Below are 115,343 nucleotides of genomic sequence, written 5' to 3'. Positions count from 1 at the left end.
CAGTCGACGGGTAATCTCGTAGCCATACGTTTCATGACGGCTGATAATCTCCAGCACACAGCCCTCCAGCGAACCTTTCAGCATTTCTGTTAAGTTATCCATCATAGGAGCCTCTTGCCGCGTCCCTCCTTTTAGAAGCTAAGCTATTAAGTAACACTGATTACATGTACATTGTATTACTAAGTAGTGGAGAATGTCAACACTAAATTTATACATCACCAAGTGAATGATGACCTCGATACGATGCTTCTCACCCTATTCGACATCGCCAGTCGTTTTCCTCGGCATCCCTCGCCCCAAAAATGAGAAAAGCCGCCAAGCGATGGCGGCTTTAGCCTTGAAATCTTGATCGTTTGATCATCCGTCCAGCAGACGGCGACCACCTGGTGAACAGCACATGCAGGAGTCCGGCGAGCAGACATGAGCTAAGGCCGGGCATGAGCTTGTCCGGTACGGCATAGAAGTAGATGGCAGCCAGCGCAACTGCGGCGAATGCAGACAGGTTGAACCCATAATAATAACGGTAGATGCCATCCCCCCGCGCCAGCGCATCCACGTCAATCCGCTGCTTGTGCACGAACAGGTAATCGACGACCAGGACCCCGGCCAGCGGGACGGCAAGGCCGCCCAACGCGTGGATATAGACGGCCGCGTGATCGATGATCCCCGGATACAGGCAGATCCCGCTGGATACCAGACCGAAGATCCCCGTCGTCTTCATGCGGTTCATGGCGGGGAAGGCATTGAGCAGCGACATCCCTCCTGTGTAGGCATTGTTCAGATTGATCGCGCACAAGCTGACCAATACGCCGGCCAACATGAGCAACTGAATGACCAAAGATTCATTTAACGCGCTGGCCGCAACGTATGGATTCCATTCGCCTGTTGCGATCGCGCCATAAGCGACCAGACTCGCAGTCACGGCCATGCCGACCGCACTGCCGGTGACCAGACCGAGGAAGGCGTCTCTGCGATGCCGGGCATATCGGCACAGATCGGAAGAGCCGGAGATCGCAGGCACGTACTGGGCGAAGGCCAGCCCGGCGTATAACAAGAAGGTGCCAAGGGAACGATCACCGCCAGCAGCCGCGACGCTGGCCCATTGGAAGGGTGCGGCTTCGGCTGTCAGGAACTCCCAGGCCAGCACAAGCATGACTAGCAGCATCACCGGGAAGATCAAGCGAACCGCGAGCCTCACCGTCTTGTAGCCCGCGATTGCCAGCACCGTCATCACTGCCGCGAACAGAAGCGACAGCCACATGAGATTCACAGCGACCCCAGTAAGACGCTCTAGCATAAAGCGTACGACTACGGCGGCGCCAACCGACTGTACCGAGAACCAATAGACGGCGATCAAAGCCCGCAGCAGAGAACCGAAATAACGGGAACCGTTGATCCCAAGGATCATGCGGGCTGCGAACTGTCCAGGAATCCCGTAATCGACACCGGGAAAGGAAAACAAAGCGACCAGCAGAAAGGCAAGCAGGTTGCCCGCGACCATGCTGCCGACCGCCCACCCAAAAGACAAGCCGCCTTGCAGGACGGCCAATGCCGGAAGCAGGAAGTTGCCGGCATTAAATGAAAACGAAAACTGCAGTAAGAAGTAATCGCGCCAGGTAGACGTGCGTTGCCCGGCGGGGACCGGTTCGAGCCCGATCTTCTCTATAAAGGCCAAATCTTTTCCCTCAATTCGTAGAATTGGCCACCCTCATGTGAGTTGGAAGGAGCCATTATGTCATCTGGCACGCGCAGCTACTTGCTCTTGATCTCATCGACATGGAACATCTGATCGATCCGCGGCTCATAATCCAGGCTGTCGCTCATGCCCATGAAGCTGACGTCCTGATAAAGATAAATATAAGGCATCTCCTCGGCCACGATCTGCTGGATCTCTTTGTACTGCTCGGCACGCGAGTCTGGGTCCATGTTCACGGCAGCTGCGTCCAGCAGTTCGTCAACGCGGGGATTGCTGTAGCCGAATGCTGCAGGCTGGTAGGTTGAATGAAAATGTCCCAGCGCATGGGAAGCATCAAACAACGTATTGTTCCAGCCGGTGAACAGCAGCTCTTTGTTCTCGCCGTTCGTGCGGACACTGACGTAGTTGCTCGCCTCCAGCAGATCAAGGTTCACCTTGATGCCCACCTCCTCCAGCATGCCGGCGATGACCTGAGCGGTGTCGCTGTCAGCGTAGGATCGGCCTTGGGATGAAGTCAGCGTAATCTCCAGATTGTTGTTGTACCCTGCTTCAGCCAACAGCTCTCGCGCCCGCTCGGGGTCATAGCGATACGTATCGTACAAGCTCTCGTCAAATCCGAAGGTGCCGGGTACGGGACGTGTGCGTGTCGGCGTTCCTTCGCCATTGGCGAATATATCGCTCAGCACCTGATTGTCGATGGCATAGTCGATCGCTTGCACCACGCGGGGATCGGACGTCTTGAACTGCTCGTTCTGGTTGACATAGAGCATCCTTACCGTCGTCGTATCCGATTTGATGACCGATGTCCCGTCATTGTTGTTCACCCGGTCCAGATCGGTCGGCGGGATCGAGCTGGCGACGTGTACGCCGCCGGTCATCAGCTCGGCAACACGTGTCGAGGTCTCCATAATCGTCCGGAATACAACCGTGTCCCACTCGGAGACATCGCCTTCGAAGTAGTCGTCGAACTTTTTCATCGTCATCCGGTCGCCCTTCAACCATTCGACAAACTCATAAGGGCCGCTGCCTACGGGGTGCTGCTGGAAAGCGTCCCAGCCGTTCTCTTCGATATAATTCTTAGGGAAGATGCCGGCCGCTTCTCTGGCCAGCCGGTAAGGCAGCGCCGGGTCAGGGCCATCCGTGATGATCTCGAAGTTCAGCGGATCCAGCACGTTTACTTCCAAGATTGACTTGAAATTGGCATGCTGCACCAGTTTATTGTCGTGGGCGACCCGCTCCAGCGAGAATTTCACATCCTCCGCAGTCAGGGGATCGCCATTATGAAACAGGATATTGTCCCGCAGGGTGAAGGACCAGGTTGTGTCATCCAGCGCTTCGTATGACTCTGCCAGATGCGGATGCAGCGTCCCCTCATTGTCCCGCTTCAGCAGATAGCTTTGCAGGTTGACCATGACGCTCTCCGTGGAGATGGCTGTGGTGCCGTGGGTATCCAGTGTGTCGATATCCTGTGAGAGTGCGATAACCAGCGTCCCGCTCCCTGCAGCACCGTTATCGGATGTATTGCCGTTGCCTGTATCTGCCTGTGCCTCGCCAGTTTGTTCTGTACCGCTGGTATTGTCGTTGCTCGCTCCCGAGCATGCCGCCAGCAGCATTAACGCCATCGCGGTCAGGAAGACTGCGGCGATTCGTTGGACCTTCTGTTTTGTCTTTTGCATGTTGCTTCTCCCCCTCCGTTGATCTCGCCTATTTTATCTTGGTCCTTCCATTAATAGGAGCCGACAACCTTCAGATCTTTTTGACGCGGGTAGTGGCAAGCCGCGAGATGACCGCCATAATCACCGGTTTGAAGCGTCGGCGCCTCACTCTTGCACAGGTCAGTCGCATAAGGGCATCGGGTATGGAAGGTACAGCCTGGCGGCGGGTTGACGGGGCTCGGCAGATCGCCCTCGAGGATAAACTGCTGCCGCTCAGACCGCTGTGTGGGATCGGAGATCGGGATCGAGGCGAGCAGCCCTTCGGTGTAGGGATGCATCGCCTGGTGGAACAATTGTTCCTTGGCAGCGATCTCCACGATCTTCCCCAGGTACATCACGGCGATGCGGTCGCTGATATGCTTGACCGCAGGCAGCCCGTGGCCGATGAAGATGTACGTCAGCTTCAGCTCCTTCTGCAGGCTGGAGAGCAGATTGAGGATCTGAGCCTGGATCGAGACATCCAGGGCGGACACCGCCTCGTCGCAGATGATCAGCTTCGGCTTGAGCGCCAGCGCCCGGGCGATGCCGATCCGTTGGCGCTGCCCGCCGCTGAATTCATGCGGATATCGCTTCGCATACGCCGGGCTGAGTCCGACCATATCCATCAGCTCCGCGACTCTCGCGTCGATCTGCGATCCTTCCAGCACGTGATGGGTGAGCAGCGGCTCGGCGATCAAGTCGCGGACCTTCATCCGCGGATTGAGCGAGGCATAGGGATCCTGGAAGATCATCTGGATATCCTTGCGCCGCTCGCGCATCTGGCGGGCGCTCAGCTTCAGCAGATCCTCGCCTTCGAACAGCACTTCGCCTGCAGTGGCCTGCATCAGCCGGAGGATCAGACTGCCGGTCGTCGACTTGCCGCAGCCGGATTCGCCGACGATGCCGAACGTCTCGCCTGTGTATACCTTGAAGCTGATGCCATCGACAGCCTTGAGCCGGGCAGGATTGCGGTTGAACCAACCCTTCCCGACCTCGAAATGCTTGGATAATCCTCTAACCTCCAGCAGCGGCTCTTCTTTTAAACTCCTCATGCAACTCCACCTCTCCTTCCTGATGCAGCCAGCATCGCACTTGAACGCCTGGCCTGAGCATCTTCAATTGGGGTGCTTCTGTCTGGCATATGTCGCGGGCGACCGGGCAGCGGGGATGAAACCGGCAGCCGCTCGGCATGTTGGACAGCACCGGCACGGTGCCGGGTATCGACTCCAGCTTCTTCCTGACCTCCTCGATCTTGGGCGTGCTGTTCATCAGGCCCTTGGTATAAGGATGCTTGGGCGAGCGGTAGATCTCGTACACATCGCCCTCCTCTACTACCTGGCCAGCATACATGACGATGACCCGGTCAGCCATCTCGGCGACGACGCCAAGATCATGGGTGATTAGCATAATCGAGGTGTTCAGGTTATCACGGAGCTCCTTCATGAGCTTCAGGATCTGCGCCTGGATGGTGACGTCGAGCGCGGTCGTCGGCTCGTCAGCGATGAGCAGCTTGGAGCCGCATGAGATAGCGATGGCGATCATCACGCGCTGCCGCATCCCGCCGCTCAGTTCATGCGGATAGGCATGATACACTTGTTCGGGACGCGGGATGCCGACCTGGCGCAGCATCCCGACGCTCTGCTCCTTGACCTCGCGTTTGGACAGACGCTTGTGCCGGGTGAGTACCTCGGAGATCTGCAGCCCGACTGTGAGCAGCGGATTGAGCGAGGTTAGCGGCTCTTGGAAGATCATCGCCATCTCCTTGCCCTGCAGCTTGCGGAGCTGCCGCTTGGACAACTTGGTCAGCTCCTGATCCTCCAGCCAGATTTCGCCCCCGGCGATCTCTCCCGGCGCTTCGATCAGACCCATGATCGAAAACGACGTCACACTTTTGCCGCAGCCGGACTCGCCGACGATGCCGAGGATCTCACCCGCATCGAGCCGGAAGGAGACATCGTCTACCGACCTTACGATGCCATGCTCGGTTCGGAACTGCGTCTGCAGGTGCCGGACCTCCAACACCTTTTGCCGATTGATCAACGCCATCACCCCATATCGTCGATTATTCAGACTGCCCTCAAAATAAAGCCTCAAGGTAACGGATCGTTCTTCCGATCGCTGTTGTTCCCAGATTACTCGATTTTGGACCCTTTTAAGGGGGGAATCCGGGACAGCGTATGCTTCCGAAGTTAGCTTTTCTGCGAAAAGCTTTCAGGCGAACGCTTCGGAGCTTATGCTCCCGAAGTCGCTTTCTTCCAGAAAGCGTTGACCAGAATCGATTCCGCACCTTAGCGGCGCCCCTGGGCCTTCGGGTCGAATACATCGCGCAGCCAATCGCCGAAGAAGAGAATGCCGAGTACCGTTACCGCGATGGCAAGCCCAGGAAAGGTAGCGATCCACCAGGACGTTGCGATATAGTCCCTGCCTTCATTCAACATATAGCCCCATGTGACGATCGGAGGCTGGATCCCGAGTCCGAGGAAGCTGAGCGAGGCCTCCAGCACGATATTGCCGCCGACGCTGAGCGTGGAGACGACGATGCAGGTGGAGATCAGATTCGGGAAGATATGCTTGCGCATGATGGTACGGTCGCGTGTCCCGATCGAACGGGCCGCTCGGATGAACTCCCGCTCCTTCAAGCTCAGCACCTCAGCTCGGATCAGCCGGGTATAGGCAATCCAGCCCGTTATCCCCAGGACGATGATCAGGGTCGGCACGCTGGTGCCGAAGACGCCGACGATGACCAGCATGAACAGGATGTTCGGGATCGCCATGTTGGCATCGACGATGCGCATCACGATGGCATCGAACCACCCGCCGCCATAGTAGCCGCACACCACTCCCAGCGTGATCCCGATCGCCGCCGAGATGATGACAGATGCGCCGCTGACGAGCAGCGTAATCTGAGACCCGTAGATGATACGGCTGAGGATATCCCGTCCCAGATGGTCGGTGCCCAGCAGATGGGCCATGGAGCCGCCGTCTGCCCAGAACGGCGGGACCAGACGATTGCGGGCATTCATCAGCGTGGGATCATAAGGGGCGAGCAGCACGGAGAAGAGCGCTGTAAGTGCGACCAGCACCAGGATGACGAAGCCGAAGGTGCCTGTCTTGCTGCGCAACAGCAGCCGCATCCAGCGGACGAGCGGGTGGATCGTCCGTGCAACCTCATAGCTAACTTCCGGCTTTAGCGTCTCAGTATGCGAATGCACCTCTGACCCCCTCCTCTCCTATTCGTATTTGATCCTTGGGTCGATGAGACGGTAAGCCATATCGGCGATAAAGTTAAGCAGGATAATCGTAAACGCGCTTACGAACACCACCGCTTGAACGACGGCCATATCCCGCAGGCTGATGGCCTTGACGAGCAGCTGGCCCATGCCGGGCCAGGCAAACACGGTCTCCGTGATGATCGCTCCGCTGACGATCACCGAGGCCTGCATGGCCGTTATCGTGATGACCGGAGCCAAGCAATTGCGGAACGCATGCCGATAAGTGATCAGAGACCGCGACATCCCTTTGCTCTTGGCCGTCCGGATGTAGTCCTGTCCCAAGACATCCAGCATGCTGGAGCGGATGAGACGTGTCAGCTCTGCGGCCGTCCCGGTTGCCAGCGTAAAGGCTGGCAGGATCAGGTGCATCACCGTCCCGCTGCCGGACACCGGAAACAGCTGGAAGGTAACGGAGAAGATCAGGATCAGCATGATGGCAAGCCAGAAATTCGGGATCGCTTTGCCGATCACAGAGGCGCCAGAGATCAGCAGGTCCCATGCCGTATTTTGCCGGGTTGCGGATAGGATGCCGAGCGGAATCGCGATGATAATCGCGATCAGCATCGCGACCGATCCGAGCAGCAGCGTGTTAGGCAGCTTCTCCAGGACGATCTGGAGCGCATCCTGCTGGTAAGAGAACGAGGTGCCAAAGTCTCCTTGCAGCAGCCCCTTCATATACAGGCCATACTGGACGAAGAAAGGCTGGTTCAATCCGAGCGACTCGCGCAGCTCCTCGATCTGTTGCGGCGTGGCATTGTCCGAGATCATCAGCGCCACGGGATCGCCAGCGATGAAGATCAGGAAGAAGACAAGAAAAGAGATGATGAACAACACGGGGATGACCTGCAGCACATATTTGAGAAGATAGTTTTTCATTGCGGCGTCCTCCCCTCTCTTAGTCGGCTGCTAAGGTTTGGCTAGGCATTTTTGACGTGCTTGGCCATCGAGGCATACCGGTTCTCCGGACGTCCCAGTCCCAGATGGTCCCGGAGTGTCGTGCCTGTGTACTCTGTGCGGAACAACCCTCTACGCCGCAATTCGGGGAGAATATGTTCGGTAAAGGAAGTCAGATCGGCAGGCAGGTGTGGCGCCAGCAGATTAAAACCGTCGCAACCGCCTTGGGTGAACCATTCTTCCATATGATCCACGATCTGCTGGGGGGTGCCAGCGAACGTGTCATGACCCCGTCCGAAGGCAATCCAATGGGTCAGCTCCCGGATCGTCAGATTTTCGCGCTTGGCCAGATCGACATAGACTTGGAAGCGGCTCTTGCCGCCATTGATTTGCTCTACCGGCGGAAGCTCAGGCAGCGGACCGTCAAGAGGGTAGGTGAACAGATCCAGATTCATGGACTGGGACAATTGATGCAGACCGTACTCGGGAACGAGATATTCATTTAATTCCTGCTGTTTCTCCTTGGCTTCCGACTCCGTCAGACCGATAATCGGTGCAAGCCCTGGCAGAATACATAACTGATCAGGCGTTCTTCCATACTTCAGCAGACGTCCCTTGACGTCGGAGTAGAACTCCTGCGCGTCCTTCAGATTATTCTGAGCCGTATAGATGGCCTCGGCGAAACGTCCGGCGAATTCTCTGCCATCCTTGGATGAACCGGCCTGCACGAGGACAGGGTATCCTTGGGGCGGTCTGGGGATGTCGATCGGACCGCGTACTTTGAAGTGCTTGCCGGAGTAGTTGAGCGGATGAATCTTACTTTCGTCGACGAATCGTCCGCCCGGCCGGTCTGCGATCAGCGCGTCGTCCTCCCAGCAGTCCCATAGTCCCGTAGTCACTTCCAGGAATTCATGGGCCCTCTCATATCGCTGGCTATGTTCAAGATGGACATCCTTGGCAAAGTTGTGAGCTGATTTCTCGTTGCCCGTCGTGACGATATTCCATCCCGCCCGGCCGCGGCTCACATGGTCGAGCGAAGCAAATTGGCGGGCGATGTTGTAAGGTTCGCTGTACGTAGTAGATGCAGTGCCGATGACCCCAATATGTCTGGTAACGGCAGAGATCGAAGCGAGCAAGGTGAAAGGTTCGAAGAAATTATTGAAGGGACCATACTTGATGTTAGAGTTAATCGCCAATCCGTCAGCAATGAAGATGGAATCAAATTTAGCTGCCTCCGCTTGCTGCGAAAGCCGTTGATAGTACCCAATGTCCAGCATGTTCTGCGGATTGGTATTGGGATGCCGCCATGCCGCCTCATGATGTCCAATTCCCTGAATAAACAAGTTCAAGTGCATTTGCCTCGGAGCTTTGCTCATATCTCATTCACCCTTCCTTCATTCATACGATTATACGACCTCCTCATCCGTGAGGAGGAGGTGAGTAAATCTTATCACGGCGTTATATATGGGTCAATATAAATGACACAATTTAATGAAATTGATGATTGAAAACGAAACCATTATTACATATACCTGATTTATTGTGTCATTTATATGTTAGAAAAGTTGGATTTTCGACAGGTTAGACGGCTGCATCGTCTTTCTCCGAAATGCAGACTACTTACACGGACACAAAAGCGCTATTTGGAACAAACATTACCTAGCGCAGACCGAACGGACACACGATCCGTTATGTGCTAGTTTTATGCTCGCTAAGCCATGTTTCCAGACCAATAACGGATCCCCTGTCCGCAAGTCGAGTTGAAAACACGCTCATGATCGAAATAGACGCTTCTGGGTCCGCTCACAGGGCGAGTACCGCTCACAGCCTCTCTTTCTCCAATCCCTTCGACCTGCTTTTCCACAGTTAAGGGTCGTGTATAATTTCCAGGACAATCAAAAAACCGGCCTCCTTTGGCCGGTTTAACGTCTTATCGGTTTCTAACCCATCATTACCTGGCTTTCCTTGTGAGTCGTTTCATCCGCTTGGGGCGACTCCCGAGCAATCTGCTCAGTCACGTCGTCGATCACGACTTGCATATGCAGCTTCATCAGCCGCTCCGCTTCGTCGGCATCGCCTCGCATGATCGCTTCAACGATGCCTCTGTGCTGGTGCGCATACCATGCTCCCCTCTGGCGGGTGATGAGCTCGTGAATTTGTGATTCCAGCCTCCACTGCTCAAAGAACAGGATATCCAATGCGGCGATGAGGAACTTGTTGCCTGAGGCCTTGGCCAGCATGGCATGAAAATCCAGCGCTGCCTTGGAGGGATCCGCTCGCTCAGTCACGCATTGTTCGTGGCACTCCAAATGTTCCTTCAATGTAGCCAACATCTCTTCATCCGCCCGCTCGGCTGCTAATCTTGACGTCTCGCATTCCAGCGCTTTTCTTGCATGCAGCACATCGAGCAGTTCTTGCAAGTTTTCGGGTTGAGCGGCATCGATCAAATTCTTTTGCAGGCGTCCTCGCTGCAGCCTGCTGATCTGCTCTTCAACATAGCTGATCCCTTCCTCGGTGATCACTCTTCCTTGAGCGCCAACCAGTCTCGTATATCCTTTGGCGTCCGTATCTTTCAATATACGGCCGATCGTGGCCGTGCTGACTGCGACGTTTTTGTCGTCCAGTACGACCTTAAGCACCCAGGAGCCCGCAGGCTCAAGATTATCCAATAGATCCTGAAGCAACAAGTATTCAATGAACTCGACGCGTGTTGAAAAGAAACTTTCAATCTCTGAAATGGATGCCTCATCTTCGTTTTTCAAATCCATTTCCCCTCTCTTCTTGCCGTTCAGCATAGATTTTATTATACATCCCCCTTCACTTCAACTTAATTATGTGAAGAAAGAAATAACCACGTTAGGCCAGCCTATTCATCTGATTGGCGAGCCCGCTCTTTCTGGCCTCTTGCAATCTCTGTCTCCAGAGCGTCCAGCTTAGGTTCCCAATACTGACGAAAGCGATCCAGCCAAGCGTTGACCTCTTGTAATGGAAGGGCGTCAACCGAATAAATCCGCCGCGGTCCGTCAATGCGGACATTGGCGAAGCCGCTCTCCCGAAGCACCCGGAGATGCTGGGATACGGCAGCTTGCGTAATTCCAAATTCGCCGCGGATCACGTCGACGACATCGCCGGACCGCTGCTCGCCCTCTGCGAGCAGCTCCAGGATGCGGCGCCGTACCGGATCGCCGAGGACATCAAAGGCGTGCATGGTCACGCCTGAGACTCCTCGCTCAAGTAAAATGCGGTCGTCCGGTTCATGGCAGTGACCGCTGCAGCCTGCGGCGTCCCGGCCGCTATCGCAGCCTGACCCCACAATTCGCTGGCCTGCACCATGAATGACCTTCCTTCCTCAGAGACCATCAAGGCTATTCCGTCTTCTTGATCGAAGCCGGTTATCGTCAAATGAGCATATAAACCCAGCAGGGTCAGATCCCACCCCACTCCGCCGGCACCTGGACCATAGGTTTCCCAATGCTCATCGACAGGGCAGATATGGGACAACGAGAGCCGGGAGCGGTCATGCGCCTCCGAGTCAATCCTGATCTCGATCCAGCTCAATTCACCGCCCAACTCCCATGTTGCGGCAAAATTAGTCGGCGGCACACAATCCGTGATCGTCCCTTCCGCGTTACCTTCGATCTGGTAGCGGCCGCCCAACTTCAGCTCGCCGCTGACCGGTGAGAAGAAACGCGCCAGCCGAACCGGATTCGTCACAGCATCCCAAAGATCGTCGGTGCTGGTCGCGTAAGACCTTTCCAGTGTAATCGTGCGCACGGGTTTGCCCTGTTTGATAAAGGCTTCCGATACGCTCCGCGTAGCTGCTCCAATAATCTCTTCAAAATTAAGATTCGTCGTATTCGATGACATCGTAACCGCTCCAATCATTTAAGTTTTAGTTTATATAAGTTAAAACTAATATAAATGATTGAGAGCGTCAATTCAAGTGCACTTTGTTCAGCCGTCTGGAATATAGCTGTCCCGATCGCTTGAGCTTTCCTGGAGTGCTATAGCACCTCATCAAACTTGCCAAACCATTCATTCCAACCATACTTCGCTCCTTCAAGTCCCTCGGCAGTCGTAAATCCTGTCTGTTCCAGTTGAAGCTTGACCTCTCCTTCTCCTAGTTCCTGTAACGTCCAATTGACCGTCTGCCTCTCATCTCCTGTACCCCAGGAATACGACAAGCGAGTTGGCTCCTCAACGACCAATACCTCCCCATCAACAATCCCATCCCAATACTCATATGGAGTATGACGAAATTGAAAGCGGTGACCGACCATTGGCATAAAATCATTATCCGCAATCCATTTTTCCAGCTTGTTGGCGTCTGTCAAGGCAGCCCACGCTTTTTCGATCGAGGTTTTGTACTGAAAATCCAAAGTTAAGGTTAGACTCATTTGTTCTCCTCCTAAAACTTACGTTTGTTTATAAGCGGTTTTCTGTTTTCTGGTCTAAAATACCATGAGACTATGGTAAGGATGAGCAATAACATCGATTGATATATCTCGCCAAAAGAATCGCCCAGCATAAGATGTGACATCATTGCTCCTGCCATCGTGAAGAATAGACCCGCGTAGCTCCATTCTTTGAGTACCGGGAATCCGGGAACTAAAATGGCTACAATACTCAATAATTTGGATGCGCCCAGTATTACTAGTAGATATGAAGGGTACCCCAAATGAAGCATCATCTCGACCTCTGCATTTAATCCCATCAGCTGCACAATTCCTGCTGACAGTACACCCAGGGCCAGCCAGATGGTAGCGATCCAGTAAATTACTTTATTCCGTTTAATCATATTGCTTCTTATGCCGGGTTTTGCACTAGTTATCGTACTCATGTAAGTCCTCCTTTCTTATGACATCTACTTTCTTCAATCTGAATAAAGGACACCTTTTGGTGTCTCTTATGTATTTTAGGACACCAAAAGGTGTCTTGTCAACGCTTTTTCTAAGGAAATAGCTTGAAGAGCAAAAACGCCGGGTGCGCTGACGTGCAGGCAACCGGCGTTTTGAATCATGTGACAGTGCATTAAGCTAGGTTAGAAATTTCACTATTTTCAGTGGATTAATATGGTCCACCTTCACGCTCGTGGCGTCCTGCTGAATGATATTCGCCTCCGCATCAAGCTCCTTCAAAAAACGGATAAGGTTTGTGATCGTATCCGTGCCATCGCTTGAGTCAGCAGAGAGCTGAAATGTAATGGTTCCAAAGCTGGCTTGGGGCACTTTATATTTCACCATAATGGACCGATCGTTTTCCAGCGTTTCCAGCTTACAAGCAGCATCGATCGTCACATGCATAGATCCAAACGCCCCGTTCGACAGCCTTTTTTGCAATTGTCTCTCTTCCCAAGCCACGATATCCTCCAGCGGCATCACTTCCCGGAACCTGCGCCCCCGCATCTCGTGATGGGCAAGAATCTCTTCACTGAACAAGGCAAACTCACTTTCCTCCGCCTTGAACGGGACCGGCAGCTGCTTTGGAGCGTGCTTTTCCTGATAGCGCAACTGGTGTTCCCTGCCTGCCTCCATCGATTCATAAGCTTCGAACGGCAGGGCAATTACTGCGACATCGCGGTACGGTCCGGTCCGCGAGATCAGTAAGTCCTCGGTTAGTGGATAACCTTTCCTCAGCTTCAGCGCATTTTCTTCCTCCAGCTCGGTCATCGCCCCTGAGAAGGGATGGTAGTTATTGGAGTTATGGCCGCCGCTCGTGCTCAGTCCCATCTTGCCGCGCTCCTCGCCGGCCCGTTCAGCCAACAGTATATTGCCATTCTCGTCGAACGGGACCACGCCCTGATAATTGATCTTGGCACTTAGCATCCGCTGCAGCACTTCCCTGACCGGCAGCTTGATGGTCAAGCGTTGGCCTGATGTGTCGAAGTCCGTGTTTGCAAGACCTAATGTCTTCGACAAAGTAGCAGATACAAGCTCCAGCTTATCCTGTTCTGTTGATGTATCCTTTACGATAATCTGTACATAATCTTCTTCAGTCGTTAGGAGCTCCAGGCTATAGTCCTGGAGCTTATCTTTCCGGTTGAGCACGGTGCTCTCTGTTGCCCCCTTTCCCGTTACGGGATGAAGCTCTCCATGCTGCAAGAAATAGCTCTCGTTCTGGGCTGAAGTGAGCAAGGTTTCCATCTCCTGCCGGAGCATCGCATTCCGAACATCCTTCGCCTGCTGGAAGGCACCGTGTCCTAACGGAGAATCGGGATCATGCTCCTGCCCGTCGAGCTCGACTACAAAGTCCGATAAAGGCTCCAGTTGGTCCATAGGCATGTCCAAGCTGTCTTTTGCCATATAATGCGTGTTGCCCAAAGCTCCGGCCAGAGCGGTAATGGCAGCCGAATGCGTGCCGTCATCGCGTCGGCTGGGGTTCAGCTTCGTCGTGAAACGGAGCTTGTCCTTGGTGAAATCCGTCTTGGTATATTCACTTCTATTTTCAAGAATGAGCTGCTGCAGCATATGGATGTCCGTCACTTCTCTAGGGATGACGGAGATCCCTTTGTGCGGATCGATATGCTCTATGTACATCCGATTCAGCCACTCCACAAGCTCTGCGTGCTGCATCTGTCTAGCCAAATCGAGAGAACTCTTGACAATGAATGGTATTTTTGCCGCCTCCGGATGCTGCTCGAAAAAGAACATTACATCTGTTATTTCTCCCAAAAGGATGCTCTCCCTGAGTTTGCCTAGCTGCATCATGCTGTTCTCCGTCTCTTGATCGGCCTCTCGGGGCTTGCGAATGGAATCCGTATACCGGATATCCAGCGGCATCGAACCTCCTATGGAGGCTTCCATGAAGTAGAACCTTTGAAAAACATCGGCTACGGCTTGTTTGGACTGTAATTCCTGCTCCCTCGGAGCCTCCAGTCCCATCGCATCCTTAAGCGGCTGCAGGATATGCAGCTGTGCCTTTTCCGGCAAGTGATCAAAATGACGCATAATAAAACTGGCAGTTGCCTTCTTGAATGTGGTGCCTACTGCAACCTCATCCGACAGAAGAAAGGTATAATTTCGGGTTTCGCCCTCTTCATCAGAGTAGGTATAATGAATTTTCGAATCAGTTGAATGAACCTTATCCGGCTTGGCGCTTTCAAACTTGATCCTAATATTCATACCATTGCCGAGGTCGATCGTCCGTTCATGCTGTGCTCCCCAGTCCTCTCCCTTCACGACCAGATGGTCCGCATGCAACGGTTCGGATGCGAGGAAATGATCTACATTCATAATAAACTCGGGATTCGTTGTGCTGTCGAGTGATTTCGGCGTGGGGAGCTGGTCCTTGATCGTGCCTGCACTATGATAGGTATAATAATGCGATTGATTCGCCTGATCGGATTCGGTATTAAGCCCTTTGCTTTTGATGCCTTTGACATTCTGCACGCGATCCTGAGATAACAGCGTGCCGTCCTGCAGGATGACGTCGAAGATGGCAGGGTCGCTTAACGCATGCTTCATGTAATAGGGCACCTGCTGTGCCAACTTGAAAAATGCAGCCCGCAGCTGCTGGAGCTCGGTGTTGGGCAATGCTTGGGCTGCACTTGATTCGCCATATTTGGCATTACGATCGGAAGCCTCGACCAGATCAATGCCCACATGCGTACTGACTTTTCGATTTGCATGACGGCCGCCAATGATTTTCTGCAGCGTGGTTATCAGCTTGAGGGCTTGGTCTTGCAGCAGTTCCTCGCGAATCTTTGGCTTGCGATTGAACTTACCGGACTCGGTCTCTTCAAGCTCATACAGATCGGCATCTGTTTCGAACATCGGTATGAGGTCGGCATGTCCTTGCTCCTGCAAAAACTGTTTGAGGCTCATTTCCAGACCTTTGGCTTTGGCATGTTTGTGTATTTGGACATAAGCACGGCCCACAGCCACAATATGATCTTCGGGGACGCGGGACATAAAGTCCCGGAACACGTCTTTATGTTCGCTGAAGCAGCCGAGCATATGTGCCACATTGGACGCGGTTTTCTCTTCGTCTTGCCAGTCCAGACCAGCAATCAGAGGCTTGAGCTCCTCCACGGCCTCCGTATTCCCGTCATTGGCATAATTCCGGATCGACGTGCCTATGGTCAGGGCATTGCCCTTATTGAGCGAAGTGAAGTCGAGTTTATTGATATGGGTTCTGCTCTCGCTCTTCACGGGGTGTTTCAGCAAAGCCTCGATGATGTCGGTATAGCCTTGATCAGCAGCGGCATCCAGTGCGGTCCTCCATTGTTTGCCGGGTTGTTGCGGGACTTGAGACTCTACCGCGTCTTCCTCAACTTCCTGAATCGGAGCTTCTTCAAATGTCTCACTGTCACTCCAATCGTCAATACCATCATTACTCTCGTCGTCACTTTGATCATTGTTCCAGGAGAGGTAGGCAAGATTCGGATTCGCGTTCTGAGATAACAGGTAGAGAACGACGTCCAGATGCCCTTCCAACGCAGCGTTTACAATGGCCGAGCCCGACGACCCATCCTCGCCGGTGACCTCGTCGATGCGGGCGCCATGTTCCACCAGCAGCTTGACGATCTCCAGCTTCCCTTCACTTGCCGCATCCGTCAAAGGGAGCTGTCCCAGGAATCCGGGCTGATGCAAGTCCGCCCCGGCTTCGATCAGTACACGAACAGCCCCGACGTTGCCCGCCGAGATCGCATGCCCAAGCATGGAATTCATTTTGTAGGTCGATTTTACATCCACCCCATTGTCCAATAATAATTTTAATTTTGCATCGTTTTTTGTATCGATAAAATCAAAAGCTAAACTAATCTTTTTTTTGGGTTCAATTTTCACTATAAGACCACGCTCATGAATGCGGTCCAGCAGCAGATTGACTAAATATGCTGACTGATGGACGTATTTGATCGACGCTGTCAGGGTGTGCTCTGGCAGGCTTTCGTAATGGTTGAGGAGATAATCTTCTATTACTTCCGTTCTTCCCTGCTTGACTGCATCGATATACGATAGCATCTGTGTCGCAGCCTCTTCCCCCCGCTTGCCCACAGACTGATTTCCGATAGTGGATTGCAGTTGATCGCTGTCAGTTGCAGGTATACTTTGGTGAGTGGGAAAAGATTCATTTTTTGACGTGTTATTTGGTTTATATCCTGGCAGTTTAGACTCTGGCTTCATATATGTGTTCCCCTATCTGATCAGTTCGATGTGAATGATCGTCATAGTTGCGGAAAGCTTGCCTTGTCATGATTTTACCACGGATTACTAAATTATGTAATATACGCGCCGCTAAACTGCCCATTACCTGCCGGAGCTCCAGTCTACGGCTTGCTGTAACTGTCTCTCCGGTATTCGATTCTTTCCCTTACGGGTGATTTGTTCTATAATGAATTGCAGCGTATGAAGGTCATTGCTTGGACGCAGAGCAAAGATGTACGATATTGTTCATAAAGTTATACCTGCTTTTCTGCGTTGCAAGGGTTAAAATAGGGTTGTACCTCATTTACTTGAAATACAAGCATCGAGGTCACTATATAATGAGAGGAACAAATTCATGCAAGCGCAAAGCACCGTGCCCCAAGAGAGAAAAAATTGGTCGGATATTCTAGCGAAGACGGTTAAAACAGGGATTATCAAATCCAATCTGTTTCCGATGCTCGCCGGGCTGACCCTCGCACTATACACGTACCAATACGGAATTTTGGAAAAGCTGCCGGACATCCTGTTTGCCATCGTCGGTTCGATTCTTGTCATAGGGGCGGCGGGGGCCTTCAATAACCTCTATGACCGCGATATCGATGCCGTGATGGAACGGACGAAAAATCGGCCGACGGTCACGGGGGATATCCAGGCGGGTACCGTCATGTGGCTAGCTGCCCTGATGGCGGTGCTCGGTATCGCTATACTTGCGTTGACGACACCGCTCGCTGCCCTGCTCGGCTTCATCGGATTATTCGCCTATGTGGTGCCTTATACAATGTGGAGCAAACGGAGAACGATCTATAATACGGAGATTGGCAGCATCTCCGGCGCGATGCCGCCGCTCATCGGCTGGGCCAGCATCTATCCGGATGTTACGCATCCAGCGATTCTCGGTTTATTCGTGATCATGATTATTTGGCAGATGCCGCACTTCTATGCGATAGCGATACGCAATCAAGCCCAATACAAGGCGGCTAACGTTCCGATGCTGCCGGTGGTGAAGGGCATCAGACGCACGTATATCCAGACGAACATCTATCTCATCTTGCTGATTGCCACCAGCTTCCTCCTGGGATCGCTCAGCACCGGTCTCATGCTGGTTGCCTTGCTGCTCAGCATCGGCTGGCTCGGCATCAGTATGTATGGCTATCGGAAGATGGACTCCCAGCAATGGGCCAAGCTGCTCTTCCTCTACTCCTTGGTCCACATGACGGTCCTCTATTCCACCGTCATCATCTATTCACTGATGGGGATTATATTCAAGCTATAACCCATACCAGATAAGGACAACCAGCACAACGCCAGGTTGTCCTTATTGCTGCATCCGGAACGGGATTCCTTATAAGATCTCGACATACCCCTCGGTTCCATGCACGCGGATGCGCTGTCCATCCCGGATCAACCGGGTCGCGTGTTCCACGCCAACAACTGCCGGCAAGCCGTATTCGCGTGCGATGACGGCGCCATGGGTCATCAATCCGCCGACTTCCGTTATCAGACCCTTGATGGAGACGAATAAAGGCGTCCAGCCGGGATCCGTAAACGCAGTGACCAGGATATCCCCCTCTTCCAGCTCGGCCTCATCCATGCGCGACAACACACGGGCACGGCCCTCGATCACGCCCGACGATACCGGCAGGCCGGCGAGCGCTCCGGCAGGAAGATCCTCGCGGTTGTACCGGCCAGTGATGATCTCTCCATCCGATGTCATGACACGAGGCGGCGTGAGTTTAATATCATGCATGTAGTCAGCTTTGCGTCTGCGGATGATCTGCAGATCCAGCTTTCGGGTCCGCACAGCCTCGTGGAATTCTTCGAAGGTAAGGTAATAGACATCTTCCTTGACTGTGATGACGCCTGCCTGTACGAGTTGTTCCGCTTCCTCCAGCAGCGCTTGCTTGTAGAGGTAGTAGCGGTTGATCATGCCGTACTTGGGATATTCCCGGTAGCCGCTATACGTGCGGAGGATATCGATTCTGCGCTTGGTTTGATCCGCTTTGTCCTCTCCGTCCGGCAGCCGCTTCAACCGCTGCAGCAGATCTTTTTCTTTTCTCAGCGCTTCCTCGAGGCCGTGCTCGAACTTGCGCACACTGGCGCCCGGCTGGAAGTTCCGGATATGTCCCAGGATCATCGGCACCAGCTGATATGGACTCTCGCTCCATCGGGTAGCGGTCAGGTCGATCTCGCCGGCACACCTCATCCCGTACTTGGCCAGATAGCCTTCGATCACTCCTCTCGCCTCGACTCCTCCCTCCACAGCCAAGAGCGCATCTAGGAATGTGTTATCCTTGGCCCCCTGCAGCCCATTCATCACCTCCGGATAATCGCGCACCTGGTCGGCCACCTCCATCAGCGCCAGACCCATCTCGGACGTAATATTGCCCGGTACCGACTGGGCGAGTGTATCGGCGGCGTTTTTCTCGCCAAGCCATTCATACATCTGATCATTGATCCATGTCGAAGCCTCCATGGCACTCATAATCATCGCCGAGCTCTGCGGATCAAATAACAGCTCTCTCAGGCGTGGAATATCCGCCACGATAAAATCAAACACATCGGCCCCGGATCGTGACTGGATAGCCGCTCGCAGATCCCGGATTGAGGCTTCGCTGCTCCGGATCAGCTCAGCGACCATTGACGGATGAAGCTCTGGAGGCGCAGGCTTGCCATGACCGCTGCTGCCTGCACTCGGAGTGTTGTCTGCTTCGGTCAACATTCGGACAAATCCCTTCCGTTCGGTAATCGTGAGGAGTGCATCTTTGATAAGCGGGTCGGATTTGCCCAAGCCATGGATCAGGAATTGTCGGCCGGCAGGCGTAGCCAGATGAGAGGTAACATCCACAAACAACCTGCCGCCGGCAGTACGCATAGGGGCAGTTGTGGTCATCAGGAAGAAAGACAGACCCAGCGGTTTGAAGGGATCGGTCATCATCTGCTGATGGCCGACCGAGACATAGACGCGGTTATCCTGATCATCGGATTCGGGGATCGGGTACAGGGTAGTGATCGGGCGGCTCTGTACGATATAGAAGCGATCTTCCGCCATACACCATTCGATGTCCTGCGGGAAGCCGAAATGAGCCTCGATCTGTCTCCCGATGTGAGCCAGTCGGAGGATCTGTTGCTCCGTCAGGGCCCGCTCTGTCTGCTCGTCAGGCTCGATGGACCGGGTCTTGGTGCCGCCTTCTTTTCGTCCATACACTGCCAGCTTTTTGGCTGCAATCCGGGTACTGACGATCTCTCCATCACGGACCTGATAGTTATCCGCTGAGACCAGACCGGAGACGAGCGCTTCACCGAGTCCAAAACTGGCATCGATCGTAAGCAGCTTGCGGTTAGAGGTCATCGGATCGGCGGTGAATATGATGCCTGATGCCTGCGGGAAGACCATCTTTTGAACGATGACGGCCAACTGTACCTGGTTGTGGTCGATTCCGTGCTGGATCCGGTAGCTGACTGCACGATCCGTGAACAGCGATGCCCAGCATTTGCTCACATGGTGCAGGATGGCCTCGAGGCCGACGATATTAAGAAAGGTGTCCTGCTGGCCGGCAAAGGAGGCATGCGGCAAATCCTCGGCAGTGGCACTGGAACGGATGGCGTAGGCTTCGTTGGTGCCCAGTCTGGTGAGATAACGTGATACGGCATCCACAACTCCGGTCGGCACAGGTGCCTCTGCAATGACTTGCCGGACCTTGCTGCTGATCTCGGCGATCTGCTCCCGCGCCCCCGCCTGAAGCCCGGCTAGCTGATCAAGCAAGGCATGGTAGCGCCTATTCTGCCCTACTGCTTGTTGAAACCCTGCGGTGGTAACACAGAATCCTTCGGGCACCCGGATCCCTTCCATAGTGGATAGCCTCCCCAGATTCAGCCCTTTTCCGCCAACAAGCACAAGCTCCGCCGAGTCCATCTCCCGCAAATCAAGCACCAATGTACGCATTCCTCATCTCTCCCCATCGAAAAATTAAAACCAGCAGTTGACAATCGATGTACCAACATGCTACAATAATATTATAAGATAGATTATCTTTGCCTAAATTCATATACTCAGACGTAAAATGATTGTATCATTGCGCCTGCACATAAGCAAGCCAAAAAAACCTGGACAAAGGCTCCAGGTTTTTTTTTAGACTCTCATGCCGCTTGCGTGTCGTAATAAGATATTGTGTCTGTGTCGGCATTGCTAGCCTGCGTGAGCACCGCTACCTCGCTTCCAGAGCATGAGCGATCTCTACGTCCATATGGCTCCACGATCACATCCTTGGAATCTATGCAATCAACAGGGATTGACCGAGGGGCCTTTGCCGCTGACCACTCCAGGCGGAGTATCGAAGATATAGGCCGGCGCAGGTGGGAGCTGAGGTTTCGGTGCCAAGGGCTGTGGCGATTCGATGTACTGGAACACACCGCATCCATCCATGCTTGGACCGTGGGCCCACCGTCCGCTCGCACTCTCATTGCCTCTTGAGAAATTGAACAAGACGTGGGATACTTCCCGTTTCTCCCATTCTCTAGGGAAAGTGCTGGGTACGACTACGCCTTCCAGCTCCTCCAACTCTTTGATGGCGGCGATCCACTGATTCTGGTGCATCGTGTCCCGGGCGAGCAGCCAGGAGAGCATATCCTTGACGCCTCTGTCATTGGTCTGCTCATACAACCGGGCAACCTGCAAGCGTCCCTGGGATTCAGCAGCGAGGTTATGCCTAAAGTCAGCAAGCAAGTTTCCGCTGGCGATCGTATATTTAGCGTTCCATGGATATCCTTGGCTGTCCGAAGGCATCGCCCCCAGCCCGGACACGATGGCATGCTGTGGGTTCGAACCGCCGAGGATTGCATTGATCACCGGATCTTTGGCTGCCTTTTCCAGATCGGTGACCGGGGCGCCATCGAGCAGGCGGGCGATCATCGTAGCTAGCATTTCGACATGGGCCAATTCTTCCGTCCCCGTGTCCATCAGAAGGTCCTTGTACTTCCCGTCACCACGCATATTCCACCCCTGAAATAAATACTGCATGGCAACAGTGATCTCACCAAACTGGCCGCCAAGCACTTCCTGCAGCTTGCGGGCATACACCGGATCGGGTCTGTCAGGCTTAGCTTGGTACTGGAGCTCTTTGATATTGAAGAACAATACATCGCTTCCTTTACCTTTTATTTGAATCATTACGTTAGATTATGCATCGTCCCCGGCTTTTGCCCATGAGTTTTATTTAGAATTCCGGATTTTCTTATTGTGTCTGCATCGCACTCTCCTGCTGCGCAGTAGATGCGGTCGTCCCGCCAGTGTCCGGGGAAGGCAGCAGCTCGGAAGCCCACTCCGCCGCTTTCTCTTCGATGCCTTCTCGGAACGCCACAATGAACGAATTGTAGTCGCTCATCAGGTGAATCATGATCGGTTGGCCGATCACGATATCCGTTGCTAGGAGAGGTGCTTTCAGCACCTCCTCCACAAATTCTGCTTTTCCGGTGTCGTCCGCTTGGAAATCGGTATGGAACTGTGGATGAAAATAAGCCAGATGCGCATAAAAATCGCCAAATATTTTACGCAAGGCAGGCTTCTCTTGTACGTAAAGACTCTGTAACATCGTCTTCGGATCCAACACTTCATTGGATAGCTCGGTATGCTTTGCTGCCGCTTTGTCCTTGGTATCAGGGTGATGGCTGACCAATATCTCGAGATAAGGCAGCACAGTATCCCTCAGCCGGTTATGCAATGTCGTTGATTTTCTTCCTTTGGTGTCCAGCGCGAACTTCAGGCTTTCTCCCACGAGGCTTTCTACCGGCCCCGTGGCAAGCTTCGTTTTTTTGAGCTGAGTGTCAGTGGAGGGTTCGCCGTTCAACCGCCGCATAGCCTCCCTGGAAGCCTGTTGAACAAGATCCAGCTGTTCCAGCGTGCAGTCATGAAGCGCTTGCTGTATCGCGGCGGTACTCAATCGGCTGGGCGTAAGAAAGCCGAGAAAGGCAGCTGTAAGATCAACATTCCCGCTTTTGGACGTGCTTGCTGTTGTCATTGGCTTGGCTACTCTCGGACTACTCGCATAATTAGCCAGTTTATGGAGCAGCGGGACATAAAAAATGCCGCTGTCGATATATTTGGTTGCCAGCTGTTTGAGTGCTGCATAATTATATTTGTCTGGCTTCTCCCGCGCTTCCCTGAAAGCAGCATTGGCGCTGGCTTCGCCATGACCGAGCGCAGTGCCAGCCGCTTTGTATGCCGTTGTCGGAAGCAGTTGATTCAACTGCACATAATTCGAAAAGTTGCGGTTTACCGCGTCGATCCAATCCTGGATGCTGTATTGTTGCCCACGGTCATGCTCGATTTGGCTCAGGAGCACATCCGCCGAGCTTTTCAACATCCCCACATCAAGGGCCACCAGGTGGCTTTGGCCAAGCTCGAGACTTTTCTGCTCCAGTCTTGTCAGGTCTGCAAGCTTTGTCAGCACTTCTTCTACGCTGCGATTTTTGAACAATGCCATCAGGCTTTGTCTCTCGAACGTCCATGCCAGCGTGTGCGAGCCCTGAGTCGTATCAAAGCGTGTCTTGGCCCGGATTTTCTCCGGGATCTCAAGCTGCTCGATGGACACTTCCGAGGCTTGAAGAGCCGGAGCGGTGACTGAACCTACAGCTGCCAGGACACCTGTCTTTTTGTCTTTGTTGGCCGCGTCTGCCAAGGTCATCGTCTCCCGACCTTGCTTCAATGATTGTTCAGAAGCCGCTGCTTTTGTAGAAGCGGTGTTCTTCCAGTCTGCGAGCAACTGGGCTACGGTCTTTCCTTTGATCTCATGTCCCAGGAGCGTATCCTCAAAAGTCGGCACAAGCTTAGGGAACTGTCCGCACAACATCGTATACCAAGTGTAGACGGCTTTGGATCGCGTCACGTCATCCAACTGCTTGCCTGTCACATCAATCAATTGCAGCGCCCTGTCCTTCACAGCGGCGTCCGCAATCCCGATGTCAGCCGGCTTCTGCCCCTCGGTCAAGCTTTTGTTGTACGCCTCCAGATCTAGCTGAGAGCGCCCTTCGTCCTTGCCGCCGCTCGCCTTGCCTTGCACGGCAAACGAGCTGTGCTGGTTGGCTTCGACAAACAGCGATACGGCATGCTCGAGATAGTCATTGATCTGATTGACCTGGAGCTCGCCCGAAGCCATCGTATCGACAAGGAAAAGCGCCTTCTTCCGCAGTGGCTCGTTCTTGCCGGTCAGATCCTTGTCCGCCGTCTGGTCATCAAGGATCCAGCCTCTCAATTTGGCCAGCACGTCGGAGAGGGGCCCGCGCAGCTGGCTATTCCAATAACGGTACATAGCCGACCAGGCCACCAGATGATCTCCCTGGTCTTTCTCGCGTGCCGTCAATCTGCGCTCCGGCGAGATCGACACCCCTTTGACCATATACTTGTCAGCCGTCAGCTTCTCCTGATCGCTCCCTGTACGAACGACAGCGCGTGACCAGAAGTAAGGCCCGTCTTTATCGTCCTCATCTGATGTTGTCTCTGCCTCGTTCTGGATCGCCTGGACATCTGTTGCCTCTTGCTCTTGCTCTTCATCCAGGATGAGAGGCAGCGCCTGGAATTCTTCCAGTTTACGCTTCAATTTCCCCTGCTTGCTCGGTTCTTCTTCTATTGCCTCGCCGGTTGCCTTTTTGGGGACTCTCCTGCTTATTGCCTGATTTCCGATGCTGTTTTGCACATTCATCCCCAGGGCCGACCACGGTGTCTGCGGATGCTGCTGCTGCGTCTGATTTGCATCGGGTACGGTAACGTTTTGTTTCACAGGTGGTTCAGTCGGCGATAAGATCTTGTCCAATCCCACGTTACAACGGCCTCCGTTCCAAAATAATCCCATCTCGTACTCGTGTCATAGAAGAGTTGATGATGCTAAAATTCGACAAGCTTCTTGGGTTATCCTGCCACCACCCAAAACTTGTGCCGTTAGATTAACCTGATCCAAATATAACCGGGAGCCAATACAAAAAACACTCCTTTTCGGAGTGTTTTTGCGTTTCGGCAGGGAGCCAGCAGCACCTGCTGCCTAACTGCTGCTTGAGCTGCGGCTCTCGGTAATTTTCCCAAGAAAGTACCCATCCACCTCGGTTAATCTTCCTCTCCAGAGGACCTTTCCTCTGGTTGGCATCCCTTTGTTGTCAGCCAGATAGATCTGGGCATCCTTCAGATGGATGAAGTGCAGCTCATCGTCATCCGACTCCTCAGCCGCTTCTCCGGCCTTCCGCATCTGCTCACCCAGCTTCTGAGATACCTCGTTGCCTTCCTCGAATGACTCCGCCAACGATTCCAAATAGCCTGAAGCCGAAATAGTCGTCCCGGAGATCATCGCGCCTCTCACATTTAACGTAATGTCCAACGAGAAATCATGCTTATTCGTCGCTTTCACAAAAAACTCAAGCGTGCTGTCTTTGGAAGCTGCTGTAGTCAAAGCCATCCCTCCTTTCCTTCCGCCGATTATTTAGACGTATCGTCGTTTCTTGATACCGAGGTTTCCGTTTTTGAGTTTCCCGACGATTTGCTGTTTCTCGATCTTGACGAGGATGATGATGTCCGCCTGCTGCCAGATCCATTCGACTTACTCGTCGTGCGCTTTTGTGCAGGGGATTTCGATCTGCTGCTCGAGCGGCTGGTCGTTTTCTTCTCTTCCTCCTCATCTTCCTCATCTTCCTCATCTTCTTCATCATCGTCATCATCATCGTCTTCTTCTTCTTCTTCCTCGTCGTTTTCTTCCTCCTCATCTACTTCTTCCTCTTCGTCTTCATCCTCCTCGTCATCTTCATCATCATCTTCATCCTCTTTGGATGCCTTGTCCTTCGCAGCTTTCTCGCTATAATCTAGCAGCTTCTGCAGTTGGTCTTCCAGTCGCTGCAGACGATCCTGGATTTCTTCGTTCTCCGATTCGAGCTTTTCATAACGCTCGTCGTCTCCCGAGTCCTGAGAGACCGGCTCTTCTGCTTCTTCGTTTGGTTTCGCTTCTGATTTGTCCTTCTTTTTGGTCAGTTTATCTTTGACTTTTTCTACGATTTTCTGAGATTTTTCGACGCCGGTATCTTTGATGTCCTCCGCCGTTTCTTTGACAGTATTGCCCATATCCTTCGTTTTTTCTTTTAGCACGGCTGAACCGACACCGGCAGCGACCTTCTTGCCGAGCTTGGGCTTCATGATCAGTCCCAGTCCTACGCCAAGCACGCCTCCAGCAATGGAGCGATAGACCGAATTGTCTGCCATTTGCGCGATTTTATTCGTGTTTTTTTCATCTGCCATGTTCGTTTCCTCCTGATTCCGGCTTCTCTTGACCGGCGATTTTTTGTTCCAGCAGCTGCAGCCGTTCATGCAGCCGCTTGTTCTCCTCTTGCAGATCAACTTGTTGAGCTGCCTTTGCATTCAGATAGGGGTCTGACTCCCACCAGTCAAGACCGATTTCTTTGGCCTTGTCTACGGAAGCCACGATCAACCTGATCTTGATCGTCAGCAGCTCGACATCGGCGATGCCGACGGTGATATCGCCAGCGATGACGACCCCCTTGTCCAGTACCTTCTCCAGGACGTCCACCAGCGTGCTTGCATGGTTTGGCATCAGTTGTTGTTCTGCCATATCCTCACTTCTTTCTTGGCAACAAATTGCCCAGAGGGCCAAGATCGATATTCAGATCTTCGTCCTCCAGATGGAAAATCTGCTTCAGCTCGTCCATTTTCAGCTCCAGGTTCATCAGGGCGACACCGAGGTCCTCGATCTGTTGATCGGTCAAGGTCCCGCCCTCGACACGCCGGATCGCATGCCGTTCGACAATCTGTCTGAGCAGCTCAATCACGGTCAACACGAGCTGAGCAAGACCGTGTTCGGCCCGATCAGGGTCCAAATGGATTCTGCCGCTCTTCATCGTGTCCGCTTGCATCGATTAACGCCTCCTTTTGCTGATCGAATTGTTCAGATGTAAGCTCATGCACGGGGTGTGCCGTTGAAGACTGCACCAGGGTTTCGACGGATGCGATCAGCACCCGAAGATCGAGATAGACCAGATCCACACCGGCGATTGAGATGATCAGGTCCCCTTTGATCGCAACGCCTTTGTCGAGGATGACATCCAGGATATCGATCAGCGTGACGTCTTTGTTCGCATCGATCGTCTCCCTTGTATTCATGCGACCGGCTCGCTTTGTTCGCTCAGCGCCACGAAATGATATGCTGGCCACGGACCAGAGGCCTCAATTGTCCATCCTTGATCCTCGTAAGCAGCTTTCTTCGCTTGGATCTCCGAGAGAAAGCGCTCCACCATATTACTTGGCAGCAGATACACGCTATTCCAGCTCATGTTTTCCTGCCGGCCGGTCGCTTCTTTGCTCCAATTTCGTTTTACCGTCTCCGCTTGGGCGTAGCGGCTGAATTGATCATGCAGTTCGGAGCAAGTCTGATTTTTGTATTCTTCCAGCTGACGATCGATCCATTTTTCGATTTTTTTCTTTTCGAAAAACTGCCGCCCTGGCGATAGTCCGCTGATCTCCTGTTGTTTCGCAGCGATCACCGGGTCCTGCAGCTTTACCCTTTCTCTCAGCGCAGCATCGTTGCAAAAGATCTTGACATTCCATTCCTCGCGGTCTCGGAGTTTTGCGAAGAGTGCTGTGATCGGCTCCCTGGCGTTATCCACTTTGTGCTCCAGGCTGGCCTGACTCTTGTGGATCGTGAAGAGCTTCATCGGGATAAGCGTGTATCGGCTGTTAAGCATCAGGAGCGTTTCATGATGATGCATCGCTTTCTCCTGCAGCCAGGCCATGTCATGGTTCATCCGCTCCTGAAGCGCTTCCTCCCCATACTCGGCATCATCGAGCTCGCAGACTACTGCCGTAATCTCGCCAAGCGGCAGCGCATAGGCATGGTTGGCGCCGTCCATCCCCACGAAGGATGGGAGGGCCGTCAGTTCCAGCTCTGGCGACGGGATAAGACCATAGACATAGATGAATGTCGGCATTGCATCATCCTCCCTTCTGATTGGAGATCCGCTGTTCCCATTGCTTCATCTCCAGTTGCTTGGCGATTTCGTAGCGGGTCAGCAGGTCTTCCTCCATCGATTTATAGGCCTCCTCCGAGATCTCTTCCAGTTCATACATCATCTGCAGCTGGATGAGCTTTTGCTGGATATGCGACAGATCATAGAGCTCCTTATGTACCTCTTCCTGTACCTTCTCTCCCACTTTCATCACCATCTGGATCGGTGAGGTAAGAAGCTTGATGATCATCGCTGACCCTCGGCCTGGATCTGAAGATTGATATGGATGAAGTTATACGCCGCCCATGGGCCGGTATATTTAAACTCTACGCGGTCTTTCCACTTATCATTGGCTGCATTGACTTCCCGATCAAAATGCTTCTCCTGATCCCGATCGATCAGAAACGCGGCATTGAGCAGCATCGTCTCGCTTGTCGGCTCATTCGCTTTTGCGGCGGCAGAGATTTTTTTCAACGATTCAAACAACGTGCCTTTCACATCGCTGCGCAGCTCACTCATCAGCTTTTGCGCCATCTCGCCGAGGCGGATCCGGTCATAGTAGGCAGCATCCTTTGATTTGCCATGAACAGCCCTTTTGGCCTTCGCGAACTGTGGTCGTTTGCGGATCTCGTTCTCGAGCCACTCCTTTTTGCCGATTACTTTCAAGCCCAGCTCGATCTTTCCTTTGATCTCCGGGAACAAGACGGCAAATTGCGGATAAAGGCTTTCCAATAGGACGGCCACGTCCTCCTTGCTCTTAAACACATTGCCAAAGCTCATCGGAATGACCGTATCGCTCTGGGTCATCACTTTGGACACGACGGCTTGATGCGCCATCAGATTGTCCTTATTCGGGTGGTAGATTTTCAAGGGGACCTCCGCCACGATTAGGGCGGAATCTTTATAGTGCACCGTCAGCAGCTGACGGCCGGCTCCGGCCAGCTCGGCCTGACCGTATTCCCTTTCCTCCCCTTCCGTTTGAACGGCGCAAAAAACGTAATACCCCATTTCCTCCATCTGCGTTCTCACCTGCTTTTCTTCAATTATTAAGCATAGTCTCTGCCGTGCCCGTCGCCCACTGAGCTGCGGAATCTCCGGCCGACACGGGAGTAAGAGGTGATCTCATACTTTTTATTCATGGACACCTGATATACGCCCAGCATCTCATCCTTGGCATACCGTTTCATGTATTCTTTTTCCTCGATCACCTCGATGGTCAGGTTCCAGCCCTCGTCTTTATTGCCTTCGTCATCTACAGTCCGCTGTTCCACTGAAGTGATCTTGTGAGGCGTAGCGATATGCTCCGCAAAGAATTCATTGGCCGCTTGCATGATCTTCTTGATCTCCATCCTCTGCTCTCACATTCCCTTCATTAGAAAGTAGCTGCCGGAGCTCAGGGAAGAGCTCCGGTAGCCGACACCGTCTAGATACTTAATTGCAGACTTCCGCGGTCACTCGATCGGTCGCCGCGCGGCAGACCCTCTTCCAGTACTTCGTCACGCAACAGTCCTACCGCCTCCGCATAACGAAGCCACGTATCTACACTGGCAATGACAACCCTGGCCTCAATGGTGATCAGTTCGATCCCGACCAGCGAGACTCGGGCAAACACATCAATGACGACCCCCTTATCCAGAATACGGTCGATGACTTCCGCCAAGCTTGAGCTATCCGTACTTTTTTGAATACTCATCTTGCATGCACTCCTTCCAGAGCTCGACTACGAGCCGCGTTTTTTGATGTCGGTATATCCCTTCATGTTGCGGTAGCTTTTCATCTGCTGAAGGCCTTTCATCCGGCTGGCGCTTTTAATCTGGCTGATTCCTTTGATCTGACCTACGCCTTTTAGCCGGGATTCGGAGGAATTAGAGGAGATTTTACGCTGGAACTCTTCCCCCGCCTCCTTGAATTTCTTAAGCTTCTCCCTGACGTCCAGCAGGACGTCCTGCACCTTCTCCTTGGCTTGATCAGCCAAGCTGTGGACCGTGTCGGCATTGTTCTCCTTGACATCCTCCAGCTTGTCCGCAGCATGTTCGGCCTTCTCTTGCACTTTTTCTTGAAATTTGGATTTCAGCTGATCTGTGATCCATTCCTTGGATTTATCCTTGATCTTTTCCTTAGCGGCGCCCGCAGTCTTGTCCACGATCTTGCCGGCAACCTGCTTGACGCCTTCCTTCGCTTTCTCGGCGAGACTGGCCTCATCCTGGCCAGCGTGCGATTCTTTGGAGTCATTCGTTGATGAACTCAACTGCCGGTCCCCCTTTCGAATTGCATTGCTTGCCATTACCACTCGGAAAGTCGAATAAAACGCCTCAATAGTAGGAAGAAACAGGAAGTCCCTGTTCTGACTGCAATAACAGCCAATAAGTAAGAAAATTTTAATAAAACACGATTATCTAAACGCGGATTGGAGCGCAATTATAGTATAGTTTACGAGCTTGACACGCAACCTGCGGGTTGCCTATAATCAAGATATGCAGAGGAATAAAGATGCGATCTTCAAAGCGCTTAGTGATTCTACCCGCCGACTGATCCTGGATGAACTATGCGAGCGCAATGCGCAGACAATGTATGAACTAACGGTTAGGCTGATCTCGAACCATGGTCTGTCCCTTACGCGACAGGCAATCGCTAAGCACCTTGCAGCGTTGGAGGAGGCAGGGCTCGTCACATCAGAGAAGCAGGGCAAGTACAGAGTCGTGATCTTCCACCCCGAGCCGCTCGTAGGGTTACTGGACACATGGACCGATAAACATCATCCCGAGGAGGAAGACAAATGAACATCATTGTGACAAGTCTATTTGTTAAGGATCAGGAAAAGGCACTGCAGTTTTATACGGACACGCTGGGGTTTGTGAAGAAACGAGACGTCCCTATGGGCAAGCACAGATGGATTACAGTTACTTCTCCCGGTGATGAGAATGGTACAGAGCTGGTTTTGGAGCCCAATGAACATCCCGCAGCCAGATCCTATCAGGAAAAAATTGCGTCCGAGGGCATTCCGGCGACTATGTTTGGTGTAACTGATATTCAGATGGAATATAAACGGCTGCTGGGGGAAGGCGTGTCATTCACGATGGAACCGACCAAGATGGGAGACGTTACGATCGCTGTGTTTGACGATACATGCGGCAATCTGATTCAGATGTTACAGCTCTAGACATAACGAAGAAGCCACCTGTTGAGGGTGGCTTTTTATAATGGAGAAGCTGCGAGAATGATCTAGCGTTCGCTGTCCGTATTGACTTGAAAGGTGATGCCGAACCGGTCCGTCACGTCTCCGAAGCCGGGGCTGAACGAGGTTGACTCGAAGGGCATGTTGACTTGTCCGCCCTCCTGCAGCGCCTCGAAGATTTGTCTCGATTGCTCCACGCTGCTCGTGGTGATGCAGATGGTCACCTGTTTGCCCTGAGGGATATTCGAACCGGCCGGAGCGTCGGAGAACATAAGCTCTGAGTTGCCGACACGAAGCAGCGCGTGTGCAACCAGTTCTTTTAGCTCTTCTGTAAAGGTATTGGGCATATCGGGCATTTCACCATAGGTAACGAGGGAAAGGACTTCAGCACCCAAGGCCTGTTCGTAAAAGCGGATCGCTTCCTTTGCGTTTCCCTGCAGGTTGAGATAGGGGGTCAGTTGAATGGTCATGGATGGGATCAGCTCCTTTTTTGTTCATCATAGCAGGTTGGTGCCGACTCGGTTTCTTCTCGATTGCTTTCATGGCAGGGTCCAGAGCCGAACCTGGACTTAGGTCCGGCTCAGCTTCATCCGTCAGATGGATGATACGCTACGCAAGGAAAGGTTACAATGGGAGCTACATTACGAGAAAGCGTGGTTGTGCACATGAGAAAACCGAGCGCCTTACTGGCCTGGAAGATGCTTGTCCTCTCTCTCCCGAAAGGAATCGGGGCATTTATAATTATCGTGGCCGGGCTATCTGTCAGCCTCCCCTTGTCAGTCGTCTTGATCGGTCTGCCGCTGCTAGCCGGAACGTTAGTTCTGAGTCGTAGAATTATGGTCGACGAGGCGAAGTTCGTTGAAGGCTGGCTTCAGGGCAAGGAGTACCCTGCCGCTCCTGCCGAAGAAGGGTCGTCTGGCGGAGCGCAGCAAGGCTGGAAATCCTGGTTTTCTTCGGTTATGAAGGACGGAAGATCATATCGGGCGATCCTCTTTGGGATCCTCCAGCTGCCGGTCGGCATCGCGGCATTCACTTTTGCCATCGTACTGCCGACTACAGCATTTGCGGTGCTGCTCTCGCCGGCCGCTTATGAAGTTGGCATGCGATGGTTTGAGTTTGATCTGTTCGCGCAGTCCTGGGGATTGGACAGGCTGGTCGACTGGGAACTGACGAGCGCCCACCGCTCCTGGATTGCCGGTGGAGTCGGACTGTTGCTTACATTGCTGCAGCCGCTGCTGATGAAAGGGCTTGGCCGCCTATACGCGGCTTGGATCCTGAGCATCTCGGGTCCCGAACCGGAGCGTCAACCTAGCTCGGATGAATCCAACCCGGACAGCGAGTTCCCCTTCAGCATGATGGACAGTGAGTCCAGCCCCTTCCGATCCGAACGAAGCTTTCCGCCTGTCAACTAAATTAGGTCTAACACTGCCGCAAACAGCGGCTTTTTCTATGTTTACAATCCTGAGTACCTGCACATGGCAATATCATGCATTGCGCATCCGATCGTCACAGGTTCACAACATTGTTTTGCTATGCTTTGCCTATCCTAATATATGCGGAGGGTTAAAAACATGGCAACTGCTGCAAAAAACAGGTTGGGTATATCGCCCGGAACAATGATATTATTGGCAATAATCGGTGTGCCGCGGGTAATTGCCCACGATCTGGGATGGGTTGAGCCGGGGAGCTTCGTCAACCTGCTACTCGTCTTCGTCCCGCCGCTGATCTGGATCGTCGTCGTGCTTCGGAGCAGGACGCCCCGCCCCTTCACGGCGCTGCTGACGATTGGCTTGCTGTACGGGGTTATGCTGGGACTCATGCATCAGCTGCTATGGTCGCAAGCGTTTGATACGCCGCCTACGCTCGGAGGCAATTTATCCAACCTCCCTCCTGCGGCTCATGCGGTCATTACAAGAGGCTTCGCATTCCTGAGCAGTTTGTCCACGGGAGCAGTCGTTGGCGCAATAACCGGAATTGCAGGCATAGTGGTCCACAGACTCGTCAAATGACGTGTTTCATTGTAAAAAGGTAGCCATCACAAGAACGGCTACCTTTTGGCACTCATGATCAGTCTTCCAGCTCAATCTGGATACGTGCAAGGACGCCAGCGGGATTATTGCTGCTCCGGTTATCGTTGGACGGGAAGTTGAAAGCAGCGATCACGATATCATTGGTGCCGTTCCGAAGGAAACGTCTAATGTTAATCGTTCTCCCGGGATTAAAGAAGGACGTGTTGTTTTGCGGATTGTCGATCACGACCGAGCGTCCATTGACTTGGCAACGCTAATCGACCGGATGCCATTCGATTTTTTTACTGCTTGTAATGGTTTGACCGTATTTTTCACCTTTCTAATTCCTACTCTTTTGCGTATGTCGTGCTTCCTCCTTGATTTGACGAATCTTTACATTTATATGAATCTATCGATGTAGTGGATATGGACAAAGTGTAGAGTCGAACCACTCATTTTAATCCAACATATAAACGCCAGATCCACCGATTGGCTGGCGTTTGCGGCCGTTGTCATCGGGTGCGGATCGATCTATTGGAGAATGTCGCGACCTGCATTGTCTTTGGTAATAGCAACTATTTGTTATTGCGGGTTTATATTGCGCGACTACGAGCTGGGGATGTTTCTACCCGTTATGGTGATGCTTTACTTCGTTGCCTCTAAAGGAAACCATCGAGTCTGGTCTATGGTGTGCGGTGTAGCCAGCCTAGGCGTTTCGTTGTATTGGCTGTATAGACGCTTGTTGTTTATTGAAGATCCTGGTGTTTCCATGCTCGCCTGGGTAGCGTTTGGCACGGTGTTTGGCGTGTTTTTTATCGTGCCTCTTCTGATTGGCGAGATTGTGAGACTCAGACGGATATCTTCTGCAAATGGGCTTCGAGTCGAGCACTAACGAAAAATGAACAAGCTGCGGTATATTCCCCTATGAACTAAATTTCATTTGATATGGAAATCTTAATAAGGTTTTAGTGAAGGGATTACCACTAGGCAATGATAATTATTAGAGCTCTGTCCCTTGTTCCCGGACACAGTAGACGCTACTCTGCACAATGAACCGCATTTGCAGTAGTTAGCGGACAGACGATGCGCTATTTGCATTGAAGAGATTGAATTGGACCAAGAAACCAGCTATTAACGGATCGTCTGTCCAGTTAGGCCCTTCCGCACGACGGTTTTGTTAATATAGAGCCTGCTGTGTCCGCAAGCGGATCCTGTCACAAAATAAAAACCCACGTGGGACGTGGGTTTAGTAAAAGGTTATGAAGTTTTACACACGATCTTCAGGGCAAAAGCAGCGCAACCCTTGTACTGCTCCGGGATCTGTACCTCCAGCGCTTGCTCGCTGCGGGTCCACTCTACCTGAGCTTTCGAGCCGAGCAGTTCCACAGAATCGACCTGTCCGCTCAACTGCTTCGCACCCGTACCCAGCGTCTGGATCCGCGCCACCCCATCTTCCGGATAACCCAGCACCGTAGCATACAGGATGTTCTCGCCCCGGGTTGTAAATCGCACGTCATCTGAAGTGAACGGCTTGCGCTTTGTATCGTTGAAGGTGCCCGTCACAATCTCGGTCGGCCCTTCCCCATACACCTTCCAAGGCCGCGTGCCATAGATCGCCTCGCCGTTTACAGCCAGCCATTGCCCGATCTCGCGCAGCAGCAGCTGCTCCTCCTCCGGAATCGTGCCATCCGCTTTCGGACCGACGTTCAGCAGCATCACGCCGTTCTTGCTCACGATGTCGACCAGATCGCCGATCAGTGTAGCCGAGGTTTTGTACTTGTGGTCTGCGATATGGCACCAAGCCGTCTCGCCTACAGACGTACAGGTCTGCCAGACGGCTTCGTTGATTGTATCCAGCTGCCCGCGTTCCAGATCGTAGACGGCGGTGCCCTCTTCGAAAGCATCGAACTTGTAGTTGATGACGACATTTTGGTCATTAGCCTGCGCACGGTTGTAGTAATAGGCAGCGAGCTTTTTCAGATATGGCTTGAATACCGGCTGCTCGATCCACCAGTCGAAGTAGAGCACGCTAGGGCCGTAACGGTCGATCAGATCGCAGGTTCGTACGAACCAGTCCTGCAAGAACTCCTCGTTGGGCGGCAGGATGGGCAGCGGCAGCGCTGCATCGCCATGGGTCGGCTGGGCCGGACCGTACAGCTCGGCATACTCGGGATCCTGCACATCAGACGGAATCTGTCGGCCGCCGTTGTAGTACCACCAGTTCTCCGCGCGATGGCTGGATACGCCGAACATCATATAATGACGCCGTACCGCCGTAGCGAGCTCGCCGATCACGTCGCGCTTCGGCCCCATCTTGACGGCGGTCCATTCCGAGAACGGGCTGTCGTACATGGCGAACCCGTCATGATGCTCGGCTACCGGCATGACGAATGCTGCTCCGGCCTGCTTGAACAGCGCTGCCCACTCGTCCGCATCGAACTTCTCCGCCGTGAACTGCGGGATGAAATCCTTGTAGCCGAATTGGTCCACCGGTCCGTAGGTTTTTACGTGATGTTCATGAACCGGTGTGCCCTCGAGATACATGTTGCGCGCATACCATTCCGTGGCATACGCCGGTACCGAATAGACGCCCCAATGAATGAAGATGCCAAACTTGGCGTCTTCGTACCACCGGGGGACGCTGTAGTTGCTCAGAGATGCCCACTCCGGCTCGAATGGCCCTGCCTTGATTTGTTCCTGTATCTTCGTATTCGTGGTCTGCTTCAACGTGTCCTGATGATCCATGGATGCACCTCTATTCGAAAAATGTATACTCCAGCTCTTCCGTCACGGTTTCATGATGGCACGGATGGCCTGCAATCGTTCCGGTTCGATCTCTGTCAGCGGGCTTCCTGCCCGCCGTACCGAGGTGCCGACATGGAGGCGCCTGATCCCGGTCTGCTGCATAAAATCCGCGATGTTGGCGGCAGACAAGCCGCTCCCGGCGAGGATGCCGATCGAGCCGGTCGCCGAGGCGGCGGCATGCAGGCTGCGCAGCCGTGCGGCTCCTTCAGGAGCTGTCGATTGGCCGCCAGAGGTCAGGATATCTGTGATCTGAGGATACTGCATGAGTAAGGACAACGCTTCATGTTGGTCACGCACCTCGTCAAACGCACGGTGAAAGGTCGCCTTCATCCCTTTGGCTGCAGCCAGCAGCTCTTCCAGCCCCTTCAGGTCAATCGTCCGGTCGCTGCGGAGCAGGCCGAGCACGATCTCGCGCCCGCCGACGCTGCGGATCTGCTCAATATCGCTGCGCACGATGCGGATATCGTCGGCGGAGTACATGAATCCCCGGGCATGCGGACGGACCATCACCCGAACAGGAATACGGACCTCCTCCAGCACCGCAGCAACCGTGCCGATCGATGGCGTTAGTCCGCCTTCGGTGAAGGCAGTGATCAGTTCTATGCGGTCGGCTCCATTTCGTTCGGCGATGACGGCATCTTCATATGTTGTGGCTATGACCTCTAACAGCATGGTTACATTTCCCCTTTCAACATCGCCGCTCTGGCAGCGCCAAGCTGCCCGGCCCGATTGCCGAGTCTCGCCGGCTCGATGCGGATCGGCTGGGACGAGATGGCCGCCAGCCGGCGGAGCAGGCTGTCCCACCATAGCGGATGCGATTCGGCTACGCCGCCGCCGATCACGAGCCGCTCCGGATCGAACATCGCCTGGACCGAATGCAGCGCTACGCTCAAATCGCGCAGGAAGCTGCCGACCGCCTGCTTCGCCCGTTCATCGCCGATCCGGTAACTCTCCATCAGCTGCTGTGCATCCCAGCCAGGCTCTATCTCTCGCGCGGCCCGGTCCAGTGCCGTGCCTGAGACGTATTGCTCCAGGCAGCCGCGCTGACCGCAATTGCAGGCCAACCCGTCCGGATACAGGATCGAGTGGCCGAACTCACCGGCGGCCCAGTGATGTCCTGTGATGAGCCGGTCGTTATGGACGATGGCGCCCCCGACTCCGGTACCGAGCGTGATCATCGCATAATGACGGGCACCGCTCGCTCCGCCGAGCCAGCCTTCGCCTATTGCGGCGGCATTGGCATCATTGTGCACGACGACGGGCATCCCGAGCTCGCGCATCAGGTTCGCGCGCAGCGTCCGGCCGCTCCAGCCCGGCAGATTGTCGGTGGCATAGACGACGGTGCCTTCACGCGAGTCGATCCGGCCTGCCGTGCCGACGCCGATGCCTGCCACGGCGGCGCCGGAGGCAAGCAGCTCACGGATCGCCCCGAGGATCGAGTGCTCGATCCCTTCCGCTTGCAGGGCTACCGGTGTCGGCAGCGCACATGTCTCGTGAATCGTGCCTGCTGCGTCGACCAACGCGCCTTTGATGCCTGTCCCGCCTACATCGATTCCGATCCAACGCTCGCTCATGTCTCGGACTGCCGCCCTTCGGCGACCTGCTGCATCGCGGCAACATAACGCGAAGCGATCCACTGCGGTCTCGTTATGGCCGAGCCGACGACGACGAAATCCGCTCCAAGCTGCAGGGCTGTCGCTGCCTGGGCAGGATCGTAGATGCCGCCTTCGGCAACAACCTGCACGTCCAGTTGCTCTGCGAGCCTTCGCACGAGATCGAGATTCGGGAGCACGGTCGCCGCCGTAGCTGCCGTGTACCCGCAAAGGGTAGTGGACACATACTCGGCTCCCCACCCTGCAGCCTGTAGCCCTTCTTCATAGGTCGAGACATCGGCCATGACCGCGATGCCCCGGCGCCCCAGCAGTGCGAGCGTCTCTTCCAGCGTCTTGCCATCAGGGCGCGGCCGGCTCGTCGCATCGATGGCGACGATATCGGCTCCTGCCGCGGCTGCGGCTTCCGCATCCTCTACAGTCGGCGTGATGAATACATCGTACCCTTCCACCTGCCGTTTGAGCAAGCCGATGACCGGCAGTTCTACCGCTGCTTTGATCGCCCGGATGTCTGCCAGGCTGTTGGCCCGGATGCCGACAGCCCCCGCTTGCTTGGCCGCGCGGGCCATAGCGGCCATATGGCTGCTTCCGTGCAGCGGTTCATCCTCCAGCGCCTGGCATGACACCACCAGCCCGCCGGCTGGGATCAGTTGCTTGGACATTGGGCATTCCCCTCTCTTCGTTACCCCTTGACGGCGCCGCCAACGAGTCCTTTGATGATGAATCTTTGCACAAACGTATACAGGATGATAATCGGCAGCGCCACCAGCGATGCGCCGGCGAACATCTGCGGCCAGTTCGTATTGTACTGGCTCTTGAAGGCCATCAGTCCAACTGGCAACGTACGCATGTCCGGCGATGACAGGAACACAAGCGGATTGAAGAAGTCATTCCAGGACGCGATAGCGACGACGATAATACAGGTTGCCGTGATCGGCAGTGTCAGCGGGAATACGATCTTCAGGAAGATACGCCACGGTCCGCATCCGTCCACCCAAGCCGCCTCCTCGATCTCGCTCGGTACGGTCTTCAAGAAGTTGACATACAAAAAGATCGGCAGCGCGAGTCCGGAAGCGATCTGGACTAGCGACAGACCCATGTGTGTGTTAAGCAGCCCCATCTCCCTCATGAGGAGGAAGACCGGGATCGTTCCGGAAAACACAGGCAGGATCAGACCCATCAGGAAGAAGGTAGACACTGCTCCAGACTTGTAGCGTTGACCGTGGTGAAGCCCGTAAGCTGCCAGCACGGCGACGAAGATCGCGACGCTTGTCGTCATGACGAGTACGATCAAGCTGTTGAGGAAGTAAGGCAACAGATTGCCGGTTCTGAACGCTTCGCTATAGTTGGACCACTGCGGGTCCTGCGGCAGTCCAAGCGGATTGACCGTCGACGGCGTCTGCAGCGACACGCTGACCATGACCGCCATCGGCAACAGCACACAGAGTACGGCAACGAACAGTACAACATAGGTTAAACTCTTCTGAGTTGCGGTCATACTCATTGCTGGACCCCCAATCGGCTGAGCAGTCGGATCTGGATGAGCGTTACGACAATGATCAAGACAGACAAGATCATGGCAATGGCGGTGCCGTAGCCCATCTGGGATGTTCTGAACGCGAATTGGTAGATCAGCGTGCCGAACGTCTGCGTGGAGTTCATCGGACCGCCCTGCGTCATGATGAACACATGCTCGAACATCTTCATACAGCCGATCACCGATAATACGGTATTGACGATAATGGATGGGATCAGGAGCGGGATCGTCACGTTCCAGAATTTCTTCCAAGCTCCGGCACCGTCGATGTCGGCAGCCTCATAGATATCGGAAGGCACGGACTGCAGTCCTGCCAGATAGATCATCATCGAGTAGCCAGTATACTGCCACACCATGACGATAGCGATCGCATAGATTGCCAGGCTCGGATCCCCTAGCCAGTCGAGTGCAGCCAGGCTGTGCAGGCCCAGCGCTTCGAACATCTTCGGGAAGAAGCCGACCATAGGCGCATACATGTAGCTCCACACATAGCCGATTACGACCGTGTTCAGGATGACCGGGAAGAAGATGATGGCCCGGATCCAGACGATGCCCTTCAGCTTCTGGTCCAGCAGGACGGCGAGCAGGATGGCGAAGGTATGCTGCAGTACAATGACCACGATCGACAAGATCGCCATATTTCGTAACGCTGTCGTCAGCAGCGGATCGCTAAAGGCATTTTTGAAGTTGTCCAGCCCGACCCAATTGGCATTGAACGAGAAGCCGTTCCAGTCGGTAAAGCCGTAATATAGTCCACTGAAGATCGGGCCTGCAAAAAACACGAGGTAGAGCGCCAGGGCGGGTGCAATAAACAGCAGATAATTTCGGAAGTTCATGATTTTCATGGAAAAACACCGTCCCAATTTCAAAAATGGGTATAAAATAACCCCACAAAGTGGGGAGTTGCTTCGAAGCGTACTCAGGTACTTTGCGGGGGGCCCCGGAAATATATAAGCGATAAGATTAAAAATCCCCGCAAAGTGATGTCTGGACTTCGGAGCGTTAACAGATAACTTTGCGAGGGCCCCGTATACTATGCATTCGATTCAGAACTTACTTAACGTCTCTGTCTTGCGCAGTCTGCATCTGTTCCAGCAGATGGGCTGCATCGACGTTCTCGCCCAGCAGGATCTGCTGGAAGATCGGGAACATGACCGGCTCGATGGCAGGCGTCATGCTCGGGAAGATCTGCGCTTCGCTGGCATCGATCAGCGGCTGGAAAGTCTCCGTCAGCGGACTGTACGTCTCGGAGGTTCCCCCCGTGACGGTAACGGCCTGCTTCGTTTCTTCCGACCAGATCTCAGCAATCTCCGGATCAGCGATGAACTCCATGAACAGCTTGATCTCTTCCTGATGCTTGCTCCAGGATACGCCTACGAGCAGGTTGTCCGAGACAAGGTTGGTGACGAGCGGTTCATCGCCGCGATTCACAGGGATCGGGAACGCGGCCAGCTCGAATGCAGAGAAGCTGTCATCGAAGTTCTCGCTATAGCCCCACTCGCCCATCGGCCACATCGCTGCACGGCCTTCCTTGAACACTTGCGCCACCTGGTCATAGCTAAGACCAACGGAGTTTTCCAGCAGATATCCGTTATCCACCAACTCCATCATGCCGTCAAAATACCCCGCAAATTCCGGATCGGTCCACTTTTTCTCACCGCTCGCCATCTGAGTGAATACGTCCGGATTATCGCTCTGGTACAAGCCGAATTGCGCGGTTGTAATAAACTGCGTTGCCCAACCGTCGCGGCTGCCGATCACCAATGGCGCCACACCGCTTGCTTTGATCGATTCGCTGACTGCCATCAGTTCTTCCCATGACCCGGGAACCTCCAGACCAAGCTCGTCAAAGAGTGTTTTGTTGTAGAACATCAGGATCGGCTGACTGTTGTAAGGTACGCCGTAAGTTTTGCCGTCCACGGTTCCGAGATTGACGGCCGCTTCCAGATAGTTGTCCAGCCAGGGGCTGCCGGAGATGTCCATCAGCATGCCTTCTCTGGAGAATTCCACCACCTGATTGGGGAACAGCCAGGTCATATCCATATCCGCTTTGGATACCATGCGGGTACGTATGATCTCGCGGAACTGATCATACACTTTATCATGCTCGATCGTGATGTGAGGATACTGTTCATGGAATCGGTCCAATACGGTCTCGCTGATCGGGTTCCAAGTCGTCAGCTTCAGCGTGACCGGATTGCTCCCGGCGTTTTCCCCGCCCCCGGCGCTGCTCTCGCCTGTATTGTTGCTGCCGCATCCGGCCACGACGACGGCCAGGATGAGCGATGCAGCCATGGACATCCGCGTTCTTTTCATCTTCATCATGTTAACCTCCCTGACATTATTCTTTGTCTACGTCCTCATGGTACTGTAACTACGTCAGGTTTTCTACGATCAAAACTTGTGATTTTGGATGAGGAATGCGACGATTTTTTAGTGAAAACGGTTTTGATTTTTTCAAACTAGATAAGATTTGATATTTCCTATGATTATTTACTCCGGCCTTATTTGTTGCGGAATTCAAGCGGCGTCATCCCTACCTCATCCTTGAAGAGCTTGCTGAAATAGTGCGGGTTCGCATAGCCAAGCTCGGAAGCGATATCGTACACCTTGTGATTGGTCTCCCGAAGCAGTTTCTTGGCATGGGTTATTTTTTTGCGGGTGGCATACTCGCTGAAATGCTCGCCTGTCTCTTTCAAGAACACACGGCTCAGATGTCCGGTGCTGACATGCACAGCTTCGGCTACTTTGGAGAGCGACACGTCCTCCAGAAGATGCTCTTCGACATATCTCATCGCCAGACGTACGACTCCTCCGGTCTGCAAACTGCCGATCTCGCCGGAAGCGAGGCACTCCTCGAAGGCATCGCGGAGCAGACTGCCATCGTCTCTTGTGGAGCTGTACGCGTAATGCAAAGGCAGGTTCATCATCGTCTTCAGCTGCTGGTTCAACTCTTCCAGATAAGCCCCCGGGTTGGCCGCTTTTCCAGAGAGAGAGGTCGATGGCATAATCCAGATCAGCTGCTCATTGCCCCGGTTGAGGAGCACGCCTCCCCAATCCTCGGCAATATAATTCTCGACGAAGGTATAGATGGAATGGTAACGGGCCCGGCTTGCCTGATCAGACAGATCCAGCTCCTCACCATAATGCAGGACGGCAAGCTGATAGCCCGCTTGAAGCCAGGCCAGCTGAGGGGAGGCCAGCACCCCGTCCAACGCTTCGGCGTTCGTGTCCGTCAGCAGCTGCAGCAAGGACTCCTTAAGTTGCGCCTCCATGTCCGGCTTATGTTGATGCTCCTTGCGCTTGGTCAGCTGCAAGATTGCTTTTTGGAGTGCCTGCTCTACCTCGTTTTTTTCCATCGTCGGCTTATGCAGATAGTCGACGCCGCCGATCTTCACCGCTTCCTTCACATAGGGGAAATCCTCGAAGCTGCTGATGAAAATGACTTGTATCGCCTCGTTAAATGACTTGATCGTGCGTGCGAGTTCCAGACCGTCCATGCCCGGCATGCGAATGTCGGTCATCAGGATATGGATATCCTCCTGCCTGATCACATCCAGCGCTTCCAGACCATTGGACGCTTCGGCCTTCCAGCATATACCGAGCGACTCCCAGTCCACCATGTACTTCAATCCCATGCGCACGATGGCTTCATCTTCTACCACCAGCAAGTTCCACATTACAACTCTTCCTCCCCGTTCATTGATGGCAAAGCGCTCATAAGATACGGCAGGCGATAGGTCGCGCTTGTCCCGACATTCACCCGACTGTCGATATGCAAAGTGAAGGGATGGCCAAATCGGAGTTGAATCCGGTCGCGTACATTGGCGATGCCGATGTTTGCATAATCGGTATCCCCTCCAGCGGTCTTGCCAGAAGGAGCAACGCCGTTAATGCGGTCCAGGATCTCCGGCAGGATGCCCTGACCGTCATCGCTGATGCCGATAAGCAGCTCATTCCCCTCTCGTCTTGCGGAGACATGGATCCGAATCTTCCCATCCTTCTGAAGCGATCCGTGGAAGATCGCATTCTCCATGATCGGCTGCAGGATCATCGGCGGTACCGCTGCTTGCAGCGTATCTTCACGGACATCCCAGGTTACCTCAAAGCGGTCGGTGTATCGCAGTTCCATCAAATGGGCATAATTGCGCAGCAGTTCAAGCTCCGAGTCCAGCGGCACGAGCTCCCGGTCGAGCTTGATATTGGCGCGGATCAGCATGTTAAGTGCTTTCAACAGCTTCTCGATCTGTTGGCTCTGCTGCAGCATGGCGAGCATGCGGATCGAATTGATCGTGTTGTACAGGAAGTGCGGTGTGATGCGGGCGCGCAGCGCATACAGCTCCGCCTCCCGTTTCTGACGCTCTTTCTCTTCGATCGACTGCACCAGATCGTCCAGCCTGTGTACCATGCGGTTGTAGCTGTACTGCAAGTGACCCATCTCGCCGGAGTTCTCCGCTGTCTCGGGGATCTTGAACATGCCTCGCTCGACCTCTCGCATCGAGTCGATAAGTGCGCGGATCGGCTGAGATAACCCTCTGGCCAACAGGAACGAGGCGATGCCTGCCGCAGCAGCGACGATAAAGATGAGCAGGATCGTAAAGTCACGGATCGCATTGACATCCTGCAAGAGCTCTTCCCGGTCCATGACCAGGTAGCTGGTCCAACCCAAATAATCGCTTCGGACATAGACGCCGGTTATCCCATCCGTCTTGTGGTCTGTCGTCTGTTTGGTGATCTGACCGCTCTGCGGACTGCTTTCCGCCGAGGGACGTATCGTCTGGTGCATCGCTTCCGCTTCATCCGGCTGATTGGCGTAGATGATCTGTCCGTATTGATCCTCCACGATGACCAGCATGTTATCGAGCTTGAACGATCGGACCAGCTTCTGGATGAAGTCTGGCGTGATGTGAACGGCCATGACGCCGATTTTCTTGAAATTCTCGTCCAGCAGCACACGCGACGCGGTGATCGTCAGGAAGGATGGACTGTTGAACTGCGTCTCCCGGCGCAGGCCGGAGAAGGAGATTCCCCCGTCCCGACGAAGCGTCTCGGCATACCAGTTCTCTTGGCGCGGATCTACCTTATCGTTGATGGAAGAGCGGTCGCTTACCTGATAGCCATAGATGTTGCCGGTGCTGCTATATAATACGATTCCTTGGATGGTGGAAAAAATGGAAGGATAGGTCGTGAGCAGTCTAGCGAACTGCTGCTGCGTATCGATCTCCTGATAGCCCCATTCCTCGCGGGGAAGATAGCTTTGGTTCAAGATGCGGAAGATTTCGGGGGTGAAATACGGAAACGTGCTGAACTGATCCACATCCTCGACTTCCCGCTCGATCGCTTCGTTCAATTGGTCCGCGATCACCTCGAAGTTGGCCAATACTCGGTCTTCCAGCATACTAACCGAACGTTGATAGGCAATTGTACCAATGCAGACCGACGGGATTACGCCCAACATGAAGAACAGCAACAACAGCTTGCTTTGAAACGAAAGCTTGCGCCAATGCCTGATCATGATGTCACCTCTAGGATTTCAAAATCTTCCATGTTAACTAATATATCATCTTAAGGGGGTATACCATTAAGTATCTTCTCCCATTCCTACCGAAGCTGTCAATACAAAAACGCCAAGCCCCTGCTGGGAGCTTAGCGTTCGTAACGTGGACCTATTCCTTTATATTGCCTGCGGCTTTGAGACGTTTGGCAATCTCATCAAAACTCTGCCTTGGCGTTCTTTATTTTAATAGGGATAGCGCTTGATCGGCCTTTTTCTTATCTTCATTCACCGGCTTGCCCTTATAACAGAAGCTGTCCCCAGTCTAGGGAGAGAAGTTGTGCATTGATTGGTCCGATTTATTAATCTCATTAATAATTAAATGAATTAATTTATCCATAGGCCATAAACCTATCGTATCCATTCTCGAATTGTTTATCGTCCCAGCGGATGGGCGACAAATGGTGGCCTGTTGAAGATAAGTTCCTTGTCGGCATTCATCTAGCTTCCCCTTTTTTTGCTAGCGATGTCGGCAGTTGGTCGAGACTGCTCATATTCTTCTCTAGCCAGTAGCTGCGCAATCCTTCCTCGCCTTTGTGCTCCGCCCACCGCTGGAGTGTGTCCCGCTCCTTCTGGTAAGACATGAATGGCACCGAATACCCGCAGGACGTCTGGACTTTATGTATATCGATGACGATAATCTGTCTAGCTCCGGGAATCGGATCAAACCTGGCATACAGCGACTCCCACTCGCTATGCTCCGGCAACACGACCGTCCCGGTTCCGTACAGGCGAAGGATGTTCGGCGGCCCCTGGAATGCGCAGAACATGATCGTGATGCGGCCGTTTTCTTCGAGATGCGCACTGGTTTCATTGCCGCTTCCGGTCAGGTCCAGATAGGCGAATTGACGTTCGGACAGGATCCTGAACGTGTCATGTCCTTTCGGCGACAGATTGACATGCCCTTCCCCCGATAATGGAGCCGTACCGACAAAGAACATGTGCTGCTCCCGGATAAAGGCCATATGCTCCGCGAGTAATGCTGGAAATTGTTTCCCCATTCAGATCCCCCCCGATTCGAATTTAAAACCATTGTATGACATTCTGGGCGTCAAATAAAGCGCTCTATTTTGAAGACTACACTCATCACTACACTATTGAAATGACATGTTGTATAATAGACATGTTTCACCGCAGGTAAGAGGAAGGTCGAGCCTGATCCTCCCCAATAATCATAGCTCAGTCAGGAGAATCAACATGGAAAACCAATACAGAATCTTGTTGTACTATAAATATGTCCACATTGAAGATCATGAAGTCTTTGCCAAGGAGCACTTGGAATACTGCAAGGAGCTTGGTGTCAAAGGTCGGATCCTAGTAGCCGAAGAAGGCATCAACGGGACGCTCTCCGGCACCGTGGAGCAGACGGATGCGTATATGGCCTATATGCACGCCCACCCTTACTTCCAAGACATGGTGTTCAAGATTGACGAGCATGACGGTCACGCCTTCAAGAAGCTGTTCGTCCGGCCCAAGAAAGAATTGGTCACCTTGCGCTACGAAACTCCGCTTGATCCGAACGTTACGAGTGGCAAGCGCTTATCGCCAAAAGAGTTCTATGAACAGCTCCAGCGCGATGATGTCATTGTCGTGGATGGTCGCAACGATTATGAATACGACCTCGGACACTTCCGCAATGCGATCCGTCCGACAGTGGAGTCGTTCCGCGAATTTCCCGAATGGATCCGCAACAACCTGAAGGATGCCAAAGACAAGACGATTCTGACTTACTGCACGGGCGGCATTCGCTGCGAGAAGCTGACTGGCGTTCTGATAAGTGAAGGCTTCAGCGACGTCGCCCAGTTGGAGGGCGGCATTGTTACCTACGGCAAGGATCCGGAAGTGCAGGGACGGTTGTTCGACGGCAAGATGTACGTATTCGACGAGCGTATCTCGGTTCGCGTCAATCAGACGGATGAGGACATTACCGTCGGCAGATGCCACCACTGCGATACCCCGACTGACCACTACATTAACTGCGCTGACGATACATGCCATCTGCAGCATCTGGTATGTGACGATTGTCTGGAAGAACACCAGAGCTACTGCTCGGACGATTGTTTTCAGCATGACACTAAAGTCAATATTGGCTAAGTACAGCCCCACTTGTGAGCACGTCCCTCCGCAGAGACGTGCTTTCGATTTTTTTTGTATCCATGGCGGATAGGGAAAAGCCTATGCTGCTTCGAGAGCAGACATAGGCCGGCATACTAGATAGTCATCATTTGTCCCATTTACTTGACTTGTTTTTACCGGAATTGACCGGCGTCGATGGCTTGCTGTTTTTCGTCCAGGATTTCCTGGTAGCCCGCATTAAGGTAGCGTTGTTTGGCCGCTTCGTATTTCGCTTCAAAGTCCGCCTCGGGGGCAAGGACAATATCCAGATACAATTCCTGGAAGAGCGAATTCAAGTCCGCTTTGTAATCGTTCACCTTCTCCAGTACGACTGTAAACAGCGCATCTGGCGTCCGGTACTCAGCTGTCTCGTCGCGATATCTGATCATATCCTCGGCAATCTGCTCATACCCTGGAGGAGCCCAGTTCCGAAGATTGTATTTCAATGTCAGCTCGGGAGTTTCGAACATCGCGGTTTCCGTGACGAGTGCCCAGTAATCCTTATTGTTGTTTTGCGCCAGGACGGATGCTCCTGTAAAATCCGGGTTTCTTTGGGGGAGCCCTTCCTCATCAAGGGTATAGTTCTCTCCCTCCACGCCGTTTTGCAGGAAGAACAGATTTTCTTGCTGACTCATCCACTCCAGGTACATCCAGACTGCGGCGCGCTCTTCCGCAGTGGACATATAATTGATGCCCATGATGAAGCCAAACGGCCAGTAGGCTCTAGCTTGCGGAACTTTGCCTTCAGGCACGCCTGCTCCGGGAGGCACGACTGCGAATTCGGCTTGCGGATTATTTTTCAGGGTTGCTTCGAACACATCCGTGTTGCTGGCCAGGTAGAAACCGTACGTTCCTGTCCGGCCTGCCACAAACTCGGACTTGATCTTGCCGTCGTCGTCGCGCAGATAAAACTCTTTGTCGATCAGGCCGTTATTAAACTGATAACTCAGGTTGCGCAGCCAGCCTTCCGTTGCCGGTGTGGTCAAGTCCGCTACAGCAAGATCCGAATACAGCGCGCGCTCTTGCGGATCGATCGGCCAATCGCGGAATGGATAGCTGTAGACATAGTTGTTGCGAGTGAGCGCACCGCCGGTGACGCCGAGTCCCGCTTCCTTCCACTTCACCAGCATGTCATTGTATTTCTCCAGTGAAGTCAAATCCTCTACTTTCATCCCTACTTGCTCTACCCAGTCCTTGCGGATCAGGTTGACGAAGTTGTCCGTGTCCGGCCGTGCTGCGAAGAAAAAGATATGTTGGTCATCTACGACGCCGTACTGCTGGATCGTCTCGCCCAAATTTGCCCAGTAAGTCGGAGCGTAGTTTGCGATCTCCTCCAGATCCAGCGGCTGCATGACATCTTCGCCATAGTACGCCAGCGCTTGCGGCATATCATAATGGAAGATAATATCCGGCGCTTTGCGTGCGGCAAGCAGCTGTTCGAAATCCGTCACTTCATTGTTGCGCGTAATGGGGACAAAATTGACATTTACGTTGAATTGCTCGCCAAACTCCTGCTGGATCCAGCGGGTATAGTAATTATCGGTAACGTTCCAGCCTTCGAATGCGCGCTCATATACCGGTATGTCCAGGGTAACGGTTTCCGGGAAGCCTTGCGAATAGTCGGGAAACCCTTCGTTATCTGTGCCGGCATCGCCGACATTATCCGTATTCGCTGGAGGGGGCGTCTCCGTATCGGAGCTGCCGCCATTGCTGTTATTTGTGCATCCCGCCAGTAAGCTTGCGCTCACCATGATGGCCATGAACATCGTTAGCTTTTTTCTTTTGCTCATCCCTTATTCCCCCATATGATCATAATAACGTTATCCGGTCCAGCCGGATTAGCCCTTCACCGATCCGAGCATGACGCCTTGGACAAAATACTTCTGAATAAAAGGATAGACACAGACGATCGGCAGCGTCGCGAAGACGACAACGGATGCCTTCAATACTTCAGGATTGGAGAGCTGCACAGTGGTGGCTTCGAGCTGGAAGCTCTCGCTCGCTTGAACGACGAGATAATACAACTTCAGCTGCAATGGCCGCAGATCAACGTTAAATTTGATGTAGAACAAGGCATCCTGATACGCGTTCCATCGACCAACAGCATAGAACAATGAAAGGGTGGCGAGGATCGGCTTGCACAATGGCAGCACCACGCTGATCAGGATGCGGAAATGTCCCGCCCCGTCCATCCGTGCCGACTCCTCCAGACTGATCGGAATCGAACTCATGATCGAAGTTCTCAAGATCAGCATATTGAACGCGCTGAACGACAACGGCAGCACGAGCGACCAGATCGTATCCAGCATCCCGAGACTGTTCACGAGCATGTAGTCGGGGATAATCCCGCCCCCGAAGTACAGGGTAAACACGCAGATAAAAGTAAGGACGACCCGACCTTTCAGTTGAGGCCTGGATAAAGGATACGCCGCACAGATGGTAACGATCATGCCGATAACCGTGAATAGTACAGTCACTACAACGCTTACATACAATGAACGGACGATGCTTGCATCAGCGAAAATTTTCTCATATGCACCCAATGTAAACCCTTGCGGGATCAGAAATACTTTCTGGGCAATAACATATGCGTCATCGCTTAAAGACTTTGCCACAACATGCAGGAATGGCAACAGACAGGCGAGCGAAGCAATAACGATCACAAGATGAATCAGGATATCCCACACGTCCAGGCGAATCCGACGGGGAGCGGCATAGGCTTTATCTCTCATGGGTGTGCCTCCTTTCTACAGTAATCCCTCCTCCCCTAATTTCTTGGCGATCCGATCGGCGAGGAGTACGAGGATCAAGCCGATGATCGCTTGGAACAATCCAAGTGCTGTGGCCCGGCTGAAATCGCCGCCTTCAATCCCCCACCGGTATACTAGTACAGGGATCGTGGTGGTATATTCGGTCGTCGCTTTGTTCATCAATGCCATGATCCGCTCGAACGAACCTCCCATCACGTTGCCGAGGCTGAGGATAAGCAGCATCACGATCGTCATCCGGATAGATGGGATGGTCACATTCCACATCTTGCGCCAGCGCCCCGCCCCGTCAACCGTGGCCGCTTCGTAGAGCTCGGGATTCACAGCCGTGATCGCTGCCAGATAGATGATCGTCCCCCACCCCATGCTCTGCCATACACCGATGGCCAGATAACTGAACAGCCAGTTCGTATTCTCCTGCAGGAACGGGATACGGTTGGCCCCCAGCTGCTCCAGGAGATTATTGACCATCCCGCTGCCATGACCGAGAAGCTGATACGCGATCGCGCCGATGATGACCCAGGACAGGAAGTGAGGCAGGTAGAGCAGCGTCTGATTGACTCGCTTGAAGAAGACGCTCTTGATTTCATTCAGTAATAGTGCAAGTATGATCGGTGCCGTAAAACTGAAGAGCAGATCCAATACATTGAGCAGCAGCGTATTGCGGACCGCGCGGCCGAAGTCTGGACGGGCAAACAGATCCAGGAACACTTGAAACCCTACCCAGTCGCTTCCCCAGAACCCCCTTGCAATCTTATAATCCTTAAAAGCAAGCATGAGGCCGGACATCGGCGCGTACTTGAAGAGCAGGACAAACGCAAGTGGAATGGTCAACAGGGCATACAGCTGCCAGTCCCGGCGAAGATAATAACCGAATCCTCGTGAGGACATCTTGCGAGATAGAGCTGCAGTTTCAGCCTTCGCCGTTGGTTCAGCTTTCAAAGTCTCACCTCCTTTTAACCCGGAATATCTCTGATGGATCCCTTATCGGATCGCTTGAGGTTGCCTTTATCATAGCGCTTTCATTTTGCAACGGTAAATCATGAGCTTTGATATTGACCTATCACTTTTGCTCTTTTCCCAGGTTTTTAGCGGTTTTCCGGCACTGCGATGATCAATTTTGATAAGTAGAAGCAAAAGTAAAGCTGCCTTGCCTGGTTGAAACGTACAGGAGGCAGCTGTGAGATGCGGCTCAATTGGCCCGGCTTTTTGCTTTATATCCGCTCGGCGGGAGTCCCTCGAATTTGCGGAAGAAACGGTTAAAGCTCTGAACATTATAGTAGCCGACATCGGAAGCGATCTGCGTAATCGTAAGATCTGAATGCTGGAGCAGCTCCTTCGCCTTCTCGATCCGCAGCATATTGAGATAATCGCTCAGGCTCTGTCCGGTCATCTCGTAGACGATCTTGCGCATGTAAGAGTAACTGATGCCGATTTCCTTCGCCATCTCCTCGAACACGATTTCTTCACGATAGCGCTCCTCCAGGTAACTTACGATTCGCTCGCCGTATTGGTTGCTGCTCTCCCCCGGTGTCCGTGCAAGATATTGCACGATCTCGCGGCAAAAATCATATACATACTGTTCAAGCTCGTCCAATGTGTCGATGGCGGAAAGGGCGGCATATACGTTGCCTCTCCCTGCAAAGATCCTTGCCGTGCTGACATTGTTTTCTCTCAGATGCTTGATCGTGACTCCCACCAACTGGTAATAGATAAATAGAATGTTGTCATAGGAGATGTACTCGGCTGAACGAATCTCGGCGCCGATCAACTCCAATTCTTTGGCTATGCTGTCGAGATCGCCCTGATCCAGATAGTTAAGCATCCGTCTCTCGCTGTTGGCAGGATAGATATATTTCGTGTTGCTGCCGTTCTTCTCTCTCTCGTACAAGATGCCGCCGCTGCCCTCGATCATGCGCTGCTTGATGGATTCCATCGCCTCGGCTACACAATCCGGGATCTCGGTCCTGTCCTCTGCCCTTCTGCTGACGCCGATCGTGACCGAGTGGCGGAGCAGCTCAGCAGCCTTCTCCCTGGTCTGGACAAGCGCGTCGTGGATGTCCGACCCCGCTCGCTCGCGGTCTGTGTCCTTATAATTGAGCACGATGATGAAGCTGCCATTGCCTTGATAGACGCATTCTGTACGGATGCCTTGCGGAAATCGGCTCTGACAGTGGGTGATGAGCAGGTACCGATGATACGTTCGCGTCTCCGGGTTGGTGGCATTCACATAGGAGGAGTACCGATCGATGGACATGACGGCTACGAGAAAGGAAGACCAAGGGAACACTTCACTTGCTTCCGGGGTTTGCTCCCCCCGGATTAACTGGTGAACCGCCAGACTGCGGGCATCCTGTTCACGTTTGTGCAGCAGTTGGTTCAGTCCTTCCTCCTCTTCGCGCATCCTTTTGAACGCGGCATTGAGGTAAGCCAATTCATTGGCGTCCTTCACGGCCAGATTGCCCCGTGAGCGCATCGTGCGCACCAGCTCTCTTGCCGGCTTGGAGACCCAGGTTGCGAGCACCACTGCCAGGACCGTACCAGCCAGGATAATGACTGCGGTCAGGATAATGACACTGCGCTGCCTCGCCTGGGAGCTGACCAGCAGTTCGTCGACAGAATGGATGTTTACACTGATCCAGCCGAGATGGCTTGATTTGGACCAGGTATAGAGCAATCTTTCGCCATCGATCTTGTGGAACGCAAAGCCTTCCTTCGCCTCATCCTCGATGATAGCTCCGATGACCGGATCGGCGACGACGTTGCTCATAAGTCTGCTCTTGTCTGGGTGAGAGATGACCGTGCCGTTCTCGCTAAGCAGGATATACCCCCTCTGCCCCGCTCCGGAGGACTGGAATGTCTCTTCGATCTGGTCTTCATGGAGGTTGACGACGACTGTGCCGCGAGTCGTTGTTGAAAGGCGGTTCAGCGATAACACATAGGATAATACGTGGTGACCCGTATCGAGTCTGCGCGGGAACCATACGCCGCTGATCCCTCTGTGCCCATTGAGCGCTTCGTTCATCCAGTCCAGGGATTCGTTATTTTCCAGCATCTTGATGCCTTTGTCGGTAGATACCTCGTAATCGGAGTCAGTGAGGTAAAAGGAAGACGAATGGACCCCTTCGCCCATCCGATTCAGATTCAATAATTGATACAGGACAGCCCTCCCGTTGCTGACCGTATTGAAATTCGCATTCAATTCATTGTACGTTGCATACGGGCGGATACGGTCAAATATATGCGTTGCCGTCAGACGAACCGTGTTGTGCGCAAGATTGTTCAGCATATTTTCATTTAACCGGCTGCTCGCTATCAAGCCGTCGAGTGCTGATTCAGCAATTGCATGCTCAGACTGGTGCCTCATCTGCTCGCCGCTGTACCATGTCAAGATCGCCGTAGGAATAGCCATAATACAAAATAGGATGACGATCAGCTGCAACATCATAGGTATTCGTTTCATACAACCCCCCCTGATTACAAGGAAACGCTTACATTTATCTATGTATACATATGTATCCCAATCTTACAAACTACGTTGCGGTCGGTCAATATAAGATTCATGTAGAACCATATAATAAATATGAATCCGCTTCTTGACGGACAAGGTGAAACGGCTACGCCTAAGAGTTTTGCAAAGAAAAACTGGCTTCGTAAGCACATGGCGTCGCCCTTTGTCGGAAAAATATAAGTCAAGTAGATGAGAGAATCATATACTTTAGAATTCAAAAAAGCCGCGATGTATGCGGCTTTTTCTACCTTTTCATCATGTGAAACCGGTCATCCTTCAAGATGTCCTGAGCAAGCTCATCCGGCTGTTTGCTGCCTGCGTCCAGCAGGAAGGGCTGATTGTTCGGAGATGCCATCAACTTGTTCCGAAGGAAGAGCGAGCGGTGAATCGACTCCGGATCGCCCCGCTTATCGAGCCGTGCGGAGATGGTACCTGGTTCTGCGTGCAGCACAACATAATGAAGGGCCCCATCTAGATCGGCTATCTGGTCACAGAACCAACTCAGCTCGTCTTCCACGACGAAATCGATCACCACGTCCAGCCCTTCCCGCACCAGGTTACGCGTCACAGCTGCGATATGAAGCCAAGCTAACCGGAGACGATCCTCCCAAGGCGGCTCGGTTTCTCCGTGGTACATGTGCAATAGGAGATCACCCTCGATCAATGCACATTGTTGCATCGTGTTAGCCAGCGTTTTGGAAATGGTTGATTTACCGACGCCTAGCGGTCCTGAGATCAGGTAAACGACAGGCGAATTGTTAATAGATTGCATTGGTTTACCCCCCTCATTTTGTTCAAGCGGTATTCATCATAAAATAACCCTACAAAGTGGGGCTTGGCTTCGAAGCTTAAGAACAAAAAAGCCACGTCAGGCGTGGGCTCGAAACTTGTGAGGGTTAGTACCCAAAGAAGGCATCCTTTTGGATATTCCGTTTCGGAATATTATTCTGCTTGATCGTAGAGGAAAGCGAATCTACGATCGACTTCGGTCCTGCAATCAAGTAGTTGGCCTTGTCTTTGTGTAAGTTAATATATTGGTTCATCTCCTGCTCTAACTCATCCCTCGAATCAAGATAGGTTACCTTAAAGGAAAGCTGGTTAGCCAAAGCATCCAATTCATCTTTATATAAGTAGGACTTATTGCTATCTAAATAGAGAAGCTGGATGGGTTGTCCCCCTTTATTCCCTGCGGCTGCCATTTGTTTGAGCATTGCCCGAAACGGAGTGATTCCGATTCCGCCTGCAATTAGGAGGGAAGGCTTGGTGTGATCCAGGTGAAACGACCCAACGGGACCGCCCATTTTTATTTTCATGCCTTGCTTTAGCTCCAGCAGTGCTTTTTTGTAATCGCTCGGCTGATCACTTATACGCGTAGTGATTCGAACAACATCCTCAAGGGGAGCAGATGCAATACTGAATGGCTTGGTGCTGTTTTTGACTTTGCGGTGGGTAATGATGAATAAGCCGTATTGTCCTGCTTTCCAGGTTACATCGTTTTCTTTTTTAAATAAAAATGAATAGACATCTTCAGATTCCTTATAGCTCTCCAAAAACGCCAATTCTCTCTTTTTAAATATGGAGAACATATCTTGGAAAAAACTCATTATTTATTCCTCCATTTGTTCCTTGGTATAGGACACCATTTAGTGACTATTTGATTATAGGTCACCATTTGGTGTCCTGTCAATCCTGTTATGGACTATCAGCCCTCCAAAACGTCTTGCAATTCGCCTTATCCTCTATATTGAAAGCGATCATTTTCTCTAATAATTCGAAATCAAATGGACGGTTCCAAGGAAAACGAACCAACTGGTTGGTGTGTTTAAACCCGGCCTTCCCAATCTCTTCTGTAAATCTTATGATCCCTGCCGCTTCAGGGGAAACAGCCATATGCTGTTTGGATACGCTAAAGCCGATGATATAAGTTTCGCGGTGGGTAAACATCGGTTGATTCCATGCCACTTTTGGCATCAATTCAGGGAATGTCCGAAATACCCAAGCAAACACTTCTTCCACCCGGCTGCGATGGTCAGGGTTATCGATACTCGCTAAGTATGCTGCAAACTCCTCCATTATGTCCCCTCCAAGTCAAGGCTAGTAGCTCGATTCTGAAATAACGTACTTATGACCGCTACGAGAAGAAGGGCTGGCTTCGTAAGCACGAGCTCATTTCTCCCGCCTCCCTCTCCTCTCCACTACTTATCGTTCGATTTTTTCCGGGCCCAAAACATTTAGGCCAGCAGTTTTTCCAACTCGGCGCTCCAGGCGCTCCATCCCTGCTTCGCTCCGGCAAGACCGTACGGATTGGAGAATCCGGTTTGTTCGAGATGCAGATTGACATTGCCGTCTCCCAGATCCCTTAGCGTCCAGTTGACGGTATGCTTCTCCTCGCCGACCGCCCAGGAGTAGGACAAGCGGTTCGGCGGATCGACGACCAGCACTTCCCCATCGATGATGCCGTCCCAGTATTCATTCGGTTGGTTGCGGAATTGAAATTGGTACCCGACAACAGGTTTAAAATTATTGGGCAGCACCCATTTTTCCAGCTTGCTCGCATCAGTAATCGCGGTCCAAAGCTTCTCAATCGTAGTCGTATACAGAAAATCCATTTCCAACTTCAAGCTCAATCTTCTTCCTCCTCCAATAACTGGCCCAAACGCATCATGTTTGTATGCCAGAACTTGCTATAGAAACCGACCCAATCTTGAATTTCTCTGAGCGGTGCGGCGTTAAGACTATACCGCGTCTCTCTGCCGACTTTGCGGTCATGGACGAGATCGGCTTCCTTCAGAATGGTCAAGTGCTTGGATACTGCGGTTCGGCCCATCTCAAAATGCGGGGTTAACTCGTGCAGCGGCATCTCATCCGCTTCGGATAACAAGTGGATCAACTGCCGCCGGGTCGAATCCGCAATCGCGTCAAAAACATCTCTTGACTCGCTGCTTTCTCTCACAACAACCTCTCCTATATTGCCAGTCATGGCTGTTACTCTCATATAATTTGCTGCGCTTTGATTATAGGTCACCGTTTGGTGTCGTGTCAAGAATGTCATGATTTGAATCAAACCTGTTGTCCGCCCAACAAAAGAGCAGCAGATCATAAAGATCGGCTGCTCTCGGACGTTAATTAACGAGCAAATCAGCTGGTGTTTGAATGGTATCGAGACATTGCTTTGCCTGCTGCGCGAGCTCCTCTTCCGAAAGCGAGCTGACGTCAAAGGTTGCGAACGGTGGTAGATATCTAGCACCGCAGCGGGTGATCGTTCTTTCGATTGGTCGTAAAAACTCACGGATGGTGTATTGGTTGGACCCGCCCGACGCATACTGATCCTCCGGACCTCCAATCGTAGTAACGATCACAAAGGACTTCCCCTTTAATTTATCTCCTCCTGGTCCGTAGGCCCAACCGAATGAAAACACATCGTCGAACCATTTTTTCAACAAAGGCGGACAGCTGTACCAATAGAAAGGAAACTGCAGGACGACTCGATCATGCTGAAGCAGGAGCTGCTGCTCATGCTGCACATCAACACGCCAGTCAGGATATTTATCATACAAATCATGGACGTAAATGCCCGCCTTCTGCTGCTCCTTACTGAAAACCTTGTTGGCCTTGGAGACTGCCAGATCGGGATGAGCCACGATCGTCATTATGTTCATTATAATCATCCTCACAACTAATATCATCGCGATGTGTTCTCATTTTCGCCAACTTGGAGTGGATTGTAAAGTACGCTTTATTATCGTACTATCTTCTAAAAACGTACCAATAGCCTTTCTGCCGCAGAGAGACGACAGTATGAAAAATCGTACTAGGTATGAAAAAGCATCGTACTATGCGCCTTACGAGTATCCTGATAAAATAGGCTTAGAGAACGGTAAGGAGGGCTTGATCAGATGGGAGTCAACTCCAAGGTGCACGATCACACAAACGGCATACTTACCACGCTCAAAGTGATCGGAGGCAAATGGAAACCTTTGATCTTGTTTATTCTGATGAATGACGGAACGAAAAGATTCGGTGAACTTAGGAGGCTGCTGCCGAATATTACGCAGGGGATGCTGACAAATCACCTTCGAGAACTCGAACGGGACGGACTGGTCGTCAGAATTGTATATCAGCAAATCCCGCCTAAAGTCGAATATTCTTTATCGCCTTACGGGGAGTCGATATCAGCCATTCTAAATGAAATGTGTAGCTGGGGGTACCGGCACTTGGAGTACAAGGACGATCTCCATGGCTCTTCCACGCAAGAAGGAACAGACCGACTGGAGGGGTAGTCCCCCTTACAGATCTGGGCCCCAGCGGGGACAAGCTGAAACGGCTTCGCCTAAAAGAAAAAACCACGCCAGGCGTGGTTTGGTCAATCCTAATCTTTTAACTTATTGTACAGCTGCAGCTTTTTTCCTTATATTCTCTTCTGTAACTTTGGGCAATTCTTCCATAAAGCCGCCAAACTCTCCCTGATTAAGCTTACGGATGACTTCCAGCGGCAGCTTCGGTTCTCGATCGAAGGTGAGCAATCCATTGATCTCCTGCTCGATATCGGTCAATTGCGTATAACAGTAGCCCTGCAACGTCTTGGAGCTGGCGATCGGCTCCATGACGTCAATGACCCGCTGCAGGAAGTCCTCCGCATCGACTGCAGCCGAGTATCCCCAGCCTTCTGCGTCCCCTTTGCGATAGGAGATCCCTCCGAACTCGGATAGATGAATGGGTTCTCCGCCATATTCGTAGCCCGGGACGTAAATCCAGCGGTTCTGGGCGATACTGCCAATCGCGGCATCGGCTGTCGCATAACGCTCCTCCAGCACTTCTCTACGGTGCTCATAATCATGAATCGTCGCGAGGTCGGATTTCGTATGCTCCCAGCCGTCATTGGACAGCACCAGCCTGGTTGCATCCAGCGACTTGGTCAGATAATACATCGCTAGCGTATGCTGCTGCTGTCGCTTGTCGATCAGCATATTGGGTACACCCCAGCTTTCATTGATGGGGACCCATACGACGATGCAGGGGTGATTGTAGTCGCGCAACACAGCCTCTTGCCATTCCCGCGTCATCCGCTGCACATAAGTCTCCGAATATTGATAGGCGTTGGCCATCTCCCCCCATACCAGCAGTCCCAGCTTGTCGCACCAATACAGGTACCGGGGATCTTCGATCTTCTGATGCTTGCGCGCACCATTGAAGCCCATCGCCTTCGTCAGCTCGACATCCCGTCTCAGCGCCTCGCCGGAGGGTGCCGTGAGCAGGCCGCCCGGGAAATACCCCTGATCGAGCACCAGCTTCATCACATAAGGCCGGTTGTTCAGACAGACCTTGCCGTCTTCAACCGAGATCTTGCGCATGCCGAAGTAGCTATCGGCCTGATCGACAACCTCTCCTTCCTCTAGCAGCTCGAAGGAAATGTCATACAGATGTGGCTTTTCCGGCGACCACCAGCGCCCCAGTCCATGATCGTTGAAATCATGGAGCCCGATCGTCCGCGTCTCCTCCGCCTCGCTCAGCATGAACAGATCCTCCGACACAACCTTGCCATCGAAGGAGATGCGCGCGCGCAATTGCAATCCCGGCACCCAGCCTTTCGTGTGAACCCGGATGCGGATGTCATTGCGGTCGATATCCGGGGTCATGAACACCTTATCCAGATACGAGCGGTAGACTTCCTCAAGCCACACGGTCTGCCAGATGCCGGTCGTCCGCGTATAGAACACCTGCTCGGGTTCTTCCTTCCAGAACTGCTTGCCTCTGGGCAGCGTCACATCCCGGCTGTCATCCTGGGCCTTGACGACGATCTCATTGCTCCCGCCCCGCACTGCATGCGTGATATCTGCCGAGAACGGGGTATGACCGCCTTCATGGGCAGCCACGAGGGTGCCGTTGACCCAGACCCAGGCGGCATAATCAACGGCGCCGAAATGCAGCAGCTGACGATAGTTATCTCTTTTGCTCTCCAACTGAAACGTACGCCGGTACCAGACCGTATCATGCATCGCATTCTCCCCGATGCCGCTCAGCTCGCTCTGATAGCAGAACGGCACCTGGATCGTCCGCGACAGCGGCATGCCGGATTGCCAGCCCTCGCGGTCGCCTTGCTCTCTGTCATCATAGTCGAATTCCCATTCCCCATTCAGGCTCTGCCATTGCTTCCTTACGAACTGCGGTCTGGGGTAATCAAGATAATTGCTAGTTTCCTTCATGTGTTATGCTCCTTGCCGATCATACCGATCGCTTGATGTATTATGGTGCAGGAAGGGATGTAACCGACAGATCGCCAATCGTGAGCTGGTCCGCATATACGGAGCGAATCCCCGCTCGGCCCTGCATGAAAACATCCGGATCAACATAAGTCAGGACAGGATCGGGTTCGTCCCCCCAATACGCCCGAATCGTGCTGCCTTCAGCTTCGACGCGCAGTCGCACCGATTCGTTCCGAGGGAACGTGATGCGCACGGCATCCACTAGCGTCGAGTCGTAATTAAGCCGGTACAGCTGCAGCTTGCCCGAGCTCACCGATACGTAGTAGCCCATGAGCGCTTCCTGAACCTGATGGACAAAATCGGATTCATTCGTCACCCGCAGCAGCAAGCCCGTCTCTCCCGATGGGGCGTCACCGGATTCTACGGTGGTCTCGATCGTGTAGTCGCTCCACCGGGCATTGCCGCCGTACATCTTCACATCTCCATCGCTAGCACCGGCATAACGCTCGCCATCGCGGCTCCAGGCACCATGGATATCGTCCGCGCCTGATGAAGACAGCAGCGCTTCCTCATGGAAGGGCGCGGTGTCGACCAGATTGAAGTCCGCCGACAGCCATGCCAGCTGTCCGCCTGCCAGCTTCAGCTGCAGGTCGCGGAAGCCCTGCTCCAGTTCGATTGTGCCGGCCCGGACCTTGGCTGCGGTTGCCTCTTGCAAACCCTCGGGTTTCTCCACGTTAAAGGTGCCCGCCGATTGCCCATCCACGATGACTTCTACCTTGGCCGGAACGGCTGCGGATCCTACTGTGAAATCGATCGCGTAAGTGCCGCTCTGAGAGACATTGAGCGCGTAGCGAAGCCAATCTCCCTTCTCGCTCAGCGTGACGCTATAGCTCCCGTCCTCCGTCTCCCGCACGTCAGTGCCATCCGCGATGCGCCAGGCTGGCGCATCGGCAGTCTGCCCGACATGGAAGCCGCGGCCGCGGCCTCCCAAGTAGTGGACCGCTTCGACCGTACCCGGGAGCGGCTTGGCTGTCTCGAAGTCGCTGCTGCCATTAGCACTATTAGCGAAGGCCACATACGATACCAGCGGCTCTTCCCCTTCATACCGGTAACCGATGCCGCCGGCGCCCGCTCTCCCTTCATCGATTACTTCCAGAATTAGACGCGCGTCTACATACAGCCGCAAGCTTGACTCCCCGCGTTCGAGACGGACGTTATGCAGCTTAGTCCAATCCACGTCCGCAGGCAGCACCGCTTCCCCGAGCGTCTCTTGTTGTCCGTCTGCATGATGAACCAGCAGCGCTTGACCAGCCGCAAAGTCCAATGCCACGCTAGCGTAATTGGCTTCGTCACGATAACCGAACAAGAGCTCGAGCTGAGTATCCCCGCTGCCTTCACGAAGCGGTTGTACATTAAACTCTGCTGTATAGACCTCTTCCGTAGATGCCTGGCTTACCGCCCCTCTGCCATGCTCCATTGCGGTTATATGCCAGCGGTCAGGGCTCACCGACTCGTCCAGCCGATCCGAGAAGTCAGGCTGCCGCGGCACCGGCTGATCATAGTTCGTCGGTCCGAGCACATCCATCTTCTTCCCGTTAAATACGAGCCGGTCGATGTTCATCTGCCGGACCGGCGGGCCTTCCGCCGAGCTGCCGACCAGATTGTGGTAGACGAGATAATATGAGTCCAGATCGGGTCCCATGACGGTCGAGCTATGGCCCAGACCGAAGAAATCCGCTGTGGTGCTGATCGCTATCGGATTGTTCGCGGGCATCGTATACGGGCCCAGCGGGGAGTCCTCGGAGACCGCATAGTGTACCCGGTAGCCCTTGCTGAACACATGGTTGCCTGTAAGCGTCATGTAGTAAATGCCGCCCCGTTTGATGATCATCGAGCCTTCCGTCCAATGTCCGAGGAACGTGCCTTCCAGCGTGCGTCCGGAGCCGAACGTCACCGGATCGTCCATCGGCACGCCGACGATCCCGCCCGTACCGGCATGGGTGAAGGTCCAGCTGCCATCGTCATCGATGAACACCGAACCGTCGATGCTCATCCCAAGATTGTCTGTGATCCGCTCGAACGGTCCGGTCGGCGACTCGCTGCGATAGACGTAGTGACCCTGTCCCGCAGGTGAGGTATAGAGATAGAAGGAACCATTCCAATAGAAGACTTCCGGAGCATAAGCGCCGGTAGACACCGGATCCTCTGTGACCAGCCCGGCATAACGCCAATGGACGAGATCGTCCGACTCCCAGGCTTTGATGCCTGCCCGGTGATCCTTTGTACTTACATACAAGTAATAACGTCCGTCATAACGCATCACAAAAGGGTCGCCGTTGCCATAATCCTCCCACTCCTGCTCTAGTGAAGGAAAAGGATTTGCGTACACAGATTCATAGCTGCTCATATCGATCGCCTCCGGCTTTATATCAGTATCGCACCCGCCCAGCACCAGCGCAGCTGCCAGGACGAGTGTGCCTCCTATCGCAGATCGTACCGCAAGATATTTCATGCCATTAACCTTTAATCCCGCTAATCGCCAAGGATTCGATGAAATAGCGCTGACAGAAGAAGAAAACTACGATTACCGGAATCATCGCGATGACAGCCGCAGCCATAATCATCGGATAGTTCGATTGGCTAATATACAGCGCCTGCATCGAAGCGATCAGTACTTGTATCGTCTGCTTCTCTGGGGTGTGCAGGTAGATGAGCGGCCCCAGGAAGTCGTTCCAGATGCCCATGAAGCTAAGAGCGGCTTGCGCTGCAAGCGCGGGCTTCATCGTCGGCATCGCAATGCTCCAGAAGGTGCGGAAAAATCCGCAGCCGTCGATTTTGGCCGCTTCGATCAGATCGTTGGGCAGCGCCCCTTGCAGGTACTGCCGGATGAAGAAGATGACGACGATGTTGCCGAACAACCCTGGCACGATGAGCGGCAGCAGCGTATCGACCCAGTTCAGCTCGGAGAACCCGATATACTGCGGGATCATAACGACCGAGTACGGGATCATCATCGTACCGAGCAGCCCCATGAACAGCACGCCTTTGAACGGAAATTCGAACTTCCCGAATGCATATGCCGCCATAGCCGAGACTAACATGCCGATCGTCAGAACCGCGGCGACGATGATGAGACTGTTCATGAAGCCGTACAGCAGCGGCGACTGCCCCCAGACATCCCGGTAATTCGCGAAGGAGACCGGGTCCGGGATCCATTGGGGAGGCATATCGAAGATCATCCGCTGGCTTTTGAGCGAGGTCGAGACGGTCCATAGGAACGGCGCGACCATAAATATCGCGCCTGCAAGCAGGATTAACAGCGCCCACAGATCGGCGATTTTTTCTCTTTTCACAGGTACACCCCCTAATCCGAATAAACCCATTTTTTAGATAGCTTGAATTGCAGCAGCGTGACAATAAATATAATGGCTCCGAGCACCCAGGCTGCCGCACTTGCATAACCCATGTTGAAGTACGTGAATGCATGCTGGAAGATATAAAAGACAATGGTTGCGCCGCTGTATTCCGGACCTCCGTCCGTCGCCAAGACATAGATCTGACTGAACGTCTGGAAGGCCCCGATAATGCCCATGACAAGCACGAAGAAATGAATCGGCGTCAGCAGCGGAACCGTTATTTTCGTAAATTTGTGCCACGCTCCGGCCCCGTCGATATCTGCAGCTTCATAGTAGGTTGAGGACACGGATTGCAGACCGGCCAGATACAACACCATATTGCCGCCAAGCCCGCCCCACAGCCCGATCAGGATAAGCGACGGCTTGACCCAATTCGGATCGCCGAGCCAGTTCGGTCCGCGGATCCCGAATACATCCCAAAGATAATTGTTAAGCAGGCCATAGTCGGTGTTGAGGATCCACTGCCACAGCAGAGCTACCGCGATGATAGGTGAGATTACCGGCAAATAGTAGATGGTTCGCATGAAGGAGATTCCCCTGAATTTGCGGTTCATCAGAATCGCGAGCAGCAGTGACAGGATCATGCCGATCGGGATCCCGATCATCAGATAGAGCGTGTTGAACATCGACTTGAATACTTTGTCGTCCTTGAGCAGCTCCGTATAGTTGCCCAGTCCGACCCACTGCGGATCGGTAAGCATATCCCATTTCTGAAAGCTGATATAGATGGAGAATATTAGAGGGGCAAGACCGAAGATCAGGAACCCCAGAACCGGCGGCGCGACAAACAGATACAGCCAGCCCAGTTCCTTTCTTCGATACCCGGTGAGCTTCGCATTCATAATCGTTCCACCTTCGTCTGGAATCATCGGACGGTTCGTTAACCGCCATAAGAGAGGATCACGGCGGGACCACCCCGCCGCTCCCCTGCAGTCTTACTTATTGCCTTTGTCGTAGAGCTCCTGCAGCTTCGGCTTGATCTCAGCGGTGAAATCCTGAGCCGACATTGTGCCATTCCATACCTTGCTCGCGTCCTGCAAGAACGTATCCAGCCATTGGGTGTCCTTGGAGTAGGCTGGCACATCGGCACGGCCGTAGTCCTGGATGATGTCGATGAACACCTGACGGGTAGCCGGCGCCTTATCGCTCTCCATGAATTCGCCAGTTGCCATGTCGATCAGATTGGGCACCGCTTGGCCGAGCTGGTAGTTCTCACGCTGTCCGTCTTCATCCAGCGACAGGAATGCCGCCAGGTCGAACGCTTCCTGCGGATGCGCGGATTTTGCCGAGATCGCGAAGCCCATCGAGCCGAGCCAGGTAGCCGTCTCGCCAGTCGACGGGCTGGCCGGCCAGGCTGCGATATCCCACTCAAACGGCAGCTCCCAGAACGCCGGCTGATCCCATGGCCCCATCGCAAACATCGCAAGCTTGCCATTCAGGAAGCGTGTATAGGCGTTGAGTGCCTGCTCCGCTTCCTGGTTTGGACTTACGTTGTGCTTAAGCGACAAGTCAGCCACGAATTGCATCGCTTCGTAGAATTCAGGCTGATCCACGAGCACTGTGCCGCTTTCATAATCGATGTATTGGCCGCCATTGGCCCACACAGCGGATTCCAGACTGTAAGCGCCTACGCCATATTGGTCAGGCTTGCCGTCTCCATTCTCGTCCACGGTCAGCTCCTTAGCTGCATCTAGGAACTCATTCCATGTCCAGGCGCCCGCTTCCGCCGGCGGCGGCTCGATGCCCGCCTCATCGAACAAGGTTTTGTTGTAGACGAAGGCCCACGGCCCGACATCCTTGGGCAATCCGTACAGATCGCCTGCGCCGACGCTTGATCCGTCATAACGGTAGCGGTCCAGCGCCTGCGGCCATACATTGTCGGGATTGAACAGGTCGGTCTGATCCAGGTGAGACTGGATGTTCAGCAGGGTACCGGCTTCGGCAAACCGGTAAAATTCCGAGCCGCCTACATAGAATACGTCTGGAGCCTTGCCTGAACTGACGAGCGTCGTGAGCTTCTGCGAGTATTCTCCCGGCGGTACGGAGGTGTACTTCACCGTAACATTGGGGTTCTCATCTTCAAAGGCCGCTATCAACGCTTCGAAGATTTTTTTCTCATTTGGATTGCCATGACCCATGAATTCGATCGTAACCGGCTCTTTTGTCCCTTCTGTCGATACGTTCTGCGGAGTGTCGGTACCGGATGGCGGTGCCGTAGTGTTCTCTGGTGCATTGTTGCCGCTGCAAGCGGTAAGTGCTAACATCCCCGATAACACAACTGATCCCATCCACATGCCATTTCGCTTCACAAGAATCCCCTCTTCTTTCCAATGTCATATTTGAAAGCGCTTTACAATGAAATTTTATTATAACTTAATATAATTTAATATCTCTTATTTAGTATAAAATTATAGTTTCGGAGCTTCTACATAATCTACGGGAACAATCAACCGTCGCATCTCATACTTGCCGTTGATTTGCTCCACTAGAAGTTCCATCGTCAATCGGCACATCTCCTCCTCATTCTGGCGGATATACGAGATTCCCGGCAGATCCGGGGAATCGAAGGTAACCAGCTCCAGCTCGCCGGGCACTGGTCTGCCCAGCGAATGAGCCGCTTTCCAGGCGTAGTGGCAGAGCTCCGTATTCGCCGTGATCATCGCGGTCACTTCCGGGCGGTCTGCCAGAAAGGCAGCCATCGTCTGTTCGGCCCGGCCCGAGGCAATATTATCAAGCGGCAGCAGGCACCAGAGTGTTTTATCAATAGACGCCCGCCGTTCCAGAAACACCTGCTCCAGACCAAGCGCCCGCTCCTCCGTCACCGTGTTGGTGATCTCCGGCGAGATGAAGGCGATGGCGGAGTGCCCTTTTGCCAGCAGCCGTTCAACAGCCTCGCGTGCGCCTCCGATATTATCCGAATTGACGCTATAAGACTTGATCCCTTTCAGATATCGGTCGATGAACACGAAAGGAAAGCGATCCAGCGACAGCCTCAGGATCGAATCGTTATAGGTCTCGTTCTCAACCGGGAAGATGATGATACCGTCGACGCCCTGCTTCAGGAATGAAGCGATGACACTGGCTTCCTCCTGCTGGGACTCCCGGGTGATCCTCAGCAGCACTTCGTAACCGGCAGCGGTAGCATGCTTCTCGATATAATCCAGGATGCGCTGATCGACCCTGGTTTTCATCGTCGGCAAGACGAGTCCGATGCGGCCGCTGCGGTATGCGAGCGCTCCCATACTGGCACGCGGATCCAGCTCCAGTGCGGCTTCGGGGCGGCTTAGCACAAAGGTTCCTTTGCCCTGGATACGTACGAGCAGTCCTTCCTCCATCAGCCCTAGCAGGGCATTCTTACTCGTAATCTGGCTCACTCTATACTTCTCGGCCAACTCCTTCTCCGAAGGCACGCGATCGCCTTCTCGCAGCCGCCCGATTGTGATGAGCCGCCGGATGTCCTGTTGGATCTGCTTATAGAGCGGTAGAGATTTCAAGATGACCTCACCTACTTTATGCTTAGTATATTTATATATATTATTATGCTTTTAATCATGGATGTAAACAAGGTGAAACAGCTACGCCGTCTTTTGGCGGCGTCGCAAGTTTCATTCCGGAGATTTATAAGCTGATATACGTGTGAAACATATAAATTCTTATAAATTAAAAAAAACTGCCTAGCTTCCAGTCAGGAAGCCGGCAGTCCATCAGATGAAACGGATACGGCACGAGCTTATGCGTGCGGATGATAATGAACCGGGACGACAACACGTCTTGGCTCATGGACGCCCCCCAACTGCTCCGAAAGCAATTGGACAGCTACGCTGGCCATCTTGTCTTCCTGTTGGCTAATATAGGGCGTACCGACCAGATCGGGATTGTCGAAGGAGACCAGTTTTGGCGCGGCCTCCTCCGCAGACCATAAGGTATCGATCGCGTGGCGTGCATCCCTTGCAAGCTCTGCGTTAGCAGCAAATACAGCCGTCACGTCCTGGCGCTCCCCAAGAAACTGTCGGATCGCTGCCCGGGCCTCGCCCTCGGCTATCGTAGCCAACGGCAGCAGACACCATAAGGTCTTGTCGATCGGAAGCTCTTGCCGGGTAAACGCCTTCTCATAGCCTTTGGCACGTTCCTCTGTTACCGTGTTAGCGATCTCTGTTGATATGTAGACGATCCGGCGATGGCCCTCGGAGAGCAGCGCTGAGATCGCTTCACAGGTCCCGCCGGTATTATCCGAGCTTACGCTGTAGGTACGGATTTCTTTCAGGAACCGGTCGATCAGGACGAGCGGCACCCGGTCGAGCGACAGCCTCAGGATGGCGTCATTATAATTCTCCTGCTCCACCGGGAATACGATAAAACCGTTCACTCCCCTGTCGCGGAATCGTTCGATCGCCCGGGCTTCCTCACGCTGTGACTCTCTAGTGATGCGGATCAATAACTCATATTGGGCAGCCGATGCGTATTTCTCCAGTGCATCCAGCAGACGCTGATCGACCCGGGTCTTCATCGTAGGCAGGATGAGCGCTACGGACACCTGAGGCTCGCTGGCTCCCTGTCCTTTCTCGACTGAACGGGCATCCGACTCGCGCACAAAAGTTCCTTTACCGCGGAAGCGTACCAGCAGTCCTTCCTCCACCAGACCGTTGAGGGCGTTTTTACTCGTAATCTGACTTACATTATATTGAGCGGCGAGTGTCTTCTCCGAAGGCAGCATATCGCCTGGTCTTAGCTCGCCAGAGCGGATCCGCTGCCGGATCTCCTCTTGTATGCGTTTATATAATGGGTGCATTTTAGGCTCCTCGTTCCGTTGGAATCAGGTATCTTGCGCAAAAATATCCGCTATTTAGTATATCTTATTTTAGCACCTTTGCGTTACAATTCACACGAGAAAGCGCTTTCCAAAATAAATGAATGGCTAAGGAGGTTTTAATGATGGTCAAAAAAATGTTGCGCATGTCCCTCGCTGGGATTGTCGCCTTCGCCTGCCTGTCTGTACTGGTCCCCTCCCCCCGGGTGTATGCCGCGTCATCGGGCCTGGCTTGGGCAAGCGATTCGGTTACCGTATATACGCCGCCGTCCGGCGGTGTCTGGTACCCGCGCATCGTCAAGCGCAGTCCCAATGAATGGCTCATGTCCTTTGATACGAATGCTGGCGGCGGCCATACGCGAATCGTGGTGACGCGCACAACAGATAGCGGCCACACCTGGAGCGCACCGGTCACCGCGGTCAGCCGCCCGGACGGCAATGTCGGCAACGGTCAGATGCTGGTGCTGCCGAGCGGCGAGATCTGGCTCGCTTATCGCCATGTTGTGCAGACAGGCTCGGTCTACGATACATCGCTTCATGTGCGCAGAAGCACGGATGGCGGCCACACCTGGAGCGACCTGCCGGGCGGTCAGATCGCTTCGGCTACCGCAAACTCGTTCAAGGGAGTGTGGGAACCTCATCTGGAGATGATCGGCAGCACGATTGCCGTACTATATGCCGATGATAGCCCCGCCGCCGTAGGTACCACCGGTCAACAGAATCTGTATATGAAGCCTTGGACCGGCAGCGGCTGGGGCGCACGTACGACGCTCAGCGACGGCGTAGCAGCGGGATCCCGGGACGGCATGCCGGTCATCACCCGGATGAATGACGGCCGCTATATGATGGTTTTCGAAGCGTCCGATGTCCCCGGACACCCGTTCGTCATCAAGTTCAAAATCTCGGCAGACGGCTGGGATTGGTCAGGGCCCCGCCAAACCCTTTACGTCCCGAACAGCACGGGCAAAAAAGCAGGCGCGCCATTCATCGCCAAGCTTGCAGATGGCCGGCTGATTGCAGCGTTTCAGACGGATGAGAGCAGCGCGAATACGGGAGATCCCTATACGTCGATGCACACCATGATCAGCTCGAACAACGGGGCGACCTGGGAGCACAAGTACAACGTCTTCCCTGTCTCCGACACCGCCTCTTCGAACTGGAATGCGCTGATGACCGTCGACTCGACGCGTGTCGTGGCTATCACCAGTGCTACCCATCCGGCAAGCGGTATCTATCTCCGGTTCGGACATACGATGACGCCGGCACAGACCAATCTGGTGAACAACCCCAGCTTTGAAACGGCCAATGTGACCGGTTGGACGACGTACGGCGACGATTACCCGCAGCGGATCCATATCCATGGGGCCAATGACGGCGTCGGAATTCCTGCGGCTCACGGGGCTTATTTTATCGGACTGGCGGGCACGAGCGGCCCGGCCAGCGCCTATATCGGGCAGACGATTACGGGGCTCGATGACGGCGTCTACACGATGACTGCGCGCATGCGCAGCAGCGGCGGCCAGACCAGCTGCATTATGGAAGTCAAAGATTATGGAGGCGCCTTGCGCCAGACAGCGTGTCCAGTCACAACGGCATGGACACAGGTTACGATTCCGGATATTCAAGTGACGAACGGCAAGGCGACGATCGGTTTTTACACCGCCAATAGCGCCTCCACACAATGGGCGGATGTGGATCAGGTCGCCTTTTACCGCAATATATGAGCATCGCGCCTGGCAAGACGTACCGGCTGATGAATCCGAATAGCGAGAAGATGTTGGAGGTGGATGCCTGGGGAACAGCGAACGGCTCGAATGTTGCGATCTGGGATGACCACGGCGGCGCCAATCAGCGCTGGACCTTAATAAACGCGGGTAGCGGCTATTACAAGCTAATCAACGTGCACAGCGGTAGAGCGTTGGAAGTGGACGGCTGGGGAACCGCCAATGGCGCCAACGTCACGATCTGGGACGATACAGGCGCTGACAACCAGCTCTGGCAGCTCATGGACACCGGCGGCGGCAATTACAAGCTGATTAACAAGCATAGCGGCAAAGCACTCGATGTCGCGGGCAGCGGCAGTGCAAACGGGACCAACGTGCAGATCTGGACGGACCTGAACAATGCTGCCCAGAAGTGGAAGCTGATTCAGCTCAATTAAAGACCTCTTCATAACAAGCCGAAGCCCGTATACGTGAATATACGGGCTTCTGTTGAAGCAAGGTTGGCGCTGCGACACGGCCACAAAAGCTTACTCCTTCGACGTACTTCAGTTACTCAATTGTTTATCGAATTCATCAGTTGATAGAAATATTCAGGTTGTTGAGTCTTGTTTAGGTTATACCAAGCATCTAATGTATCTGGTGTAAATACATCTATTGTATTAAGGACTTCCATCGCAAATTCCAGAGGAGCTACCCCTGAGGCGGTAACTAGATTCGCATCAGATACCGCAGGTCCCGCTTCGTAAAACTGCTCGCCTTTATAATTTGGACATACCATTTTAATATACTCCAGGTTATTACTTGTATGATTTCTAGAATCCAGATATCCCATATTGGCAAGGCCTTCTGTTGCACCACAAATGGCAGCAACGATCGTGCCCTGCTCTAAGGCTTGGCCAATTCTGATCAAAATCGGTTGATGAATATCTTCTCCCCAGGTAGTCCCTCCCGGTAATATTAAAAGATCCTTATACGCAAGGGAACATTCATCAAGTGAAAGATCTGGAACGATGTTTAGTCCCCCCATCGTCCTAACCATTCCTTTGTCAGCTCCAACTGTAACTACTGATAAAGGGACTGCACCTTTTTTGAAATATCTTCCTGAGTTTAGTTCAGCAATCAAATATCCATACTCCCAATCTGACATAGTATTAAATACATAAAGATATACCTTTTTTGTTTCCATCTACTAACACTCCCATCACATTTGATAGGCCTATCTTAAAACAACTTCCCTGACAGCTAACGTCAGGGAATAAAATCGATTAGTAAATTTCTTTTAATGTTGATGACAGGCCAAGAACCGTGACGTATACTAGGAGGAAATGGAAGATAGGAGTGAATCGTGGACGTCATGGTGTTTTTGATAGCATTTATCATGTCTTTTCTTGTTGTTTTGCTGCTAATTCCGCCGCTCGGCCGTCTGGCGCACCGGCTTGATTTTGTGGACAAGCCCCGGGAAGGCGTGGAGCGCAAGCTGCACCGGCAGCCGATTCCGCTCACGGCCGGTTATGCGATCTTTGCCGGTTTCTTTCTTGCTTATGTCTCTTTAACGAAACAACTGTCCATGGAGACAGCCGCACTGGTTGCCGGGGGCATCCTGCTGCTGACGATCGGCACGGTCGATGACTGGTATAAGACGAAGGGCAAGGATTTTCCGGCGCTGCCCAAGCTGATTGTTCAGGTCTCTGCAGCCGTGCTGGTGTACGCCTCCGGCATTGCATTTACGGGATTCTACAATCCGCTGACCTCTGAATACATAACGCTACCTGTCATTTTGCAATTCATCCTTACTGTACTTTGGATTTTTGGCGTGACGACCGTGATCAATTTCTCTGATGGCATGGATGGTCTCGCCGGCGGGCTTGCAGCGATCTCTGCGATGACTTTATTCGTGGTGGCACTGGCCAAGGGTCAGTCGGACTCGGCGCTCATGTCGATCATCCTGGTCGGTGTGACGCTCGCCTATCTGAAGTATAACAAGCCGCCAGCTAAAGTGTTCATGGGCGACTCCGGGGCCACCTTCCTCGGCTTCATCCTCGCCGTCATCGCACTGGATGGCGCGTTCAAGCAAGCAACCGTGTTATCGCTGTTCATCCCTGTCCTCGCGCTCGGTGTGCCGATCTTCGACAATCTGTTTGTCGTCGTCCGGCGATTCATGCAGGGCAAAGCCGTATACGAGGCGGATGCCAGCCAGGCTCACTATCGGCTGCTGCGGGCAGGGCTCAACCATAAACAGGTCGTTGGCGTACTCTATCTGGTCAGTACATGTCTATGCCTCTCCTCTATTATCTTGCTGTTGGCACAGAGCTAGACTTAGAGAGCAAGCCCGGGTTATTCACTTCATAGAAGTGGATGCCCGGGTTTTTTAGATTTATCGTTCAGGATCATTATGAAAAAGCTTCAAGTTACATGGTCGATTTCTCTCACAAAGTCTTCTCAAATTGGCTGCAAATTCTCTTTAACCTTCGCATTTGCATCAATGTTGTAATCTGGAGTAGTTCCAAGAAAAAGTGTCTAGAGAGGGTTGATGTGAAGCATGACGATGGCGATTGAGGTAAAGGATCTGCGCAAATCCTACGGAACGAATGAAGTGCTGAAGGGAATTGACCTGAAGGTCAAGCAAGGCAGTGTATTTGCGGTACTGGGACCCAACGGGGCAGGTAAGACAACATTGGTACAGATCCTCTCTACCCTGCTGCGGCCAACACGAGGCTCCGTAAAAGTACTGGGCATGGAGGTTCAGCGGGAAGCATCTGCGATCCGCAGAAAAATCAGTCTCACCGGTCAATTTGCATCCGTGGATGAAGACCTCAGCGGGAAAGAAAATCTGATGATGATCGCCAGGTTGATGGGGTACCGGAGGAAGGCTGCCCGAAGCCGCGCGGACGAGCTGCTACAGATATTCGGTCTCACAGATGCTGGAGACCGCCCGGTCACCAGTTACTCAGGCGGGATGAGGCGACGGGTCGATATCGCGGCCGGCATGATCGAGACACCGGATCTGCTCTTCCTCGATGAGCCCACGACCGGCTTGGACCCTCGCAGCCGCGGCCAAGTGTGGGAGATCGTCAGAAGACTTGTCGGCCAGGGTACAACCGTTCTGCTAACCACCCAGTATCTGGAGGAAGCGGATCAACTGGCCGGCAGGATTGCGGTTCTTGATCATGGAATGGTTATCGCAGAGGGAACACCAGCCGAATTGAAAGCATCTGTAGGCTCAGGCAGCGTCCAAGTGCGGATAGACCTGGCAGAACAACGCGAGGCTGCAGCGGCGGTTCTTGGCAAGGTATTTCATAACGAGCTTCATTTCGGTTCAGATCCGGCGATGCTTAGCGTCAGATCCGATGATCCCGAACATGCCGCGCTGGCATTGATTGAGCTGAAGCGCGCAGGCATTTCACACAGCCATTTTTCGATCGGACAGCCCAGTCTGGATGAAGTATTCCTTGCTCTGACCGGACGACCCTCGACTGATGAGTCCGCATCTAAGGAAAAGGAGGTCATTCAATGAAATCTCCTACCTTGGCACCGAGCATGATGTCGGCGATTCGAACCTTTGCATGGCGATCTCTCACGAAGACCATGAAAATTCCCGTGTACGTGCTTATAGACACGCTGGTTTTTCCTGTCATCTTCCTGCTGATCTTTACCTTTCTCTTTGGCGGCGCCATCGCCGGATCTACCGGCACCTATTTGCAATTCCTGCTCCCGGGCATGCTGGTCTATACGGTAACCACGATGACAGTGTACACCGGGATCGGGATCCAAAGCGATCTTGCCAAAGGCGTGTTCAGCCGCTTCCGTACACTGCCCTTCTGGCAACCGGCGGCTATTATCGGCGCCATGGCCATTGATGTGCTGAGGTATGTGCTAGCCGTTACAGCTACAGCAAGCATCGGCATGCTGCTGGGTTTCCGTCCTGAGGCGGGAGCGGTCGGGCTTGTGCTGGCTCTGCTGGCTGTCGTTTTATTTGCCTTTAGCGTCAGTTGGATCTTCGCCTGTCTGGGGGTGATCATCCAGAAGGCAGAGGCGCTGACCACGTCTACTTACCTTGTTCTGTACCCGCTCATGTTCACCAGTAATGTATTCGTCGATTCATCCACGATGCCGGGCTGGTTGCGGCCGATGGTGGAGTATAATCCGTTAAGTCTTGCTGCCACCGGAGTTAGAGGTCTCGCCCACGGAACAGCAGAAGCCAGCGATCTGCTTTGGTTATTTGCGGGCTGCGCGGCATTAATTGCCGTATTCGCGCCGCTCACGTTCCGGTTGTACCGCATCAAAGGCAATGAGTAATGACGCAAGCCCAAAGGTCTTGTCCGAACGGGCAAGGTCTTTGGCCCTGCGGTTATATTCTTATAGGCAGTTAACCGTAAATACCCAATAATGGTCTATCAACAAGATGAGTCCCCAGTAAGCGCCATCAGCTGCAGGATTCATAATGCTTCCCCGCATCCGGGAATTTGCCTTCCGGCGGAACCCACGACGTCTGGCAGACGGGCTTCCCCTCCGTAATCCGGTAGATGTAGATCCAGTCCTGTTCATTACTAAACCGGACCTGAAGTCGATACGGGTTATTGTGCCTCCCCTCTTGTCTGGATATCTCCCATGATTCTCCGGGATACCGATCCTGCAGATGCTGATCGAGCTGTTCGGTCTTAAGGGCAACCTGGTGATCGATGTAGTACGGCCGAACCGCGAATAACACGAGCAGCAACACAAGCATCGCTCCGACACCTGCCAAGGCCAGCTTCCGTACTTTCTTCGGCAGGAAGAGCGTTACTAGAAGCAGGACGATGATGAAAGCGGACGAAGCCATTATTTCGATTGGGTGCAGATCCATCCTAACCATCACCTGCCTTTAACAAGGAATCTCATAACCATTTTACCATGTGGCCGCTCACCCAGCGCTGGAAACGATGATCATTTATTATTACTATTCGTTTAAAATGTTACAATACCCATCGCCTGTTTGGCACGTACAAGAGTGTCGTGAGCCCGTTCCGCCGCCTTTTGCGCTCCACGCTTCAGGACTTCATCCAGTTCCTGCGAGGCTATAATCTCTCTGAACCGCTCCTGGATCGGCATGAGACGCTCCACCACCACATCAGCCAAGTCTGCTTGAACGAGCCGTAGCCTACCCCGGCATATCTGTTCTCGATCGTCTCGACCGCTTCGTCAGCGAATACGGCGTAGATCTCGATCAGATTGCTGACCGCTGGCTTGCCTGGGTTTCCAGCATCCATGAGAGTTCAGCATGGGCTCATCCCATTGACCCCTCAACGCAAAAAACACCTCATCCCAAAAGGGACGAAGTGTTTAGCTCCGCGAAACCACCCGAATTCGGCCGAAGGCCGCGCTCTTACCTGTCAAGACGACTAACAGGGCTCCCTTGGATAACGGTGGGATGCCGTCAACGCCTACTGTCCGCAGAGCGAAGTTCGGATTGAAGCCAATGGACCCATTCATTGCGTATCGTCGTACCGGACCTCGCACCACCCGCCGGCTCGCTAAAACGACTCCATGCAACTACTCTTTCCATTCCTTGCATTTGGATATTAGATGAATTTGAAAAGATTGTACATGAAGACCCCGATAAAATCAATTGATTTTTAGACGAATTTCAATTTAATGCATTTAATATTTAATATCATTAATTAAAAGAGTTATTATTGCATTTTACGCTTGCTGCCAAGGATCAGGAAGATGATGGCGTACAGCCATAATACTCCGTTGGTTAGCACAAATTCGGACGTCTCTCCACCCAGTGCCACCCAATTCATCCCCTCTGCAAGCCAATACGTGGGCAGGATTACAGCGGCACGCTTGAGAACCTCGGGAAATATCTCCAAAGGGATCATCACGCCGCCCATGATCACCACGAAGAAAATGAGCGACATATAGATCAGAAATGACGTTTCCTTGCTTCGATAGAAAGAAATCCAGGCAAGAGCGATCGCCAGCGCCGTAATACTGAAGGAAATGAACAGGAGGAGCAAGGCCCATGGCCGGTGTAGATCCTGCCCCCATGCCAAGCCTCCCGCAATGACAATCAGACATTGGAATACCATAATAACCGCGTACGCCATCAAATTCTGAACCAGATAACGAAGATAGCTAATGGGAGCGACGGATAGCCGCTTAACCACGCCTTTGGCCCGGTCATCCAGGATGATCGTCGTCAGACGGATAGAAGTAAACAAGATGATAATGCCGAAATATTGATAGCCGTAAGGCAAATGGGGCCAATACTCGCCGGAAGGGAAGAAAATACAGGCGATCGGAGCTATCGTAAGAAAAATCAGATTGGTCAGATTGCCAAAGCTCCTTTTTAGCGCGAAATAAAAGATGGTCACCTTAATCTTCTCCTTCCTACAGCGAGCATGACCACGAATAGAACCACGATGGCAGCGAGCAGGATATTGGTCTGAAACCAGGCTTCCGTCAGGTTCCCCCGCCCCCTGTCCTCGATCGCTCCAATCGCCAAGGTCAACGGGTTGCCGTAAGAGCCGAGAAAGTTAAACACCGCGTTGTCCGGCATTGGAAAAAACAGTCCTGCCAGCACGACGAATCCGACACCGTATACCTCGCTTAAACGCTCAGCAAGCTTGAATTTCTTGACGATACAGGTAAAGATGACACAAATGATACTGGAGAGGAGTGACATCAAGCTGATGAGATAAATCATCCATCCCCAGCTTTGCCACACCAAGCCAAGCACAAACTGGGTGTAAATCATGAGCATGATTCCCAGTAAGATCGAAAAGAATGAACCGCACAGCAGAACCGAAAAAGCGTACATCGTTTTATTGAAGGGAACCGCGAAAAATCTCGCCCGATTGTCCGTAAAAAGATCACTGTTGATAAAGTGCATGACGGTGGAGCCGCCGAATAGCTGGAACACCAGCACCATCGTGAGTGCATTATTGTATGAATAAGGCGTACCGTCTTCGGCGACCTGGCCGGAGAGTAAAAAGTTAAACAACGTGATAAGCAAGATCGGCATGACGAGCAGCAGAAGCAACACAATATAATTGCGGAACAGTCTCAGCATAGTATACGGAATCGTTGAGAGTACACGCATTGTCATTCCCCCTTGTCTCGAAGCTGCTTGCCGGTCAACGTAAGGAATACGTCCTCCAGGTTAGGCTTGTCGGCTTGGACGCCTAGGACGCTGGTGTCTTCCCTGATAACTGACAGGATCCGATCCAGATTGCCAGCTCCAGCGGCAGAGACGACGGTGATCGAGTTGCCGGTGACGATGACCTTCTGTACGCCTGCGATCTCCTCCAGCACACTGATCCTGACCGGGTGGCTATCAGAGACATCGAATTTCACCTTTTCTTCATGCTGGATCGTCCGGATCAGCTCGTGCACTGTCCCCTCCTTGATCACCTGGCCTTGATCGATGATGACGACGCGGGAAGCGAGCTCCTGCACTTCCTCCATGTAATGTGTCGTGTAGAGGATCGTCGTTCCATTCTCCCGAAGCTTCCGTACCGACTCCAGGATATGGTTGCGCGATTGCGGATCGATGCCGACCGTCGGCTCGTCCATGATCAGGAATCGGGGCCGATGCGTCAGCGCACAGGCGATGTTCAGCCGGCGTTTCATACCGCCGGAGAACTTGGTTGGCACCTTGCCCGCCTGCTCCGTAAGGCCGACGAACTCAAGCGCTTCCGCGACCCGCTTTTTCTTCTCCTGTCCTTTCAGCCCGTAGACACCTGCAAAGAATGTGAGGCATTCCCGCGCCGTCAACTCTTCAAAGACGCTGACCTCCTGGGTGACCAGGCCCAGTTTCTCTTTATTCGCATTCGAAAACGGCTTCTGGGAATCGCCAAATAGCGATATCGTCCCTTTTTCGGACGGCAGCATGCCGGTCAACGTTTGAATCAGCGTCGTTTTGCCGGCACCGTTAGGTCCAAGCAAGCCGACAATTTCTCCTTCATAAATATCCAGATCGATATAGTCCAGCGCTACGTAGGAGCCGTATCTTTTCAGCACGCCCTGCATTGAAGCGATTGTCATCTCCTATCACCCTTCCCCTCTTGATTATCTCTAGTATTGCAAATTCGTTTTAGGGCAAGTAGTTACATTTGTCATTATATCAACGAAGGCCGGATTACTCTCGTCTTAATCCAAGCCGCAGTTTCACCCCGATTAGTGTAAAAGTCAGGCTGTTGAAAAATAAAGCCTCACGGTAACGGATCGTTCTTCCGATCGCTGTTGTTCCCAGATTTCTTGAATGTGGCCCCCTTTTAAAAGGGGAAATCCGGGAACAAAGGCGAACGCTACGTAGCATAAGCTCTCGAAGTCGCTTTCTTCCAGAAAGCGTTGACCAGAATCGATTCCGCACCCATCGGCATTTTTTCAACAAGCTGACTTTTGCCCTTATTCTGACGGAGAGCAAGGGGGGGATCTTCCCCCTACATCTCTCCAGGCACCAGTGGAGCTTTGCCGGAAAATTTTAAGTAAATATAAGAGGGCAACTTGTGAATTCTTGGAATCAAGGTGAAACGGCTTCGCCTAAGAGTTTTGCAAAGCAAAACTAGCTTCGTAAGCACACGGCGCAGCGCGTTTCATTCTGGAGAAATATAAGCCAAGTAGATGTGTGAAAACATATTCGCTTATATTTCAAGGTGAAACGGCTGTCTCCATCCTCTGGCGGCGTCGCACCATTATAAGCTGATCTATAGATGAAACATATTAATTATAAAGGAACAAACCCTACCTGACGCAGGTTGGCACTGCGATTCGGACACAATAGGGTCTATTTTGCACAAAACCCGCCAGAATGAGGCCATTTGGACACACGATCCGTTATTTCCTGGTTTTGTGCCCGTAAGGCCTCGTTTCCAGACCAATAACGGAACCTCTGTCCGAAAAGTGAGCTTAAACACGCCTAAGCTCGAAATAACGGACACTGTGTCCTCTCGTGGGGCGAGCACCACTCACCATCATCCTTTCTTCCCTCCTTCGACATGCCTTTCCACAATTTAAGTTGTTGCATAATTTCCTGAACAATCAAGGTGAAACGGCTTCGCCTAAGAGTTTTGCATAGCAAAACTAGCTTCGTAAGCACACGGCGCAGTTAGTTTCATTCCGGAGAAATACAAGCCAAGTAGATAGGAGAATCATATACTTTCTAGTATTTCAAAAAAAATCACGCCAAACGTGGTTTTGGCGTGAATCTATTCCCTAATGATCCGTCAGCTTCGGCTTCGCACTTCGTCCCGGAACTCCTTTGGCGTAGTACCTGTTTCAGTCTTGAAAACGCGGTTGAAATGACGGATGTTGGCAAAACCGGTTGTCTCCGCAATGCCGGCAATCTTCTCATCCGTAGATGCCAGCCGCCGTTTCGCTTCCTCCAGCCGCAGCTCCGTGAGTCGCTCTACGAATGTCCTCCCCGTACGAAGCTTGAAAAGGGTACTGAAGTATGCGGCGTTCAGGAAGACCTTGTCGGCAACTTCCTGGAGCGTTACCTGATCGCGGAAATGCCGCTCCAGATAACGCTCCGCCGTCCGGATCGGATCTCGTGCCGCTGCTTGGCTGCCGTTGGCGATGATGCTGGTGGTCAGACTCCCGAGCAATGTCCGGCATATTTCGATGAGTTCCGCGCTGGAGGAGATGGAGCAGATCTCGACGAGCAGGGTCCGGATGTCCTTGCTGCCCAGCCACTCCCGCGTGATGCCGAGCTCTTCGGACAGCTCATAATAGTGGATGAGCAGCTTGCAGACTTGCTGGAGCACCAACTCAGGCGTCTGGGCCTGGGCACATAGTTCTTCGACGGATTGCTTTACCAGCAGTTCTGCCTGATCCCTCCGGCCTTCATTGATGGCCTGCTCCAGCGCTTCCCAGGACCATTTTTTGAGCTCCGGTCTCACAAATTGGCTCTGCACAGCACTGCCGTAGTCGATTACCTTGTCCCCACCTTCGACAAGACGGTATAGCAGGGCAATCTCTGCTTCGCGGAACGGGAGCGGCATCGACTCCCACCCCTGCGCCGGACGACCGACACCGATCGTTACGGTCAAATTGGACAGGGACTTGATCTGTCTGCGGACCGATTCGGCCAGCTCAAGCAGCTCCGTCATCGCAGGGCTGGACATATTCACCAAGGCTGCGACTTCTGTGTCGGAGTGCACGAAGCAGAAACCCGGCATCCGGTGATCCAAGATCTCCTGGACGAACTGTTGGATATATAGCTGGAACAGCGAGGGATCAGAGCTGCGGTACCGCTCCTGGGTAACCGACTCCTTGTCGAGTTTGATGACCAGGCAGTTGACATAGGGTGAGGTGAACTCAATGCCCAGCTGTCTCAGCAGCTCCCTATCTCGCTGATGCACCGCTCCCCGTAAGATACCTGCCGAGATCGAAGCGGCCGCATGCTCGCGCAGCTGCCGGCCATCGACGGCCGACACGGTATCTGCTGGCGAGGTCACTCTCGCGTTTAACTCCACCTTTAACCGGTCAAGCACCTGGTGCAGTTCCTCACGCTCGACAGGCTTCATCAGATAATCCTTGGCTCCGCTGCGCATGGACTGCTGCACATACGAGAAATCCTCGTAACCGCTGATGACGACGACGATCAGCTCGGGGAAGCGCTCGCGGGCGATCGTCTGAAGCTGCAGTCCGTCCATCCTGGGCATACGGATGTCCGTCAGCAGCACATCCGGTACCAGCCGCTGCATCAGCTCCAGCGCCTCATAGCCGTCCCTGGCATCGCCAACTACTTCCCAATCGGCATCCCGGGCTGCGATCATCGCCCGCAGGCCCCGGCGGAAGATCGCTTCGTCATCCACTACGATGATACTAGGCATTCGCATATCCTCCCTTTTTAGAGGTCGTTCGAATCGTGATGGCTCAAAACCGGCCGCTATAGCTATACCTCGCCGTTTGTCAAGGCGGGCAACGTCAGCGTCACCCTCAAGCCCTGATATGGCATGCTCTCGAGCGTAAGTCCGTAAGGCTTGCCGTAATGCAGCTCGATGCGTCTGTGTACATTGAGCAGGCCGTTGCCGGATCGGTCGCCTAAGCTTTTGGAATGATAAAGCCGCTCGCGCAGCAGCTCCAGCTCGGCCGCTCCGATCCCGATCCCGTCATCCTCCACGACGATCGTGAGGACACCCTCCACTTCGCTGCAGCACACGCGGATCCGGCCTTCGCCGATGCCTTTGTCGATGCCGTGGTTGATTGCATTCTCAACAAGCGGCTGGATGATGAGCGGCAGCAAGGCGCAGCCCAGCGCGGCCTCGTCCACTTCCGTCTCATACACGATTCTTTCCTCATAGCGGATTTTCTGAATGCTCATATAGCCGTCTACATGGCGCAGTTCGTCACGCAACGTCACTGCGTCCTTTCTGCTGCTGAGACTGTAGCGCAGCAGCTTGCCCAGATTATTGGCCATCGTCACGATCTCGCGGTTGCCCTCCAGCTCCGCATGCATGCTGATGGAGCCCAGCGTATTGTATAGGAAATGTGGATTAATCTTGCTCTGCAGCGCTGCGATCTGGGCATCTTTCTCCCGGATCTCCGTCTCATAGAGCAGGTAACCGAGCTCACTCAGCTTGGAGACCATCGTATTAAAGCTGCTGCCGAGCTGCCCGACCTCATCGGCTGCATGGACGGGGAACGAGACGTTCAGCTCGCCCTGTTCCACTTTGCGCATGAGGCGGCTTAGCTTGCGCAGCGGCAGTGTAATGCGGAACGCGAGGAATACCGTGATCAGCATCGCCATGCCGATACAGATGAAGCCAGCGAGTGCGATCGAATTGCGGACGATCAGACTGTCCTTCATGAGCTCCCGGACAGGGATGGCGCTCACTGTGGTCCAGCCTGTAACCTCCGATGTGACGTAAGCAACCAGCTGGCGCTCGCCGTCTCCGCTTCCTTCGAGATGCAGCGTCCCCTCGCCCTGCGGCGCCCCGAGCTCGCTAACCGTCGGCATCCCGTCGCGGGTGATGACGGGCTGGCCTGATCTGTCGATGATATACATCGCCTCCTGACGTCCGGGAACCGCTTGCAGCAGGATGTTGCGTACGGTAGCCGGGTCGATATCGAGCACGATATAACCCAGTGTCTCTCCGGTGTCGAAGCTCCTCAGCTCGCGGGCGATCGAGAAGACGCGGTAAGACATGCCGCTCGTTGCCTTCACCTCGTGCGTCGTGATGAAGGTCGGCTGACCATAGCGCTCCCGGGCCTGGATCAGCCATTCCGCACTGTCGTCCAGCTTGTATGTTGTCACATACTGGCTCTCGGGCAGGACAACATAGGATGCGCCTTTCTCGCCGTACAGCGAGATCCCCATAATATCGATCCGTCCGTTGATGAAGATCGAGGAGACGAACTGGCTGAGCACCTCGATCTCCTTGAGCTCCAGCCGCTGCCCAGGCACTCGCTCCGAGCTGATAAAGGCCATAATCTCCTTGTTGGAGTAGGGAGAGAGCGTCAGCCGGTTCAGCTCATTCATGTAGGTATCAATGTTCAGCGTGATCTGCTTGACCGTCTGGAGCTGGTAGCTGCCGACATTCTTCTCCATCGTCTGCTCGAAGCTTCCGAAGGTGTAGATGCCCATCGCCACGAGCGGCACGATCACGAGCAGCCCATTGATCCAGATCAGCTTGCGCGCAAGCTCCTGATTTTTGATGCGTTGCGTGAGCTTGCGGATCATCCCCTCATCTCTCCTGTCCCTGCGCCAGGGCATCGATCCGCTTGGCCGCGTTCGCCAGCGCCTGCTCCGGCGTCTGCTGCTTATAGTTCATCTTCTCGAACTCCTGGATCAGGTACTCGATCGCAGTCCACTGCTTGGTATGACGCGGCCAATAGGCCACATAATCGGCCACCGCGGCATAATCGCCGCGATACTCCTGGCCTGTGAATGCGCGGCTCTCGACGACCTCCGTCATGCTCGGTACATGACCGGCCTGGGCCCATTCCCCGCCATGCTCCACCATCCATATCGAGAACGTCAGCGCCGCGCGGCGCTTTTCCTCTGTCATACTGAGCTTGGTAGGGATCGCCAGCGTGTGCGAGTCCCCCCACGCTGCCGCATGATCATAGAGGACGGGGATCGGCACGACGCCAAATTCGAGCTCATCGGCATGCTCAAAAGCCCCGGTTCCCCACATGCCCAGCATGATAACGGCAGCGCGGCCGTCATGGAACATCTTGAACGAGTCGTTGATATCCGGCGGGATCAGCCCGTCTGCGTAGAGGCCGTCCACGAACTGCAGCGCTTCCAGCGCCTTGGGATTGTTAAAGGTCGAGACGCTGCCCCCTTGCCCGTAGAACGTCCCGCCGCCCTCCATCTGATTGTACAGACTCCACCAGAGCCAGACGGCGTCGATCCGCGTGCTTGGCACAGCGAGAGGTGCTACGTCCGCTGGCAGCGAATCGCGGAGCTGGGCCAGGAAAGACCGGAACCCTTCCGGGCCCGGTTCGATAATCGGCTTGCCGGTCGTCTCGTCGAGTACACCGGCCTCCCGCAGATGGGAGGTATTGTAATACATGACGAGCGCATGCGTATCAAGCGGGATCCCGTAGGAACGGCCGTCAAACTCGGTCGCCTTGCGGATATTAGGTGTGAACCTGCCCCAGTCGAGTCCGATCGCCTGTGCCGCCTCAGTTACATCTTCGATGTAGCCGTTCTCGACGAACTGAGGCAGACTCGTCGTATGGATGATCGCGATATCCGGTGCGCTCCCGGCCAGGATGGCGGTACGGAGCCGGGAATAATAATCGTCGAGTCTGGAATTGGTCTGTACGATTTCGATCGCATCTTGCTCGCGGTTGAACCGCTCGACCATCTCGGTCATGAACTGGTTGTCGCCGCCGCTGAAGGGAGTCCAGTAATCCAGCCGGACCGCCTGCCCTTCGGTTTCTGGCGGCTGTTCCGTCGCCTGTCCGCCCCACACGCAGCCGGACAGCACAGCAGCGAGCAGACCTGCGGCGAGCATACATGCTGCTGACCGCAACCGCCGCCGCATGGGATGCGTATCTTCCATGACTCCCTCCTCTTCGCTACTTGCGGATGATATCGATATAATCAAAGGCAATACTGCCCTTGGCAGGCTTTAGTGTAATCGAATTCACACCCTGGCGCAATGAGATTGTATGCTCCACGACAGGGAATTCGTTGCGCTGCGAAGGTGGCAGTTGCACCGTCTCCTCCTTGCCGCCCGTCTCCACGCTAAGCGACAGCTCGTCTTCCTCCCTGCCGCCCGCGGCGATCCGCACCGTGTACGTGCCGCTTGCAGGTACAATTACGGCAGGAAATACGAGCTCACCGCCTTCTGTACCTTCGACGATACCGGTCCCCGATGCGAACGGATTAGTCGCTGCTGTGAGCCCGAGGCTCTGCGCGTACTCCGCTTCGTAGCGGGGAATCTCGACGGCGAGGATCTCCGCCCCTTCCCCGCTCAGCTCCGAGAGGACCAGCGACTGCCCGCCCTGCCCCACTTCAAGGACCGCGTAGGCATAGCCAGTCTCGTCACCAGCCAACGGCGACAGCACGAGCTCTACCGGTGCTCCGCCTGCTGGCTCGGCCGTCACGGTCACCTCGCTCCCTGTAGTATTGCGATAGTGCAGCAGCAACGGTGCTTCTGTAGCCGCTCCCTTGCCGAGCGGCAGATGGGTGTAACGCAGACCGCCATCCTCCAGCGCTTCCGCATGCGCCGCGTGGAACACACCGCTGCCGGACGGCATGGGGATCGCCGCATCCAGCGGCAGCGGGCTGCCGAGCTCCGGCATCCCGTTCTCGTCCCACAGGACGCGCTGCGCCCGTGCCCGGCGGTTGCTCCAGCCGTCGCCGATCCCGCTTGTCGCGTGATACACATTCCATTGCTCTGTACCATCCGGTGACGGCGCGATCGTATTGTGACCCGGACCGTATACACCAGCCTCTTCATCCATCGTCATCAGAGGCTGCTCCGACTTCTCCCAGTCCATAGGCTCGAGCGGGTCGCCACCCGGCTTCAACGCCAGCATGCCGATGCTGTAGTGCGGCGTCCAGCTGCCCGCTCCGGAGTACAGCATGAATACCCGCCCGTCCTTCTTCAGAAACGCCTGCCCTTCATTGATGTACGGTGGTCCGCCGGCTCGTTCCCACTCCAGGTCGGGCTCGCTCAGCAGCACGCGCGGCCCGCTGATCGTGAGCGGGTCGCTCATCGGCGCGATGTACGTATTCTGGGCGATATTCACCTCGCCTTCCCAGCCGGACCAGACGAAGTACAGCGACTCTTCATGCTCCAGGACGAGCCCGTCGATCGCCCAGCGGTCAGTCTCATCCGTGATCTGGCCGCGGAAGGTATAGCTGCCCATCGGGTCATCCGCATCGGCTTCCAGCGCGTACATGCGGTGGTTCTCATTGGCGCCGTCGTCCGCGGCAAAGTAGATGTACCACTTGCCCTGCAGATACTGAATCTCCGGCGCCCACAGGGCCGAAGAATACGCCGTGCCCACCGGCGGATACCAGACCACTTTGCGCTCGGCGTCCTTGAAATCCAGCGTCCGCGCCTTCATGACCATGATGTCCGCGCCGTTATGCGTGAACGTCATATAATAAAAGCCATCCTTGTAGGCAATGCTCGGGTCCGGCGTATCCATATCCGCAAGTGTGTTTTTGAATGTGCCGCCATGGCCCGCATAGGGCTGGTCAGCCGTCTCGCTTCCATTCATCTGTGCCATCACCATCCATACGACCAGGACGGCAGCAGCGATCACCAGGACCGCGCCAACCAGAACCGACTTTTTTGATACGCGAAGCTTGCTCATGACCCTCTCCTTTCGTTACTTCACCCCGGCTTGCGTGATCGCCTTCACGAAGGAGCGCTGACCGAGGACAAATACGAGCAGCACCGGCAGCGTCGCGATCGTCGTCATGGCCATCAGCTTGCCGTAGGCCTGGGTATAGCTGCCCTGCGCCATCAGCGCAATGCCTGCTGTGATCGTGCGCATCTCCGGCGATGTCGTCGCATAGAGCGGCCAGACAAAATCATTATAGATGCCCATGAAGGTGAAGATGCCGAGCGTCACCATGATCGATACCGACGCCGGCAGCAGGATGCGGACATAGATCTGCCATTTGTTGGCCCCGTCGATGCGTGCGGCCTCCTCGATGCCTTTGGGGAACGAGATGAAGAACTGATACAGCAGGAAGACGCCGAACGCCCCCGCCGTGTAGGGCAGGATCAGGGCAGCATAGGTGTTGATCAGACCGAGCGCATTGAACTCCATGTACATCGGCAGAAAGGTCAGGACGCCGGGGATCATCAGCGAGGCGACGAACATCGAGAACAGCGTCCGCCTGAGCGGCAGATCGCTCAGACGGGCCAAGGCATAGGCCGCCATCGAATTGAACAGCAGCACGAGAAACGTGCCGATGAGACCGACCGACAGGGAATTGGTGATCCAACGGACGATCGGCACGTTCATGAGCTCCCCTGAAAGTCCGGCGATATAATTTTGCAAGGTCGGCTTCTGCGGGATAAAGTTCATCTGTCCGGCGAGCGCCTCAAAGTCGTTCTTGAAGGAGGTCGAGATCATCCATACGAGCGGCAGCAGGAAGATGACCGCGAGGATGGTGGCCAGCAGGATCAGTAACCATGTTCGGGCAGCTTTCATATTAACCGTCACTCTCCTTTCTGCCGTAGGTCAGCCGGTATTGGACGACCGATACCACCATGATGAGCAGTGCCATCAGGATCGCCATCGCAGATGCGCTGCCGATCTCTTTGCGGCTGAACGCCTGATCGAGCACATTCATCAGCAGCACCCGGGTCGAGTCGCCGGGACCGCCTCGCGTCAGCAGGAACGGCTGGGCATATACGTTAAACGATGCAATCGTCGAGGTGATCATCACGAAGAGCATGACCGGCCGGATCGACGGCAGCGTGATGTGGACAAATTTGCGCCAGGCCGTCGCCCCGTCGATTGAAGCAGCCTCGTAATAATCCTCCGGCACTTCATTTAGCGCATTGATATAGATAATCATATTGAAGCCGATCGTCCACCACAGCGTCGTCGCGATCAGGGATACCCACGCCCACGGCGTGGCGGTCAGCCAGGGAATCGTGCCGATGTCCAGCCGGCTCAGCATACTGTTGATGAAACCGGCGTTCGTGTCGAACATCATCAGCCAGATGACTGCCATGACCGATGCGGAGATCGCATAGGGTAGGAAGAAAAAGGTGCGGTACAGGCCGCGCACGCGTCTGGGCAGCGCGTTGACGAGCATCGCCAGTCCCAGGCCGACGGTAATGAGCAGCGGTACGGAGAACAGGACGAATTGGGCAGTCGCCCACAGCCCGTTCAGAAAAATGCTGTTCTCGTAGGAGCCTGCGGTAAAAATCGCGATATAGTTGCTTAGTCCGACAAACGGATGCTCGGCGGACAGCAATTCGAAATCATGCAGACTGATGTAGATGCCGTACCCGATCGGAAAGAGCAGGAACATGCCAAAGCACATGGCGTACGGAAGCACGAACAGCGTCGACGTCAGTCTGGACGTCCAGTTGGTTTTTCATGTGTCATCCCTCCAACGTTCCTGATAGCTCCCGGAGTGTGGCAGGAAGGACGGAAGCCTATCCGGCATCCATCCTCACATCTGCCTCCCGAAGCGGCCGCTATTTGCCGATCGCCTGCTTCGACTTGGCTGCCGCCTCGTCCATCGCCTGCTGCGGGTCCTTCTTGCCCAGGAGCGCGTTGTTCAGCTCTCCCCAGATCGGCTCGGAGATCGTCGGCCAGTTCAGGACGTTTGGTGCGAACTGCACATAAGAGAAGCTGTCGGCGATCGCGCTTTGCGGCAGCGCCTTGAAGTCTTCGCTTTCGATCATCGGCTTGGCTGCGAGCGCTTGACCGGACTCTGCCCACTCCAGCGAGTTGGTGGAGACATACTTGAGGAAGTCGCCGATGCCGGCAATGATCGACTCGTCTGTCACATCCTTGGGAATGGCAAAGTTATGGGAGCCGCCAAATACGGCCTGCTTTGCCTTGCCGATCTGCGGCATCGGCGCAACACCATAGTTCAGTCCGGCCTCGTCAAATTGCGATTTCATCCAAGGTCCGTTGAATTGGATCGCATTTTTGCCCTGCAGGAACAGTGTGTTCTCGCCATCCTGCTGCACATTGCCCGGCGATATGCCCTGGTCCACCATCCCGCGCAGCCACTCGATCATCTCGACGGCCTCCGGCGAATTGTATGCCACATCCTCGCCGTCCCACAGCTCGCCGCCGTTCTGCCAGACGAGGGTCGGGAAGATGAATTGCTGCGGCCACAGGGTCGGGACGACATAACCATACACGCCTTTATCTGCATCAGTAGCCTGCTCAACTGCGGCATCGAACTCCTCGCGGTTGGTCGGCGGACTAGTCACACCTGCCGCTTCCAGCAGGTCCTTATTGTAGTACATAACCAGCGGATGGATATCGAGCGGGATACCGTACAGCTCATCGTCGATGGTCGCATAATCGATCGCGGCTTCCACGTAATCCGTTTTATTGATTCCCGCATCGGACGCCAGCGTATCCAGCGCCTGCAGCTGGTTTTTGCTCACGTAGGTCGGGATCTGATCGAGATGCATGATCATCAGATCCGGGCGATCCTTGCTGGCGCTGAGAGCAATGTCGAGCTGCTTGTAGTACTCGCCGTTCGGCTGGATGACAAAGTTGATTTTGTAATTATCCTGCGACACATTGTATTTGTCCACGATCTCCTTCATGAACGGGCCATCCGCACCCGAGAACGGCGTCCAGAAGAGGAATTCCGTCTTCGCACCTGTCCCCCCGCCGCCCTGTGACGGCTCTGTAGTGCTGCCGCCTGAACCGCCGCCGTTGCTGCTGCATCCGGTGGCCACCATGGCGCATACCGTAAATACCGATAACCAAGCTGTTCCCCTTTTCATCAGTCCTTTTCCCCCTTATACGATGGTTGGAAAGACGGTTCATCTTTCTGCCTCCATCTTACGCCCGGGACCGGACAGGGGAAATGTCATCTTTTTTGATGGTATGGACATTTTTTTGGATCATCGCAACCCTGCATAGAAATCTGTCTATAACAAGCAAAAATATGTCCTGTTCCGGAAGCGGCTGACTATGCTCCAATAGACGTAAGCGCTTTCGTCCTCAATTGGGCAATGCGCCACTCCTGATAATGAAAGGAAGATGACCAATGGATGTATGGAAACAAGCCGGCCTGCGGGGATGCGTGCTCCTGCTGCTGCTCGTCCTGTGCTTGCCTGCACTGCCGGCTCTCGCCTCCTCCAACCAGAGCAACTTCTACAACGTAATTATGCAGGATGGCGCTGACCCCTGGGTGTACCAGCATACCGACGGCTATTATTACTTCACCAAGACAACCGGCGGCAATGTGACGATCTGGAAGAGCAAGACGCTAACCGGCATCGATGCCGCTCCCTCCCGCGTCATCCCCACAGGGTGCTGCAACGTCTGGGCACCCGAGATCCATTATGTGAACGGAGCCTGGTATATTTATTACGCCAAAGATGACGGCAACAATGTCAATCACCGGATGTACGTGCTGGAGAATACATCCGCCGATCCGATGCAGGGGACATGGACCAATAAAGGCCAGATCACCGATCCGACAGATAGATGGGCCATCGACGGCACCGTGCTGAAAGTGAACAACCAGTTGTATTTTCTCTGGTCGGGCTGGGAGGGCTCGACCAACGTCCGGCAGAATCTGTACATCGCCCGCATGAGCAACCCGTGGACGATCAGCTCCGCCCGGACGGAGATCGCACGGCCCGTCCACAGCTGGGAAACCAATCATTCACCGCATGTCAATGAAGCCCCGCAGGTCATCGTCCGCGGCAATGTGATTAACCTGGTCTATTCCGCCAGCGGCAGCTGGACCAACGACTACAGTCTGGGGCTGATCACCGCACATACGAGCAGCGACCTGCTGCAGCCGTCCTCTTGGACGAAGCGATCGACGCCGATCTTCAAGAGCGGCAACGGACTTTTTGGACCTGGCCATCACAGCTTCACCAAATCGCCCGACGGCACCGAGGACTGGATGCTCTACCATGTCGCCAAGTTCAACAACGCTGGCTGGAACCGCGAGATTCGCGCTCAGCGGTTCAGCTGGCATGCCGACGGCACTCCGTCGCTTGGCACCCCAGCGGCACCAAACACCCCCATCGCCATCCCTTCCGGCGAGCCGCAGCGGGTACGCTACGAAGGCGAGCAAGGCACCTTTGGCGGCGTAGCCTATGCTTCCCCCAGCCAGAACGGCTCGGGCGGCAGCAAAGCCGGACATATCGATACGGCGAGCTCTTATGTGGAGTTCAGCGTGTATGCCGCCCAGGCCGGGGAGTACGTGCTAGCGGCGCGGACAGCCAACGGCACGGCAGGCGGCGGCTGGTCGTCGCTCACCATTACAGTCAATGGTGTCTCCTCGCCCTTCCATGTGACCCACAAAGGCTGGGAGAACTGGGGGCTGTCGACGCTGCGGACACCGCTGCAAGCGGGATGGAATACGGTACGCTTTTCCCGGGGAACGGGTTATGCGGAGCTCGATTTTTTTGATGTGTATCCGGCTAATTAAACATAGGAAAAGACGCTTAACATACGCCCGGTTGCCGGTGCGCAGTTAAGCGTTTTTTTTCAAGCTGCTTTGAATTCGCAAGACTCGTAATGCTTATAATTGGATTATGGTAGTGTCTACTGGCAATCTGAGGATCGAAAAACCTTGAAGAGAATCATCGACTGGTGTACCGAATTCATGAAGGTATGACTGCGTTTGTTGCGTTTCGTACCCATTACGGGGACAAATAAGCAAACCTTGTGGCTCCCGGCTATCATTCCCTTTGTTCAAAGTGAATTCCCTGACTCTTTAGGAGAGTTATTAACTCAACTTGCAGTTAGGTCGTTGCAGCCTCAGCACTTCCAACTCCTACTTACACGACTGTGTTGCTGACGAGCCCCATGAAGCCATTATGATCTGCACGGTCGATCAGAGCCCTCACTGCTTTGTCTAACGCGTCGTCGACCTCATACCACTCGTCATTAATGACATCATGAAGCAGCAGACCCGGCAGGCCAACGAGTTCTTCGTCCGGAAATGCACGGGTCAAGGCATAGAAAGCAAATCCGGCAACCGGACTGCCTTCAGCATTCAGAAAGTCATATTGGATATATTGTTGGTAAGAACCCGGATTATCGAGAAGCGCGTTCCTGCCATAGTATTCCGGTGCTGTAATCGGCTCAGTCAGGCTCGAATGAAACAACGCATATAGATCCTCATGGTACGATCGTCCATTGAGTTGACGTGTAACGCTGCCCATCGTCATCGGTGCATCCTGAAGAACGGCACCGATCTTCACGCCATCGATCATCAGCGGCTCAGCATGGATGGAGACCGTCCGATCGCGGTAATCGACTTGTGCGCCGAAGGCTTCGGCAATCAGGCGCAGCGGCACCAGCAGCCGGTCGTTTTGCAGATACGGTTTGACGTCTGCGGCCAACCGCTCCCCATTTTTATGTACCTCACCGTCACTCAGGGACAAAGTCAGCTGCAGATCGCTTCGGGTCAGTACGACTCGTGAGGAAGTCCAGTCGACGGTGGCGCCGAGGTTTTCGCTAACGACGCGCAGAGGCACCATGACACGATTATCCTTTACCACAGGCTTCACTTCCGCTTCTACGGCGACGCCATCGATGCGAATCTGCTCTACCGCAGCATCAACCGAAGCAGTGGAGAATAGTACGGACGTGGCAATGACAAATCCAATCACAGGTTTTTTCATGATAAATGACTCCTTTTGCAAAGAAAATATAGGCTTACACACTGTATTAGACGCAAGCCGTCCTTTATTGGTTGCCATGTACAGAAAAAAGCCCATCCTCCGTAAATACGGAAGACAGACTTTGGTCCAGTTCACGACCAGCGTCCAGTCATATTAACCGCCCCCAACTACCTCCAGCTCGATCTGCTTCATCTCATAGAAGTAGCCTTGCCTCGCCATCAGCTCATCATAGGTGCCAGACTCGATCACGCGGCCCTGCTCCAGCACGATAATCTGGTCCATCTGCTCCAGTCCGGTCAACTGGTGGCGGATCCAGACGAGCGTGTCCTCGTGCGCCAGCTCCAGCAGCTCGCGGATGACGTACTCTTCCGTCACAGCGTCCAGAGAAGAGGTTGGCTCGTCGAGCAGCCACAAACGTCCGCCTTTCAGCATCGCCCGCGCCAAAGCAAGCCTCTGTTTCTCACCGTCCGAGAGGTTTTCACCTTTTTCATACACAGGGTCATCCAACGCCATGTCTGCCAGCCTGACCCGGCCAAGCGCTTCTGCAAGCTCTACGTCGGGGTGCTGTTCTGCGCCGAGCAGCAGATTGTCGCGGATCGTGCCGCGGAAGAAATGGTTGTGCTGCAGCACGACATTGGCGTGCTGCCAGATGCTCACCTCATCCAGCTGTTCCGCTGGCGTGTCATGCAAGCGAACCTCCCCGTGCGTCGGACTATGCAGCTTGAGCAGCAGCTCGAGGATCGTCGTCTTGCCGGCTCCGCTGGGGCCGACAATGGCGGTCTTCGAGCCAGCAGGACACGAGAGCTCGACATCCTGGAGCGCCGGCCGCCATTCATCGGCATGCCGGTAGGTCACCTGCCGCAGAGCAAGCGATACCGCTTCGTCCGCCGGCAGCTTGCCGCCCGGCTGCGCCGGCCTGCCATCCGTATCGCCCACGGTCTCCTCCAGCCGCTGCGCCGCATGCTCGCTGTCCAGCTTGTAGGCCGGCAGACTGGCCATACCGGCCGCTTCTTCAAATACGGTCTGTGCGACCAGCACCAGCATCGCCAGGAACACCCCGGCCAGCGAACCCGTAGCGATCAGGTAGGCGCCTGTGCCGAGGACCGCCCACGAGACGACATGAGTTAGGAAGCCGTGCAGCGATTGGCCCAGCAGGAGATTGCCCGCTGCGGCCCGTTGGCTGTCCGAGAGCTCCGCAGAGCTCTCATGCAGACGACGCTCGTGCGCCTCCAGCTGTCCATAGACCTTGAGATCGCGGAAGCCGAAGAGCATCTCGGTTACATCGGTGGAGAGCGCCGCCCGCTGCTGCCGGACCTCCCGATACACCTTGCGCTGACTCAGCATGACCAGGTATGGCACAACAACAGCAGCGACCAGCATCGCCAGTACGAACAACCCGGCGATCCCCAAGGAAAAGGCCGAGGTGAAGACGATGGTCGCCAGGAACACCATCACCAGGATCACTGGCGGATACGCGACCCGCAGGAAGTAATGCTGCAGGCTCTCTACATCCCCGACGATCCGCGCGAGCAGATCGCCGCTGCGCTGCCGGCCGAAGATCTTGGGCGTCAGCGGCGCCAGTCGGGCAAAGAACGAAACCCGCAGGCGGCTCAGCATCGTAAACGTCGCCCGGTGCGAGAACAATCGCTCGCCGTAACGGGCGGCGGCACGGATCAACCCGAGGATCTTGACCAGGGAGGTCAGCACGATCAGCGTGTAGAGCGGTGGTGCGAATGCCGCTTGCGAGATCATATAGCCGCTGGCCGCGAACAATCCCACGCCGCCGATGCCGGCGACGAATCCGCAGGCGATAGCAATCGCGATATCCTTGCGCTCCTGCAGCATCGCCTTGGCCATCACAGTCCATTCGCTCATCGCACACCACCTCCCCGCTGTAGATCAACCATCTCTGCATACTGCGGCAGACTGCTGAGCAGCTCATCGTGAGTACCGCTTCCAAGCAGCCGGCCCCGCTCCATGAAGAGGATACGGTCGGCGGACCGGATCGTGTGCAGCCGATGAGCGACCGTAATCATCGTCGCCTCTCTGGACAGCTCTGCGATCGAGCGCTGGAGCACACGCTCCGTGTGCAGGTCGAGCCCTACGGTTGGCTCGTCGAACAGCAGGACAGACGGCCGCTTGAGGAACGCCCTGGCCAGGGCAAGCCGCTGCTTCTCGCCGCCGGACAAGCCGCGCCCGCCCTCGCCGACGACCGTGTCCAGGCCCTGCTCCAGCTCGTCGATCAGCCCGGACAACCCTGCGGCTTCGGCTGCTTGCTCAATCTCCGCGCGCTCAGTCTCCAGATGCGCGCCGATCGCGATGTTCTCGGCGACCGTACCGGAGAAGATGTACGGGTGCTGGGTAATATAGCTGACCTGTCTGAACCAGTCCGCCTCGTCGTACGCCGTTAGAGCATCGCCTTCTATCCTTACCTCACCCGAGGTAGGCCGCAGCAGTCCAGCGATCAGATGCAGCAGCGTTGTTTTGCCCGACCCGCTGGCACCGACGATCGCGATATGCTCGCCTTGGCCGATCGATACCGTCCCGGCATCCAGCTGGAACCCTTCCGGCCCATACTGGAACTTGAGATCTTTCAGTTCAATGGAAGGCGGCAGCGATTCTAATGTTAGCTGTCTGCGCTCCATACCTTCTGCAGGCGCAGCCTGCTGTGCAGCAACGGCTTCGCCCTCCACCAGCGCCTCGACCTTCTTGACTGCCCCCATACTCGTGCGGCCGCTGTGGAAGGCCGTCCCCATATTTTTGATGGCACTGTAGAACTCCGGCACCAGCAGCAGGATGAAGAAAGCTGTACCGAAAGGCAGCGACTTGTAGATCAGCATCTGAAAAGCCAGATCAAGCGCCACCAGGCCGATGCTGAGCATGACGATCAGTTCCATCATAAACGTATTGGTGAAGGCGATCCGCAGGATGCCCATCGTCGCGTCCCGGAAGCCGAGACTGCTGCGCTCGATCTCCTCCTCCTGCTTGCGTACCCGGCCGAACAGCTTGAGCGTCACCAGCCCTTGAAGCGCATCGAGGAAGGCGCCGCTGAATTCGGCTAGCTGGGCATACTTCTCCTCCGACTTCTTCTTCGTCCGAAGACCGACGAGGATCATGAAGACCGGAATAAACGGCGCGGTCAGCAGCATGATCAGCCCGGAATGCCAATGCTGGGTAAAGACGACGATCAGAAGCAGCAGCGGGATAACGGCGCTCTCCGCCATTCGCGGGATATACTGGCTGAAGTAGCTGTCGGCCTCGTCGACCGCATCCATGACGATACTTACTTTGCCCCCGGTCTGACCGCTTAGCGATGCCGGCACCGACTCATGGGCCAGCTTGCGGATCACCCTTTGGCGGATCGCAGTCTTGGCGCGAGCCGCCAGCGAGAGGCCGATCCGACCGTTGCTGTACGTACCTATCGCGCGTAGGAGAATGACGGCGAGCAGGACGCCGAGCATGAAGGTTACGGTGCTCCAGGCTGCTTCCTGCAGGAAAATCCGGTCTACGATCGCGGCGATGAATCCAGCCTGGGTGACGATCGCGGTACCGATGATCAGCGAGCAGAGCCCCAGCAGGAGGAGGGAACGGCGTTCTGAAGCCAGCTGGGCAGACAATAGACCGGTTCTACGGGCTCTTTTCTTCATTCGCTCTCCCCTCCTTTTGCTTCAACTGACTTACCTGAGTCTATTTTTTGCCTTTAACATAATCCGCATCGAAAAGGAACAGCTTAAATACGAGACCCAGTGACGGGATCAACAAGCACAGTCCGCCGATAAATGCGACAACCAGCGCGATCCCCATCGCCTCGGGAGTAGCGCCCTCCTGGATTGTGATATAAGGATCTAGAATATAAGGGTAATGCCCGATACCGTAAGCAAAAAAAGCACAGAAGAACTGCAGCATCACGCTGATAAAAGCTAAGCCGTAACGCCTGCCGGTATAGAGCAGCCACATCGCCAGCATGAAGAAAGCGACGGACAGCCCGAGCAGCCACCACAGCTCCATCATGTTCTGGAAGTGGCGTTCATTGTGCTGGCTGAGATAGATAAAGGTAGTCAATCCGGCGATGATCGTCGGCGTGCTCCAAAACATCGCGTACGAACGCAGAAGTTTCAGGGCCGGCTGGTCATCCGCCCGGGAGGCGTAGAAGGTCAAAAATGTCGCACTGATAAACAAGACCGAGACAATCGCCAGGCCGACGATGCTCCACGACAGCGGACTCGTAAACAGCGTCAAGTACTCCAGTGCGACCCGGCCGTTCTCCTCGACGATAAACCCGCCTTCGGACAGGGTCAGCGCAACCGACAGCGAGGCCGGGATCAGCAGCCCTGTTGCTCCATACAGGAACAGGTACAATGTATTGTCCTTGGAGCCGTAATTCTCGAACGCATAAAACGAACCCCGGATCGCCAGCAGGACGATCGCGATGCTTCCGGGGATCAGCAGTGCCGAGCCGTAATAATAAGCCGTATCCGGGAAGAAGCCGACGATGCCGACGAAGAAGAAGACGAAAAATACATTCGTAATCTCCCATACCGGAGACAAATATCTCGAGATCAAGCGATTGATCAGGTGATCCTGCTTCGTCACCCGGGCATAGTAAGCGAAGAAGCCCGCCCCGAAGTCAACTGAAGCGACAATGAGATACCCGTACAAAAAGATCCATAACACGCTGATGCCAATCAACTCGTAACTGATCATGCCCGCTCACCCTCTTCTTTGGCAAGGTGTTCGATATCCTGCATATGTCTCTCGAGCTCCGCTTCCGCTGAATTGCCCCGAAACAGCCGCCGCAGCACGATGACGCACAAGGTGCCCAATACGATGTACAGCAAAAGGAAGACGAAGAAGAGCGGGACCACATTAGGCGATGAAGTGGCTGCCTCCTCGACGCGCATATATCCACGGATAATCCAGGGCTGCCGGCCGATCTCTGCATAGAACCATCCCAGCTCCACCGCCAGAAAGGCGAGCGGCGTACTCAGCAGGATGCCCCGCATCAGCCATTTATTGTACTCGTTTCGGTTCTTCCAAAATTTGAACAGGAAGTATAAGACCGAGATGCCCAGAATGATGAAACCGAGACTAACCATCAAATCAAAAAGATAGTGCACCAGCAGCGGCGGCCATTCATCGACCGGGAATTCCTCGAGTCCCGTTACTTCCGCATTGAAATCGCCAAATCCGAGAAAGCTTAAGGCATTGGGAATGCGGATCGCGCCGGTCGGCTCCTGATTTTCGTTCAACCACCCAAATACCAGCAGGTCTGCTCCACGTTCCGTCTCAAAATGCCATTCGGCGGCAGCCAGCTTCTCCGGTTGGTGCTTGGCCAGGAACTTGGCGGACACATCTCCTGCTACGACTGTCAGCAAGCTGAAGACCAGCAGCACAGCCATCATCAGATTGAGCGACTTTTTGTAGTATGAACTGATCCCCTTCTTGAGAATCATAAAGGCGGCGATCCCCGCCAGCAAAGCAGCGCCAGTCATATAGGCCGAGCTAAGGACGTGGAACACCTTGGACGGCGTCGCCGCATTCAGCATCGCTGCAACCGGATTGACCGCCGAGAAGGAGCCGTTCTCCAGGACGAAGCCTTCGGGCGTATTCATAAACCCGTTGACTGTCGTGATGAAAAATGCTGACATCCCTGCGCCGATGACGATCGGGAACGTCAGCAGCCAGTGGGTATAAGGATTCTTGAACCGATTCCACGTATACAAATAGATCCCCAGGAAGATCGCTTCAAAGAAGAACGCAAAAACTTCCATAAATAGCGGAAGCGCGATAACATTGCCCGCCAGCTGCATAAAATTAGGCCAGACCAACGACAACTGCAAGGCAATTGCCGTACCGGTCACTACGCCTACTGCCACGGAGATGATAAATCCGCGCGTCCATCGTTTGGCCATGAGCGTATAATGCGGGTCCTTCTTGCGAATGCCCATAAACTCGGCAATGGCAATCATGAGAGGCACGCCAACCCCGACTGTGGCAAAAATGACATGAAAAGCTAGAGTTAGGCCGGTAAGCAATCGGCTCCATAATACCGTATCGATATCCACTAATAGCCGTCTCCTCTCGTATGATATATATCACGGCAGCATGTTCACAGCTTCTAGTATAATCAATTCCCCCGTGAAGATGAACGCTAATCATCCCAGCTCCCAAAAAGGTTCATATCTTTCTTACAACATTGTGAAAATAATAACAAAGCTTCGCCTTCATTCATGATTTTGTCAAAAATCGGCCGCGTTGAAGACACAATACCGTCACAAATTATGGCTTTAAGTCCTGCTGCCTGTCGGTCTGCGGGCGGACGGATAAAGCCGACCCGGGACCGTTGGTCGCGGACCTCCCTTCCTTTACGATTAAAGCATCACTTTGCTACTGGGTCTCCAAGACCCCGATAGGAGGAAAAATGACTGCCAATCCTACATTACAACTGAAGAAAAAAGTCGCTCCGTTCGAAAAGTCCAGCTTTAAACGCAGTTTAGTCCAAATCCTGAATACGGTACCGCCTTTTATGCTGCTGTGGTTTTTGGCTTACCAAAGCCTCGAGGTATCCTATTGGCTGACGCTGGCTTTATCCGTTGCAGCGGCCGGCTTCGCCATCCGCATCTTCATCCTCTTTCACGATTGCTGCCATTATGCACTGTTCAAGAACAGACGCGCCAACGAAATGATCGGCACGCTCACCGGCATCTTGACGTTTACGCCTTACCGGGGGTGGCAGCACAGCCATGCGATCCACCATGCGACCAGCAGCAATCTGAACAAGCGGGGGATCGGGGACATCCGCGTCTTGACGGTAGAGGAATATACCCAGTCGACGTTTTGGCAGCGGCTTGCTTATCGGCTGTACCGCAACCCGCTGGTCATGTTCGGACTAGGACCATTCTACAGCTTTCTTCTGGGCAATCGTTTTAATCGTAAAGGGGCAAAGTTCAAGGAGAGGGTCAATACATATCTGACGAATACGGGCATCGTGGCGCTGGTTGCCCTGCTCTGCTGGGCGGTCGGATGGCAGGCACTGCTCCTCGTCCATCTACCGATATTCTATCTCTCAAGCGCCCTCGGCATCTGGATGTTCTACGTGCAGCACCAGTTTGAAGACACCTATTTTGAAAATGAGAATGAGTGGGACTTTGTCAAGGCTGCTGTGGATGGAAGCTCTTATTACAAGCTTCCCCGCCTGCTGCAATGGGTCACAGGCAATATCGGTTTCCACCACGTTCATCATCTGAGTCCGCGGGTACCCAATTATTACCTGGAACAGGCCCATGAGCAGACACCTGACTTCCGTAAGGTGACAACCATTACGTTGAAGTCCAGTCTACAGGCCTTGCGCTTCCGGTTGTGGGATGAGAAGAACAAACGATTTGTAGGATTTCGGGAGATCTAATTTCGAAAAAAACCGTGCGAATCACCTTCGCACGGTTTCCGAATTATTCTCCGCTTGCGGGGCCGATGGCTGCCGCGGCGTTCAGTTTCAAGGTGACGCCCAATACTTGATGATGGTCTGACTCCTCTATATACCAACGGTGCTCTCCATGATTGACGGGCTTGGGCAGGCCATCCATAATATTGGCATGAATCTGCAGCCATCCGCCTATGGTATCGACATTCTCGCTGTTCTCGAAAGAGAGACCGAATCTTTCTTCCAGATCCTTCAGGAGCACACGTCCGCTGATGGCATATTCGCCCGGCGCCTTCTCCGCGATCTCCTCCTTCTCGTCCTCGTCGAATTCATCGCGGATTTCCCCGACGATCTCTTCGAGAATGTCTTCCATCGTGATGATGCCAGCCGTACCGCCGAATTCATCGATGACAATTGCCATATGGACTCTGTTCTTCTGCATTTGGACCAAGGCATCATGCAGCGATGTCGACTCATGGATGACGTAGATTTCATGGATCAGCTCTTGCCAGTCGCCCAATCGGTTGATGGCGATATTCGTGACGAGCTCCTTGGCGTTCAGGAAGCCGATTATGTTATCCTTACTGTGATCTTGCGTAACAGGAAAACGTGTGTAGTGATGCTCATCGATCAGATGTAAGATTTCTTGCGCCTCCATCTCGGTATCGACGACCATTATCTGTGTACGCGGCACCATAACGTCTTTAGCGATCCGCTCATCGAATGCAAAAATATTTTGCAAATAAGCAAGCTCGGTCTGATTAATCTCGCCGCTCTGATAGCTTTGCGTCATAATAATCTTGAGCTCTTCCTCGGAATGAGCCTGCTCATGACCGATCGGTTTGACGCCGAACATCCGCAGCAGCACCTGCGCCGAGCCATTCAACAGCCAGATCAGCGGGAACAGGAGCGTACCGAACCAGACGAGCGGTCTGGACAGGATCAGTGTCATCCGTTCGGCGAACTGGATCGCCAGCGTCTTGGGCGCCAGCTCGCCGATCACGACATGAAGAAAGGTCATGATCCCTATGGCAAGCGCATAGGAGATGAACGTACTCACCGCAGCAGCCATTCCCCATTCGTCGAAGATCGGATGCAGCAACCGCTCGACGGTAGGTTTGCCGAGCGCCCCAAGTCCGAGTGCAGTGACTGTAATCCCCAGCTGACAAGCCGACAGGTAGTAATCCAGATTGGATACGATGCGCTTGGCCGCCAAGGCTGTCTTATTGCCCTCGGACACGAGCTGGTCGATGCGGCTCATCCGGACTTTGACAACGGCGAATTCAGACCCGACAAAGAAAGCAGTCAAAAGAATTAAAAGTGCGGCAATGCTCAGATTAATGATCGTGGATATGTCCAATTCGTTCCCTCGTTCAAGAGGGATTCACCTCCGTAAATGTTAGAATCGTTTTAAGTTGGATTCCATCTCGTACGCTCGGTTGACAGGGCAGCAATCATCCTTAATGCGACATACACCTTCCCAATGAGCTCACCTCCACATCTCTCAATTATCTTGATTATATAACCGAGTCTTATAAGAAGCAAAATAATACGGCAACGCCATCGGATAATAAAACGAACCGGACCGAGTAAAAGGGGGTCAGGTTCGTGAGTTGCCAAGGGATATCATGATTGGTTATCGTCCCCGCGGTTAGTCAAATCGGGTAATGAGCTGATCAAGCGTCGTCTGGGCCAGCCTCTGCTCCAGGGCTTGCTGCGCCTCACGCAACTCAGACTGCAGCACCTGCTCAATATTGCGGCCGACCAAGCAATTGATATTCGAGCCGCTGTGCACGCCGAACAAGCGATTGTCGTCCACGATATCGACCGCTCTGTAAATATCCAACAGCGTGATCTCCTCAGGGGCCCTGAGCAGGGAAGCGCCTCCTACTCCTGCACGCACGTCCACCAGTCCCGCCTTCTTGAGCATGCCCATGATCCTGCGGATGACAACAGGATTCGTGTTGACGCTTCCTGCGATGAAATCGCCTGTGATGTCGCCCGGTCCCTTTGCGATGAGGGAGAGCGTATGGATCGCCATTGAAAAACGTGTGCTAAGCTGTTTCATATCATCACCGCCGATGCAACCATTGTAGTTACTTGCAGCCTTATTGTCAATTCTCCTCCGCCGTGCAGCATGCTCAGACAGCCGAGGATTTGGGTTTCCAGCGAAGCCCGATTCGTCCCTTCCTGATCAAACGGATCACGATGAAGATCCAGATGCTCAGGACGACGAGGAAGATCAGCACTTGAGGCAGGATCCGCGGCTGGCCCAGCAAAGAACCGAGCAGGATGAAAATCCCGATCTTGGGCAGTGAGCCGAGCAGGGAGGCGACAATATAGGACTTGTACTTCGCGCCCGCCGCCCCTAGCAGGAGACTGACGGCTTCTACCGAAAAAGGAGCCAGTCTGGCCCAAAACATGCCAGAAAATTCATTCATCTTATAGGAAGCAAACCATTTGCCCAATTTATCGTTTTTGGACACCAGGTTGTCGACCGTCGCCTTCCCCATCCATTTGCCAAAGAAATAGGTCAACGTGATCTCCATCGTCAGGCCGACCAGACAGAGTGTCAGCGCGATACTCATGGGAAAAAAGATGCCGGCGGCAACGTAGATCAGTTGGATCGGCAGGAAGAACAGCACAGACTTGATCAGCGACAGTCCGAGGATCAGACTCACCGACACCCACCAGTCGCGGGGCAGCAGGAGCCAGGCTTCGATGTCCATGGATTGAAAGGCATCCCAGGACATGACAAGAATCAATATTACAAACGTAAAAAGGATGAATCTTAGCCCATTGGGCACGGTTAAGAACTTACGCATCAAGCTCAAGTCCTCTCTGGGGTCAGGGGTACAAACTGCTGCAAGCAGCAGAGCACCCTCCCCTTTCGTTGACAGTCTTTTAGATGTTGTTCAAAAGTCCGTTGCTGGCCAGAGCCTGCTCCTGCCGAGCTCCATCGTCCATAGTTGCTCCATCGGCAGCTCGCGGCGCTGCCACTCGGCAAGCAGCCGGTCCAGCGCTTCCTTTGGCGTATCGTCGGCGAGGCGGAACGCATCGTAATGCATCGGCACGAAGGTCCGGGCACCGACATCCAGGAAGGTCTGTACAGCTTCCTCTGGCGTCATATGGGCATCCCGCATGAACCATTCGGGCTCATAGGCACCGATCGGAAGCAAGGCCACGGAGATGTCGGGATACCGCTTCCCGATCTCTGCAAATAACGGGTCATAGCCGCTGTCCCCTGCGAAATAAAGGCATTCCGAGCCAAAGCGTATAACCCATCCGCCCCAATGCGACGAATTGGTGTCCCATGGTGTCCTGCGCGTCCAATGCTTGGCCGGGACGAAGCCAAAGGTTACTTCGCCGATCCGATGCTCCGACCACCAAGAGAGCTCATGTACATGCCTGAATCCTTTGCGTCTCATCCAGCTGCCCAGCCCTTCCGGGACCAGCAGCACAGGGTTGCCGGGCAGCCTGCGGAGGCTGGCCAGATGGAGATGGTCGTAATGCGCGTGCGAGAGCACGACGACATCGATCAGCGGCAGCGATTCGATCGGCACGCCTGGCGGGGACAGTCTGCCGCTGAATCCCATCCTGGCAGCCCATACCGGGTCAGTAACGATGTGGAGTCCACCGAGCTGGACGAGAAATGTCGAATGCCCGATGAAGGTAATGGACGGCGGACTTTGTTTGCTGGCGAGCAGTGACAGATCCGGTTCCACACGCGGGACAACGTATGACAGGTCTTTTTGCTTTGATCGGCGTTCCTGTTGCCACTTGCGCAAATCTGCCAAGGTTTTGATATTGGCTGAACCGTCGCCATTGACGTATCTTTTTCCCATCTCGTTTTTTTATCGCTCCTTTACTTTTGCGGTCCGGATTTACGCCAGATTAGTATGAGTTCCTGTTCCATGCGGCAATCTTTATCTTTAGTGTAACAAACCAATGGAGTACGCGCATCTTTCCTTGCCCAGGCGTCTGAGACGAAGCCGTACGGGTACGAAAAAAACCTTGACCGGCTGCCGCGCCTATCAAGGTTTGTCCGTCTGTTTAACCCAGCTTGACCAGATGCTCGGATGTCCGAAATGCGAGTGCCAGGATCGTCAACACCGGATTGACGCCACCATTGGTTACATGGACCGAACCGTCGCTGACCCACAGATTGTCATAACCGTGCACACGGCCCAGCGGATCGGTGACCGACGACGCCGGATCGTCTCCCATCCGCAGTGTCCCGGCTTGATGCTGGCCGCCGCTCAGGCCGCCGCCCGGGCGGGTTCGCCATACGTGGCGTGCGCCAGAGGCGAGAAGCCACTGCTCCGCTTGCTCGGCCAGGTAAGCGGCAGCGCGCAGCGACTCCGGGTGAACGCTGCCGGACAGCTGCACGACAGGCAGCCCGAAGCGGTCTCTGACTCGGGAAGACACACGCACCCGGGCGTCCGGTGCCGGGATCTCCTGGATCGGCCCCTGGATCTGACTCGTGCGCAGGTAGCTGTGTCGCATGGCTTCCTTCCCTGCCTTGCCCCAGCGGGGAGCATCTGAAGCCAGAGCGCGGTGCCAGTGGATGAGCGGCAGCCGGGTGAACTCGTTGGCGAGCAGCCCGCCGCCGATGATGCCGCTGGTCGGGCTGTGCTCGAACCGGAAGGTAGCGATGCTCACGCCCGGGCCCAAGCCGTCCTGCACCGGCTCGTCGTAGAGACCGTAAGCGCCGGCGTATACATGTCCCTGCAGATGCCGCCCCACTTGACCGCTGCGGTTGCCAAGGCCATCCGGATCATCTGGTGTGGCAGAGTTCAACAGCAGCCGCGCGCTCTCGATTGCTCCGGCGGCGACGACGACGTGCCCCGCCCGCACGCTTCGCCGCAGAACCTCGCCGTCCATATCCTGGACCAGCCGGACGCCGGTAGCTCGGCAGCCGCCTTCGGTATCGATGCGCTCCACCATCACATCGCAGAGCAGGTCGCAGTTGCCCGTCGCCAAGGCCCGGACCAGCATCGTATTATGACCGCCGTTTTTGCTGTCGTTCGGACAGGCGAAGCCTACGCACTGTCCGCATCGCACGCAGGCCGGCCGGCCGTCTCGCGCCTCGGAGTTGATGAGGAGCGGCACCGGGCCGACATTCCATCCCAGCTTGGCCGCCCCCGCGGCAAGGCGTTCCGCCTCCAGCGTGCCGGCCAGCGCAGGCATCGGATAAGCTCGCTGTCTGACGCCGCGTCCGGGATGGGCAGTGCCGTCCCCGGAGACGCCGATCTCCCATTCAGCCCGGTCATAGAAGCGTTCCAGCTCGTCATAGCTGATCGGCCAGTCGGAGAGCGAACTCCCCTCGGGTACGCCGTAACGACTGGCCATGCGGAAGTCGTCCGGATGAAAGCGCCAGGCCTGCGCCCCGTACACGCGGGTTCCTCCGCCGACCGTCATGGCATTGTTATGATAATCTCCCTCGAAGGGGAGTGTCACCCGCTCTTCCCCTTGCGAGGATATGAACGTGCGGGGATGCCCGTCAATATGCGGCCCTGTATTGTGACCGTATTTGCTGAGGCGGTGGTTGCGCAGATGATCCGAGCCGATCTGATCATACCGGAGCCAGCTCCCCCGTTCCACGACCAGCACGCGCAGACCGGCTTCCGAGAGCTCCGCCGCCGCCACAGAGCCGCCCGCACCAGCCCCGATGACGATGGCATCATACGTATCCCGCAGCTGACCCATCGTCACGGTCGTCAGCCCGGTCTCTTTTGTCTCTGCAGGCGACCCTGGCACGGGTCCCGGACGGAAACCGATCATCTCCCATGACTTGGCGTCTGCATTGCCTCCACTTTCGGGACTGCCATAGTAGCCTTCGATGACTATACTCGTCAACGTTTCCAAGAAACGCCGGGAAGAGATCGGCCAAGCTCTTCGACCGTCAAGCTGCATCTCCTGCAGCAGCATGTCCTGCTCCTCTGCCGTCAGTTGGTGGAAGGGCCCGCCGTGCCTGTCCAGCGCATCCGCACAGAGCGCTTCGACACCGGGGATGATCCACGTTGTCCAGATGTCTGGTTGTTCTTCAGCGTGACGGCTGAGATAGGACAGTGCTCCCAGCTCGCTTGCTGATGGCCATTCGTCTTTAGGCACGATACGGTCCGCAATCGCTTTCATAACGACTTGGTTTTGTTGTACAAATTGAACTGCTTCAGCTGTCATGTCATGCACCATCCTGTGCTCTATAGTTATGTCTCGACGCTACATTCCAACCGGGCGGTACGCATGCTAACTATTTCGGCTCCCGGAAGCCAAATCCTTTTTCTTCGCACAAGTGGCAGGCATTTCTTCTAAGCATGCGCATCGGCTCCGGTCGGTGTACCGATCTGCACAGCGTCACCACTTAGTCGGCAGCCTCCGTCGTCCTGCAGCAGCGCTGCACCGCACGGAGGATGCCGCCATACCCGGTGCAGCGGCACAGGTTGCCGGCCAATGCCTCGCCGATCTGCCGGCTCGTCGGCGAAGCATAATCATCCAGCAGCGCTTTGACGGCGAGGATCATCCCGGGCGTGCAATATCCGCATTGGAAGCCGCCTTCTGCTAAGAACGCCTGTTGGATCGGATGAAGCTCTTCTCCCGCCAGCCCTTCGATCGTCGTGATCACACAGCCCGAGCTCTGGTATGCCATCATCAGACACGCGTTGACCAGCTTGCCGTCCATCAGCACCATACAAGCGCCGCAGCGCCCCAGCTCGCAGGACACCTTGGTGCCTGTCAGTCCCAGCTCGTCGCGCAGCATCGTCAGCAGCCGCTGCGCTGGTTGCGTCTGCAGCTCTACTGCTGTGCCGTTCACCGTGGCTTTCCACACATACGGGCTCATCCTGCTCCCCCCTTCTCCATCTCACCGGCTGTGAATCGCTCCAGCAGCTCCTCCCGTCTAATCGGCAGACTGCTGATACGCCGTCCGGTCGCCGCATGGATGGCAGCGGCAATCGCCGGAGCCAGCGCTACGGAGCCGACCTCGCCGATCCCTCGCGGCCCATAAGGGTCGTCAGACGGCAGCTCCTCGATCGCATCGATCTGTACGGGACTCTGCGCATCCTGCACCGTCGGGAGGAGGTACGTATCGAGGTTCTGTGTCATATATCTGCCCTTCTCCATCACCGCGTCCTCCATGAGCGTGAAACCTAGCGCCATCGCAGACCCGCCTTCGATCTGACCGATATAGCCCATCGGATTGGCAACCGGTCCGGCAGCTACGGCATGGTACTGATCGGTGACGCGAACCTCGCCCGTCAGCGTATTCACCTCGACAGCAGCCACCGCTGCCGTGCAGGTATACAGATAATGCGCACCGGTCACCGGATCTGGCGTGAGAGGAAATTCGAACGCGGCTGTGAATTGCAGCCCGTCTGTTCCCCTGCGGGCCAGCTCCGCATAAGAGATGACGCAGCTGGTCCCGGCTTCCTCTCCATGCAGCCAGATGCCGCCCGGGCCGGTCGCCAGCCGGTGGATCGGGTATCCGCTGGCTGCGGACGCAGCGGCAAGCAGCGCCCCGGACAGCTTCGGCTGCAGCTCCCTTAGCGCCAGATGCGCGACCGTCGTCGATCGGGAAGCCGTGCTGGAGCCGGTATGGGGCGCCTTGTCCGTATCGCCGATTATGATATGGACATCACTGGCGCTGCAGCCGAACCGCTCTATGAGCATCAGCTCCAGCGTAGCCGTGATGCCTTGGCCGAACTCCTCGAAGCTGAAGGCAGCCTCGAGCTTGCCCTGGCGGTTCAATCCGAGCCGGCCGCCGCCCGGATCGGGGATGCCGTAGCCGAGACCGGAGCCATGCATCGCCAATGCCGCTCCGACTCCCCGGCGGAGCCATGGCGTGTCGCCCGTTGACAGCGGCTCATGTTCTCGCTGCCACAGGCCGGAGCGCTGGACCGACTGCCACACCTGCTCAGCGCCATTATTGCGGACGATCCGGTTGCCCAGCGGCCCCGGATCGTCCTCGTGGCGCAGATTGAGCCTGCGCAGCTCCCATGGCGCCAATCCTGCCTCTTCTGACAGACGGTCCAGCTGGCCTTCGAGCGCGAAGATGACCTGATTGCCGCCGAAGCCGCGGAACTCCCCGGAGACGCCATTGTTCGTATAGACAGACAACCCCTCCACCTGAACATGAGGGATCCGATACGGACCGAGCGCATGCTCCGTTGCAAAGTTCAGGACCGGCCCGCCTAGCGTCGCGTAAGCCCCGGTATCGGCCACGATGCGCACCTGGTGAGCCAGCAGCCGTCCGTTCTCGTCGATCCCTGTCTTCATCGTCACCTGCATCGGATGACGCTTCAAGCCGGCGCGAACGGATTCGCGCCGCGTATTGTGCAGCTTGACCGGCCTCCCTGCGTGCAGCGCCAGCAGCGCACCGTAAGGCTGGATATTCAATTCATCCTTGCCGCCGAACGATCCGCCGATCGGACTCGAGATGATGCGGATCCGCTCCTCGGGGATCGCCAGAATACGCGCGAGCTGCATCCGGTCTTTATAGCCGTGTTGTGTCGCTGCCTGTACGGTGAGCCGACCGTCTTCTCCGAAGGCGAACAAGCCGCCTTCCGTCTCCATATAACCATGCATCTGGCGCGGTGTGCGGTAGCTCTCCTCCACCACATGAGCGCACTGTGCAAAAGCCTGCTCAACGTCGCCCCGTTCGTACGCTGTGCGATGCAGCACGTTGCTTCCGGGATGCAGCAGTACGGCATCCGCCTGCAGCGCGGCTTCGGGCGAGTCGATAACCGGCAGCGGTTCATACTCGACTTCGATCAGGGAGAGGGCATAGTCGGCCAGCTCCGGCGTCTCGGCAGCGACCGCTGCGATCGCATCTCCTACATAGCGGACGCGGTCCTCGCACAGGACCGGCTGATCCGGGACGACGATACCGAAGCGATTCATACCCGGTACATGCCGGTGAGTGATTACGGCATGCACGCCTGGGAGCTTCTCTGCTACCTCAGTCCGCACCGCCAGCAGACGGGCATGCGGGTGGGCGCTGCGCAATACTTTGCCATAGAGCATGCCCAGCAGCTCCAGGTCGGTCAGATATTTCAGGCTGCCCGTTACTTTGCCCGGCCCGTCTGGCCGGAGATGCCACCGTCTGCCTGCTGTTGTCCGATCCAGCAGCATCCTCCCCACTTCCTTTTCATTAGAATCTGGTTGCCGACCATAGGTGCGCAGTCAGCAGATTGGCTGCCGCTTCCTTGCGATAGGCTGCATCGGCATGCGAATCGGTGGCAGCTCCATAGCCTGCCCGGACAAGCTCACCTGCCCGGAGCAGGGTTGCCCGGTCCGACCTGCCGCCCTCGAGGAGCGTCTCCACTTCTTTCAGCCGGAGCGGCGGCGCTGTGCCGCCGCCCAGCGCCAGCCTGATACCGGTCAGCGTGCCGTCTGCCAGCTGTCTCCCCGCCAGCGCAATTGTTACAAGCGAAGGCGTAAAAGCCTCCCGCCGCCCCAGCTTGCTGTAAAAGGATATATCTCGCGACGTAGCGCTAACTTCAGTCGAACCGGGGATGCAGATCCGCACGATCAGATCCTCCCGGTGCTCTGCCGTATTCTCCAGCCAGCGCACCAGCGTCAGCCTCCGGTATGAGCCGTCTCTGTAGATCTCCAGTCCGGCTTCGTGCGCCAGCAGCGCGGGCAGCGCATCTCCTGTCCGGCTGCACACGTTGCCTCCCAGCGTCGCCAGATTGCGGACGGCAGGGGCGGCGATCCGGCCGATCGCGTCTGCCAGCAATCCCGCAGACCGGCTCACCTCGTGGCGGACGCAACAATCACCCAGCGTCACCGCCGCCCCGATCTCGAGTCCGCCGTGCTCATCAGTCCGGAAGCCGCCAAGCTCCCGGATCTGCTCCAGGCTGATGAGATGACCCGGCTGCGGACGTCCGTTCTCCCACTGCGTCCGCAGCCAAGTCGCGCCTGCCGCATATACGGCGTCGTCGCCCAGCTGTTGCTTGAGCCGCACCGCATCTGCCAGCAGCCGTGGTTGCCATATCTCAGGCAGCTGGCGGTACGGGGATGCATTGCCTGCCATGCCGACTCCCCCTTGTCGCTCAGCCTGCCGTGCCGGAAGGGATCCCCCTATCCCCGGACCAGTCGCCGGATCGCACGGTCGGCTTCTCTCAATACCTTTGATTTGTCCATGGTCAGCAGCCGTTTTCCTCTCATGACGAGCCTGCCGTCGATCATCACCGTGTCGACATCGCTGTACCCCGCCGAGTAGACGATACGCGAGTACGGATCGACTTCGAAAGACGGATAAGCATGGAACTCATCCAGGTCCAATAGGATGAGATCTGCCTGCTTGCCGCTCTCGATACTGCCGATCTTCTCCTCCAGCCCCAGCACCTCGGCGCCGCCGATCGTCGCCATGCGCAGCACCGAGCGGGCATCCATAGCCGTCGGACCGTGCACTGTCTTCTGGATCAGCGCCGTCAGCCGCATCTCCTGGAACATATCCAGCGTGTTGTTGCAGGGAGCGCCGTCGGCGCCGATCCCGACCGGGATCTGGCGGCTTCTCAGATCGGGCACCTCGGCGATCCCGGAAGCCAGCTTCAGATTGGACCCTGGACAGTGTGTCACCTTGACCCCGCGCGTCCGGATGATCTCCTTCTCCGCTTCATCCAGCCAGACGCAGTGCGCGAGGATCAGGTCGGGAGATGCCAGTCCGAGATGATCGAGATAGACGACATTGCGCATCCCGCGTTCCCGCTCGATCAGCTCGATCTCTCCCCGATTCTCCGCTGCGTGCGTATGGATCTTGACGTTGTATTGCCGCGACAGGTCTCTCACGCCGACCAACAGTTCTTCTGTACAAGAGACGACAAACCGGGGCGAGAAGGCGTACTGGATCCTCCCATTATCCTTGCCATGCCAGGCCTCGAGCAGGTCGACGCTCTGCTGCAGCGACTGCTCGGTCCGCTCTTGCAGCTGGCGTGGCACATGTGTGCCGTGATCCATCATGACCTTGCCGGCGATGGCCCGTATGCCGCTCTGCTCGATGGCGCGAAAAGCAGATTCCGTATGATGTACAGTTTCCATATCGAGGATCGTCGTCGTACCGCTACGGATCAGCTCGCCGATGCCCAGCATCGCCGAATGATAGACCGACTCCTCATCATGTGCCGCCTCCAGCGGCCAGATCCGCTCTCTCAGCCAATCCAACAGTTCCATGTCATCGGCCCGGCCGCGGAACAGCGTCTGGCACAGGTGGATATGCGTCTGCACAAACCCTGGCAGCATCACTTTTCCTGACGCGTCGATCACATCATCCGCATATGCTTCGATGGTCGGCGCCATCTCAGCGATCCGGTCCCCCTGGACCAGCACATCCCCCTTGAACACCGTTCCGGCAGCATCCATGGTGACGATCTGCGCTTGCTTGAACAATATCGAGTTCATATGTGCCCTCCTCAAAGTTTTCCGAAGGAAAACTCGCTTCGGAAGCATACGCTTAGTTTTCCGAAGGAAAACTCGCTTCGGAAGCATACGCTTAGTTTTCCGAAGGAAAACTTGCTTCGAAAGCATAAGCTTAAGTTTTCCGAAGGAAAACTCGCTTCGGAAGCATACGCTTAGTTTTCCGAAGGAAAACTTGCTTCGAAAGCATAAGCTTTAAGTTTTCCGAAGGAAAACTCGAATCATGCCCCGTTCTTAACTGCCCCTGTACGTGCTGTAACCGCCGGGAGCGATCAGGAGCGGGATATGAACATGTTCACCAGGATGCGGGATTGTGAAACGGACCGGTACGCTCTCCCAAAGCAAGGGCTGGTGTCCGGCGCCTTCTGACTGCCGGTAATAATCTCCGACCTGGAATAGCAGTTCAAAGATACCGGCAATCATTTGTCCGTCAGCAAGCAGGGGCTGACCGGTCCTGCCATCCCCCCTCGTCCTTGCGCTGCATACATAACGCAGTCCTCCAGTCGGATGAAGATAATACAGCTCAATATCCATACCTGCCGCCGGCCGTCCGCTGCCGATGTCCAGCACATGGGTCGTCAGCCTGCCGCTCATCCTCCGCCTCCTGCAGCTGCGAGATCCTCCCTGCTAACCGAGAAGCCCTGGAATCCGAATGGCGGTCGGGGTTCTGTAAACACGCCGCCCCTGCCGGTCGCCGTCTCCTCAGTCACCGTCTCCCATGTCCGGTTGTTGGATTCGAACCACACTTCGCTCAGCTGCGGGAAGCGTTCCAGGATACGCAAGCCGATCCGGTAGATCAGATGCTGAATCGAAGGCGAATGGAGCTCATGGAATACCGCGGCAGCGAGATCCCGGATCTGCTCGGCTGCGACATACCGCATGCGGCAGGCTTCCAGCGCATCCTCAGAGTCGGTGTAAGCCCACCAGACATCCAGGAAGATATAGAGCGGCCGGTCCGCCGTCTCGGGGAGCGTTGTATATTCATCTTTCACATAGCCTGCGAATGAACTGCCTTTGACTTTTAACAGCCGCAGACCGGTGATCCCGCCGGCATGCTCCGAGACCCGGATTCCCCGTTCATCCCGGATGCATATCACCTTAGACACAGGCGCTTCATTGCGGGAAACCTTGAACACGAGCGGATTACCTGCTGCAGCCGGATCGTCCGGCAGCTGCATCTCCTCGAAGGGGACGTGCACCGCCTCCAGCCGCACGCCAGTCATCTGTGGATAAGTCTCCAGCAGTCTTCGGCCGATAAATGCCAAGAGCCCGTCAATCGCCGCCCCCGTATACTGCGCGGTATGACGCAATATGAAGTTTTTCATGGAGTCCGTCGCCACGACCAGCCTATTATCGCCATCGGTAAATGAACTCAAAAATGCTTCGCCGCTAACAGCGATAGACAGATTGGCACCGATAACAGTGTTCCTGCAGCCGGTATAGGCGGATTCCGGGATTGGCGTCACCTCGAGCGGTTCAGCAAACGTGCGGAATACCCACACGTCCCCTTTGCCGTAGTACATCCGCCGTCTGGGCGATAACCCGGTCTCAGGCGATATTGCATCTTCGTCTGCTGTCATGTGTCCTCCTCCTCGCAATCGTCCTTGACCCAGTCATTCAACCGATATGCTGCAATTAAGCAGACCTCTTGAAGCGCCTTGGTCCGCTCGTCCTCCGGTGATTGGGATAGTCTGACGCGCATGGCCTGCAGAATCTCGCCCTTTTCCCTGCCTCGTACGGCAAGGATAAAGGGAAATCCAAACTTCTGCTTATAGGCTTTATTCATCTGCAGGAACTGCTCCGCTTCTTCACGCTTCAGCGCACCCAGCCCGGCTGCCTGCTGCTCACGCCTGGAGGCGTCTGTCATACGGATGCGGGCTCCCAGGTCGGGATGCGCGCGGAGCAGGTCAAGCTGCCGCTCCGTCTCCGCCTGATGCACGAGGCACTCCATTCTCTTGAGCATGTGAGCTAGACTATCGTACGGCCTTAGCTTCCAGGCCTGTTCAGCCACCCAGGGCGAATGCTCGAAAAGATGGCCGAACGCCCGCACGAAAGCCGCTTGTTCCATCTGATTGATCTCGTTTAGATAGCCTTCCTTTTGGGACATAGCCTCCCCCCTCAGCTGTTCTCCATAACTATATGTTATATTTATTTACATGGTGTCTGTGGTATGACTGGCTGCGAACAAAAGAAAACAAGAAGCGCGCCCGGGGCGAACGTCTCCTTGTTTTCGAATTCATTGCTTATTTCATGATTATCTATATTTGCGGGTAAGGTAGTTTTTCCACTGCGTTTCAAATTCGGCAAGGCTGCATTCAAAAATGTCGTTATAGGCGTCGGGACGCAGGATTAGCGCTCGCAGCTTGTCGTAGCCGTATGTCTCCACGATGAATTCGACGACCGAACAAGCGTAGAGATGGCCGTTCCGCTCCACAAAGTCCTGCCAGTCCCCATCAAGGGTAGTCAAGGCAGGGATGCTCCCCTTCTGCAAAGCCGAGCGCAAGTGACCTGCGTAACTATCGCCATAATACCGGGATTCATAGTGTCCGATTCCGCCTTTGAGCCAGAGCGGAAGCGTGTGTACTTGGTCGTGATTCATTCTTATCGCAATCGCGGTAGCGAACAAACTGACGACGGCCTGAATCACGGACTGATAGCTGTGACGGGGTCCGGGATTGAGCGGCGACACCATCCGGATCCTGCTGCCGTCATCGTCCAGCTTGGCAACATACCAGTCCGGACGCTCTACGTCCGATGTTTGCTGATGGAACGTTGGCAGATCCGGATAGATCTCGATGCGGATCGTATTGCCCAGCGGCTTGTAATTGGCGGTGATGCGGTCGATATTCGCTTTCAATTCATCCATGATGCCATCCGTGACCGCCTGATTCGTTGCAGAATCCTCCGGGTTTTCCAGTACATTCACCATGTGGATCAATTCAGATATAGACATCGTTTTGCTCCTTTCTGCATCGTGCCATTCGGACCGCAGTCTGCCCAAAGCCCGATACAATCGATTTTTAACTGCACTTTTGCGCATCCCTACGATAGAGGCGATCTCCTCCAGCGTACAATCCACAAAAAATCGCAAGGTGATAATTTCTTTGTCCAGCTCCCCGAATGTCTGCAACGCTTTGGAGAGGTCGATGCTGAGTTCGACATGCGCGGTAAAATCCTTCGTAATCAGTGACGGTGAGAGCCATTGCTTCTGTCTGCGCTGCTCCGCTTGGCGGTACTCGTCGATGATGGTATTCATGGCGATCCGGTAGAGCCAGGTAAACGGACTCGCTTGCTCGCGGAAGCGATCCGCGTGCTCCAGCGCCTTGACGAATACTCTTTGCGTTAGGTCCTCCGCCTCCGAGCTCCCTTTTTTGAGACAGATCATCCGGTACAAGCGGTCGTGATAGCGTCGGTACAGCTCGTCGACCAGAGCAGCATTGGCCTGTTTATCCGCTGTTATGATGAGCGTCCTCCTTTCTTTTTTTATATATCGTTAGACGGCTGAGCAGACGAAAAGGCCACACGCACGCCCTACAAGAAGGCTCAATTCCAAAAGGTGAGTGGCGCACGCTGAGTTATACATTGAGGAAAAACTCGCCCCAACCTAAGGACAAAAGTGCAATTAATTCTCACATGCACTCCGAAAATCGGGATCATAACGTCAAAAGTACAATTAACTTAGCCTTAATTTCCTTTTATATCCAATTATCTGCTTGTTAAATGCACTTTTGTCCTTAAACCAGCCGTATCTATTATTTCTACTGTTTTTAATTGTACTTTTGTCCGTAATTGGACACTGCCTCCGGGGTCGTGGTAGCGTCTCATCCTCCCAACCTCTAAAGCGAGCCTTTTTTGCTTCGCCAACTGCAAATAAAAAGCGGCGTTCCCAGAAGGCCGGAAACTGCCGCTTCGAATAACTTACTCGCTACATGCCCGCCGACGCTTCCATAGGCTGCCGCTGCGTCATGACCAGCTCCTTCATCGACTTCGTATGATACGCGCCTGCCGATATGACGTGGGCCGCTCGTTAGTTAGGAAATGCTTCTTCCTTGGACAGATGCACCCTGTCAGGCGGGAAAAACCGTAGGAAATACTTATAGACCCGGGTGTGGATATCAGCGGCATACCAGTCCGCAAGACCGTTCCGGCGGAAGAGGTCCGGCATGCCCAGCCGACCGGAGCGCCTGCCCATCGCACCATCTCCAATCGTCAGCGTGTCGATCCAGATACGTTCCACGATGCCTTCGAGCTGCTGCGGGAATGCTGGAGTAAACGGCAATACGGGCGAGATGGCCGCCTGTGTCACGATACCGGCATCATGCAGTGTGCGCAGAGCTCGCAGACGTTGACTGATCCCTGGCGCATAGGGAGCAAAAAGGCGCTTCATGTCCTCGCGGTCGGTCTCGACCGTCATCGATACGATCAATCGGCTGCGCTCATCCAGTGCCTCTAGCAGATCCAGGTCCCGTGTGACCAGCGGGCTCCGAGTCTGGAGCTGCAGCAGATCCGGCGGGGCTTCGACCATCGCTTGCAGCAGACTTCTCGACAGCTTCGCCTCCCGCTCGACCGGCTGGTAAGGATCGGTGGCCGAAGACATGAAGATACGTACAGGCTTGTCCTTGCGTCTGAGCCGGGCGATCTCGCGAAGGTAGAGCTCCGCCGCATTCGTCTTGGACTCGACCCACTCGCCCCAAGGGATATCCTTGAAGCGCTGGATCGGCATCTCACGGACATAACAATATTGACAGGCAAACGCGCAGCCGCTGTAGGGATTCAAAGAATGCGTGAACCCTGTATCCAGATAGCCGCTGGCTTCGCTCAGGATGGTTTTGGAGAGCTTCTCCGTACATGGGGTGGCCATTCGCACCGACCTTCTTGTTCAGGGATTGAAACGCCAGATATGACAAGGCGGTTCCTATGCTATTAGTTTACGTCATTGCCCATGGATCGTCCAGGAGGCACGACGAAGCCAATGCTGTCTGTTCGGGCTAGCCCCATAATTTAATTGAAGCCGCCGTTGACGCGAATCGTCTGGCCCGTAATCCAACGTGCCTTGTCGCTGACCAGCAGTTCGATGACATCGGCGATGTCATCCGGCTCCCCCAGCCGTCCAAAGGCATTCATCCGGCGAAACGATTCGATCAGCTCGTCCGACTTCCCGGTTAGGAAGAGCTCCGTCGACACCTGCCCTGGCGCCACGCAGTTTATCGTGATGTCCCGTGTTCCGAATTCCTTCGCAAGTTGGCGAGTTAATTGTTCTACGGCGCCTTTGGTAGCTGCATAAACGCTGTAAGTGGGCAGCATCGCGCCGGAGACGGAGGTAGAGAAGTTGATGATCGTACCGCCTTTGGACATCAGCACCATCGCTTGCTGACAGGCAAAATAAGTCCCTTTGACATTAATGGCAAACTGACGATCAAACGACGCCTCGGTCATGTCTGCTATCGGTAAGCACTCCATGATACCGGCATTATTGACCAGGATATCTAATCTCCCGTATCGTTCGATGGTTAGCGAGAACAGCCTCTCAATCTCGCTCACTTGGCTGACATCAGCTTGTAAGGCGGTCGCTTGGCCTCCCGCTTGCTCGATGGTCCTGACAACCTCATCTGCTTTATCCGGGTTGGATGCATAATTTACTGCGATCAAAGCACCTGCTTGTGCCAACTGTATCGCAATCTGTCGCCCGATGCCGCGTGAAGCTCCAGTGACGATGGCTACTTTTCCTTGCAGACTCATACTCGTCCTCTCCTTTATCAGATCCTGAATCCTTACCTTACCAGTATAGCCAGGGGGCCCTTTGGACGGTTAGCACA

Annotated in this window: 104 protein-coding genes (1 of these 104 only partly in view); 14 read left to right on the top strand and 90 right to left on the bottom strand. The window is 54.5% G+C overall.

Going from position 1 to position 115,343, the window contains the following annotated elements:
- The 14 genes from ABC336_RS30935 to ABC336_RS30870 form a co-directional block, all read right to left on the bottom strand.
- Positions 1–102 carry the 5' portion of a PadR family transcriptional regulator gene (locus ABC336_RS30935; RefSeq protein ID WP_413242655.1) on the bottom strand. The gene continues 225 nt to the left of window position 1, outside the view, so the window shows 102 of its 327 coding nt (coding positions 1–102); the start codon lies at positions 100–102; its stop codon lies off the left edge, out of view.
- A 229-nt stretch (positions 103–331) separates the two neighbouring features.
- On the bottom strand, positions 332–1,675 hold the full coding sequence (locus tag ABC336_RS30930; RefSeq protein WP_413242334.1) for a purine-cytosine permease family protein: 1,344 nt from the start codon (positions 1,673–1,675) through the stop codon (positions 332–334).
- 77 nt (positions 1,676–1,752) lie between these two features.
- Entirely contained in the window at positions 1,753–3,372 is a 1,620-nt protein-coding gene (locus ABC336_RS30925; RefSeq protein ID WP_413242333.1) for an ABC transporter substrate-binding protein, read from the bottom strand.
- A gap of 50 nt (positions 3,373–3,422) precedes the next feature.
- On the bottom strand, positions 3,423–4,442 hold the full coding sequence (locus tag ABC336_RS30920) for an ABC transporter ATP-binding protein (protein WP_413242332.1): 1,020 nt from the start codon (positions 4,440–4,442) through the stop codon (positions 3,423–3,425).
- Positions 4,405–5,436, bottom strand: coding sequence for an ABC transporter ATP-binding protein (locus ABC336_RS30915; protein WP_413242331.1), 1,032 nt, complete (start codon positions 5,434–5,436; stop codon positions 4,405–4,407). Before ABC336_RS30915 ends, ABC336_RS30920 begins: the two co-directional genes overlap by 38 nt.
- A gap of 242 nt (positions 5,437–5,678) precedes the next feature.
- Complete coding sequence (locus ABC336_RS30910; RefSeq protein ID WP_413242330.1) at positions 5,679–6,602, bottom strand: ABC transporter permease; 924 nt, start codon at positions 6,600–6,602, stop codon at positions 5,679–5,681.
- Positions 6,603–6,620: 18 nt separating this feature from the next.
- Complete coding sequence (locus ABC336_RS30905; protein WP_413242329.1) at positions 6,621–7,538, bottom strand: ABC transporter permease; 918 nt, start codon at positions 7,536–7,538, stop codon at positions 6,621–6,623.
- A gap of 41 nt (positions 7,539–7,579) precedes the next feature.
- Positions 7,580–8,932: an LLM class flavin-dependent oxidoreductase gene (locus ABC336_RS30900; RefSeq protein WP_413242328.1), complete on the bottom strand. Its 1,353-nt coding sequence runs from the start codon at positions 8,930–8,932 to the stop codon at positions 7,580–7,582.
- Positions 8,933–9,496: 564 nt separating this feature from the next.
- Positions 9,497–10,351, bottom strand: coding sequence for a FadR/GntR family transcriptional regulator (locus ABC336_RS30895; RefSeq protein WP_413242327.1), 855 nt, complete (start codon positions 10,349–10,351; stop codon positions 9,497–9,499).
- 71 nt (positions 10,352–10,422) lie between these two features.
- A complete protein-coding gene (locus ABC336_RS30890) occupies positions 10,423–10,764 on the bottom strand; it encodes an ArsR/SmtB family transcription factor (RefSeq protein ID WP_413242654.1) in 342 nt (113 codons plus the stop codon).
- A 2-nt stretch (positions 10,765–10,766) separates the two neighbouring features.
- On the bottom strand, positions 10,767–11,423 hold the full coding sequence (locus ABC336_RS30885; RefSeq protein ID WP_413242326.1) for an SRPBCC domain-containing protein: 657 nt from the start codon (positions 11,421–11,423) through the stop codon (positions 10,767–10,769).
- A gap of 137 nt (positions 11,424–11,560) precedes the next feature.
- Positions 11,561–11,953, bottom strand: coding sequence for an SRPBCC family protein (locus ABC336_RS30880; protein ID WP_413242325.1), 393 nt, complete (start codon positions 11,951–11,953; stop codon positions 11,561–11,563).
- 11 nt (positions 11,954–11,964) lie between these two features.
- Positions 11,965–12,396 carry a DoxX family protein gene (locus tag ABC336_RS30875; RefSeq protein ID WP_413242324.1) on the bottom strand — a complete coding sequence of 144 codons (432 nt, stop codon included), beginning with the start codon at positions 12,394–12,396 and terminating at the stop codon, positions 11,965–11,967.
- Positions 12,397–12,592: 196 nt separating this feature from the next.
- On the bottom strand, positions 12,593–16,519 hold the full coding sequence (locus tag ABC336_RS30870; protein WP_413242323.1) for an ankyrin repeat domain-containing protein: 3,927 nt from the start codon (positions 16,517–16,519) through the stop codon (positions 12,593–12,595).
- 538 nt (positions 16,520–17,057) lie between these two features.
- Between ABC336_RS30870 and cyoE the strand changes: the two genes are divergently transcribed.
- Positions 17,058–17,975 carry a heme o synthase gene (gene cyoE / locus ABC336_RS30865; protein WP_413242322.1) on the top strand — a complete coding sequence of 306 codons (918 nt, stop codon included), beginning with the start codon at positions 17,058–17,060 and terminating at the stop codon, positions 17,973–17,975.
- Between the two features lie 69 nt (positions 17,976–18,044).
- On the opposite strand, the gene ppsA is transcribed toward cyoE, so the two are convergent.
- The 14 genes from ppsA to gvpQ form a co-directional block, all read right to left on the bottom strand.
- Complete coding sequence (gene ppsA, locus ABC336_RS30860; RefSeq protein WP_413242321.1) at positions 18,045–20,645, bottom strand: phosphoenolpyruvate synthase; 2,601 nt, start codon at positions 20,643–20,645, stop codon at positions 18,045–18,047.
- A gap of 336 nt (positions 20,646–20,981) precedes the next feature.
- On the bottom strand, positions 20,982–21,836 hold the full coding sequence (locus tag ABC336_RS30855; RefSeq protein WP_413242653.1) for a manganese catalase: 855 nt from the start codon (positions 21,834–21,836) through the stop codon (positions 20,982–20,984).
- A gap of 97 nt (positions 21,837–21,933) precedes the next feature.
- A complete protein-coding gene (locus ABC336_RS30850) occupies positions 21,934–24,513 on the bottom strand; it encodes a hypothetical protein (RefSeq protein WP_413242320.1) in 2,580 nt (859 codons plus the stop codon).
- A 219-nt stretch (positions 24,514–24,732) separates the two neighbouring features.
- The gene (gene gvpU, locus ABC336_RS30845) at positions 24,733–25,140 is read right to left on the bottom strand and encodes a gas vesicle accessory protein GvpU (RefSeq protein WP_413242319.1); all 408 of its coding nucleotides are present in this window, start codon (positions 25,138–25,140) and stop codon (positions 24,733–24,735) included.
- A 20-nt stretch (positions 25,141–25,160) separates the two neighbouring features.
- Positions 25,161–25,970 (bottom strand): GvpT/GvpP family gas vesicle accessory protein, encoded by an 810-nt coding sequence (gvpT, locus tag ABC336_RS30840; RefSeq protein WP_413242318.1) that lies wholly within the window; start codon positions 25,968–25,970, stop codon positions 25,161–25,163.
- The gene (locus ABC336_RS30835) at positions 25,960–26,301 is read right to left on the bottom strand and encodes a gas vesicle protein (protein ID WP_413242317.1); all 342 of its coding nucleotides are present in this window, start codon (positions 26,299–26,301) and stop codon (positions 25,960–25,962) included. The genes gvpT and ABC336_RS30835 overlap by 11 nt, the downstream gene beginning before the upstream one ends.
- A 4-nt stretch (positions 26,302–26,305) precedes the next feature.
- A complete protein-coding gene (locus ABC336_RS30830) occupies positions 26,306–26,602 on the bottom strand; it encodes a gas vesicle protein K (RefSeq protein WP_413242316.1) in 297 nt (98 codons plus the stop codon).
- A complete protein-coding gene (locus ABC336_RS30825; protein ID WP_413242315.1) occupies positions 26,556–26,849 on the bottom strand; it encodes a gas vesicle protein in 294 nt (97 codons plus the stop codon). Before ABC336_RS30825 ends, ABC336_RS30830 begins: the two co-directional genes overlap by 47 nt.
- Positions 26,846–27,673: a GvpL/GvpF family gas vesicle protein gene (locus tag ABC336_RS30820; protein WP_413242314.1), complete on the bottom strand. Its 828-nt coding sequence runs from the start codon at positions 27,671–27,673 to the stop codon at positions 26,846–26,848. The genes ABC336_RS30825 and ABC336_RS30820 overlap by 4 nt, the downstream gene beginning before the upstream one ends.
- A gap of 4 nt (positions 27,674–27,677) precedes the next feature.
- Positions 27,678–27,941: a gas vesicle protein GvpG gene (locus ABC336_RS30815; RefSeq protein WP_413242313.1), complete on the bottom strand. Its 264-nt coding sequence runs from the start codon at positions 27,939–27,941 to the stop codon at positions 27,678–27,680.
- A complete protein-coding gene (locus ABC336_RS30810; RefSeq protein WP_413242312.1) occupies positions 27,938–28,708 on the bottom strand; it encodes a GvpL/GvpF family gas vesicle protein in 771 nt (256 codons plus the stop codon). Before ABC336_RS30810 ends, ABC336_RS30815 begins: the two co-directional genes overlap by 4 nt.
- Positions 28,709–28,737: 29 nt before the next feature.
- On the bottom strand, positions 28,738–29,040 hold the full coding sequence (gene gvpO, locus ABC336_RS30805) for a gas vesicle protein GvpO (protein ID WP_413242311.1): 303 nt from the start codon (positions 29,038–29,040) through the stop codon (positions 28,738–28,740).
- A 74-nt stretch (positions 29,041–29,114) separates the two neighbouring features.
- Positions 29,115–29,384 carry a gas vesicle structural protein GvpA gene (gene gvpA, locus ABC336_RS30800; protein WP_413242310.1) on the bottom strand — a complete coding sequence of 90 codons (270 nt, stop codon included), beginning with the start codon at positions 29,382–29,384 and terminating at the stop codon, positions 29,115–29,117.
- 27 nt (positions 29,385–29,411) lie between these two features.
- The gene (gvpQ, locus tag ABC336_RS30795; RefSeq protein WP_413242309.1) at positions 29,412–29,939 is read right to left on the bottom strand and encodes a gas vesicle protein GvpQ; all 528 of its coding nucleotides are present in this window, start codon (positions 29,937–29,939) and stop codon (positions 29,412–29,414) included.
- Between the two features lie 226 nt (positions 29,940–30,165).
- On the opposite strand from gvpQ, the gene ABC336_RS30790 reads away from it, so the two are divergent.
- Together ABC336_RS30790 and ABC336_RS30785 are read left to right on the top strand one after the other, a co-directional pair.
- Positions 30,166–30,471 (top strand): ArsR/SmtB family transcription factor, encoded by a 306-nt coding sequence (locus tag ABC336_RS30790; RefSeq protein ID WP_413242308.1) that lies wholly within the window; start codon positions 30,166–30,168, stop codon positions 30,469–30,471.
- Entirely contained in the window at positions 30,468–30,851 is a 384-nt protein-coding gene (locus tag ABC336_RS30785; protein WP_413242307.1) for a VOC family protein, read from the top strand. Before ABC336_RS30790 ends, ABC336_RS30785 begins: the two co-directional genes overlap by 4 nt.
- Before the next feature lie 62 nt (positions 30,852–30,913).
- Here ABC336_RS30785 and ABC336_RS30780 read toward each other — a convergent pair whose 3' ends face one another.
- Positions 30,914–31,336 (bottom strand): VOC family protein, encoded by a 423-nt coding sequence (locus ABC336_RS30780; RefSeq protein ID WP_413242306.1) that lies wholly within the window; start codon positions 31,334–31,336, stop codon positions 30,914–30,916.
- Between the two features lie 195 nt (positions 31,337–31,531).
- Between ABC336_RS30780 and ABC336_RS30775 the strand changes: the two genes are divergently transcribed.
- Positions 31,532–32,278, top strand: a complete 747-nt coding sequence (locus ABC336_RS30775) for a sensor domain-containing protein (protein ID WP_413242305.1) — start codon at positions 31,532–31,534, stop codon at positions 32,276–32,278.
- Between the two features lie 204 nt (positions 32,279–32,482).
- Positions 32,483–32,875, top strand: coding sequence for a hypothetical protein (locus ABC336_RS30770; protein ID WP_413242652.1), 393 nt, complete (start codon positions 32,483–32,485; stop codon positions 32,873–32,875).
- A gap of 58 nt (positions 32,876–32,933) precedes the next feature.
- Here ABC336_RS30770 and ABC336_RS30765 read toward each other — a convergent pair whose 3' ends face one another.
- The 11 genes from ABC336_RS30765 to ABC336_RS30715 all read right to left on the bottom strand — a co-directional run bounded on the left by ABC336_RS30765 (position 32,934) and on the right by ABC336_RS30715 (position 45,382).
- Positions 32,934–33,122 carry a hypothetical protein gene (locus tag ABC336_RS30765; RefSeq protein WP_413242304.1) on the bottom strand — a complete coding sequence of 63 codons (189 nt, stop codon included), beginning with the start codon at positions 33,120–33,122 and terminating at the stop codon, positions 32,934–32,936.
- A gap of 1,010 nt (positions 33,123–34,132) precedes the next feature.
- On the bottom strand, positions 34,133–35,620 hold the full coding sequence (locus ABC336_RS30760; protein WP_413242303.1) for an alpha-L-fucosidase: 1,488 nt from the start codon (positions 35,618–35,620) through the stop codon (positions 34,133–34,135).
- Between the two features lie 42 nt (positions 35,621–35,662).
- Entirely contained in the window at positions 35,663–36,352 is a 690-nt protein-coding gene (locus ABC336_RS30755) for a copper homeostasis protein CutC (RefSeq protein ID WP_413242302.1), read from the bottom strand.
- Positions 36,353–36,354: 2 nt separating this feature from the next.
- Complete coding sequence (locus ABC336_RS30750) at positions 36,355–37,254, bottom strand: ROK family protein (protein WP_413242301.1); 900 nt, start codon at positions 37,252–37,254, stop codon at positions 36,355–36,357.
- Complete coding sequence (locus tag ABC336_RS30745; protein WP_413242300.1) at positions 37,251–37,952, bottom strand: N-acetylmannosamine-6-phosphate 2-epimerase; 702 nt, start codon at positions 37,950–37,952, stop codon at positions 37,251–37,253. The genes ABC336_RS30750 and ABC336_RS30745 overlap by 4 nt, the downstream gene beginning before the upstream one ends.
- A gap of 20 nt (positions 37,953–37,972) precedes the next feature.
- Positions 37,973–38,794: a carbohydrate ABC transporter permease gene (locus ABC336_RS30740; protein ID WP_413242299.1), complete on the bottom strand. Its 822-nt coding sequence runs from the start codon at positions 38,792–38,794 to the stop codon at positions 37,973–37,975.
- Positions 38,791–39,672 (bottom strand): carbohydrate ABC transporter permease, encoded by an 882-nt coding sequence (locus tag ABC336_RS30735; protein ID WP_413242298.1) that lies wholly within the window; start codon positions 39,670–39,672, stop codon positions 38,791–38,793. The genes ABC336_RS30740 and ABC336_RS30735 overlap by 4 nt, the downstream gene beginning before the upstream one ends.
- 208 nt (positions 39,673–39,880) lie before the next feature.
- Complete coding sequence (locus tag ABC336_RS30730) at positions 39,881–41,152, bottom strand: ABC transporter substrate-binding protein (protein WP_413242297.1); 1,272 nt, start codon at positions 41,150–41,152, stop codon at positions 39,881–39,883.
- Between the two features lie 179 nt (positions 41,153–41,331).
- A complete protein-coding gene (locus tag ABC336_RS30725; RefSeq protein WP_413242296.1) occupies positions 41,332–42,507 on the bottom strand; it encodes a response regulator transcription factor in 1,176 nt (391 codons plus the stop codon).
- The gene (locus ABC336_RS30720) at positions 42,507–44,342 is read right to left on the bottom strand and encodes a cache domain-containing sensor histidine kinase (RefSeq protein ID WP_413242295.1); all 1,836 of its coding nucleotides are present in this window, start codon (positions 44,340–44,342) and stop codon (positions 42,507–42,509) included. The genes ABC336_RS30725 and ABC336_RS30720 overlap by 1 nt, the downstream gene beginning before the upstream one ends.
- A gap of 476 nt (positions 44,343–44,818) precedes the next feature.
- The gene (locus ABC336_RS30715; RefSeq protein WP_413242294.1) at positions 44,819–45,382 is read right to left on the bottom strand and encodes a pyridoxamine 5'-phosphate oxidase family protein; all 564 of its coding nucleotides are present in this window, start codon (positions 45,380–45,382) and stop codon (positions 44,819–44,821) included.
- Between the two features lie 196 nt (positions 45,383–45,578).
- On the opposite strand from ABC336_RS30715, the gene trhO reads away from it, so the two are divergent.
- Entirely contained in the window at positions 45,579–46,475 is an 897-nt protein-coding gene (gene trhO / locus ABC336_RS30710; protein ID WP_413242293.1) for an oxygen-dependent tRNA uridine(34) hydroxylase TrhO, read from the top strand.
- Positions 46,476–46,630: 155 nt separating this feature from the next.
- Here the strand turns inward: trhO and ABC336_RS30705 are convergent, their stop codons facing one another.
- The 10 genes from ABC336_RS30705 to ABC336_RS30660 all read right to left on the bottom strand — a co-directional run bounded on the left by ABC336_RS30705 (position 46,631) and on the right by ABC336_RS30660 (position 56,434).
- Positions 46,631–48,286 (bottom strand): extracellular solute-binding protein, encoded by a 1,656-nt coding sequence (locus ABC336_RS30705; RefSeq protein ID WP_413242292.1) that lies wholly within the window; start codon positions 48,284–48,286, stop codon positions 46,631–46,633.
- Positions 48,287–48,334: 48 nt separating this feature from the next.
- Complete coding sequence (locus tag ABC336_RS30700; RefSeq protein WP_413242291.1) at positions 48,335–49,228, bottom strand: carbohydrate ABC transporter permease; 894 nt, start codon at positions 49,226–49,228, stop codon at positions 48,335–48,337.
- Positions 49,229–49,243: 15 nt separating this feature from the next.
- On the bottom strand, positions 49,244–50,206 hold the full coding sequence (locus tag ABC336_RS30695) for an ABC transporter permease (RefSeq protein WP_413242290.1): 963 nt from the start codon (positions 50,204–50,206) through the stop codon (positions 49,244–49,246).
- Positions 50,207–50,456: 250 nt separating this feature from the next.
- Positions 50,457–52,727, bottom strand: coding sequence for a helix-turn-helix domain-containing protein (locus tag ABC336_RS30690; RefSeq protein WP_413242289.1), 2,271 nt, complete (start codon positions 52,725–52,727; stop codon positions 50,457–50,459).
- Between the two features lie 292 nt (positions 52,728–53,019).
- Positions 53,020–53,547, bottom strand: a complete 528-nt coding sequence (locus ABC336_RS30685) for a P-loop nucleotide/nucleoside kinase family protein (RefSeq protein ID WP_413242288.1) — start codon at positions 53,545–53,547, stop codon at positions 53,020–53,022.
- A 124-nt stretch (positions 53,548–53,671) separates the two neighbouring features.
- The gene (locus tag ABC336_RS30680) at positions 53,672–54,379 is read right to left on the bottom strand and encodes an FAD-dependent oxidoreductase (RefSeq protein ID WP_413242287.1); all 708 of its coding nucleotides are present in this window, start codon (positions 54,377–54,379) and stop codon (positions 53,672–53,674) included.
- An 88-nt stretch (positions 54,380–54,467) separates the two neighbouring features.
- Positions 54,468–54,848, bottom strand: a complete 381-nt coding sequence (locus tag ABC336_RS30675) for an iron chaperone (RefSeq protein ID WP_413242286.1) — start codon at positions 54,846–54,848, stop codon at positions 54,468–54,470.
- 158 nt (positions 54,849–55,006) lie between these two features.
- Complete coding sequence (locus ABC336_RS30670; RefSeq protein ID WP_413242285.1) at positions 55,007–55,402, bottom strand: SRPBCC family protein; 396 nt, start codon at positions 55,400–55,402, stop codon at positions 55,007–55,009.
- Entirely contained in the window at positions 55,399–55,755 is a 357-nt protein-coding gene (locus ABC336_RS30665) for an ArsR/SmtB family transcription factor (protein WP_413242284.1), read from the bottom strand. The genes ABC336_RS30670 and ABC336_RS30665 overlap by 4 nt, the downstream gene beginning before the upstream one ends.
- 142 nt (positions 55,756–55,897) lie before the next feature.
- A complete protein-coding gene (locus ABC336_RS30660; RefSeq protein ID WP_413242283.1) occupies positions 55,898–56,434 on the bottom strand; it encodes an NAD(P)H-dependent oxidoreductase in 537 nt (178 codons plus the stop codon).
- A 237-nt stretch (positions 56,435–56,671) separates the two neighbouring features.
- Between ABC336_RS30660 and ABC336_RS30655 the strand changes: the two genes are divergently transcribed.
- On the top strand, positions 56,672–57,055 hold the full coding sequence (locus tag ABC336_RS30655; protein WP_413242282.1) for a winged helix-turn-helix transcriptional regulator: 384 nt from the start codon (positions 56,672–56,674) through the stop codon (positions 57,053–57,055).
- 102 nt (positions 57,056–57,157) lie between these two features.
- Here the strand turns inward: ABC336_RS30655 and ABC336_RS30650 are convergent, their stop codons facing one another.
- The 7 genes from ABC336_RS30650 to ABC336_RS30620 form a co-directional block, all read right to left on the bottom strand.
- The gene (locus ABC336_RS30650; RefSeq protein ID WP_413242281.1) at positions 57,158–58,978 is read right to left on the bottom strand and encodes a glycoside hydrolase family 2 protein; all 1,821 of its coding nucleotides are present in this window, start codon (positions 58,976–58,978) and stop codon (positions 57,158–57,160) included.
- Positions 58,979–59,018: 40 nt separating this feature from the next.
- A complete protein-coding gene (locus ABC336_RS30645; RefSeq protein WP_413242280.1) occupies positions 59,019–61,490 on the bottom strand; it encodes a family 43 glycosylhydrolase in 2,472 nt (823 codons plus the stop codon).
- A 4-nt stretch (positions 61,491–61,494) separates the two neighbouring features.
- Positions 61,495–62,361, bottom strand: a complete 867-nt coding sequence (locus tag ABC336_RS30640) for a carbohydrate ABC transporter permease (RefSeq protein ID WP_413242279.1) — start codon at positions 62,359–62,361, stop codon at positions 61,495–61,497.
- The gene (locus ABC336_RS30635) at positions 62,343–63,236 is read right to left on the bottom strand and encodes a carbohydrate ABC transporter permease (protein ID WP_413242278.1); all 894 of its coding nucleotides are present in this window, start codon (positions 63,234–63,236) and stop codon (positions 62,343–62,345) included. Before ABC336_RS30635 ends, ABC336_RS30640 begins: the two co-directional genes overlap by 19 nt.
- Positions 63,237–63,329: 93 nt before the next feature.
- Positions 63,330–64,703, bottom strand: coding sequence for an ABC transporter substrate-binding protein (locus tag ABC336_RS30630; RefSeq protein ID WP_413242277.1), 1,374 nt, complete (start codon positions 64,701–64,703; stop codon positions 63,330–63,332).
- A gap of 99 nt (positions 64,704–64,802) precedes the next feature.
- Positions 64,803–65,888, bottom strand: a complete 1,086-nt coding sequence (locus ABC336_RS30625) for a substrate-binding domain-containing protein (RefSeq protein ID WP_413242276.1) — start codon at positions 65,886–65,888, stop codon at positions 64,803–64,805.
- 236 nt (positions 65,889–66,124) lie between these two features.
- Positions 66,125–67,183, bottom strand: a complete 1,059-nt coding sequence (locus tag ABC336_RS30620; protein WP_413242275.1) for a GntR family transcriptional regulator — start codon at positions 67,181–67,183, stop codon at positions 66,125–66,127.
- A 140-nt stretch (positions 67,184–67,323) separates the two neighbouring features.
- On the opposite strand from ABC336_RS30620, the gene ABC336_RS30615 reads away from it, so the two are divergent.
- Both ABC336_RS30615 and ABC336_RS30610 read left to right on the top strand, forming a co-directional pair.
- Positions 67,324–68,925: a sialidase family protein gene (locus ABC336_RS30615; RefSeq protein WP_413242274.1), complete on the top strand. Its 1,602-nt coding sequence runs from the start codon at positions 67,324–67,326 to the stop codon at positions 68,923–68,925.
- Positions 68,926–68,954: 29 nt separating this feature from the next.
- Positions 68,955–69,362: an RICIN domain-containing protein gene (locus tag ABC336_RS30610; RefSeq protein WP_413242273.1), complete on the top strand. Its 408-nt coding sequence runs from the start codon at positions 68,955–68,957 to the stop codon at positions 69,360–69,362.
- A 116-nt stretch (positions 69,363–69,478) separates the two neighbouring features.
- Here ABC336_RS30610 and ABC336_RS30605 read toward each other — a convergent pair whose 3' ends face one another.
- Positions 69,479–70,111, bottom strand: coding sequence for a type 1 glutamine amidotransferase family protein (locus ABC336_RS30605; protein ID WP_413242272.1), 633 nt, complete (start codon positions 70,109–70,111; stop codon positions 69,479–69,481).
- Positions 70,112–70,279: 168 nt separating this feature from the next.
- On the opposite strand from ABC336_RS30605, the gene ABC336_RS30600 reads away from it, so the two are divergent.
- From ABC336_RS30600 to ABC336_RS30590, 3 genes are all read left to right on the top strand, one after another.
- Positions 70,280–71,239 (top strand): MraY family glycosyltransferase, encoded by a 960-nt coding sequence (locus ABC336_RS30600; RefSeq protein ID WP_413242271.1) that lies wholly within the window; start codon positions 70,280–70,282, stop codon positions 71,237–71,239.
- Between the two features lie 225 nt (positions 71,240–71,464).
- Positions 71,465–72,439, top strand: a complete 975-nt coding sequence (locus tag ABC336_RS30595; protein ID WP_413242270.1) for an ATP-binding cassette domain-containing protein — start codon at positions 71,465–71,467, stop codon at positions 72,437–72,439.
- Entirely contained in the window at positions 72,436–73,221 is a 786-nt protein-coding gene (locus ABC336_RS30590; protein ID WP_413242269.1) for an ABC transporter permease, read from the top strand. The genes ABC336_RS30595 and ABC336_RS30590 overlap by 4 nt, the downstream gene beginning before the upstream one ends.
- Positions 73,222–73,348: 127 nt before the next feature.
- On the opposite strand, the gene ABC336_RS30585 is transcribed toward ABC336_RS30590, so the two are convergent.
- The 12 genes from ABC336_RS30585 to ABC336_RS30530 all read right to left on the bottom strand — a co-directional run bounded on the left by ABC336_RS30585 (position 73,349) and on the right by ABC336_RS30530 (position 87,824).
- The gene (locus ABC336_RS30585; protein WP_413242268.1) at positions 73,349–73,768 is read right to left on the bottom strand and encodes a hypothetical protein; all 420 of its coding nucleotides are present in this window, start codon (positions 73,766–73,768) and stop codon (positions 73,349–73,351) included.
- A gap of 211 nt (positions 73,769–73,979) precedes the next feature.
- Positions 73,980–74,171 carry a hypothetical protein gene (locus ABC336_RS30580; protein ID WP_413242267.1) on the bottom strand — a complete coding sequence of 64 codons (192 nt, stop codon included), beginning with the start codon at positions 74,169–74,171 and terminating at the stop codon, positions 73,980–73,982.
- Positions 74,172–74,594: 423 nt separating this feature from the next.
- A complete protein-coding gene (locus tag ABC336_RS30575) occupies positions 74,595–75,281 on the bottom strand; it encodes an ABC transporter permease (RefSeq protein ID WP_413242266.1) in 687 nt (228 codons plus the stop codon).
- Positions 75,278–76,009 (bottom strand): ABC transporter permease, encoded by a 732-nt coding sequence (locus ABC336_RS30570; RefSeq protein ID WP_413242265.1) that lies wholly within the window; start codon positions 76,007–76,009, stop codon positions 75,278–75,280. Before ABC336_RS30570 ends, ABC336_RS30575 begins: the two co-directional genes overlap by 4 nt.
- 2 nt (positions 76,010–76,011) lie before the next feature.
- Positions 76,012–76,953 (bottom strand): ABC transporter ATP-binding protein, encoded by a 942-nt coding sequence (locus tag ABC336_RS30565; RefSeq protein ID WP_413242264.1) that lies wholly within the window; start codon positions 76,951–76,953, stop codon positions 76,012–76,014.
- A 1,181-nt stretch (positions 76,954–78,134) separates the two neighbouring features.
- Positions 78,135–79,745: a response regulator gene (locus tag ABC336_RS30560; protein ID WP_413242263.1), complete on the bottom strand. Its 1,611-nt coding sequence runs from the start codon at positions 79,743–79,745 to the stop codon at positions 78,135–78,137.
- Between the two features lie 62 nt (positions 79,746–79,807).
- Positions 79,808–81,595, bottom strand: coding sequence for a cache domain-containing sensor histidine kinase (locus ABC336_RS30555; RefSeq protein WP_413242262.1), 1,788 nt, complete (start codon positions 81,593–81,595; stop codon positions 79,808–79,810).
- Between the two features lie 4 nt (positions 81,596–81,599).
- Positions 81,600–82,928 (bottom strand): extracellular solute-binding protein, encoded by a 1,329-nt coding sequence (locus ABC336_RS30550; RefSeq protein ID WP_413242261.1) that lies wholly within the window; start codon positions 82,926–82,928, stop codon positions 81,600–81,602.
- Positions 82,929–82,944: 16 nt separating this feature from the next.
- Positions 82,945–84,696 (bottom strand): family 43 glycosylhydrolase, encoded by a 1,752-nt coding sequence (locus ABC336_RS30545; RefSeq protein ID WP_413242260.1) that lies wholly within the window; start codon positions 84,694–84,696, stop codon positions 82,945–82,947.
- A 15-nt stretch (positions 84,697–84,711) separates the two neighbouring features.
- On the bottom strand, positions 84,712–85,545 hold the full coding sequence (locus ABC336_RS30540) for a carbohydrate ABC transporter permease (protein WP_413242259.1): 834 nt from the start codon (positions 85,543–85,545) through the stop codon (positions 84,712–84,714).
- 1 nt (position 85,546) lies between these two features.
- Positions 85,547–86,377, bottom strand: coding sequence for a carbohydrate ABC transporter permease (locus ABC336_RS30535; protein ID WP_413242258.1), 831 nt, complete (start codon positions 86,375–86,377; stop codon positions 85,547–85,549).
- Positions 86,378–86,546: 169 nt separating this feature from the next.
- Positions 86,547–87,824 (bottom strand): ABC transporter substrate-binding protein, encoded by a 1,278-nt coding sequence (locus ABC336_RS30530; protein ID WP_413242257.1) that lies wholly within the window; start codon positions 87,822–87,824, stop codon positions 86,547–86,549.
- 386 nt (positions 87,825–88,210) lie between these two features.
- Here ABC336_RS30530 and ABC336_RS30525 point away from each other — a divergent pair, with 386 nt between their 5' ends.
- Entirely contained in the window at positions 88,211–89,491 is a 1,281-nt protein-coding gene (locus ABC336_RS30525; RefSeq protein WP_413242651.1) for a family 43 glycosylhydrolase, read from the top strand.
- A gap of 352 nt (positions 89,492–89,843) precedes the next feature.
- Here the strand turns inward: ABC336_RS30525 and ABC336_RS30520 are convergent, their stop codons facing one another.
- The 5 genes from ABC336_RS30520 to ABC336_RS30500 form a co-directional block, all read right to left on the bottom strand.
- Entirely contained in the window at positions 89,844–90,692 is an 849-nt protein-coding gene (locus tag ABC336_RS30520; RefSeq protein WP_413242256.1) for a copper amine oxidase N-terminal domain-containing protein, read from the bottom strand.
- A gap of 153 nt (positions 90,693–90,845) precedes the next feature.
- Positions 90,846–92,567 (bottom strand): thiol reductant ABC exporter subunit CydC, encoded by a 1,722-nt coding sequence (gene cydC, locus ABC336_RS30515; protein ID WP_413242255.1) that lies wholly within the window; start codon positions 92,565–92,567, stop codon positions 90,846–90,848.
- Complete coding sequence (gene cydD / locus ABC336_RS30510) at positions 92,564–94,339, bottom strand: thiol reductant ABC exporter subunit CydD (protein WP_413242254.1); 1,776 nt, start codon at positions 94,337–94,339, stop codon at positions 92,564–92,566. Before cydD ends, cydC begins: the two co-directional genes overlap by 4 nt.
- Before the next feature lie 40 nt (positions 94,340–94,379).
- Positions 94,380–95,396 carry a cytochrome d ubiquinol oxidase subunit II gene (locus ABC336_RS30505; RefSeq protein WP_413242253.1) on the bottom strand — a complete coding sequence of 339 codons (1,017 nt, stop codon included), beginning with the start codon at positions 95,394–95,396 and terminating at the stop codon, positions 94,380–94,382.
- Positions 95,393–96,757, bottom strand: a complete 1,365-nt coding sequence (locus ABC336_RS30500) for a cytochrome ubiquinol oxidase subunit I (protein ID WP_413242252.1) — start codon at positions 96,755–96,757, stop codon at positions 95,393–95,395. The genes ABC336_RS30505 and ABC336_RS30500 overlap by 4 nt, the downstream gene beginning before the upstream one ends.
- A gap of 356 nt (positions 96,758–97,113) precedes the next feature.
- On the opposite strand from ABC336_RS30500, the gene desA reads away from it, so the two are divergent.
- Complete coding sequence (gene desA / locus ABC336_RS30495) at positions 97,114–98,097, top strand: Delta(5) desaturase DesA (RefSeq protein WP_413242251.1); 984 nt, start codon at positions 97,114–97,116, stop codon at positions 98,095–98,097.
- A 43-nt stretch (positions 98,098–98,140) separates the two neighbouring features.
- Here desA and ABC336_RS30490 read toward each other — a convergent pair whose 3' ends face one another.
- The 15 genes from ABC336_RS30490 to ABC336_RS30420 form a co-directional block, all read right to left on the bottom strand.
- Positions 98,141–99,472 (bottom strand): hemolysin family protein, encoded by a 1,332-nt coding sequence (locus ABC336_RS30490; protein ID WP_413242250.1) that lies wholly within the window; start codon positions 99,470–99,472, stop codon positions 98,141–98,143.
- Positions 99,473–99,763: 291 nt separating this feature from the next.
- Entirely contained in the window at positions 99,764–100,180 is a 417-nt protein-coding gene (locus ABC336_RS30485; protein ID WP_413242249.1) for an Rrf2 family transcriptional regulator, read from the bottom strand.
- Between the two features lie 73 nt (positions 100,181–100,253).
- Complete coding sequence (locus tag ABC336_RS30480) at positions 100,254–100,937, bottom strand: TVP38/TMEM64 family protein (RefSeq protein ID WP_413242248.1); 684 nt, start codon at positions 100,935–100,937, stop codon at positions 100,254–100,256.
- A gap of 90 nt (positions 100,938–101,027) precedes the next feature.
- Positions 101,028–101,957: an MBL fold metallo-hydrolase gene (locus ABC336_RS30475; protein ID WP_413242247.1), complete on the bottom strand. Its 930-nt coding sequence runs from the start codon at positions 101,955–101,957 to the stop codon at positions 101,028–101,030.
- A gap of 208 nt (positions 101,958–102,165) precedes the next feature.
- Positions 102,166–104,295 carry a GMC family oxidoreductase gene (locus ABC336_RS30470; RefSeq protein WP_413242246.1) on the bottom strand — a complete coding sequence of 710 codons (2,130 nt, stop codon included), beginning with the start codon at positions 104,293–104,295 and terminating at the stop codon, positions 102,166–102,168.
- Between the two features lie 181 nt (positions 104,296–104,476).
- Entirely contained in the window at positions 104,477–104,953 is a 477-nt protein-coding gene (locus ABC336_RS30465; protein ID WP_413242245.1) for a (2Fe-2S)-binding protein, read from the bottom strand.
- Positions 104,950–107,241, bottom strand: coding sequence for a xanthine dehydrogenase subunit D (gene pucD / locus ABC336_RS30460; protein ID WP_413242244.1), 2,292 nt, complete (start codon positions 107,239–107,241; stop codon positions 104,950–104,952). The genes ABC336_RS30465 and pucD overlap by 4 nt, the downstream gene beginning before the upstream one ends.
- 19 nt (positions 107,242–107,260) lie before the next feature.
- The gene (locus tag ABC336_RS30455; RefSeq protein ID WP_413242243.1) at positions 107,261–108,145 is read right to left on the bottom strand and encodes an FAD binding domain-containing protein; all 885 of its coding nucleotides are present in this window, start codon (positions 108,143–108,145) and stop codon (positions 107,261–107,263) included.
- Positions 108,146–108,192: 47 nt separating this feature from the next.
- The gene (locus ABC336_RS30450) at positions 108,193–109,512 is read right to left on the bottom strand and encodes a 5'-deoxyadenosine deaminase (protein ID WP_413242242.1); all 1,320 of its coding nucleotides are present in this window, start codon (positions 109,510–109,512) and stop codon (positions 108,193–108,195) included.
- Between the two features lie 249 nt (positions 109,513–109,761).
- Positions 109,762–110,121 carry a hydroxyisourate hydrolase gene (uraH, locus tag ABC336_RS30445; RefSeq protein ID WP_413242241.1) on the bottom strand — a complete coding sequence of 120 codons (360 nt, stop codon included), beginning with the start codon at positions 110,119–110,121 and terminating at the stop codon, positions 109,762–109,764.
- Positions 110,118–111,107: a factor-independent urate hydroxylase gene (gene pucL / locus ABC336_RS30440; RefSeq protein WP_413242240.1), complete on the bottom strand. Its 990-nt coding sequence runs from the start codon at positions 111,105–111,107 to the stop codon at positions 110,118–110,120. Before pucL ends, uraH begins: the two co-directional genes overlap by 4 nt.
- A complete protein-coding gene (gene uraD / locus ABC336_RS30435) occupies positions 111,104–111,634 on the bottom strand; it encodes a 2-oxo-4-hydroxy-4-carboxy-5-ureidoimidazoline decarboxylase (RefSeq protein ID WP_413242239.1) in 531 nt (176 codons plus the stop codon). The genes pucL and uraD overlap by 4 nt, the downstream gene beginning before the upstream one ends.
- A gap of 147 nt (positions 111,635–111,781) precedes the next feature.
- Positions 111,782–112,945: an RNA polymerase sigma factor gene (locus ABC336_RS30430; protein WP_413242650.1), complete on the bottom strand. Its 1,164-nt coding sequence runs from the start codon at positions 112,943–112,945 to the stop codon at positions 111,782–111,784.
- A gap of 609 nt (positions 112,946–113,554) precedes the next feature.
- Positions 113,555–114,388, bottom strand: a complete 834-nt coding sequence (locus ABC336_RS30425) for an SPL family radical SAM protein (protein ID WP_413242238.1) — start codon at positions 114,386–114,388, stop codon at positions 113,555–113,557.
- Positions 114,389–114,528: 140 nt separating this feature from the next.
- Entirely contained in the window at positions 114,529–115,266 is a 738-nt protein-coding gene (locus ABC336_RS30420) for an SDR family oxidoreductase (protein WP_413242237.1), read from the bottom strand.
- Positions 115,267–115,343 lie beyond the last annotated feature (77 nt).

It is taken from the genome of Paenibacillus jepli, assembly GCF_047238105.1.
In the GTDB taxonomy this organism is placed as follows: Bacteria; Bacillota; Bacilli; order Paenibacillales; family Paenibacillaceae; genus Paenibacillus_D.
The sequence above is the reverse complement of the archived record's forward strand: the minus strand, read 5'-3'. Positions and strand labels throughout refer to the sequence as shown.

Coding starts and splice junctions, on each gene's coding strand:
- ABC336_RS30925 (WP_413242333.1), bottom strand. CDS start 3,372: ATGCAAAAGACAAAACAGAAGGTCCAACGAATCGCCGCAGTCTTCCTG.
- ABC336_RS30920 (WP_413242332.1), bottom strand. CDS start 4,442: ATGAGGAGTTTAAAAGAAGAGCCGCTGCTGGAGGTTAGAGGATTATCC.
- ABC336_RS30915 (WP_413242331.1), bottom strand. CDS start 5,436: ATGGCGTTGATCAATCGGCAAAAGGTGTTGGAGGTCCGGCACCTGCAG.
- ABC336_RS30905 (WP_413242329.1), bottom strand. CDS start 7,538: ATGAAAAACTATCTTCTCAAATATGTGCTGCAGGTCATCCCCGTGTTG.
- ABC336_RS30900 (WP_413242328.1), bottom strand. CDS start 8,932: ATGAGCAAAGCTCCGAGGCAAATGCACTTGAACTTGTTTATTCAGGGA.
- ABC336_RS30895 (WP_413242327.1), bottom strand. CDS start 10,351: ATGCTGAACGGCAAGAAGAGAGGGGAAATGGATTTGAAAAACGAAGAT.
- ABC336_RS30890 (WP_413242654.1), bottom strand. CDS start 10,764: ATGCACGCCTTTGATGTCCTCGGCGATCCGGTACGGCGCCGCATCCTG.
- ABC336_RS30885 (WP_413242326.1), bottom strand. CDS start 11,423: ATGTCATCGAATACGACGAATCTTAATTTTGAAGAGATTATTGGAGCA.
- ABC336_RS30880 (WP_413242325.1), bottom strand. CDS start 11,953: ATGAGTCTAACCTTAACTTTGGATTTTCAGTACAAAACCTCGATCGAA.
- ABC336_RS30875 (WP_413242324.1), bottom strand. CDS start 12,396: ATGAGTACGATAACTAGTGCAAAACCCGGCATAAGAAGCAATATGATT.
- ABC336_RS30870 (WP_413242323.1), bottom strand. CDS start 16,519: ATGCTATCGTATATCGATGCAGTCAAGCAGGGAAGAACGGAAGTAATA.
- cyoE (WP_413242322.1), top strand. CDS start 17,058: ATGCAAGCGCAAAGCACCGTGCCCCAAGAGAGAAAAAATTGGTCGGAT.
- ppsA (WP_413242321.1), bottom strand. CDS start 20,645: ATGCGTACATTGGTGCTTGATTTGCGGGAGATGGACTCGGCGGAGCTT.
- gvpU (WP_413242319.1), bottom strand. CDS start 25,140: ATGGCTTTGACTACAGCAGCTTCCAAAGACAGCACGCTTGAGTTTTTT.
- gvpT (WP_413242318.1), bottom strand. CDS start 25,970: ATGGCAGATGAAAAAAACACGAATAAAATCGCGCAAATGGCAGACAAT.
- ABC336_RS30835 (WP_413242317.1), bottom strand. CDS start 26,301: ATGGCAGAACAACAACTGATGCCAAACCATGCAAGCACGCTGGTGGAC.
- ABC336_RS30830 (WP_413242316.1), bottom strand. CDS start 26,602: ATGCAAGCGGACACGATGAAGAGCGGCAGAATCCATTTGGACCCTGAT.
- ABC336_RS30825 (WP_413242315.1), bottom strand. CDS start 26,849: ATGAATACAAGGGAGACGATCGATGCGAACAAAGACGTCACGCTGATC.
- ABC336_RS30820 (WP_413242314.1), bottom strand. CDS start 27,673: ATGCCGACATTCATCTATGTCTATGGTCTTATCCCGTCGCCAGAGCTG.
- ABC336_RS30815 (WP_413242313.1), bottom strand. CDS start 27,941: ATGATCATCAAGCTTCTTACCTCACCGATCCAGATGGTGATGAAAGTG.
- ABC336_RS30810 (WP_413242312.1), bottom strand. CDS start 28,708: ATGGAGGAAATGGGGTATTACGTTTTTTGCGCCGTTCAAACGGAAGGG.
- gvpO (WP_413242311.1), bottom strand. CDS start 29,040: ATGGAGATCAAGAAGATCATGCAAGCGGCCAATGAATTCTTTGCGGAG.
- gvpA (WP_413242310.1), bottom strand. CDS start 29,384: ATGAGTATTCAAAAAAGTACGGATAGCTCAAGCTTGGCGGAAGTCATC.
- ABC336_RS30790 (WP_413242308.1), top strand. CDS start 30,166: ATGCAGAGGAATAAAGATGCGATCTTCAAAGCGCTTAGTGATTCTACC.
- ABC336_RS30785 (WP_413242307.1), top strand. CDS start 30,468: ATGAACATCATTGTGACAAGTCTATTTGTTAAGGATCAGGAAAAGGCA.
- ABC336_RS30780 (WP_413242306.1), bottom strand. CDS start 31,336: ATGACCATTCAACTGACCCCCTATCTCAACCTGCAGGGAAACGCAAAG.
- ABC336_RS30775 (WP_413242305.1), top strand. CDS start 31,532: ATGAGAAAACCGAGCGCCTTACTGGCCTGGAAGATGCTTGTCCTCTCT.
- ABC336_RS30770 (WP_413242652.1), top strand. CDS start 32,483: ATGATATTATTGGCAATAATCGGTGTGCCGCGGGTAATTGCCCACGAT.
- ABC336_RS30760 (WP_413242303.1), bottom strand. CDS start 35,620: ATGGATCATCAGGACACGTTGAAGCAGACCACGAATACGAAGATACAG.
- ABC336_RS30755 (WP_413242302.1), bottom strand. CDS start 36,352: ATGCTGTTAGAGGTCATAGCCACAACATATGAAGATGCCGTCATCGCC.
- ABC336_RS30750 (WP_413242301.1), bottom strand. CDS start 37,254: ATGAGCGAGCGTTGGATCGGAATCGATGTAGGCGGGACAGGCATCAAA.
- ABC336_RS30745 (WP_413242300.1), bottom strand. CDS start 37,952: ATGTCCAAGCAACTGATCCCAGCCGGCGGGCTGGTGGTGTCATGCCAG.
- ABC336_RS30740 (WP_413242299.1), bottom strand. CDS start 38,794: ATGAGTATGACCGCAACTCAGAAGAGTTTAACCTATGTTGTACTGTTC.
- ABC336_RS30735 (WP_413242298.1), bottom strand. CDS start 39,672: ATGAAAATCATGAACTTCCGAAATTATCTGCTGTTTATTGCACCCGCC.
- ABC336_RS30730 (WP_413242297.1), bottom strand. CDS start 41,152: ATGATGAAGATGAAAAGAACGCGGATGTCCATGGCTGCATCGCTCATC.
- ABC336_RS30725 (WP_413242296.1), bottom strand. CDS start 42,507: ATGTGGAACTTGCTGGTGGTAGAAGATGAAGCCATCGTGCGCATGGGA.
- ABC336_RS30720 (WP_413242295.1), bottom strand. CDS start 44,342: ATGATCAGGCATTGGCGCAAGCTTTCGTTTCAAAGCAAGCTGTTGTTG.
- ABC336_RS30715 (WP_413242294.1), bottom strand. CDS start 45,382: ATGGGGAAACAATTTCCAGCATTACTCGCGGAGCATATGGCCTTTATC.
- trhO (WP_413242293.1), top strand. CDS start 45,579: ATGGAAAACCAATACAGAATCTTGTTGTACTATAAATATGTCCACATT.
- ABC336_RS30705 (WP_413242292.1), bottom strand. CDS start 48,286: ATGAGCAAAAGAAAAAAGCTAACGATGTTCATGGCCATCATGGTGAGC.
- ABC336_RS30700 (WP_413242291.1), bottom strand. CDS start 49,228: ATGAGAGATAAAGCCTATGCCGCTCCCCGTCGGATTCGCCTGGACGTG.
- ABC336_RS30690 (WP_413242289.1), bottom strand. CDS start 52,727: ATGAAACGAATACCTATGATGTTGCAGCTGATCGTCATCCTATTTTGT.
- ABC336_RS30685 (WP_413242288.1), bottom strand. CDS start 53,547: ATGCAATCTATTAACAATTCGCCTGTCGTTTACCTGATCTCAGGACCG.
- ABC336_RS30680 (WP_413242287.1), bottom strand. CDS start 54,379: ATGAGTTTTTTCCAAGATATGTTCTCCATATTTAAAAAGAGAGAATTG.
- ABC336_RS30675 (WP_413242286.1), bottom strand. CDS start 54,848: ATGGAGGAGTTTGCAGCATACTTAGCGAGTATCGATAACCCTGACCAT.
- ABC336_RS30665 (WP_413242284.1), bottom strand. CDS start 55,755: ATGACTGGCAATATAGGAGAGGTTGTTGTGAGAGAAAGCAGCGAGTCA.
- ABC336_RS30660 (WP_413242283.1), bottom strand. CDS start 56,434: ATGAACATAATGACGATCGTGGCTCATCCCGATCTGGCAGTCTCCAAG.
- ABC336_RS30655 (WP_413242282.1), top strand. CDS start 56,672: ATGGGAGTCAACTCCAAGGTGCACGATCACACAAACGGCATACTTACC.
- ABC336_RS30650 (WP_413242281.1), bottom strand. CDS start 58,978: ATGAAGGAAACTAGCAATTATCTTGATTACCCCAGACCGCAGTTCGTA.
- ABC336_RS30645 (WP_413242280.1), bottom strand. CDS start 61,490: ATGAAATATCTTGCGGTACGATCTGCGATAGGAGGCACACTCGTCCTG.
- ABC336_RS30640 (WP_413242279.1), bottom strand. CDS start 62,361: ATGGGTTTATTCGGATTAGGGGGTGTACCTGTGAAAAGAGAAAAAATC.
- ABC336_RS30635 (WP_413242278.1), bottom strand. CDS start 63,236: ATGAATGCGAAGCTCACCGGGTATCGAAGAAAGGAACTGGGCTGGCTG.
- ABC336_RS30620 (WP_413242275.1), bottom strand. CDS start 67,183: ATGCACCCATTATATAAACGCATACAAGAGGAGATCCGGCAGCGGATC.
- ABC336_RS30615 (WP_413242274.1), top strand. CDS start 67,324: ATGATGGTCAAAAAAATGTTGCGCATGTCCCTCGCTGGGATTGTCGCC.
- ABC336_RS30610 (WP_413242273.1), top strand. CDS start 68,955: ATGAATCCGAATAGCGAGAAGATGTTGGAGGTGGATGCCTGGGGAACA.
- ABC336_RS30605 (WP_413242272.1), bottom strand. CDS start 70,111: ATGGAAACAAAAAAGGTATATCTTTATGTATTTAATACTATGTCAGAT.
- ABC336_RS30600 (WP_413242271.1), top strand. CDS start 70,280: ATGGTGTTTTTGATAGCATTTATCATGTCTTTTCTTGTTGTTTTGCTG.
- ABC336_RS30595 (WP_413242270.1), top strand. CDS start 71,465: ATGACGATGGCGATTGAGGTAAAGGATCTGCGCAAATCCTACGGAACG.
- ABC336_RS30590 (WP_413242269.1), top strand. CDS start 72,436: ATGAAATCTCCTACCTTGGCACCGAGCATGATGTCGGCGATTCGAACC.
- ABC336_RS30585 (WP_413242268.1), bottom strand. CDS start 73,768: ATGGATCTGCACCCAATCGAAATAATGGCTTCGTCCGCTTTCATCATC.
- ABC336_RS30580 (WP_413242267.1), bottom strand. CDS start 74,171: ATGGATGCTGGAAACCCAGGCAAGCCAGCGGTCAGCAATCTGATCGAG.
- ABC336_RS30570 (WP_413242265.1), bottom strand. CDS start 76,009: ATGCGTGTACTCTCAACGATTCCGTATACTATGCTGAGACTGTTCCGC.
- ABC336_RS30565 (WP_413242264.1), bottom strand. CDS start 76,953: ATGACAATCGCTTCAATGCAGGGCGTGCTGAAAAGATACGGCTCCTAC.
- ABC336_RS30560 (WP_413242263.1), bottom strand. CDS start 79,745: ATGCCTAGTATCATCGTAGTGGATGACGAAGCGATCTTCCGCCGGGGC.
- ABC336_RS30555 (WP_413242262.1), bottom strand. CDS start 81,595: ATGATCCGCAAGCTCACGCAACGCATCAAAAATCAGGAGCTTGCGCGC.
- ABC336_RS30550 (WP_413242261.1), bottom strand. CDS start 82,928: ATGGAAGATACGCATCCCATGCGGCGGCGGTTGCGGTCAGCAGCATGT.
- ABC336_RS30545 (WP_413242260.1), bottom strand. CDS start 84,696: ATGAGCAAGCTTCGCGTATCAAAAAAGTCGGTTCTGGTTGGCGCGGTC.
- ABC336_RS30540 (WP_413242259.1), bottom strand. CDS start 85,545: ATGAAAGCTGCCCGAACATGGTTACTGATCCTGCTGGCCACCATCCTC.
- ABC336_RS30535 (WP_413242258.1), bottom strand. CDS start 86,377: ATGTTCCTGCTCTTTCCGATCGGGTACGGCATCTACATCAGTCTGCAT.
- ABC336_RS30530 (WP_413242257.1), bottom strand. CDS start 87,824: ATGAAAAGGGGAACAGCTTGGTTATCGGTATTTACGGTATGCGCCATG.
- ABC336_RS30525 (WP_413242651.1), top strand. CDS start 88,211: ATGCAGGATGGCGCTGACCCCTGGGTGTACCAGCATACCGACGGCTAT.
- ABC336_RS30520 (WP_413242256.1), bottom strand. CDS start 90,692: ATGAAAAAACCTGTGATTGGATTTGTCATTGCCACGTCCGTACTATTC.
- cydC (WP_413242255.1), bottom strand. CDS start 92,567: ATGAGCGAATGGACTGTGATGGCCAAGGCGATGCTGCAGGAGCGCAAG.
- cydD (WP_413242254.1), bottom strand. CDS start 94,339: ATGAAGAAAAGAGCCCGTAGAACCGGTCTATTGTCTGCCCAGCTGGCT.
- ABC336_RS30505 (WP_413242253.1), bottom strand. CDS start 95,396: ATGATCAGTTACGAGTTGATTGGCATCAGCGTGTTATGGATCTTTTTG.
- desA (WP_413242251.1), top strand. CDS start 97,114: ATGACTGCCAATCCTACATTACAACTGAAGAAAAAAGTCGCTCCGTTC.
- ABC336_RS30485 (WP_413242249.1), bottom strand. CDS start 100,180: ATGAAACAGCTTAGCACACGTTTTTCAATGGCGATCCATACGCTCTCC.
- ABC336_RS30480 (WP_413242248.1), bottom strand. CDS start 100,937: ATGCGTAAGTTCTTAACCGTGCCCAATGGGCTAAGATTCATCCTTTTT.
- ABC336_RS30475 (WP_413242247.1), bottom strand. CDS start 101,957: ATGGGAAAAAGATACGTCAATGGCGACGGTTCAGCCAATATCAAAACC.
- ABC336_RS30470 (WP_413242246.1), bottom strand. CDS start 104,295: ATGACAGCTGAAGCAGTTCAATTTGTACAACAAAACCAAGTCGTTATG.
- ABC336_RS30465 (WP_413242245.1), bottom strand. CDS start 104,953: ATGAGCCCGTATGTGTGGAAAGCCACGGTGAACGGCACAGCAGTAGAG.
- pucD (WP_413242244.1), bottom strand. CDS start 107,241: ATGCTGCTGGATCGGACAACAGCAGGCAGACGGTGGCATCTCCGGCCA.
- ABC336_RS30455 (WP_413242243.1), bottom strand. CDS start 108,145: ATGGCAGGCAATGCATCCCCGTACCGCCAGCTGCCTGAGATATGGCAA.
- ABC336_RS30450 (WP_413242242.1), bottom strand. CDS start 109,512: ATGAACTCGATATTGTTCAAGCAAGCGCAGATCGTCACCATGGATGCT.
- uraH (WP_413242241.1), bottom strand. CDS start 110,121: ATGAGCGGCAGGCTGACGACCCATGTGCTGGACATCGGCAGCGGACGG.
- pucL (WP_413242240.1), bottom strand. CDS start 111,107: ATGACAGCAGACGAAGATGCAATATCGCCTGAGACCGGGTTATCGCCC.
- uraD (WP_413242239.1), bottom strand. CDS start 111,634: ATGTCCCAAAAGGAAGGCTATCTAAACGAGATCAATCAGATGGAACAA.
- ABC336_RS30425 (WP_413242238.1), bottom strand. CDS start 114,388: ATGGCCACCCCATGTACGGAGAAGCTCTCCAAAACCATCCTGAGCGAA.
- ABC336_RS30420 (WP_413242237.1), bottom strand. CDS start 115,266: ATGAGTCTGCAAGGAAAAGTAGCCATCGTCACTGGAGCTTCACGCGGC.